This window comes from Burkholderia sp. AU16482 (genome assembly GCF_002223285.1).
In the GTDB taxonomy this organism is placed as follows: Bacteria; Pseudomonadota; Gammaproteobacteria; order Burkholderiales; family Burkholderiaceae; genus Burkholderia; species Burkholderia semiarida.
Genome location: NZ_NKEY01000009.1, coordinates 1 through 115,343, shown reverse-complemented (window position 1 = coordinate 115,343; position 115,343 = coordinate 1). Strand labels below are relative to the sequence as shown.

Sequence of the window (115,343 nt, the reverse complement as noted above, 5' to 3'; positions counted from 1 at the left end):
GCGCACCAAGTTGCCTGACGAAGGCGGTCGTCGAACTCATGACCTTGCCGTCCGCACTCAGCGAGAAGCCCGCGACGCTCGCCAGTTCGGGCACCGCCAGTCGCTCGGATGCCGCACGTCGCTGAGGGAGATAGCCGCCAAGCGTCTCGCGACGCTTGCGCAAGTACCGCAGCTCATCGCTATCGTGCGGCGGCCGATAGAACCGCGCTTCCGATGCCTCTTCGTCGGAAAGCGGGAGCGCGAATCGATCCCGAAAGGCAAGCAGGTCGTCCCGCTCCAGCTTTTTCTGCTGATGCGTCGTCATGCGCCCTTGCGCGATCGTGCCCATGCCATAGCCCTTCATGGTCTTGGCAAGCACAACCGACGGCCGACCATTCCTGACCGTCGCCGCGGCAAAGGCGGCATGGATTTTCACGGGATCGTGTCCGCCGCGCCGAAGCATCGCGATGTCGTCGTCGGACAACGAATCCACCAGCGCTCGCAGTTCCGGCGTCCGGCTGAAGAACGTCTCGCGATTGAATGCGCCGTCATTGGCCGACAACGTCTGGAAATCACCATCGACGGTGTTCGCGAAAGCGCGTTCGAGCACACCGCCATGATCGCGGCCGAGCAACGCATCCCACTCGGAGCCCCAGATGCATTTGACGATGTTCCATCCGGCGCCGGCGAACAATGCCTCGAGTTCGTCGATGACCCGGCCGTTGCCGCGAACGGGGCCATCCAGTCGCTGGAGATTGCAGTTGATGACGAATATGCAGTTGTCGAGCCGCTCGCGAGCCGCGAGTGTCAACGCGGCGATCGACTCGGGCTCGTCCATTTCTCCATCGCCGAAAAACCCCCACACGCGACGATCGCCATGCGCCTTCAAGCCACGATTTTCCATGTACCGCATGAACCGCGCCTGATAAATGGCGTTGAGCGGCCCCAGCCCCATCGATCCGGTTGGAAACTGCCAGAAGTCCGGCATCAGAAAGGGATGAGGATATGAGCTCAATCCCCGGATGCCGCCGGCCTCCGCCACGATCTCCTGGCGATAATGGGACAGCGATTCTTCCGACAGTCGCCCCTCGAGAAATGCCCGCGCGTAGACACCCGGCGCGGAGTGCGCCTGGAAAAACACCAGATCGCCGCCGTGCACCGCATCCGGGCCGCGGAAAAAATGCTGGAAGCCGACCTCGAACAGGTCCGCGGCCGAAGCATAGCTCGCGATGTGTCCGCCCAGTTCGCCCTGCGCCCGGTTGGCGCGGACCACCATCGCGAGCGCGTTCCACCGTATCAACGCCGCGATCCGCCGCTCGATTTGCAGATCGCCCGGATAGGCAGGCTGCTCGTCGGGCGCCACGGTATTGACGTACGGCGTGATCAGAGGCGGCCTCCACGCGACGCGACGGGCGTGTGCATGCGCCAACAACGAGTCGAGAAGATGGCGTGCACGTTCCTTGCCTTGATCGCCGCCCCACGCATGCAACACGCCATCGAGCGCGTCGCACCATTCCCGGAGCTCCTCCGGGTCGGGATCGGTCGTCGTGGTCGGAAGTCGATTCTGCATGTCCATACTTTGCACCCCGAATTGACGATATACACGCCGCGTTCCGACTCCACTTGCAGTCGGAACGCGGCCAAGCCTCAACCGTTCTTGAACAGGAAGCTGTATGCGTTCAATGCGGGGACGCCGCCGAGGTGCGCATACAAGACACGGGACCCTTCCGGAAACTCGCCCCGGCGCACCCTGTCGATCATGCCATGCATCGACTTGCCTTCATAAACCGGGTCGGTCAGCATCCCCTCGGTCTTCGCGCACAGTCGAATCGCTTCGAGCGTACCTTCCGACGGAAGGCCGTATTCGGGGCCCCCGTAGCGCGTATCCAGCACCACGTCCGCGTCCTCGATCGGCCGATCGAGTTCCACGAGATCGGCGGTGTGGCGTGCGATGCGAAGAATCTGCTCGCGCGTCTGCTCGGGTTTGGCCGACGCATCGATACCGATCACGCGATCCGCGCGCCCGTCTGCCGCGAAGCCGACGACCATGCCGGCCTGCGTGCTTCCCGTCACCGAACACACGACGATGTAGTCGAACTTGAATCCGAGTTCAGCTTCCTGGGCGCGCACTTCCTCCGCGAAACCGACGAACCCCAGGCCGCCAAGCCGATGCTCTGAACAACCGGCAGGGATCGGATACGGCTTCCCTCCCGCGTCGCGAACGCTCTCCATCGCCTGCTCCCAGCTCGGGCGAATGCCGATGTCGAAGCCGTCGCTGACCAGCCGAACGTCGGCGCCCATCATGCGGGACATCTGAATGTTCCCGACGCGGTCATACACGGCGTCCGAGTAGTTGACCCAGTTTTCTTGAACCAGCACGCATTTCAGGCCAAGATGAGCCGCGACTGCCGCGACCTGACGCGTCTGGTTCGACTGGATGCCGCCGATCGATACCAGCGTGTCCGCGCCGCTCGCCAGAACGTCCGGCACGATGTACTCGAGCTTCCGGGTCTTGTTCCCGCCGAACGCCAGGCCGCTGTTGCAGTCTTCGCGTTTTGCATAGAGATGAACTTTTCCACCCAGCGCCTTGCCGAGGCGGGGCAACTCGTGGATGGGAGTGGGTCCGAAGGTCAGCTTGTGGCGAGGAAAGCGATCGAGGTTCACGGAGGTTCTCCGAAAGGTGGGCGGTGGATTCCGACGCCCGATGTCGTCAGAGCGACCGGGCACGAAGAAATTCTAGTGAAATACCCACGAAACGTGGTTGCAAACATCCTCCTATCGCCACGCTTTGAAATACAATTTCCCCCATCCTCACGAATGTATATTTTTTAGAATCAATGAAATCGACAACAAAATTTCCTGGCAAATCGCGCCCCGACGACGCGAGCCACGTCGAACTTGACCGTACGGACAAAGCGATCCTGCGAGCCCTTCAGAAAGACGCATCGATCTCGAACGTCGCTCTGGCGGCGAAGGTGAATTTGAGCGCGCCGGCGTGTTTGCGCCGCGTCGAACGGCTCAAGAGCCTGGGTTTGATCCGAGGAATCGTCGCGTTGCTCAACGCGCCTGCCCTCGATGCGGGCATGGTCGTCATCATCGGCGTCGTACTGGATCGATCGACTCCCGAATCCTTTGCCGCGTTTGAAAAAGCGGCGCAGAACGTATCCGGCTGCATGGAATGCCACGTGGTGACCGGCGAGTTCGACTACTTCATGATGCTGCGCACCCGCGATAGCGAAAGCTTCAACCGACTCCATGCCGAACAACTGCTTTATCTGCCCGGCGTGCGTCAGATTCGGACTTTCATGGTGCTCAAACAGGTTTTTTCCTCGACGCAGATCGCCATATAGCGGCTGGGCAAGGCAGCCGTTTGCGGCTTACGCCGGAACTCGCCGACGACAATCACATGGAAAGCCGCGAAGCGGCTCGGCTTCCGCTCGCGTCGACTTCCCGCGGAGCACCGGGGCCGCGCCCGTCAGTGCGCGAGCGCGCGACCGATCCTGAATACCCCGACCACGTCGCGCAGCGTGGTTGCCTGCTGCGCCATCGCCTGGGCGGCAGCCGATGCCTGCTCCACGAGCGCCGCATTCTGCTGCGTGACCGAGTCCATCTGCCCCACGGCGACGTTGACCTGCTCGATACCCGTTCCCTGTTCGTCCGAAGCCGACGCAATTTCACTCATGATGTCGGTCACCCGCCGCACGGACTGCACGATATCCGACATCGTCGTGCCCGCGCGTTCGACGTGCTGCGACCCCTGCGCCACGCTCTCCACCGAACCCGTGATGAGATCCTTGATTTCCTTGGCCGCGTTCGCGCTGCGTTGCGCCAACGTGCGCACTTCGCCGGCCACGACCGCGAAGCCGCGCCCCTGCTCGCCCGCACGCGCGGCCTCGACTGCCGCGTTCAGCGCGAGGATGTTCGTCTGGAACGCGATCCCCTCGATCACGGCAATGATTTCGGCCACCTTGCCCGAACTGCTCGAAATCGCACGCATGGAATCGACCACCTGGTTCACCACTTCGCCGCCGCGCATCGCGACCTCGCACGCGCTGCCCGCAAGCGCATTCGCCTGCCTGGCGTTTTCCGTATTCTGACGAACCGTCGCGGTCAACTGCTCCATGCTGGCCGCCGTTTCCTCGAGCGAAGCCGCCTGCTCTTCCGTTCGCTGCGAGAGATCCAGGTTACCCTGCGCGATTTCGCCGGCCGAAGTCGTGATCGATTCCGCGGTCGACTGGATTTCCGACACGATGCCGCTCAGTTGCCGTCGCATCGATTCGAGCGACGCCATCAGGCTGCCGCGATCGTTCGGCGCGACCGGCACGGGTGCTTCGAGGTTGCCTTCGGCAATACGCCCGGCCACGACCGCGGCGTCGGCGGGCTCGCCGCCCAGCGACCGCATGATTCCGCGCGTGATGACTGTCCCCAGCACGATTGCGAGGATGACGGTGACGATGCCTGCAGCCGCGAGCGTCAACTTGGTCAGCGCCGTCAAGCTGGCCACGTCTCCTGAACGCTGATCGAGCAGCGACTGCTCGGCGTCGTTCAGCTCGGCGGCCACGGCTCGATAGCGGTCCATGAACTGCTTGTCGTCGCCCTGCTTGAAGTAGTCGATCAGCACATTGGCAGGCTGCGTACCGGCATTGACGTCACGCCGCATCGCGATCAGCTTTTCGTCGACCTCCGCCACCTTCCGATGCATGTCGCGCAGCGTCTCGAGACGGCGCTGTTGCGTTGCATTGTCCGAAGTGAGGCTGCGCACGACATCGAATGACGTGGCGAACTGCTTGAGGCCCGCCTTGTAGGGCTCCAGAAACCGGTCATCCCCCGCGGCCACGTAGCCACGCACGCCCGTCTCCATGTTGATCATGCTCGTCAGCATGTCGTCGTTCGCTCGCAGGACCTGGTAGCTATGAACGTTCCAGCCGTTCGCCTGGTTCAGCTTCAGAAAATTGACGATCGAGATCGCGCTGCCGATCAACGAAATAAGTACGACGATACCGAATGCTACGCCCAGCTTCCTGCCGACCGTCATGGAGCCCATGCTTTCTTCCCCGCGTGTGTTGTTGTTCTTGATGTCGGCACGCAAGCAAACTTACTGTAATGTGCGCATCCCCGCCTGAAGAGACATTTCGCAAGATGGCCGGCCATGTCGGTCGGCTTGCCCCGACATGCAGCCGCAGCGGGTGACTATCCGTCCTCGCAAACGATCAACGGCGAATTATCTTTTTATCGGTTGCCGCGAAAAATGGTGCGCCGGCCGCGATGAAAACGCGGGACGTTCTCGTCACCGGGAAAACGGGAACCGGCAACGAGGGCCGGCCGGCGCTGCCGACTCACGCGTCACGGTTCGCTCGAGCCGACGCGGTCCACCCACCCCCGGTAGAACGCGCGGTACTTGAGCACGAGCTTGTCGTACTTGCTGTACGCGCCGCCGCCGTCCGGCTTCATCCCGTTCCAGATCCTGACGTCGTACCCCGCGGCCTGCCGGGTCTGGAGCCCGAACAGCACGTAGTCGGTCGCGCGGCGCAGGAGGCCGCCCACCTTCCTGATCGAGATCAGCATGTGCATGACGTTCTTGCCGTCGCTTATCGGCGTCACGCACTGGAGCAGCTTGTATTTGGCATCTCCGTCCAGCGCGACGGTCATCACGCACCCGCCGGGATAGCCGTCGAAGTGCAGGTTCATCTGCGACATGTTCAGGCCGAGCGCGCGCGACAGCATGCCGAGCGGCCCGAAGTACCGGTCCACCGTGAAGTCGATCCCGGCGCCGAACCACGCGCCCGCCCGCGCCAGCGGCTCGACCTCCGGCCATTCGCGCCAATCGTCGAACAGCTTGAGCTCGAAGGCCGAGACCGGGAGCGCGTGGACGGGCGTCGCGTGCTGCGCGTCGTAGAAGTTCTCGACGATCCGCAAGACCGCCGTCGTCGTCTCGAACGCGAAGTGCAGATGCATGAAATCGTCGTTGTCGACGTCGGCCGCGGCGATGTCGGGCAGCGGGTGCAGTGGCTGCGCGGAACCGTACCAGACCCACACGTAACCATACCGCTCGGCGGTGACCCACGTCGGCTGGCGCGCGCCGCGCGGAACGGGCTCCAGCCGGTGCACCGCCGGGCTATGGCCGGGAATGTGCACGCACTGGCCGCGCTCGTCGTATCGCCAATGGTGAAACGGGCACTGGATGCACCCGTCCCTGATCTGCCCGTCGGCCAGGTTCGCGCCAAGGTGCGCGCAGTGGCGGTCCATCACCACGGCCCGTCCCGACGCGCCGCGCCACGCGACGCACGGCCGGCCGAAGAGCGTCAGCGCCGTCGGTTTGTCCTTGAGGTCGGCCGAGCGCATCGCGACGTACCAGCTCGCGGCCACGCGCGTGGTCGCGTCGTACGCTGCCGCGGGACGCTCCCTGGCCCCCGCCTCGTTCAATTGAATGTCTTCGATCATTTTCATTCCGGAGGTCGGCCGACTACTTCAGCGCCAGGCCGATGCGGGTCGTGATGTACGCCCTGAGCAGCGCGAACATCGGGTTGTAGTCGAAATACCTTTTCACCTCCGCCGGCGCGCTGGTCTGCGTCCAGTGCAGCAGCTTCATCGCCGGCAGCAGGCTGTACTTCGAGTTGTTGAGCTGCGGTTTGGCGCCGGTGATGCAGTACCCGAAACCGAACATCGGCTTCGCGAACTCCCGTTCGTCGATGAGGGCGTGAATGCGCGCCGCGGCCTCCTCGGCCGGCTTGCGCCCGGCGCTCACGGCTTCGACCTCGGCTTTGGCGTCGTTGAACAACTGGTAGTACCCCTCCATGTCCGCGCACAGGTACCCGAGGTACGGGGGGTTGTCGTCGAGGTGATCGAGGTCGCGCTCGTCGCGCGACGCACGGAACCGCGCGTGCGCCTGCACCAGCCGGAACTGCCCGAGGATCGTGCCGACCGCCCACAGCCTGTGGAACGCGTCCCACAGGCGGAAGTCCGAGAACGCCGTGTAGCAGCAACTGACGAAGTCGTCGTTGTGGTCCAGAAGCTTCTGCTGCAGACGCTCGATGTACTCGAAGCGCTCGGGGGAGAAATCGTCGTCGCGCAGCGCCTTGATCAGGCGCGCCGCGAGCGCGTGGATGGTCACCGCGGTGTTCTCGAGCCCGCGGGAAAAAAGCGGATCGATGAACCCGTTCGCGTGCAGCATCAGGCAGTATCGGTCGCCGACGCAGGCGCTCGACGAGAACTGCAGGCGATCGGTCCTGACCCAGTCGCGCACCGGCACGGCGTCCCGGAACTGCGCCGCGATGCTCGGGAACCGCGCGAGGAATGCGTCGAATTCCTGCTGCGCGGAGATGTCCGTTTTCGGATGGATACGCGGGTCGAGCTGCAGGCCGACGCTCACCAGGTTGTTGGTCGAACGCGGATGATTGTTGAACGGAATCACCCAGAGCCAGCCGCCCTCGAACATGTGGTGCAAGGTGCCCTCGTGCCAACGCCAGCGCTGCCCCTTGACCTTGAAGATGTCGTCGAACGGCTTGACGCCGAGCATGTGCGTATAGAGGCTGCGCGAGTGCGTCTTGAAGCGGCACGGCTCTTCGCGGAGATTGAACTTGGTCGCGAGCGGCGCGCGGGGCCCGCCGCAGTCGATCATGTAGCGGCCGGTGAACCGTTCGCTCTGGGCGGTCGCGACCGCGACGCCATCCTTGTCGGCGTGGTATTCGGTCACGCTCGTCTTCTGGCGAACCGTGCAGCCGTACTTGATGGCGGCTTGCAACAGGTACGCGTCGACGTCCTGCCGGTAATAGTGGCTCTCCGGCCCCCACGGCAGCTCGGGAATCACGCACTGCGTGAACTCCTTCGGGTCGTGTTCCTCGCCGGGCCTGTGGAACACGAAGCCGAAGTTGCGCTTGATGCCGGTGCTCGACGCGACGTAACGCTGCGTCGCATAGAACGACGTGATGTGGTCGAGCTCGGGAATGCCGTAGCGATCGGCGATGATGCGATTCATCAGCGACGTCTCGGGGATCGACGATTCGCCGATCGTGAAGCGCGGGTGCGACGATTCCTCGATGATCAGCACGCGAAACCGTTGCTTGGCCAGGATGGCTCCCATCTGGGTGCCCGACATGCCCGAACCGAGGATGATCACATCGAAGTGGTTGCTGTCGCGCCCGTTCGCGGGGCTCTGTTGAGTCATGAGGGCACACTCTCCTGTTGAGATGGAACACATGGCCGCGCGCGTCGCGCGTCAGGATTCGTCGAGCGAGGCGCGAACGCGCGACCGTGCCGCACGCGTGAGCGCGAGCAGATCGCCGAGCATGCTGGGCGCGTATCCGCCGCTGCCGATCGTGGGGCCGCTTCGCCCGACTTCGTACGCGCGCTCCGCCAATTTGACGTGGGGCGCGCGAAAGCGCAGCAGAATCTCGAATACCCGGTCGAGGGCCGCCAGTCCGGCCTCGACGGGCTCGCCCCGCGCGCGTGCCGCCTGCGCTTCGCCGAGCACGCGGTCGATGAGCGCCGGACGCCCGGCGAACCGCGCGTAGATCGCCCTGAACGCGGGAAGCACGTAAGGCAGGTACGTCTCCTTGAATTCCCGGTAAGCGGCGTGATCCGACTGCGAACCCCACAGCACGTGCTCCAGCACGAAGAGGGGCATTTCGACCGCACCGGGGCCCAGGTAGTGCTGGCCGCCGACTCGAATCGGTTCGTAGAACGGACGAAGCTCGTCGTAGAACACCTGCAACGAGATGAACCGGTACGCGTAGACGATCGAGTCGACCATTTTCTGCAGATGGACCGCGAGCGCGTCGCACCCTTGCGCGAACGCGGGCGACCTCAGCGGCACGTCGGTCAGCTCGACGGTCAACGCGATGGCCGCCTCGAGAGCCGCCATCGAGATGCGCACGCTCTCGAGCAGGTGCGCCTCGTCGCGCAGCCCGGTGTAGCTGCGCTGCGCGTCGGCCGCGGCGGGGTTCCAGACCGTCACGTGCAGCAGCGTCTCGCGCGGCGGCAGGCCGGTCGCGCGCGCCAGGTCGAGCAGCACCGGCTCGAGCCCGGGCACCACGTCCACGGGCTCGTGTCCGTGCCGCTTGAGCGACCCGAGGAAGAATCCGATGTCCCGCATCGCAGCGGCGGCTTCGACGAAGCCCCAGCCCGAAGGCACGCCGCGTGCCGGCAGGAACGCGCGCAACAGGCCGACGATGCCGGGCACGTCCCGTTGACGGTTCAGGCCTGGCAGCCGCAGGACGAGCGCGCGCGCCTGCAGCGGATCGCAGGCCGCCACCGCGGCGTGCGTGGCCGCGATCGTCCGTACGCGGTCCGGGGCGCGGTCCACTACAGGATCTCCGGCGTCGCGAGCGTCGGCCCGGGCTCGCTGCGAGACAGCGCCGCATCGCCCTCGCGCAGCGAGCGCAGGTAATCATGGTTCGTCGGCAGCGTCGTGCGCAGACGCTCGGCCTCGCGCCGGATCCGCGCGAACATCGCCTCGGCCTTGTCGATCGACTCGGGCCGGTGCCGCAAGAGCGGCAGCGACCGGTCGGGCAGCAGCCCCAGGCCGGCAAAAATGCAGTAGTAGTTTCCGTTCAACCAGAAGTTCTTGAATTCGTAGTCGAAGGTGTCGTAGTACGTGGAATCGTCGAACGACGTGGTGGTCAACGGCAGCCCCGCCTTGTAGCGTTCGACCTTCTCCTTGATCGCGTCCGACAGCCGCAGGTCGTGCCGGTTCGCGCGCCAGAACGGCGTGTCGTCGCGCGACGTGGTGAAATAGTGCGCCTGCACGAAATCCCGGCAGTCGTCGAACATGTAGACGATTTCGGCGTTGAACGCGTCGATCAAGCGCGGATCGAACGACGTGTCGGGGAAGTGCTTCACGAGCTGGTACAGCGCCGCGTAGATGAAGTAGATGCCGGTCGATTCCAGCGGCTCCAGAAAGCACGACGACAGCCCGACAGAAACGCAGTTGTTGACCCACGCGCGCCGGTTGCGCCCGACCCGGAACTTGATCTGGTTGAGCGGCTGCTTGTCCGAAAGCCCCCAGAGGTCGAGGAAATCGGCGGTGGCCCGGTCGCGCGACGTGAACTTGCTCGAGAATACATAGCCGCTGCCGAACCGGCCCAGCATCGGGATCTTCCAGGTCCACCCCGAGTTCATCGCGATCGCCGACGTGTACGGTTCGATCCCGTCGCGCGCGTCGTCGGCGGGCACGGCGCTGGCGACCGCGCTGTCGCACAGCAGGTGATCGGACATGTCGATGAAGGGCTCCTTCAGCGCCTGGTTGATCAGGAGCCCGCGCATGCCCGAGCAGTCGATGAACAGGTCGGCTTCGAGCGTGCGCCCTTCCTTGGTGGACAGGCGGGAGATGTAGCCGCGGTCGTCCAGGTGAACCTGCTCGACCTCGTCCACCACGCGCTTCACCCCGCGTTCGGTGGCCCAGCGCTTCAGGAAGTCGGCCACGAGATGCGCGTCGAAGTGCCACGCGTGGGACATCTGGCGGGTGCCGTCGGCCAGGCACGGCGCGAGCTTGCCGTCGAGCGCCTCCGTCTGCGGGTAGCACGCGTACTCCATCGGTTGCTGGAAGCCCTGTTCGCGCTTGCGCAGCCAGTAGTGGGTCAGCGGCACGCCGTCGCAGTTCGGCACGTTGCCGAACAAATGGTAGAAGTGGTCGCTGCGCGAACCGTCGGGCGACTTCCTCCAGTTCACGAACCGGATGGCAGCCTTGAACGCGCCGTTCACCTGCGGCATCCATTCCCGCTCCGGTATCCCGAGGAAGTCGAAGAACACCTTCTGCAAGCTCGGGATGGTCGCCTCGCCCACGCCGATCCGCGGAATCGCCGCGGATTCGACGAGCGTGATGTTCGCCTGCTGCTGGAGCGCGCGGACGAGATACGACGCGGACATCCAGCCCGCCGTGCCGCCGCCCACGATGACAATATTCCTGATCGGATTGCTCATGACACGCTTCCCATGGGATTTGAAACCTGAATGGATAGTGCCGCCTCGTCGAGTTGAACCGGAAAATCGTTCGTCAATACGTCATGACGTGTTTCGTCCATCATGACGAATGGCGTCGAAAAGGCACGTGAATTGCAGCGAAGTCAGGCAACAACGCGAATCCCCATTTCACGCGGCGGCACACCGCGCAACGGATTCCACGTCGACAAATTGGCTTGCCGACGCGTCGATCGCCATTAGTGCATGGATTTAATCAGTTTGCCTAATTGCAGTCAGGATTGTCACACCGTGCACTTGACCTCCGGGACACACCATAGCAGCGTTCACGATGGTCTATCTCGAATAATTTCATATCAATCCTGGGTTGTTCAGAGAAATTCTAAATCCCGAAGAATTTCGACGAAATATCCCGCATCAACCGATTCAATTTTATCGAACGAATAAATTCACTTTTTCATTCAATGCCCATCATCAAATGTCCTTGTTTTACAAAAAAACGATAAATTGCCGACCGAATTTAAGGGAAAGAAATAAAACCTTCGCCATTACCAAAACAAAGACGACGATCTTTTCGCATTTCGGCGGCCTTGATCTCGACCCCAAAAATAATTCAACGCGCCTGCGGAGAAATTCGTCATGATGTGTCCGGGCGAACATGAGCGATGCTCGCCAGACGCATCGGACAGGAAGCGCCGAGTAAGCAGATCGAACGGTTGCGCGTGCCGGGCCATCGCCAGTTCAACGGTGCACCCCGCCTGGACCGGACGCAAACCGCGACACTGACGAATCGAGGAGGCTGCATGCCCATCCAGGAAGCGTTGCTGAAGATGTCGATGTACGTATCGCTGGTGCTGATCGTGCCGGGGCCGACCAATACGCTGCTGCTGTCGTCCGGGTTGAAGGTCGGCCTGCGCGGCACCTGGCCGCTCGTGATCGCCGAAGCGCTCGGCTACGCGATCGCGATTTCCGTGTGGGGATTCTTCCTGGCCGCGTTCGCTGCCGGCCGGCCCTGGCTTTATGACGTGGTCAAGCTCGCGAGTTCCGTTTACATCTTTTTCCTCGCGCTCAAGATGTGGACGCACAGCCGCGTGCTGCAGGACGTATCGAGCACGCCGGTGAGCTTTCGCGACGTGTTCGTCGCGACGATGATGAATCCGAAGGCGCTGCTGTTCTCGAGCACGCTGTTTCCGCTGGAGGCGTTCCGGTCGGCGCACTATTTCGCATGGACGCTCGTCGTATTTCTGCTCGTGCTCGCGCCGATCGGCGTGGGCTGGTCGTCCCTCGGCGGCCTCGTCACTTCGCAACGCGCATGGGCCGCCCGCACGTCGACGCTGCTGCGCGGCGCCTCGCTCGTGCTGTTGATGTTCTCCGGCACGCTCGTGTACTCGGTCGTGAATCGCTGAGCGCGCTGCCGATCGTTGCGACGCGCGGGCACGCATCGCGCCACGATTGGTCTCTGCCCGGGCAGGCCGTAGCGGCCTTGATTCGCACACCTGCGGATCGTTTTCGTACGTGGTCCGGATAGTCCTTAACGTCGATCTCGTCGAGCACGGCTTGCGCATCGCGCTCCCACGGATGGCCGTAACCAGCACCGCCTGCCGCGATGTGACACACCGCATCTCCCGAATCGGTGACGAAGCCATAGTCGGAGATGTTCAGCGGCAGAAGCGCCTCGATCAACTCGACCGGCTGGTTCGACAGATTGCCGGGCGGATTCGCAATGCCTTCGTGCCGTCATTGCGACCGCCGCCGCCCCAACTGCCGAGAATACCGTCGATGATCAGCCAGTTCCCGCCCGCGCCGAGCGCCGGAATCGCGTCGGGCACGACCTGCGCAAACGCCGCTTGCAGCACGTCGAACATCCGGTACGCCATGATCCGCGCGCCGCGCACGCGGCCGGCTCAACGCCATCATCACACTAGAGGAACCAAGGTGGCGCGAATTGTTCGGCAATACAGCCTTCGACCGCAGGCCGAAGGCTCATGGGTAACGGAACGCTCACGCTCGACACGGCCAAGCAATCCGATCGGCTTGCTCCGAATGTTCGCGAACATCGATGTAGTGGGGATTTCCGGCAGCGACACTGCAACGAGTTGCCGCCCCCCCGCATTCACGGCTTCACCAACAGCGATCCCGCGCCAGTCCTCACGCCGCCACGTTAATGACCTTCGTTTCCAGGTAGTCCTCAAAACCAAACGCGCCCCATTCGCGTCCATTGCCGGATTGCTTATAGCCGCCGAACGGCGCTTCGAAAGACTGATCGGCGCCGTTGAGGCTTACCATACCGGCACGTAGCTCCCCGGCCACGGATTGCGCCAACTCCGCATCTCCCTGCAAATATGCAGCAAGCCCGTACGGCGTGTCATTTGCAATGGCGATCGCCTCATCGAGACTGCGATACGGGATCATCGTCAACACGGGGCCGAAAATCTCCTCGCGCGCGATACGCATCTCGTTATGCACATCGGCGAACACCGTCGGTTTCACATAGTAGCCGCGCTCGAGACCAGCCGGCGCATCCGGCCCGCCAGCGACGAGCGTCGCGCCTTCGTCGATGCCGGCCCGGATGAGCGCGCGGACTTTTTCGAACTGAACGCGCGACGCCACGGGGCCGATATGGTTGCCGCGATGATCAGGTCGACCGACGCGAATTTCGTTGGCCGCGTCACGGGCGATTTCGACCGCGGCAGCGTATTCGTTCTGGGGTACGAGCATGCGCGTCGGCGCATTGCATGACTGTCCGCTGTTCGCCATGCAATGACGCACACCTCTCTCCACTGCCGCGTGCAGGTCGGCACCCTCGAGAATGATGTTCGGCGATTTTCCGCCCAGCTCCTGCGTGACGCGTTTGATCATTTGCGCGCCCACCGCGCCAATCGTGCTGCCGGCGCGCGTTGAACCCGTAAACGAAATCATATCGATGTCCGGATGCGCCACGAGCGTCGCGCCCGCGGCCGCCCCGTCGCCGTTGATCAGGTTGAACACGCCCGGCGGCAAATCCAGCTCGTCGATCATTTCGGCCCATAACAGCGCGCTCAACGGCGTGACTTCGCTCGGCTTGAGCACCATCGTGCATCCGGTTGCGAGGGCGGGCACCACCTTGCACGCGATCTGGTTGATCGGCCAGTTCCACGGCGTAATCAATGCACATACGCCGATAGGCTCCCGAACCACGGTCCCGCCAGTGACCGAATGCCGGAAGCGGAACGTCCGCAGGGCGTTGATGCCGGCTTCGATGTGTCCCTGTCCGGTGCGCGCCTGCGCCGCGACTGCGAAATCGATCGGCGCGCCCATTTCAAGCGAGATGACGCGTGCCATCTCGTCATAGCGACGGTTGTAGATCGACAGCAGCTTGACGAGCCAGCGCTCCCGCTGTTCGACGGTGGTCCGCGAAAATTCGCCGAACGCCGCTTTCGCGGCCGCCACCGCACGATCGACGTCGGACGCGGAGGCGGCGGCAATCGTCTCGATGACCGCTTCGTCCGCCGGATTTTCCACTTCGATGTGAGCGCTTGAATCGGGCGCTTGCCATTCGCCCGCAATGTAGAACCGCTTCGCATGGGTCATTCGAGTCTCCAGTTGTTGAATTGAGAACGTGGTTCGCTCTTGCCGTCATCGTCATCGCACCATCTGCATGGCCTTCGGAAAGGCTCGTGACTCTCCGCCTCCGTTGCCACGATCGAGCCGTACGCTTGTGCGCGTCACGATCAAAGAATATGATGCATCATATATTCAATTTCCACAGGAGGAAAGTCCATGACGAAAGTTGCAGTAGTAACGGGCGGAGGCACCGGTATCGGGCGCGCTATCGCGGAAGAGTTCCGGCGCGCCGGTCTGTACCCCGTGTCAGTCGGCAAGGATGCGGACGAGGATCTCGATCCCGCCATCGAGTTCCGGCGGGTCGACGTGACATCGGCTGCTGCCGTGCGTGACGCATTCGGCGATCTGGCGCGGATTGACGTGCTCGTCAATGCTGCCGGAATCATCCTTCACGATCGCGCCGAATTCGATTCGGCGGGATTTCGGAAAGTGGTCGATGTCAACCTGAACGCCTGCCAGCTCACGACCGAAGTCGCGCTCGAGAAGCTGTCCGCGGTGCGCGGCTGCATCGTCAATATCGCGTCGATGTGGAGCTTTTTTGGCTCGGCCCGGAATCCTGCCTATACGGCAAGCAAGGCCGGCGTGGTGGGCCTGACGCGCGCGCACGCCGCAGCTTTCGCAGATCGCGGAGTGCGCGTCAACGCGGTAGCGCCGGGCTGGATCGAAACGCGGCTGTCGGCCGGAGCGCTCAACGACCCGGAACGCAGTGGTTCCATTCGCGCGCGTGTGCCGCTTGGGCGCTGGGGGCACCCTTCGGATGTCGCCAGAGGCGTGAGATTCCTTTGCTCGGCCGATGCAGATTACATCACGGGGGTGGTCCTGCCGATCGACGGCGGCTTCAGCATCGCGTGATGACGCAATGAGTATTCACGGCGGCGCGAGGCCGCCGTGCGCCATTACCACCAACGCATGCGGTAACGCAATCGGAGCGTGCGGCTGCTTACGTCGCCGCCACTTCGTCACGCTCACGCTCGGCCATCCATTCGAGCAGCACGCGCTGGCCCCATTCGATGTCTTCCTGGATCGCCTGGGATGCGCCTTCCGCATCGCCCTTGCGCAGCGCGGCAAGCACGCGATAGTGAGGATGCGATCGGTTCGATATCTCGCGGGGCGGCAGATGTGAATGGAACGTGTGCAACAGCGGCCCCATCCTGACCCACATGGTTTCCACGGTCGCGCTGAGCGTGGGCATTCCGGCGGCTGCCATCAATTCGAAATGGAAATCGCGGTTGCGCTCCGCTGCCTCCGACGGACTCACGGCAACTGCCTCGATGAACTCGTCGTGCGTCAGGCTCAGATGGCGGATTTCCTTCGGGGTAATGCGCTGCGCGGCCTGCTTGGCCGCCGCGCCCTCCAGAAGGCGTCGCATCAATTGGATCTCTCCAACGGTATCGGCATCCAGCGCCGGCACCATGATCGACGTGGCCGCAGTCATCTCGAGTGCCTGTTCACTGACCAGACGGAAAATCGCTTCGCGCACGGGCGTGATGCTCGTGCCCAGTTTTTCGGCGAGATCGTTGATGCGGAGTCGGTCGCCAGGCGCGTACTGACCATTCATGAGTCGGGAGCGAATCTCTTCATAGATGCGTGACGAGAGATTGCTCTTTTCCACACGGGCGAGGGGCTTCATTCTGATAACGGGACGAAAAAGAATGTTGTCATGCATGATACATCACGCTTCCTCGCTGCAACAGGCGGCGACCTCATCGGCACGCCGCGGCAACCGTGCGCGGTCAGTCGAATACGGCGACGGGCCGGCCTTGCCCGGTATGAGCCTTCAGCGATTCCAGCGCCTCGGGCAAGCGCGATACCGACGTCGGCTCGATCGGCAGCGGCGCCAGCGCACGATGCAGCACATCCGTGAGCAGACGCTCGCCCGCGTCGACCAGCGTGCGCCACTGCGCGGCCGACCCGTGTACGTGCAGTGCATTGAGGGCCACCTCGTGCAGCGAGATTGCAGTCGTGAACGGCGCGACCGGCGACGTGTCCAGACGATCCTGGATACAGACGAGATGGCCGTTCGCGCCCACGGAAGCGGCCAGCCGGACGGCATGCTGACCGCTCACCGTGTCGAACACTGCATCGAACGGCCGACGCGATGAAAAGGCACTGCTTCCGATATCGGGCGACAGGCAGGTCGAAGCGCCAAGACGCGCCATCCGCTCGAAATGACGGGCGTTGCACATGACGGAGACGCGCCAGCGCGCACGTACGGCAAGTTGGACCAACAGCGTGCCGACCGCGCCACCGGCCCCGCTCACGAGCGCCTCGGCGCCAGGATGGTGCGGCACTTTTTGCATCGCTTGCCACGCGGTCAGCATGGGGCACGGCAATGTCGCGGCCTCGGCAAAGCCCAGGCCCGGTGGCAAGCGCAACACTGCGCGGGCCGGCACCACGGTGTACTGCGCGAAACTACCGTCGCGCGCGAGCGACTGATGGTAGGCCACGCGCACACCCAGCCATTCCCGTTGTATCCCCGCGCCGACGGAAACGACCTCTCCCGCGCCGTCGACACCGGGCACGTGACCCGGCCGCCAGTCGGGCGCACCCCAATCGATGAACTTCCAGTCGACCGGATTGAGCCCTGCGGCGCGGTTGCGTACGAGCACCTCCCCGGGCCCCGGCGCCGGCCTCGGAACCCGCTGCCACACGAGCGCGGAAGGGGCGCCGGCGATCTGCCAGGTCCACGCGCCCATCGTCTCCACCGTGCTGTTCATGTCCATCGTCACGTCGTGTTCCACCATCGCTACACCACCGCGTCGAGCGCTGCGCTGTTCAGCAGCGATTTGCCGAGCACGTAGTCCGCCCCCTTCTCGCCTATCATGATCGATGCGGCGTTCGTATTGCCCGACACGAGATTCGGCATGATGGATGCATCGATCACCCGCAATCCGTCGATGCCGCGCACGCGCAATTCCGGATCGACCACTGCGCGCTCGTCCACGCCCATCCTGCACGTGCCGACCGGGTGATAGACGGTCTTGGCGCGCTTGCGAATGTAGTCCATCAGCCCGGCGTCGGTCGCGACGCCAGCACCCGGCAGCGCTTCTTCCCCCGTATAGGCGCGCAGAGCGGGCTGCGCGAGAATTTCGCGCGCTTTTTTCAGGCCGGCAACGGCGACGCGCCGATCTTCGGCATGCTGGAAGTACTTCGGATCGATCCACAGCGCAGCGGCCGGGTCCGCGCTGCGCAGGCGAATCTCGCCACGGCTTTGAGGGCGTAGCACGCACGGATTGATCGTCGCGCCTGCCGACTTCACGTGGTCCTGGTCGAGGTCCAGAAACACGATAGGCACGAAGTGCATCTGGATGTTGGGCCGCTCTTGCGGCGCGTCGACGTTGACGAACGCGCAGGCTTCGGTCACGTTCGACGTGACAGGACCGCTCTTGAACAGCAAGTACTGCAGTCCGTTTTTCAGCGTATTGGCGAAGCTGTCCTGACCGTAGTAGCCGTAGTTTCCGGTGCAATACGAAACCGCGGGAAACTCGATATGGTCCTGCAGGTTCGCGCCGACGCCCGGCAGATCGTACACCGTCTCAATACCGTGCCGGGCGAGTTCGGCGGCCGCGCCGATTCCCGAAAGCAACAGCAAGCGGGGCGACTGCACGGCTCCGGCCGACACGATCACCTCCTTGCAGCCCTTCTCCTGGACGACCTCGCCATTGCTGACGTATTCCACCCCGACGGCCCGGCCTGCGTCGATCAGGATCCGGTCCACGCGGACATCGGTGCGGATCGTCAAGCGGCCGCTCGCCTCGGCCTTGCGCAGATAGGCCACGGCGGCGCTGCAACGACGCTTGTTGCGTGTCGTGATCTGATTGAAACCGACGCCGTTCTGCGTGGCACCGTTGAAGTCGTGGGTAAAAGGAATGCCAGCCTGCTGCGCGGCACGCACGAATGCTGTCGACAATTCACAGCGCTGCGTGAGATCGGATACACCAAGCGGCCCGCCTACGCCGTGATAGCGATCGTTGAGTCGCTCGTTGTCCTCGGCGCGCTTGAAGTACGGCAACACCTCGTCGTAAGACCATCCGGAATTGCCTAGACGATCCCATTCGTCGTAGTCCTCGCGTTGGCCGCGGATATAGATGAGCGCGTTCACGGAACTGCCGCCGCCCAGCACGCGCCCTTGCGGCACGATGCGCGGACGGGCATCGAGTCCCGTTTGCGGTTCGGTTTCGTAGTGATACAGCAGGTCCGTGGACAGCAGCCTCGTGAAACCCGCCGGAATGTGCACCAGCGGATTCCTGTCACGCGGCCCCGCCTCCAGCAACAAGACGTTCGCGCCGGCCTCGATCAGCCGACCGGTGACGGCACTGCCCGCCGAACCGCCCCCAATCACGATGTAGTCGTATTTCAATGATGTCTCCTGTGTCCGGTTCTGGTGTCAATTCAACGGGACAGCCTCGCGAGGGCCTCGGCGCCGCTTCCCGTCACGATAGATATATGATGCATCATCATAGAGCAATGGCCGGCGCTCCGGTAGAGCCAACTTGTTAGGGCAAATACCCATCTAACACGAAGCCATGCGGATATATGATGCATCATGCATGTCGCATCAGCCACATGGCACCGCAGGTTCGCTCAGGCACCCGCGATGAAGTTCGCAGAATGCAAAACACGATCACAGAGGAGACGATGAGCAACCATCTGGTCATGCGCAACATCAGCAAGCACTTCGGCGGCGTACACGCGCTGCGTAACGTCAGCCTCGATGCATACGGCGGCCAGGTGCACGCGCTGATGGGCGAAAACGGCGCGGGTAAATCGACGCTCATGAAAATACTGGCGGGCGCCCACACGCCCGACGAAGGCGAGATCCTTCTGGATGGTCGCCAGCTTGCGATCGACAGTCCCCACACTGCGCGGGCACACGGGATCTCGGTCATTCACCAGGAGTTTTCGCTCGCAAAGCATCTTTCCATCGCGGAGAACATCTTCCTGCACGACATCGGCGCGGGAACGTCGATCATTCGTTGGTCGAAACTTTATGCGCGCGCCCGCGAACAGCTTGCCGCGCTCGGCTTCGGCGAACTGGACGTATCGCGCCCCGTATCGACGTTGTCGGTCGCCGAACAGCAGATCGTCGAGATCTGCAAGGCGCTTTCCCGGACGTCGCGCGTTCTCGTATTCGACGAGCCGACCGCGGTGCTGACCGCGCGCGAAACCGAGCGTCTGTTCGCCCTGCTGGAACGGTTGAAGCGCGACGGCGTCTGCATCATTTACATCTCGCATCGACTCGAAGAAATCTTCGGACTGTGCGACAGCGCCACCGTGCTCAAGGACGGCACCTTCGTCAGCACGGTGCGCATTGCCGACATCGACGAGAGCCGTCTCGTTCAACTGATGGTGGGCCGCGAGCTCCAGGATCTGTTCCCCAGACGCGACGCGTGCATCGGCGACAAACGGCTCGAAGTCCGCGAGCTGTGCGCGGGCGAAAACGTGCGCGATGTGTCGTTCCATGTGCGCGCGGGCGAAGTGTTGGGATTCAGCGGTCTCGTCGGCGCCGGGCGCACGGAAACGATGCGCGCGATCTTCGGCGCAGACCGCAAGAGCAGCGGCCAAATCCTCGTCGATGGCCGGCCAATTCCAAAACTCAAACGTCCCCGTCACGGCATCGAAAGCGGCATCGGCATGCTGCCCGAGGATCGCAAGCAGCAAGGCGTGCTGCTCGACATGCCAATCCGCGTCAACGCGATGATGACGCCGCGCAACGGGCTCGCGCGCCTGCGCTGCATTCTCGATCATCGTGCCGAGCGCGTGCGCACACGCGAATTGATCAAGCAGCTCCGGGTGAAGGCGCGCGACACCGAGGTCGACGTGTCGACGCTCTCCGGCGGCAACCAGCAGAAAGTCGCGCTGATGAAGTGGCTCTCGAACGGATGCCGCGTATTGATTCTTGACGAGCCGACCCGGGGCGTCGATATCGGCGCCAAGATCGAGATCTATCAGGTAATCAACGAACTCGCGCGCACCGGCGCCGCCATCATCGTGGTTTCCTCCGACATGCCGGAGATCATCGGCTTGTGCGACCGTGTGGTCGTCATGCGCGCAGGCCGTATCGCGGGCGAACTCAGCGGCCCCGCCATCAATGAAAAGTCGCTGATATCGCTGGCCATGGGAGTGAAGTAATGGAAGGAATCATGCAAACGCAGCGCGCCGACGTACCGCTGCTTCGCAGCGTGGCGCGCTACAACGCGCTGATCATGCTCATCGTGCTATTCGCCGTATCGAGCATCATGTCACCGGCGTTTCTGAGCGAGGAAAACCTCTATAACCTGCTGCGGCAGTTGACACCGCTGTTGCTCGTCAGCCTGGGCATGCTGCTCGTGATCAATACCGGCGGCATCGACCTGTCGGTGGGGTCGATCGCGGCCGCGGGCGGCCTGCTGGCAGCCATGCTGGTGCCGGTGATGCCGTTCGGCGCCACGCCGGGGCTCCTCCTCGCAGTCGTGCTGTCCGTCACGCTTGGCGCGCTTTTCGGCGCATTCAACGGAATATTGGTGACCGCCTTCGGCCTCGCGCCATTCATCGTCACGCTCGCCATGATGACCATCGCGCGCGGCGTCACGTACATGATGTCGAACGGCCAGCCGACGATGCTGCCACTCGATCTGCCCGCAGCGGAGTTGCTCAACGAATTCGGCAGCGGCAGCGTACCGTGGCTCAACGTACCTTGGCCCGTCGTACTCGCCGCGGGCGTCGCGCTCCTGTTCTACTTCTTGATGAACTACACCACATTCGGACGCATGGTCGTCGCCACCGGCAGCAACGAAATGGCGGTGCGGCTTGCAGGTATTTCCGAGCGCCGCTACAAGTTCTGCGTCTACGTGATTTCCGGCGCACTGAGCGCCGTCGCCGGCATCATTTACACGGCCCGAACGGGTGTCGGCACACCGATCACTGGCGTCGGCCTGGAGCTCGACGGGATCGCCACGTGCGTGATCGGTGGTGCACTACTCTCCGGCGGAAGGGGCTCAGTTCTCAACACCGTGATTGGGGTGCTCGTGCTGGGGCTCATCGGCAACGTGATGAATCTGCTGAGCGTACCGGTGTATCCGCAGCAGATCATCAAGGGCGCCATCATCATTCTCGCCGTTCTGGTTCAGCGCATCGGCCAACGCTGAACAGCGCGTCCGTGCAAGAGGCCGCCGCGCGGCCTTCCGCTCCACGCCTTACTTCGTCAAACAATATCGTTCAGGAGACTCAAATGCGCGTTGCTCGCAAGGCACTCGCCGCAGCCGGCATGCTGGCGTTCGGCATCACCGCCCCGATCCATAGCGAGGCCAAGGCCAGGATCTACACGCTGCTACCCAACACCGCCCTGTCGGGCGTAGTCGATCCCTCGCTGCCGGATCGGACTGCGATTCGCAAGGCGTGGCCGAAACAGCCTGCCAATCCAAAGGAGATCAGAATCGGCTGGACAGAGATCACGCTCGGTAATCCATGGTTCGTGGAGCTTATCAAGGGCGCGCGGGCGAGCGCCGCAAAGTACGGCTATTCGATCGACGTGCAGGTCGCCGACGGTGATCTCCAACGCCAATGTGCGCAGATCGACAATTTCGTCACGCGCAAGCTGGATGTCATCGTGGTCGATCCGACCGATACACTGGGCGTATCCGCGTGCGTCAATCGCGCCGTCGATGCCGGCATTCCAGTCGTCACCGTCGGCACGACGCCGGACGCAAGCGCCCGCGTCCTTACCACGCTGCTCGGCAATCCGTATGCAAGCGGCTTCGAGGTCGGCCAATATGTGGCGAAAACAGCCGGCAAGGACACGCCGATCGACGCAGCCGTCATCATCGGCGTGCTCGGAAACTCGACGTCGGAAAGCCGAATCAACGGTCTGATCACGGGCATCGTCTATCAGCGCATGCGCGACCAGGCCCCCGGGGCGAGCCGCGATGACGCCATGCTGCGCGGCTTCGAACTGTTCCAGACGCTGAAGAAGACCGGGAAGTTGAGCGCACCGGACATCAAGTTCAATGTGCTCGCGCTTGGCGTTGGCAAGTGGACCGAGGAAGGCAGTCTCGCGGCAACCGAAGACATTTTGTCCGCGCACGGGAGCAAACTGAATTTCATCCTCTCGGAAAATGACTTCATGGGGCTCGGCGCATTACGTGCCGTACGCAACATGGGCAAGCAGGGGAAGATCCGCATTGCCGATGCAGCCGGCGGCTATCGCGGCGAACTCGATCAGATCAAGAAGGGCAACATCCTCGTGTCCGGCGAGAATTCCGGCGAGCAGACGGGCGTCGCGGCCATTGAATTCATCCACAACGCATTCACGCGGCGCGTCGATGCCAACAACCTGCCGCTAGGTTCCGGCTTCCCGCCCGCAATCATCACGCAAGGCAACGTTGATCAGAAGATCGACCCGAACCCGGCCAACCTGTTCTACAAGTACACGATCCCGCCCGTCCGGTCGATTCCGGAAATCCGCGGGCAAGGCAAGAGCGACTGAGTCGTTTCAACTGCCCCTTTCCAATGCAACGGCGCGCATACACTCATTGTTTCCGCCGCGCCGCGTTAAAGGAGTTTCACTTCATGAGCTTTGACAATGGCACATTTTGCGCCGATCTTTTCGCGGGAAAACACGTGGTCGTTTCCGGCGGCACAAGTGGCATCGGGCTGGCCATCGCGCGCACGTTTCACCGACTCGGCGCGCATACCACCGCCACGGGATCGTCGATGAAGAAGCTCGACGCGCTTCGCGACGACGCATCCCTGTCGGGGCTGCGTTTCGCCGCGCTGAACGTGCGCGACCAACGAGAAATAAATGCATTCTTCGGCAGCCTCGCGCGCGTCGATGTGCTGATCAATGCGGCCGGCGTGGCTCGTCCGCGCGACGAATACACGGACGACGTCTTCACCGATGTGCTCGATGTCAACCTGCGTAGCGTGATGCGCGTTTCGCAAGCCGCGCGCCCGCTGCTCGAACAGTACCGGGGCTCGATCGTCAACATTGCCTCGATGCTGAGCTACCTCGCCGACGCCGACGTACCGGCCTACTGCGCAAGCAAAACCGGAGTCGTCGGCCTGACTCGCTCGCTGGCACACGAATATGGGCGCAGCGGCGTGCGCGTCAACGCCATCGCGCCGGGTTATCACCGAACCGAGATGACCCGGATATTCTGGGAGTCGGAAGCGTTGTCGAACAAGATCGTGGCGCGGTCTGCGCTCGGACGCTGGGGCGAGGCAGACGACCTGGCGGGTGCCGCGGTGTTTCTTGCCTCCCCTGCGGCCGCATTCGTGACTGGCGTGACGCTGCCCGTCGATGGTGGTTATGTATCAGGCTTTTAAGCCGATTTGGGACCCGGTTCGAAGTCGATTTGATGAAATGGCCGCGGGTGCCGGCCATTTCATCTTTCAATCGGACCTCGATCGGACGGCGTTCAGACGATGCCGCCGAAGCACAAGTACTTTATTTCTAGATAGTCGTCGAGACCATGGCGGGATCCTTCCCTGCCGAGGCCGCTTTCCTTCACGCCGCCAAACGGCGCGACTTCCGTCGATACGATCCCGTCGTTGATGCCGACCATGCCGTATTCGAGCGCCTCCGCGACCCGCCAGACGCGCGCGATATCGCGCCCGTAGAAATACGAAGCCAGGCCAAACGGTGTATCGTTCGCCAGTGCGACAGCTTCGGATTCCGTGTTGAACCGGAAAACCGGCGCAACGGGTCCGAACGTCTCTTCGTCGAAGATTCGCATGTCTCGTGTCGCATCGGCCAGGATAGTCGGTTCGAAGAAGTTTCCGCCGAGTGCTGCGCGCTGGCCGCCCGTCACGATGCGCGCGCCCTTCGCGAGCGCATCCTGCACATGCTCTTCGACTTTCGAAACGGCGCTGCCGTCAATCAGCGGGCCGATTGTGACGCGTTCATCAAGACCGTTTCCAACCACGAGCTCGGCGACTGCCTTCTCGAGTCGCGTGACGAAGTGATCGTAGATTCCATCCTGCACGAGCAGGCGGTTCGCACATACGCAGGTCTGCCCGGCGTTGCGATATTTTGACGCGATCGCGCCGCGCACGGCAGCGTCGACATCGGCATCGTCGAATACGATGAACGGTGCGTTGCCGCCCAGTTCCATTGACGTCTTCTTGGCCGTCGCCGCACATTGGGCAAGCAGTTGTTTGCCGATTTCGGTCGAGCCGGTGAATGAAAGCTTGCGCACGGCCGGATTCGACGTGATCTCGGCGCCAATCTGGCTCGCGTTGCCCGTCACGCACGAAATCACGCCGTCGGGAATGCCTGCACGAACGGCCAGCACACAGAGTGCCAATGCGCTGAACGGAGTTTGACTCGCCGGTTTGAGCACCATCGTACAACCGGCTGCCAACGCTGGCGCAAGCTTGCGCGTGAGCATCGCCGCCGGGAAATTCCATGGCGTGATGGCCGCGCATACTCCGATGGGCTGCTTCAGCACGACGATCCGCTTGTCGGCCGCAGTCGACGGAATCGTGTCGCCGTACGCGCGCTTGCCCTCCTCGGCGAACCACTCGACGAACGACGCGGCATAGTTGATTTCGCCGCGGCTCTCGTTCAGCGGCTTTCCTTGCTCGAGCGTCATGATTTTCGCCAGATCTTCGCGATGCGCGAGCATCAGATCGTGCCACCGTCGCAGCAGCGCCGCGCGCTCCTTCGCGGTTTTGGCCCGCCAAAGCGGCAGGGCCCGGGACGCCGCGTCGATCGCGCGTCGCGTTTCGGCGGCACCCGCCCGAGGTACGCTACCGAGCACTGAGCCAGTCGCAGGGTTGAATACGTCGATCGTAGCCCCGTCGTCTGCCGCAGTCCATTCACCGTCGATCAGGCATACATCTTTCAGAAGGTCCGTATCGCGCAGCTCGGCGCCACGCCAGCTTTCGCCATTCAACATCGCTATTCCCACTTTTGTCAAAACCGGCGCGAAATGGTGGCGCCCGGGTCTCGATATCCGGGACGGATGGACGAACGAGACCCGATGCACCCTTCGCGAACCATTAACATCGACACGCCTGCACCGCCCGCGATATGGATGTTCATTTAGCGGGCGGCCGATCGATCAGGTTGCCTTCGCAAGCGCGGCGCGTGCGACGCGCGCGATGCCAGGACCGTCGAGTTCGTAGTGCGCATACAGATGCGTCGGTGGCGCGATCAGGCTGTACTCGTCGTAGATGCCATGCCGCACGAGCCGCACGCCGAGGCCCTCGTCGGCCAGGACCTCCGCCACTGCCGCACCGAGGCCGCCAATCACGTTGTGCTCCTCCACCGTGACGAGCACGCTCGACTGCCTGGCCGCCGCGATAATGGCGTCGCGGTCGAGCGGCTTGATGGTCGGCATGTCGATCACACCGGCAGAAATGCCTTCCGCTCCGAGCTTGGTCGCTGCCTCGAGCGCACCTGCGACGGGCAAGCCGCAGCCGATGATCGTGACGTCGTGCCCGACCGAGTGAACGATCGCCTTGCCGATCGTGAACTCGACACCGTCTTCGTAGACTTTCGGATCGCGCCCGCGTCCGATGCGGAAGTAGATCGGGTCCGGCCACGTGGCTGACGCGCGAATCGCCGCGGCCAGTTGCGCACCGTCAGCCGGCGAGATGACGGTCAGGTTAGCGATCGCGCGCATCGTCGAGATGTCTTCCGTCGCATGATGCGAGGTACCGTAGAAGCCGAGCGAGATGCCGGTATGGTGACCGACCAGCCGCACCGGTAGCTTGCAGTACGCGACATCCATGCGGATCTGCTCGCAGCACAACAGGCCGAGAAACGATGCGAAAGTCGCGACGAAGGGCATCAGGCCGGTGGTCGCCATGCCGGCGGCCGCGGAAACCATGTTCTGCTCGGAGATGCCGAATTGCACGTAGCGCTCCGGAAACTCGCTGGCAAACTTGTTCAAGCCATTCGAATACTGGAGATCGGCGGAGCCGGCGACGACGGGATGGCCTTCGCGCACGAGGTCGATCAGCGCATCGGACAAATAGTCGAGCCCAGGATTGCGCGCGTTGAGCGCCCGGTATTGCCACGAATCGGGATTTTGCGGAGTAGACATGCTTAGATCACCTTGCTCTTGATTTCTTCGATCGCACGTTGCGCGTCGTCGGGTGCCAGATAGCCGAGATGCCAGCCCGGCTCGGTTTCCATGTACGACACGCCCTTGCCCTTGATCGTCTTCGCAATGATGCAGGCCGGCTTGCTGCGTGCCGTGTCCGCCTTGACCCGACGCAACAACGGCACGAGGGCCGCCAAGTCGTGGCCGTCGACTTCATGCGTCTCCCAGCCGAACGCGCGCCATTTATCTGCGAGTGATTCGATGCCGATGACGTCGTCGACCTTGCCGTCGAGTTGATAACCATTGCGATCGACAATCGCGACGAGATTCGAAAGGCGGTGGTGCGCCGCGAACAACGCGGCTTCCCATACCTGCCCTTCCTGCATTTCGCCATCACCCAGTAACGTGAAAACCTTGAAGGGACTGCCTGCCAGCTGCGCCGCCTTCGCCATGCCGGCCCCATTCGACAGCGCATGGCCGATCGACCCCGAGCTGAAATCGACACCGGGGACCTTGGTCATGTCCGGGTGGTCGCCAAGCGGGTTGCCGAGCCGCGTGTAGCCATCGAGGGTCTCGCGCTCGATGAACCCGTACTCGGCGAGAATGGGAAAGAGGCCGACGGCAGCGTGTCCCTTGCCCATCGTGAACCGGTCGCGGTCCTTCCAGCGCGGCTCGCCGGCTCGCACCGACATGACGTCGTAGTACAACGCCGCAAAGATTTCGGCTGCTGAAAACACCGATGTGTAATGACCCGTCTTCGCGATTTCGATCAGACGGATCGTCTCGAGGCGGACGAATTGGGCCTTTTCGCGCAACCGCGCGAGCGTCTCCGTGGAAAGCGCATGATCGCTCTCCTGCAATGCTGTCGACATAGAGTCTCCTGTTGGAACCTGAAAAGAACGAGGCAAGCACGCCATTTTTGCCCGCCGCATTGATGCATGATGCATCATATATTTTTCGAATGCAACGACGAAGCCATCAGCGGGCAAATAGCAGTTGCGGGGCACTCGAATAATGATGCATCATATATCATCAAGAACACGGAGACGCGTATGCTCACCACCCCACCCTCCTCGCCGATCGTCAATGGCGAAACACAGCTCATCGTCCTGATGGCATGGCCTGCCACTCATGTCCGCACGCCGACGCTGTTCAATACGCTCTGCGCCAGCCGGAACGTCAACGCCATCATGGTCCCGTGGGCCGTGCGTCCCGAACATCTCGTGCAGGCATGCGACGGTTTGCGGCACATCGCCAATCTGGCCGGCATCGTCCTCACGATTCCGCACAAGCAGGCTGCGGCCGAACTGTGCAACGAGCTCGAGGGGGACGCATCGCTGCTGAGCGTCGTCAATGTGCTGCGCCGCAACGCTGATGGCAGCTACACGGGACGCATGTACGACGGCTCCGGATTCGTCACCGGCATGCGGCGGGAGGGTATTGCGCTTGCGGGCAAGCGCGTGCTTCTACTGGGTGCCGGCGGGGCGGCAACCGCCCTTGCGCTGGCATTGGCGCGCGAAGGGATTGCGCGGTTGACCATTGCGAACCGGAATCGGGAAAAGGCGAACGATCTGGCCGCACTCGTCGGAAAGGCGGTGCCGGACTGCGCGGTAACCGCAGACAGCGGCGAACCCGACCGCCACGACATCGTGATCAACGCGACGTCACTCGGGCTCAAGCCTGACGACGCCCTGCCGTGCGACACCTCGCGGCTCACGGCGGGCATGGTCGTCGCGGAGGTCGTCATGCAACCTGCCGTCACGCGGTTTCTGATGGAAGCCGAAGCGCGGGGCGCTCGCATTCACCGCGGCGAGCACATGGTTACATCGCAACTTGACCAGTTTGTCCAATTCTTGCTTCCGGCCGCAGGCCGCACGGATTGATGCATCCATGCTGCCGGGCGTGTTGGCAAATACGCCATCCAAGCCGTGCTTCATGGGGCCGAGCCGCCCGGCCATTCTGGAATGCGTATTACATCGGTGGTCATCGGCGCGTCAGTTTGATTGCATCCGGTTTAGACCCCGCATCGATCCATCTTCTCTGTTACTCGAAATCATGACTGCACTCATTTTTGGATCTCCAGGGCGATACATTCAGGGAGATGGCGTCCTCGACGAGATCGGTCAATACATCCGCGATTGCTCGGAGCGTGCATTGGTTCTTTGCGACATTTTCGTGAAAAGGCAGTTCGGCGCGCGCATCGCGGCATCATGTGACGCACACGGAATCGACGTCCTCTGGCTGGCGTTCGACGGTGAACTCACGGATCGCAAAGTGCGCGAACTGGAGCGTGCCACGCAATCGTTCGACTATGGCGTCGTGGTCGCAATCGGTGGTGGCAAGACGCTGGACGCCGGAAAGGCCCTCGTCGACACTGCTGGTTGCGCTTTGATCACGGTGCCTACCGTGGCATCGAACGACTCGCCGACTTCCAAGAACTATGTGCTTTACGACGACAACCATCAACTCGCATCGGTCAGGCACCTGCCGCGCAGCGCCGCGTACGTGCTGGTCGATACCGCGGTGATCGCGAAGGCGCCGACACATTTTCTGCTGGCCGGAATTGGCGATGCGATCAGCAAATACTTCGAGGCAGAGCAGTGCTTGCGCAGTGGCGGAAAAAACATGTTCGGCGCCAGGTCGTCGTACTCCGCGTACATTCTCGCGCGTGAATGCTTCTCGCTGATCCGCTCCGACGCCGAAACGGTGCTGGACGAACTCGCGCACGGCCGCACCGGCCATGGGTTCGACCGACTCGTCGAAGCGGTCATTCTGATGAGTGGCCTGGGCTTCGAGAGCGCGGGGCTCTCGATCGCACATTCAATGACGCGCGGCCTCTCCCGAATCGAAACGGCGGCCGCAGCGCCACACGGGTTGCAGGTCGCATATGCGCTGCTCGTACAGCTACAGCTCGAAGGTCGAGCACCGGACTTCATGCGCGATCTGACCGGCTTGTATGAACGCATCGGCCTGCCTGTCCGGCTGAGCGACCTGGGCCCCGGGGCCGTTACGCGGGACCACTACGAGACCGTCGCCAGATTCACGTTACAGGCGCCTCATTCGGCGAATTTCGAGCGTCCGCTCCGCGTCGAGGACCTCGTCGCGGCGATGGATGCAATCGACCACGCAACCGCCTGAGCCTCGGCATTGCGCGAATCGGGCGCGCATCCAACCCCGCATCAAAAACAACTGGAGACGTCATGACTTACCTTTCCCATCTTTCTACGTCGCGACCCGCGGCGTTACGATCGTCCTCTCATCGGCGATCGCTGATCGCATCTAGTCTAGGCAATTTGCTTGAATGGTTCGACTGGACGATCTATACGGTGGCATCCGTCTATATCGCCGGCGCGCTGTTCGACAACACGGACAAGACATCGTCGCTGCTCGGTACACTGGCCGTGTTCGCCGCGGGCTTCTTCGCTCGCCCGTTGGGCGGCATGGTGTTCGGCGCGATAGCGAACCGGGTCGGGCGCCGTTCGGTACTCTTGAGCACGATGCTGCTCATGGCGTTTGCCAGCCTCCTGATCGCCATCATCCCGTCATACGACGCGATCGGCAGCTGGGCTTCGGCTGCCTTGTTACTCGCGCGACTCGTGCAGGGCGCGGCACACGGCGGCGAGACGACGGCGTCCTATGCGTATGTTGCCGAGATCGCCCCCGCGTCCCAGCGAGGCTTGTGGTCGAGTGCCGTATTCATTTCGGTCGGCGCCGGCTCGTTGATTGCCACGTTTTTTCTCGCGTCGTTGACGGCGTTCCTTTCACCGGATGCCATGCAGGCGTGGGGATGGCGAGTGCCGTTCGCGACGGGCGGCTTCCTCGCGATATTCGCGCTCTGGCTGCGCCGCAACATGGTGGAAAGCATCGACATCGATACATCGGCCAACACACGTCATGCGCCGTGGCCCCGGGCCAAGGTCATCCGCGAAGGCCTCAAGCTGTTCGTGTACGAAGCCGGATCGACGCTGACCTACTATACGTGGGTAACGTCCGCCGCCATCTATGCAATCACGGTCAAGCACATGGATCCGCACCGTGCGTTCACCATGAGCTGCATCGCGCAGGTGATCTATCTGATCGTGCTTCCGCTCATTGGGCGCCTTTCCGATTACACCGGGCGCAAGGTGACCACGCTCATTTCGTTGCTCGGCATCTCGATCACCATCTTTCCGCTATGGAGCCTGATTTCCAGCGAGCCATGGACTTTGCTGGCCACGCAATCAATCGGGCTCGTTCTCGTTGCGTTCATTACCGGCAGCAAGCCTGCCGCCATTTCGGAACAAGTACCGACGCGTTACCGCACTCGTCTGTTCGGCTTCTTCATTTCGCTCGCGGTGGCGCTCTTCGGTGGCACGGCATCCTATCTGAACGCGTGGCTGTATTCGATTCAAAAGGGACAGCTATTCAACGTCTATCTGATCGTGGTGGCAATCATCGCGAGTTGTGCCGTCGTGACCTGGAAGAACAACACCGGGGTAAAGCTCGACGATATCGAATGATGCCGCCGAGTGCCGGCCGATTGAGCCGAGGCGGAGCCATGCCGGGGCCCCGCCTCGGCCGCGTGCGGTCGCTCCGAGCTTACCCGTGAGCCCCTGCGCGGCTTCGACCGTCATCGTGATCCGGTCGTACGGTCCGTCCCCCTTCAGCACGATCCGGAAGATTCCCGACGCCCATTGCGGCAACGATTCGACGGCCACGCGAACCGCGCTCGGGAACACGTTGATGCCGCGCACGTTGAACATGTCGTCGGTGCGGCCGGTGACGCGGAATCGCCATGCCGTGCGACCGTCCGGCCCGCGATCGACGCCGGTCACGGTGACGACGTCTCGCGTGCGGTAGCGAACGAGCGGCTGGCACTCCTTCTGCAAGTGCGTGCAGACGAGTTCGCCGACGGTCCCCGTCTCGATCGGCAAGCGTTGCAGCGTGGCGGGATCGACGATTTCGGCAAAGACCACGTCGCTCGCGTGATACAGCAAGTCGTTGGTCCAGTCGGTTTGCCCGCCGAGAATGCTCAGCACTTCCGACAAACCGAAGTTGGCGTTACGGATCCGGAAGCCCCACTTCTCTTCCATCGCGCTGCGCAGATCCAGATTGTCGAGCCCGGCCTCGCCGCCGAACAGGTCCAGCGTCAGCTTCAGGTCGCGAGGACGAAGGTCGGTCGATTCGCGCAGGATCTGTTCGATGAGCCCCGGATACGAAGGCGTGCACGAAATCGCGTTGATGCCGAGATTGACGATCGAATCGATCAGCAGACGCGTATTGCCCACGCCGAACGGTACGACCGTCGCGCCGGTCGCCTCCAGAATCGTGTGATCGGTAAAGCCGCCGGTCCACATGCAGTAGTTCAGGCAGTGCACCACGCGATCCGTCGGCCGCAATCCAGCGGCCCACATCGACCGCGCGCCGACCCGTGCGACCCGGTACGCATCGGCCGCGCTGTTCGCAAGAATCAGCGGGCGTCCGGTCGTCCCGGAGGTGCGATGCAGCCGGGACACGCCCGCCTCGCCGCACGCCACGTAATCGCCGAATGGAGAGGCCGCCTCCTGGCTGATCCGGAGTTCGTCCTTCTCGGTAAAAGGCAGCTCCTGTAGCGCATCCAGCGTCACTTCTCGGTCGATCCAGCGCGACAGCTTCCCGCGATAGAACGTCGACATCGAACGGATGTAGTCCCACTGCGACGGCCATAGCGCGTCTTGATGCCGGCGCACCTGCCCGGGAGGCAGGGTTTCGAATGCTTCGTCGAAAAGCGCGTTGCCTGCGTTGACTGACGACTCCACTTTCATGTTCCCGTTTCCTTTAGCATGACGAACCCATATCGCCGACACGGCCGCGACGGCTTGCGCACTGAAACGCGAGTGCGGAACGCTCCACGATCGAGCGCGCGTGACTCGCGCTCGCCACCGAACTGGCCGCATCGGTCGCCACGACATCGAACCAGTACCGTTCGCCATCGAACGCCCGGAACGTCGCGGTGACGACAACCGGGACATCCAATGGCGTCCGCGCCAGATGCGTGACATGCGTCATGCGGCCGATCGATCATTCGTCGCGCCGCATTCGCTGGCACATCGCGTCGACGCAAGCGGCTTCCATGAGGCCCATCAACGCGGACATCGACAGCACGTCGGGACCGCATGCCGCTGCGTCGCTGGAGCGACGCTCGCCCGGCTCGGGTATCCCGATCACTTTCGGGATCGACGTACGTACCGCTGGCATCGGGCGCCTCCTCCGGTTCGTTACGCTCCAGTACTGCAAAGCCCGTGCCAATATCGAATCGACCGGGAAGCGTTGTCTGGTGGGCGGGTGCGGTCGACGCGACCATCCGCCGTATTCGATCTGAACGGAAAGAATCTTTACGATCGGAAGGAAAATCGACAGTGACCGACGAGCAGGCCAGACGCGATCCGGCCAGAAAACGCGGCCTTCAGAAGGCAGGGCTGCGCCAGTGCCGCGCGCGGGTTCGATGTGGTCTGCGCGAGCCGACGTTGCAGCGCGTGCTGCTGGTCGAAACGACAGCAAAGGCTTGCTCGCTCGCCTCAAGCTCGTGCGCGGCTTCGACCAATGCCATCTCGGTATCACGCGGCAACGCGCGGCGGCATCCGGCAGGACCATCTGATACGCTGCCGCGAGTATCTTGTTCGGTAGGTCGTCGAGCACATAATGCGCGTCCGTCGCGCCGTTTTCAGCGCACGGAATCAAGCCAACCGGCCTGAATTTGAACCAACCGGCCTTCTCGAAAGCCGGGTTGGTTCATACGACGTCAATTAGTAGCGCCGGAAAGATTGGATTGTCTCAATACCAGCCGGTATCTCGACGCTCGCAGTCTGCGAACGCATTAAATTCGACAAGCGATGGCGCTCCGTGTCGAAGACATCGATATCATTGCCGTCCGCCCGATCGCTGCCAGCCTCGATCGTGCTGCTAAGCGACCTCAATTTTTCGTAACGCTTGTGGTTCTTCTGCTTTGCGTAAAAGCTTTTCCCGGTATGGAGTTGAACCTCGAAATCTTTGCCGTCAGCGGTCCGCAGCCCGACGTTAATTCCGCGATATGTACCGTCATCTTCCACGAAAGCATTGCGAACCCGCATCACCTCAAAGCCGTTCTTAGGGAAGTCCTCGAGTAATCGCTTTGCGGACGCAGTAAACGACTCGGGTTTTAGTTTCACCGTATAGCGAAGCGCGTCGCGCACGTGCTGGGCCGCTTCGTCCAAAGTCAGGCCCCGCTCGCGTCTAATCACGTCGATTTTGCGCGCGATGGATGCCTCCTTCTTCAGCAATGACGCACGCCATTTTTCCCCCTCGGCCCATTCGCCGCCGACGCCTTTTATCAATTTCTCGACAGTCGGTGTGCACACCTTCTCCAGTTGCAAGGCCGAGCTCGCCAACGCCCCAGCTCTCTGATTCGCCGGCCCCCACGCAACCATTCCACTCAAACGCGGCGCCTTCGGCTTGATATCCTTTGGACGGGCCACCTCTCGAGTCCAGTCATCGATCTCGAGCCATCCTTCCGGCTTTGGCATCGCCTTCGTCTTCTCAAGGGTACCCGCGAGCAACTTCGCTCGGTCCTCGTGCCGGCCTTCCAGCTCAAGCGCATGTGATAACTTGTACTGGTCGTGGTTGGCTTCCTTGAGCTCAAAGCTTTCAGCGGTATGGAATTGAATCTCGACGAGTCGGCGTTCTTCATTACCTTGATCGTTTGGCACGTTCAGTTCGCAGGTGACCGACACTGCGTTGAATGCCTCCGACGGCTTTCTGAAATGGTTGACTACCTTCACGCGCTCCATTCCGCTCTTCGCCAGCTCAGCGATCGCCAGGTCATACGATTTGGCAAACGTAGCCGAATCCAGCACCACGGAATATCGCACGGCGTCGTTCACGCCGGCGCTCGCGTCTGCGAGCGATAGCTTGCGCACTCCGATGAAGCGCCTCAACTTCTCCTGCAGCGAACCTACGGATTTGAGCCGATGGTCCATATTCTTCAAACTGCCGCCCTCGATCTTGCCCACGACATTGGTCACTAAAGGCGTCGCGACTTTCTCGACATGCGCAGCGGTCGCTCGGATGCGCTTTGCTTCCGCCTCGATCTCCGCCTGTGACGCAGTTTGCGCGATGCGCTCACGCGGAGTGAGCGATCGCGCCAACAGACCGAAGCGCTGCTGCTGCTCGATCGAGGTTTCCATGACGGCTGCAGCCATGGAAGGCATCTTACGCAATTGTTCCAACGCGCTATCGGCATCGAAGCGGTCATCTCGCAACAGGCGCGCTGTCTCTTTTCCGTAGGGAACCGTCCTGACACGTTCGTCGTATTGCTTCTCGACACGTTCGAACAACGCCATGACCGACATGAAGGTCTCCGTCCCGGTGTTCGATTTGAGCGCATCAGTACCCACTTTGACTGCCAGCGTCAGCAGATTGCGCGCCGTAAGTTCGACTTCTCCTTTCACATAGCCAGGTTGCCCTTGCGGGAATTTCGATGCCGGCAGGCGACACACGGGATAGTGATCGAGGATTGCGGCGATTCGATCGACGGGCGCTTGTGCCTTGCCGTAGCTCTCCGCCAATTCCGGAAACCGCTTTTGAAGTTCAGCACCGGTCGAAACGGCTGGCGTTGCCTTCTCGCCGTCCAGCGTCCGCCGCCAATCGGCGATGGCCCCGTGCAATAGTTCAGCGACCTCCTTGGCGACAGGATGATGAGCCGCCTCGACGGCCTGCTGCGCCGCCTCGAACTGCTCGTCGAGCATCGCGCGATTCGGGCTGCTGTCCGAAATCAGATCCTGCAACGTATTGCGAAGATCGCGATCGACACCGTCATAGGTACCGAACATCCAGTCCTCCGCCATTTTGTGACGCAATGCCTCAGGTTGCGCCATAAAGCGGACGGCCGCCATGCTGGCCTTGCCTACGAGCGCATCTCCCTGTTGGGCGTCGATGATGTTTCGCGCACGCCCCGCGTGGTAGTGACGATCCGAATCAAAGGCCGTCTGTGCCGTCTTCGGCGGCTTAAACGAGCGATGTACGCCCTTGCGACTTGCGCGATCCGTTACAACTTTCGCGATGTGTTCGGTGAGTTTGGGATAACCGGCAAATACATATGCGTCATCTCCATCGGTGTCCATGTCCCGCTTGCGCAACTCTCTGATCGGCACCGCGCCTAGTTCGCCAGGCAACAGCAGATCCTTCACACGAAGGCTGCCCGTTGTCGTCATCGACGTGGGCGATTGCGCGCGGTTTCGAGATTCCGTCCAAGTAGACAGCGTCTTCATGTCTTCCGTGGAACATGCTAGATCAAGGTGCTGGTACGCCTCTGGCCAGGATCCTTTCGGCGGAATAATCAGCATCCCTTTGCTATGGAGAATGTCTGCATCCGACTGCTTGGCGTCATCGAAGCCCGCATAACTATATTGGATCGCAAAGCAGTCGTTACTCAGGAACTTCGCCGTGACATCGCCAGACCCTATCGTCTTCACACGGTCTTCCTCAATAGGCAACAAGTTTTCCTTGTCGTACGGCGGCTTCCCCAGCAGGACGGCACCGCCCTTTTTGTCGAACGTCTCGCCCTTTTGCCTGGGTAGGTGGAGGTTGTCGTCGGCAGACGGCACCGCCCGGATCTTGCGCCCTTCGTAGCCGCCGTTGACGAGCAATCGATACTGCTCGAGCTTTGTGACGTTGTCCGGATCCAGAGGACCAGGCCGGCGCGCGTCGAGCCCCGGTGCCTTGCCGACAACCGTCGTTGCCTTGACCAGTTCATTCAGCTTTTCCTCGATAAGATCGCTCGCCTCCTTGACCGCTGCTTCGTCGCGAGGGAAATGCTGTAGCGCCTGGGGAGCCATGTAACTGGGCTCTTGCTTGAACGACTCGATTAGCTTGCGCTGTGCTTGGTCGGCGTGACCATCTCGACAAGCGGTCCACGCATTGATGAGCTCAGCCACGACCGGAATCTGCATGGCGGCCTCGTAGCGCAAGAACCCACAGCCGTCGTTCGGACATAGCTTTATTTCCTTGCCGGAGGCGGGATCCACCGGCTTGAACGGATGTTCCGGTCCGGGCACGTCCGGGAACCAGCCAATCCTCACCGTCCCTTCCACGGCGTGGTCGGCGGGCACGATCTCGAGTAGAGAGCGCTGAATTCGCGACCAATCCTCTCGCTGCGGCCCCAGCTTTGAGACCAGCTTCATAAATGGGCTCGTCGGCGCGCTGTCCGAGTACCGAATCGCCGGAAGCCGGCCGTATCCACGCTTTGAACCCGCCAGGATGGCTTGCGGACGCATACTCGGCACCTTCAAATGGCTGCCGCCGAACATATCGAAGCGCCACTGCTCGCCGTTGTGGTTGATCGTGCGCGCCAGCATGAAGGGGCTCAAGGGACCAGGTAGCTTGACTTCTGTCACAGGCTGGCCCGTCAAGCGTGAATAGAAGGAATACTGGGGTCCTCCTTCGGACTCTTCGCTCCGCAACGTCTTGCCGGTCATATCAATGAGCGTGTAGTGCGGCGATCCTTCTCCTGGCCGAACCGGACGCAGCGTGCCTGGCTTCGTCTTCATGCTCGCCTGCAGCTTATCGAGGTCGAGCGGAATGGGTTTGCTCTTTGCCGTCAACAAAGCTTCATCTCTGCGCATACGAACATCCAGCGCATTGAGAATGTCGTCGCCGACTTCGATCTGCGCAATGAGATTCCAACTCATCTCCTGCAGATCGGTGGTGACCGTGTCGCGCGTGCGCTCGAGCAGGCTTTCGACCCAACCTTTTAGCTCCGCACGCTGCTGTGCCACCTCGGTACGTGGCGCGTCTACCCAGCGCGTTTTCCACAAGCTTTGCGTGATCGCAAACGACTTCAGGATGTGCACGAAAGTCAGGGCGGGGCGACGCGTATCGAACTGTTCTGCCGGCTCGCCAGTAGCAGACTGATCCTCTCGACTATTTCCGGGTGTGGAATCTGCCTGATCCAACAACAATTGAATCTTACGATCCGCAATCGGCTTTAGCCGATCCATCAGCTTTAGTGCGGCTTTGCGATGACGCACGAGTTCCGGGCTTCGCTGTACCGGCACGAGGCCCATGCACAGTGTTCCCAGCGACTCCAGGTTTTCGCCGCGCAGGGCGTCCGTGTCGATCAACGCATGGACGCGTCCAAGGGCAGTCGGGACGAGCGGCTTCATCGCCTTCTGCATGTTGGCCGAACCTAGCGCCTTGAAGATAACGCCGAAATGTTTGGCGGAAGCTGTTCCGAGCAGCTCGATCTTGTGCGTGTCGAGATGGGCCGCAAGCATGTGCAGACATGTCTGCGAAAGAGCTTGTAGGTCGTCGGCACTATCGTCCGCCGAATGGAGGCGTGACATCGCATTCGCGAGTTGCGCGAGCGACACCATGTTGAACTCGCTCCATTGCCGCTTGCCCTCGGATAGCGTTTCGGCGATGGCCTGCAAAGCGGTGGTGCATGCCGGCTCACGAGGCCAGCGACTCAACGCGTTGGCGATCGTGGCAAGCGAACGCGCTTCAAATTTCTCCGGATAGGCAAATTCAGCACGGCGCTCGATGAGCGCCTCGGCAAGCGCCCGTCCACCTGCAACACACTGCTCATCGTCAGGCCATTTACTCAGTGCGACGAGCGTGTTCGACAGTCCCTGATCGTTGAACGTCGCGCAAAGACCATCGTCCTCATGGATCCGCTGACCAAGCGCACCGGCGACCTTTAGGGCGGCCGGCTCGGCGGTCCAATGTGACAAGGCGTTAAGCGTGTTGCTGACGTCCTCGCTGTTCATCGCGTTGAGCTTGGACCTGTCTTGATCAAGTTGCCTTGCCAACTCCCGAGCAGCTTCTGCACTACCTGGAAGATCCGGCATCTTGCTGAGCGCGTTCAGCGTCCCACTCATTTGATGAGCAGAAAAGCCTTTGCGTAACTCTGCATCGCCGACGAGGCGTGCGGCTAATGCGGCAGCAAGTTCTGTACAGGAGTCGTACTGCGGGAATTTGCACAGCGCGACGAGCATGCCTGAAATTTCCTGTGCACCGGCAGTAGCGATTGCCTCCTCGTCACTGCGCAAGCGTTGGGCGATCTCGCGGGCCCCGTCGGGGAATTCCAGGACATGTGCAAGCCGCGCCATTGCAGATAGCGCATTGAGGGAATCCAACGGGTGCTTCACCAGGTCGCCTTCTGCACGCAAGCGACGAATCAGAGTAAGTGCCGCATCGCGGCACTGGTCGTCTTCCGGCCAATAACTGAGCGCATTCGCTGTCAAACTGACGTGGCCCCCAGTGAGGCGACGGGCTAACGGACCTTGATCGTTTTCACCCGGCACGAGAACGCCGGCCAGTGCGCGAGCCGCCTGCATACATTCGGGGTGCTTCGCCCACGTCCGCAATGCATTGAGCGTTTGAACCGCCTCCTGCTGGTTGAAAGAGCGTACGACGCTCGGATCGGTCGCGATGCGCGGAATGAGCGTGAGCGCGGCTTCCTTGCAATAGGGCAAATCCGGCCATTTCGACAGCGCGCCTAATACGTTGCTGATCTCCTGTTCATTGAAGCCGACCTGAAGGTCGCGTTCAGAAACGACACGCTCGGCAAGCGTGCTCGCGACCGCCTTGCAGACAGCCTGCTCCGGCCATTTCGATAGGGCGGTCAACGCATTCGCAAGGGACTGCTCTTGCAGCTTTTCCCGCAATGCCGGCTCGTTTTTGAGGCGACCAGTAAGCGCTTGCGCGACTTCGATACAGGGGCGCGCCGAAGGCCATTTGCTGACGATATTAAGTACGCTGGCGACTTCCTGTGCGCTCAGCTGACTGCGCAGCGCGGACTCGTTTTGCAGACGCTCGACAAGAAGCCGTAACCCCGTTTGCGATGGGTCTTTGAGTCCGTCTCGCGCCAGCGACGCGAGCGCGTTGCTAACACCCTGCGGCGACAGATCGGCAAGGATCGTACTGCTGTTGTTCAAGCGTGCGGCGACATTTTCGGTTGCCGCCGCGCACAAAGAATCTCCCGGCCACTTGGCAAGCGCGCCGAGCACGTTGCTTACGCCTTGCGCGTCCAGCGTCGTCGCCAACGTCGGCGTGCTCGCGAGACGCTGAGCAAGATTCGCTGCCGCTTGCGCACATTGGGAGACGTCAGCACTTTGCGAAAATGCATTGAGTGCCATACTGAGGCCCTGTCCTTCCAGTCTGGCGAGGCAGTCCCCGTCTTCCAGCAGAACATTTGCGACATGGGATAGCGCCGCATTACGCGGTTCGCTCGGGAGCTTCGAAAACGCGTTGAGCAGAAGTGCCGTCACCTTTAGATCCCTAAAGTCCGCGTCTCCCCCACGTCCCATCACCTCGCGAGCGATTTTCTCGATTGCACCCAGAGCTGCGGGAAGACGTTCGAACTTGCTCAGCCGGTTCGACAAGTGGGCCAGGTGATAGACGGACCCGCCATTCAACCACTCCGCCTTGACCAAGTAGTGCGCCACATCCTCTATGCGCTGCTCGACCTGCGGGTCTTGCAGAGGCTCGTGCCGGCCGTCCCCCGAGCGCAGCGTGCATTTGTCGAGCGCGTCCACATACCGGCCAAGCAAAAACAGCGACACATCTGTCTTGCCCTCCGGATCCAGAAAGGCGAGCGCCCTCGGATGCCCCTTTTTCCCTGCAAGCACGTTGGCGGTCGCAAGGTCCAGCACGTCCGCGCGTGAATATCTGGCGGTATGTTGCAAATAGAGCTGTTGCCGCTTGCGCTGTTCGAGCAGGACCTTCGCATCGAGGCCACCAACAGGACGGTAGGCGATTGCCTCCCGAGATGGCCCTTTCCTCGCAAAGTCGTAATCAACCGTGCGAACTCCCCGCTGCGACCCGGCGAGGCGCTGAGGCCGCGCTGGCACCGGTTGGGTAGCATGTTCACCAAGCGTACCTGTTCCGGTCCCTGAGAATACAGAGGGCCTGCGGGGCGTACGGGAAAGGTTTATGAAATTGCCCGACTGCCGAATGGAGCCGGAACCTATGGACGCCGTGTTCTCGGATCGGGTATTTGCTCGCGACTGGAAATTCCCCGGCATCCCTGCTGGCCGAAACACGGCTCGCGGTTGCGATGCAACCGAAGACGATGGCGACAAATTTTCCGGCGTGGTATCTGCTTCCCTCGAAATGCTGGGGGAGTTCGAAACCTTTGGTCTCATGGCATTGGCCTCCGTAGGCATCGCGGTCTAAAGACGCTACAGTAATGAGGTCGTGCGCATCGTCAGGTACTCGCGCGAAGAAATGTGCCACCAGGCGCAACGAAGCCGCCGCATCTTGTGCCATGCAGCACGTCTTCCGGAAAGCGAAAACCGGGTCGCGTGGCTCGCGCTGCGGGAGGCGGCTCGCAGTGCGTATGTTGTGGCGTCCAACTCGTCACTGTAATGCCGGGGCACTTCGCCGCTTGCCTATCCAGCGGATCTGTAATCCGCTCGGTTCCTGAGAGACGGTTTCATCAAGACGGCTCGACGCGCCGGAGGGTATTCCAGCAGATCAGGCAGCGACCGAGTTTGAGGAACGCGCCGTGAACGTCCGTACGTCGCTCGAAACGAATACGGAGGCGACGGAAGCGATGCAGCCAAGCATGCGTGCGTTCAACGACCCAGCGCTATTTGCCAGGGCCACAGCCATGTCCGGTACTGCGCATGGCGATCACCGGTTCGATACCCTGCTCGCACTGAGTGGATTTCCGGCCTAGGTCTTTTTGCACATTGCCTCCCTTCATCCAAGTGCGACCTTTTTCGTATGCCGACACCAGGATGGAGTTTTCACCCGCCTGCCCGTCGACCAAAAAGTGACCCCACTAACATCACAGGATTGCATTTTCACACTTCATGTTATTTTATTATCATATTTCGTGAACCGCCGACCACGCGCGCGGTCGCCCCCCTATACCAAGGAAGAGACAACAGATGGAGACAATCGCCGTCATCGGCAGCAACATGGTCGACCTCGTGACCTATGTCGCGCGCATGCCCGTTCGGGGCGAAACGCTCGAGGCGCCGAACTTCGAACTCGGCTGCGGCGGCAAGGGCGCGAACCAGGCCGTCGCGGCCGCGCGGCTCGGTGCGCGCGTCGTGATGGTCACGAAGGTCGGCGACGACGTGTTCGCCGACAACACGATCCGCAACTTCGAGCGCGAAGGCATCGACACCACGCACGTGCGCAAGGTCGCCGGCGTGTCGAGCGGCGTCGCACCGATCTTCGTCGAGCCCGATTCGAGCAACAGCATCCTGATCGTCAAGGGCGCGAACCGCCACCTGCGGCCCGCCGACATCGACGCGGCCGCGCCGATGCTCGCCGAATGCGCGCTGATCGTGCTTCAGCTCGAAATCGAGCTCGACACCGTCTATTACGCAATCGAATTCGGCGCGCGGCACGGCATTCCGGTGTTGCTGAACCCCGCGCCCGCCGTGGCCGACCTCGATTTCGAACGCATCCGTTCCGTCGAATTCTTCGTGCCGAACGAAACCGAGCTCGCGATCGTGTCGGGCATGCCGGTCGATTCGCGCGAGCGTGCCACCCGTGCCGCCGAAGCGCTGGTCGCGCGCGGGCTCAAGCACGTGCTCGTCACGCTCGGCAGCAACGGCTCGCTGCTGGTGTCGCGCGACGGCGCGCGGCACGTGCCGGGTGTCCCGGTCGACGCGCGCGACACGACGGGCGCCGGCGACGCGTATATCGGCTGCTTCGCGCGCTGCTATGCCGCGTCGCGCGACGCGCTCGACGCGATGCGCCACGCGTCCGCGTACGCCGCGCATTCGGTCACGGGCCTCGGCACGCAGAAGTCGTACGCCGACGCCGCGACGTTCGAACGCTTCCTCCGCGACGCCGGCCTCTGACCGGCGCCTTCATCGACGAGACATTGGGAAGGAGACACCCATGAGCCGAGCCCGGATCGAACACGCCCCCGACGGCTATTACCTGAACCGCACGCCGCTTTTCGCGTTCACGCTGCTGTGCTGCCTGTTCGCGCTGTGGGGCACCGCCGCGAACCTGAACGACGTGCTGATCGCGCAGTTCAAGAAATCGTTCTTCCTGTCCGATTTCGAATCGGCGTTCGTGCAGTCCGCGTTCTATCTCGGCTACTTCTTCCTCGCGATTCCGGCCGCGACCGTCGTGAAGAAGTTCAGCTACAAGACGACGATCCTCGTCGGCCTGCTGCTCTACACGACCGGCTGCCTGCTGTTCTTCCCTGCCGCGTCGATGGCGAAGTACGGGATGTTCCTCGTCGCGCTGTTCGTGATCGCCGCGGGCCTGTCGTTTCTCGAAACGGCATCGAATTCGTATTCGACGCTGATGGGCCCGCGCGACACCAGCACGCGGCGCCTGAACATCTCGCAGACGTTCTATCCGTTCGGCGCGATGGCCGGCGTCTACATGGGCAGCTTCCTGATCTTCAAGGAAGGCGACGCGTCGCATGCGCAACTCGCGGCGATGTCGGCCGCCGACGCGCACAGGCACCAGCTCGCGATGATCCAGGCCACGCTCGAACCGTACAAGTGGCTGATCGTCGTGCTCGTCGCCGTGTTCATCGTGTTCGCGCTCACGCCGTACCCGGCGTGCAAGGGCCACGGCGCGGGCGCGCTCACGCACCGGATCGACGCGCGCGGCACGCTCGCGCGCCTGTTCGGCAACCGGCGCTTCGTCGCGGGCGTGGTCGCGCAATTCCTGTATGTGGGCGCGCAGGTCGGCGTGTGGAGCTTCACGATCCGGCTCGCGATGCAGATCGGCGGCCTCACCGAGCGCGGCGCATCGCGCTACCTGCTCGCGACATTCTTCGCGTTCTTCGTCGGCAAGCTGGTCGCGACGCTCGTGATGAAACGCGTCGGCCCGGCCAAGGTGCTGATCGTCTACGGCATCCTGTGCATCGCGCTGCTCGCGTACACGATCGGCGTGCACGACATCACCGCCGTGTATGCGGCCGTGTGCGTGAGCATGTTCCTCGGCCCGTGCTGGCCGACGATCTACGGACTGACGATCGACGGCCTCGGCAAGGACACCGAATACGGCGGCTCGATCCTCGTGATGAGCATCGTCGGCGGCGCGGTCGTGCCGCTGATCCAGGGGCTGATCTCCGATCACACCGGCGGCAACATGCAGCTCGCGTTCGTCGTGCCGCTCGCATGCTTCGTCGTGATCGTCTACTACGGCTTCTACTGCCTGCGCCACCTGCCGGCAGCCACGCCCGACGCGGCGGCCGACGGCCATGCGCCCGCGCGCTACGCCGCGACGCGCAACACGTCGGGAGCGTGACCATGCGGGGCGAGATCGAACTGCGGCGCGACGACTTCCGCGAAGCGCCGCGCACGCTGTACCGCACCGACGGCCTCACCGTCACCGCGTTCGCGTACCCGTCCGGCGTCGAGGCGCTGAAGCTCGACAACCGCCGCGGGCACCTCGTCGTGCTGCCGTATCTCGGCCAGATGATCTGGGCCGCCGAATTCGACGGCCGCGACCTGACGATGAAGCACATGTTCCGGCAGCCGAAGCGCGCGACGTCGATCATCGATACCTACGGCTGCTTCATGTTCCACAGCGGGCTGCTGCGCAACGGCTGCCCGGGGCCGGACGACACGCATGCGCTGCACGGCGAGATGCCGTGCGCGCCGATGGACCGCGCGAGCCTCGTTGTCGGCTCGGATGCGCGCGGCGCGACGGTCGAAGTGACCGGCGAATACGAATACGTGCAGGGCTTCGGCAGCCACTACGTCGCGCGTCCGTCGGTGCGGCTGGCCGAGCACGATGCGCGGATGACGATCGCGATGGACGTGACGAACCTCGGCGGCACGCCGATGGACCTGATGTACATGGCCCATCTGAACTACGCGTACGTGCCGGGCGGGCGCTTCGTGCAAGCGTTGCGTCCAGGCGGGCTGCGGCTGCGCGACAGCGTGCCGGCTCACGTGAAGCCGACCGCCGCGTGGCGCGACTACACGGCCACGCTCGCGCGCGATCCGGCGCGGCTCGCGACGCTCGATGCGCCCGCGCTGTACGACCCCGAAATCGTGTTCTTCATGAACGACGTTGAAACGGACGCCGACGGCGTCGCGCATTTCCGGCTCGTGCATCCGGACGGCGGCGCGTTCCACACCTCATACCGCCCCGAGCAATTTCCGCATGCGACGCGCTGGATCCTGCACAACGCGGACCAGCAGGTCGCTGCGTTCGCGCTGCCGTCGACCTGCGAGCCGGAGGGTTACGAAGCCGAACGCCGCAAGGGCCACGTCGCGGCGCTGGCGGCGGGCGCATCGCGCCGCTTCGAAGTGCTGACGGGCTACCTCGGCCCGGCGGAAGCCCGCGATGCGTGATGCGATGAGAGGCGCGACGAGAAGTGCGCTGCATGGCGCGCCGCCCGCCCGCGCCGCATCAGGTCACGAGCGCGATCCCGTGCTCGCGGATCGCCGTTTCGTAGCGACGGCTCAGCTCCCCGTCCGAGATCACGTAGTTGAAATCGGTCAGTTCGGCGAAATAGGCCGCGCGCACTTCGTCGAATTTCGTGTGATCGACCAGCAGGAAGCGGTTCTGCGCGCGCGCCATCACTTTCTTCTTCGCGTCGACTTCGTGGAAGTTGAAGCACGTGACGCCGCAGCGCTCGCTCACGCCGGCCGCCGAAATGAACGCCTTCGACACGCGCACCGAATCGAGGATGCCCGTTTCGGCGACCGATTCGAACACCATGTTCTGGCGGTGATACGCGCCGCCGCACAGGATCACGTTGCAATGCGGCTTCTGCTGCAGCTTCGCGAACACGTTCAGCGAATTGCACACCGCGGTGAATTCGAGGTCGTCCGGAATGAAGTCGACGATGAACGGCGTGGTCGACCCGCAGTCGACGAAGATCGTGTCACCGGTCGTCACGAATTGCGCGGCGAGCTTGCCGATGCGGCGCTTTTCCTCCGTCTGCCGGTTGTTCTCGGCGCTGATCAGGTATTCGCCGATGTCGCTGCGCTGCGCGGCGAAATGGCGCGTCACGTAGCCGCCGATCAGGCTCAAGCCGTGCGGGTTGTCCGCGAGATCGCGACGGATCGTCATTTCGGACACGCCGAACAGTTCGGCGACTTCCCTCAGATGAATCGCGTTCTGCCCTTGCAGCACGTTCATCAAGGTCTTGATCCGTTCGCCCTTCTTTGTTTCCATGCCGGTATCCTGCGTGCCCGCCGCGTGAGTCGTTCGTCGTGCCGGGCGCGCGGGCCCGGCCGGAATGTCGTATTTGTAACAAACCGATGTGAAAACATCAACTTTCCGTGTGCCCTTTCCGCACACGATCCGTGGAGTCCTGACACATGCCGCTTTCCAACGCCCAGCTCGCCCAAACCATCGATCACACGCTGCTCGCGCCCGACGCGAGCGACGCGCAGATCCGCGAACTCTGCCGCCAGGCGGCCGAGCATCGTTTTTACTCGGTCTGCGTGAATTCGGCGAACGTGCCGCTCGCCGCGCGCGAGCTGGCTGAAACCGGCGTGCTCGTCTGCGCCGTGGTCGGCTTTCCGCTCGGCGCCGGGTTGTCCGCCGCGAAGGCATTCGAAGCCACCGCCGCGATCGCGGCGGGCGCCGGCGAGATCGACATGGTGATCAACATCGGCGCGCTGAAAAGCGGCCGCGCCGACGACGTGAAGGCCGACATCGACGCCGTGCATCGCGCGTGCGGCACGGTGCCGCTGAAGGTGATCCTCGAAACGGGGCTGCTGACCGACGACGAGAAGGTGCGCGTGTGCGAGATGTGTCGCGATCTCGGCGTCGCGTTCGTGAAGACGTCGACCGGGTTCGGCCACGGCGGCGCGACGCTCGCCGATGTCGCGCTGATGCGCCGCACCGTCGGGCCGACGCTCGGCGTGAAGGCGTCGGGCGGCGTGCGCGATCGCGCGGCCGCGCTGGCGATGCTCGAAGCCGGCGCGACGCGGCTCGGCACGAGTTCGGGCGTGGCGATCGTGACCGACCAGGGCGACGGCGGGTCGGGGTACTGACGCCCGAACGGCGGGCCTTTGCGCGCGTACGTCATGCGTCGGGCTCGGCCGTCGGAATCCATTGCACAAGCGGCAGCACGCGGCGCGCCGATGGCAAAATACGCGCGCCGTTCGTCTCAAGCCGCGCCGCCTCTTCCGGGCATGCGACAACCCCGGCACAATGCCGCCCATGCGCAACGACAACGCCTTCGTCTACCCGTCCACCGGCATCGCCGGCCGGCTCGCCAACCGGATCGTCGCGAGCCGTCCCTTGCTGCGCGCACGCCGCGCGCTGCTGTCGCGGCTGCCGTTCCTGCAGCTCACGAGCGACGTCGAGCATGTCGTGTATTGCACGTGGGTCGTCGACGTCGCGGCCGTCCAGCATCTCGTGCCGCGCGGCGTCACACTCGCGAGCCGAGGCGGCCGCACGCTGTTCACGACGCTCACCTACCGGCATCGCCACTTCGGCCCGCGTCTCGCCGGCCCGCTGCGCCGCGCGTTTCCGTCGCCGCTGCAAAGCAACTGGCGGCTCTACGTCGACGCGCTGCCGGACGGCGTGCCGGCCGAGCGCACCGTGCTGTTCGTGAAGAACGTGTTCGACCACCCGCTCTATGCGCTCGGCAGCCGGCTGTTCAGCGACGCGCTGCCGTCGCATCTCGCGCGGCCCTTCACGCACGAGGCACGCGACGGACGCTACGACACGCGGCTGGCGGCAAGCGGCGGCAGCGCACCCGACTTCCGCTGCACGGCCGAAGCGTCCCACGACCGGACGCTGCCCGCCGCCTTCGCACCGTTCTTCGACGACTGGCGCGCGGCCGTGGCCGCGCTGTCGCTGCAGCACGCGGCCGTCGCCCACGTCGAGGACTGCGACCGCCTCGCGTATGCGTCGATCGACCTGCCGATCGACGTCGACGCGGTGCGGCCGCTGAAGACGGTCGGCCCCGCCGGCGGCGGCGGCTTCCTCGCCCGCATCGGCGCGACCGGCGAACCGCTGTGCTTCGTCGTGCCCGACGTCGCATTTCGCGTTCTGTCCGAGCGGCTGCTGTAGCGCGACCTGCCGGTACACGACGCGTCATCACGCCGCGCGCGCCATACAATGCACGCGGCCGCCCGAAGGCGGCCGCACGAAACACCATGGGACAACCGGCTTACTTGCCGTAGTCGTACACGCCGCGCCCGGTCTTCCTCCCGAGCCGCCCTGCCGACACCATCTCGCGCAGCAGCGGGCACGCGCGATACTTCGGATCGCCGAAGTCCTTCGCGAACACGTCCATCACCGCGAGGCACACGTCGAGGCCCACGAGGTCGGCCAGCGCGAGCGGCCCGATCGGGTGGTTCGCGCCGAGCTTCATCCCCGCGTCGATCTCCTCGGCCGACGCGATGCCTTCGGCCAGCACGAAGAACGCTTCGTTGATCATCGGCACGAGGATCCGGTTCACGACGAAGCCCGGCGAATTGCGCACGCCGATCGGCGACTTGTCGAAACGCTCGGTCAGCGCGCGCACGGCCGACGCGGTCGTGTCGCTCGTCTGCAGCCCGCGAATGATCTCGACGAGCGGCATCAGCGGCACCGGGTTGAAGAAATGCATGCCGAGGAAACGCGACGGATCGGCGAGCGGCGCCGCGAGCGCGGTGATCGAGATCGACGACGTGTTGGTCGCGATGATCGCGTCCGGGCGCGCGACGGCCTCGATCTGCTTCAGGATGCGGCCCTTCAGCTCGACGTTCTCGGTCGCGGCTTCGATCACGATGTCGACCGCGGCGAGCGTCGCGTAGTCGGTCGACGTCGTGATGCGGGCGAGCGCCGCGTCACGCGTGGCCGCGTCGAGCTTGTCCTTCGACACGAGCCGCTCGAGGCTGCCCTTCAGCGTCGCGAGGCCCTTGTCGAGCGCGGCGTCGCTGACGTCGATCATCACGACGTTCAGTCCTGCAACGGCGGCGGTTTGCGCAATGCCGTTACCCATGGTTCCGGCGCCCACGACGCCGACGGTTTCGATGGCCATGACGATTCCTGTGTATTCGGAGGCTGAGCGGTCGATTATCAGATGTTCTCGAAGATCGCCGCAATCCCCTGGCCGCCGCCGATACACATCGTCACGAGCGCGTAACGCCCGCCGATGCGCTTCAGTTCGTACAGCGCCTTCACCGTGATCAGCGCGCCGGTCGCGCCGATCGGGTGACCGAGCGAGATGCCCGAGCCGTTCGGGTTGACCTTGGCCGGATCGAGGCCGAGTTCCTGCGTGACCGCGCACGCCTGCGCGGCGAACGCCTCGTTCGCTTCGATCACATCGAGATCGGTGATCTTCAGGCCGGCGCGTTCGAGCGCCTTCTGCGTGGCCGGCACCGGGCCGATGCCCATGTACGCCGGATCGACACCCGCGTGCGCATACGCGACGAGACGGGCGAGCGGCTTCACGCCCTGTGCGCGCGCGGCGTCCGCGCTCATCATCAGTACGGCGGCGGCCGCATCGTTGATACCCGACGCGTTGCCGGCCGTCACGGTGCCGTTCTCCTTCGCGAACACCGGCTTGAGCTTCGTGAAATCGTCGGCACTCGCGTCGTGACGCACGTGCTCGTCGGTGTCGAACGCGACCTCGCCCTTCTTCGTGCGGATCGAGATCAGCAGGATCTGGTCCTTGAAGCGCCCTTCGGCGATCGCGCGCGCCGCGCGACGATGCGATTCGAGCGCCAGCGCGTCCTGCGCTTCACGCGAGATGTCGTATTTCCTCGCGACGTTCTCGGCCGTCACGCCCATGTGGATCGTCTGGAACGGATCGTGCAGCGCGCCGAGCATCATGTCGACGAGCTTCGCGTCGCCCATGCGCTGGCCGAAGCGCGCGGCCGGCACGGTGTACGGCGCGCGGCTCATGCTTTCCGAGCCGCCGCCGATCGCGACGTCGGCGTCGCCGAGCATGATCGTCTGCGCGGCCGACACGATCGCCTGCAGGCCGGAGCCGCACAGGCGGTTCACGGTCAGCGCCGGCGTGTGCTGCGCGACGCCGCCGTTGATCGCCGCGACGCGCGCGAGATACATGTCCTTCGGCTCGGTGTTGACGACGTGGCCGAATACGACATGGCCGACCGCATCGCCGGGCACGTTCGCGCGCGACAGCACTTCGGCAACCACCTTCGCGCCGAGGTCGGTCGGCGAGAAATCCTTCAGGCTCCCGCCGAAATCGCCGATCGCGGTACGGACACCGCTCACCACCACGACTTCCTTCGCTGCATTGCTCATCGTCTCACTCCGGTTCGTTCGCGCCCGCGGGCGCGGGGATGCGTTTGCGTTACATGTTCGGGTAATTCGGCCCGCCGCCGCCTTCGGGCGTGACCCACACGATGTTCTGCGTCGGGTCTTTGATGTCGCAAGTCTTGCAGTGCACGCAGTTCTGCGCGTTGATCACGAGCCGATCGCCGCCGTCGTCGTTCTTCACGAACTCGTACACCGCCGCCGGGCAGAAACGCGCCTCCGGCCCTGCGTACGTACGCAGGTTCACGTTCACCGGCACGCTCGCGTCCTTCAGCGTCAGGTGCGCCGGCTGGTTTTCCTCGTGGTTCGTGTTCGAGATGAACACCGACGAAAGGCGATCGAACGTCAGCTTGCCGTCCGGCTTCGGATATTCGATCGGCTCGCACTGCGACGCCAGCTTCAGCATCTCGTGGTCCGCGTGCTGGTGATGCAGCGTCCACGGCACGTTGCCGCCCATCACCTTCTGCTCGATCCCGACCATCAGCGTGCCCAGATACAGGCCCTTGGCCATCCACTGCTTGAAGTTGCGCGCGCGGTACAGCTCCGTGTAAAGCCACGATTGCTTGAACGCGTCCGGGTACGCGTTCAGCTCGTCCGACTGACGCCCGGCCTGCACCGCGTCGAATGCCGCATCGGCCGCCAGCATCCCGGTCTTGATCGCCGCATGGCTGCCCTTGATCCGCGATGCGTTCAAAAAGCCCGCGTCGTCGCCGATCAGCGCGCCGCCCGGGAACACCGTCTTCGGCAGCGACAGCAGGCCGCCGGCCGTGATCGCGCGCGCGCCGTACGACACGCGCTTGCCGCCTTCGAGGAACGCGCGAATCGACGGATGCGTCTTGTAGCGCTGGAATTCCTCGAACGGCGACAGGTACGGGTTCGTGTAGCCGAGGCCCACCACGAAGCCGACCACGACCTGGTTGTTGTCCATGTGATACAGGAACGAGCCGCCGTACGTATCGGACTTTAGCGGCCAGCCGGCCGTGTGGATCACGAGGCCCGGCTTGTGCTTGGCCGGATCGATTTCCCACAGTTCCTTGATGCCGATCCCGTACGCCTGCGGATCCGCGTTCGCGTCGAGCTTGAACTTCGCGATCAACTGGCGGCCGAGGTGGCCGCGACAGCCTTCGGCGAACAGCGTGTACTTCGCGTGCAGCTCCATGCCGAGCTGGAAGTTCTCGGTCGGCTCGCCGTCCTTGCCCACGCCCATGTTGCCGGTGGCGACGCCTTTGACCGAACCGTCGTCGTTGTACAGAATCTCCGCGGCGGGGAAGCCCGGGAAGATTTCCACGCCGAGCGCCTCGGCCTGCTGGCCGAGCCAGCGCGTGACGTTGCCCAGCGAGATCACGTAGTTGCCGTGGTTCTTGAAGTTGTCGGGCAGCGCCCAGTTCGGCGTCGTGACCGCGCTCTTCTCGGACAGGAACAGGAAGCGGTCTTCCGTCACCTCGACGTCGAGCGGCGCGCCGCGTTCCTTCCAGTCGGGAAACAGCTCGGTGATCGCCCGCGGGTCCATCACCGCGCCCGACAGGATGTGCGCGCCGATCTCGGAACCTTTCTCGAGCACGCACACGCCGATCTCGGCGCCTTTCTCGGCGGCCAGCTGCTTGAGCCGGATCGCCGCCGACAGCCCGGCGGGGCCGCCGCCGACGATCACGACGTCGTATTCCATCGATTCGCGCGGGCCGTACTGCGCGAGCAAGTCCTGTGTGGTCAAAATCCTGTCTCCTGCTGCGTCCCGACCGTCAGCGGTCAGAACTGGTCTTCCGTCAACGCGAGCACGCTCTCGTTGCCCTTCGCGCCGACGATCGACGCCTCGAGCGCACCCGCCTGCACGAGCACGTGCTCCGCATAGCATTGCGCGATCGCGATCTTCGCGTCGAAGAACGCCGTGTCGCTCGCACGGTTCGCGTGCGCGGCCAGCAGCGCACGCGCCATCTGCCAGCCGCACAGCACGACGCCCGCGAGCTTCAGATACGGCACGCTGCCCGCGAACACCGCGTTCGGGTCCTGCTTCGCGTTCGCGAGCACGTAGTCGACCACCGTCGACAACGCGCGCGCGCCCTTCTCCAGCTGCGTCTTCATCGACGCGGCCGCCGCGCCGTCGATCTTGCCGAGCGCCGCGACGGTCTCGCCGATCTCCGCGATCAGCGTCTTCGCGACCGCGCCGCCGTCGCGCAGCGTCTTGCGGCCGACGAGGTCGTTCGCCTGGATCGCGGTCGTGCCTTCGTAGATCGCCAGGATCCGCGCATCGCGGTAGTACTGCGCGGCGCCGGTTTCCTCGATGAAGCCCATCCCGCCATGCACCTGCACGCCGAGGCTCGCCACGTCGTTCACCATCTCCGTGCTCCAGCCCTTCACGACCGGCACCAGATATTCGTAGATCGCCTGATGACGCGCGCGCGTCGCGTCGTCCGCATGGCGGTGGGCAATGTCGCTGTGCGCGGCGGCCACATAGGCCAGCGCCCGCGCGCCTTCGGTCAGCGCACGCATCGTGCCCAGCATCCGGCGCACGTCCGGGTGATGGATGATCGTCACCGACTGCTTCGCCGAGCCATCCACCGGGCGGCTCTGCACGCGTTCCTTCGCGAACGCGGCCGCCTTCTGGTACGCGCGATCGGCCACGCCGATCCCCTGCATCCCGACCCCGAAGCGCGCCGCGTTCATCATGATGAACATGTATTCGAGGCCGCGGTTCTCCTCGCCCACCAGATAGCCGATCGCGCCGCCGTGATCGCCGTATTGCAGCACCGCCGTCGGGCTCGCCTTGATCCCGAGCTTGTGCTCGATCGACACGCAGTGCACGTCGTTGCGCGCACCGAGCGAGCCGTCGTCGTTGACCAGGAACTTCGGCACGATGAACAGCGAAATGCCCTTCACGCCTTCCGGCGCATTTGGCGTGCGCGCCAGCACCAGATGGACGATGTTGTCCGCCATGTCGTGCTCGCCCCACGTGATGAAGATCTTCGTGCCGAACACCTTGTACGTGCCGTCGCCCTGCGGCTCCGCGCGCGAGCGCACCAGCGCGAGGTCGGAGCCTGCCTGCGGCTCGGTCAGGTTCATCGTGCCCGTCCATTCGCCGGAGATCAGCTTCGGCACGTAGCGCTGCTTCTGCTCGTCGGTGCCGGCCGTCAGCAGCGCCTCGATCGCGCCGTCGGTGAGCAGCGGGCACAGCGCGAACGACAGGTTCGATGCGTTCAGCATCTCGATGCACGGCGTCGCGATCAGCTTCGGCAGCCCCTGGCCGTCGTATTCGGCCGGATGCTGCAGCCCCTGCCAGCCGCCCTCGACGAACTGGCGGAACGCTTCGCCGAAGCCCGGCGTCGCGGTCACGACGCCGTCCTTCCAGCTGCTCGGATTGCGATCGCCTTCGACGTTCAGCGGCGCCAGCACCTCGCCGCAGAATTTCGCGGACTCGTCGAGCACGGCCTGCGCCGTGTCGTAACCCGCATCCTCGAAACCCGGCAACTGCGCGACGGCGTCGATGCCCGCGAGTTCCTTCAGCACGAACAGCATGTCCTTGACGGGGGCGTTATAGCTCATGGTCGATGTTCCAATCAGGCGGTGAATTGGGGGCGCCACGGGGTCCGATACGGCAGAACCGGCCAGAACCGGGCGACGTGATGGGCCATCCTAACGCCGGGGGTCCGGATTTTCATTGTCATATCCGGCCCACATGGTGACAAAATCGGCCACGCCGCGCACCGGCGGCGACCCTGCCGCCCGGCGGAGAAGTCCGTCGCGCGGGCGTCGGCGCCCGATCCGCCCGTATCGGCGATTGCGGTGAAGCGCACCCAAAAAAACGGCCACGCGCACGCGCGGCCGCCCGGCGCGGCAAAGGGAGCCGGTTATGGGAGTGCCCTCTGAAAAACCGGCGATGAAAACCGCAAAGGTGTCCGGTTATGTGATTCCATCCGCGGCCCCGCGAATCGGTGATACCCGGCGCCGCGCCCGCGTCACGCCCGGCGCCGATACGTCCCCGGCGTACTCCCCGTCCAGTGCCGGAACGCGCGATGAAACGCGCTCGGATCGTCGAAGCCGATATCGGCGCCGATCGCCGCGATCGTGTCGGGCGTGTCGGTCAGCCGCTGGATCGCGATATCGCGCCGCAGCTCGTCCTTCAGTACCTGGAACGTCGTCCCTTCGGCGGCCAGATGACGGCTCAGCGTGCGCACCGAACAATGCAGGTGCTCGGCCGCCTGGTCGATCGCGGGCAGGTCGGGCAGCGCCGCCGACAGGTACTGCCGCACGCGATGGCACACGAGCTGTTCGCTGAACGATTCGAAGATCCAGTCGCCCGGCGCGCGCGCGAGGAACTTGCGCAGGTTGCGCTTGCTCTGGCGGATCGGCGCGTCGAGGTAATCGGCGCTGAAGCGCATCAGCGTACGCGCGCAGTCGAACTGCACGGCGCCGGTGAAGAAGTACAGGTGGTCGACCGCATGGCGCGGCCGCGGGCACGCGAACTCGATCTGCAGCAGCGGAATCTTCTGCCCGATCAGCCAGGAGCACACGCCGTGCACGAGCTTGAGCATCAGCTCCTGGCCGAGCGCGCCGATCGGGCCGATGGCGTCGTTCGGGCGCAGCAGCACTTGCGCCACGAGCTCGTCGCGCTTCGATTCGACGAAGAAGTCGTCGAGCAGGATATGGAAGAATTGCCCGAAACGATGCAGCGCCGTTTCGAGGTTGCGCGCATCGAGCAGGCTCAGGCACAGGTACTTCAGCGTGCCGCCGCGCAGCGGACGCGAGAAGATGCCGGGCATCTCGTCGTCGAGGTCGATCGCGAGCGTGCGGTACAGCGTCGAGAACTGCTCCTCCGTCACGCGCGCATGCGGCTCGCCGAGCAGCTCGATCGGAATGCCGGCGCCGCGCAGGTAGCGCTCGACCACGTCGCGCCGCGCGCCCGCGCTCGCGAGAAAGCCGTTGACGAGCGAGATCGGCACCGTCGCGCTCGGCGACGGCAGCGCACGCCCGGGCCGGGCGGAAAGTGAATCTGAGCCGGTCATCGCGTCCCCGTCGATCGAACCGACCGCATTGTACTTGAGCGGCCCGCGCGCGACCTTCGGGGTTGGACGCGCACCGGGCCGTGCCGGGCCGCCGCGGCCGCGCGGCGCGTGGCCGCCATCAGTCGGTGCGGCCGAGTTCCCGGCGCAGGATCTTGCCGACCGTCGACTTCGGCAGCCGGTCAACGAAGCGCACCAGCTTCGGCACCTTGTACGCGGCCAGGCTCGCGCGGCAGTGCGCGACGAGCTGCGCCTCCGTCACGTCGGCGTCCGGCGCGCACACCACGAACAACTTGACGGCCTCGCCCGTGCGCGGGTCCGGCACGCCGATGCACGCGCATTCGGCGACGCCCGGCAGCGCGGTCGCGACCGCCTCGATCTCGTTCGGATACACGTTGAAGCCCGACACGATGATCATGTCCTTCTTGCGATCGACGATCCGCAGGAAGCCCGCCGCGTCGAACACGCCGACGTCGCCGGTGCGGAAATAGCCGTCCGCGGTGAACGCGGCCGCGTTCGCGTCCGGCTTCCGCCAGTAGCCGCTCATCACCTGCGGCCCCTTCACGCAGATCTCGCCCGCTTCGCCGATCGCCACCTCGCGATCCTGGTCGTCGAGCAGCTTCACGTCGGTCGACGGCAGCGGCACGCCCGTGGTGCCCGTGAAGCGGTCGATCGACTGCGGGTTGAACGACACGACCGGCGACGTTTCCGACAGCCCGTAGCCCTCGCGGATGAAATTGCCCGTCACCGCCTTCCAGCGCGACGAGATCACGTCGATCACCGCCGCGCCGCCGCCGGCCGACAGCTTCAGCCGCGACCAGTCGACCTCCTTCAGGCGCGGATGGCCGGCGAGCCCCGCGTACAGCGTGTTCACGCCGACGAACACCGTCGGCCGCGCGGCCTTCAGCACGTCGATGAACCCGTCCATGTCGCGCGGGTTCGCGACGAGCCAGTTCTGCGCGCCGATCGCGAAGTAGGACAGGAAGTTCACCGTCAGCGCGAAGATGTGATACAGCGGGATCGCCGTGACGACGACTTCCTCGCCCGGCCGGCGCGCATCCGGCACGATCGCCGCGAACTGCGCGATGTTCGCGACGAGGTTGCGATGCGACAGCGCCGCGCCCTTCGACAGGCCGGTCGTGCCGCCCGTGTATTGCAGCAGCAACAGGTCCGCGCCGCTCAACGCAACCGGCTCGCACGCGAGCGATTCCCCGGCGGCGATGGCGTGCGCGAGCGCGGTCGAACCGGGCGGCAGCGTGTCGCACGTGCCGGCCGGCGCATCGACGACGCCGAGGTCCTCCCGGCCCACGCTGAGCACGGTGCGCACGCGCGTGCGGCCGACCACGTCCGCGAACGTGCCCATCGACCCGCCGCAGACGATCGCCACCTCGACCCCGGCGTCGTCGAGCTGATGCTCGAGCTCGCGCGCGGTGTAGTGCGGATTCACGTTGACCTGCACCGCGCCGATCTTCGCGACGGCGACGAACACGACCGGGAACGCGAGCACGTTGGGCAGCATCACGGCCACGCGGTCGCCCTTGCGCACGCCGACAACCTGCTGCAGATATGCGGCCAGCGCGGTCGACAGGTGCTCGACGTCGGCATAGGTGAGCGTGCGGCCGCATGCATGGAACGCCGGACGATCGGCGAAGCGGCGCATCGCGTCGTCCAGCAGCGCGCTTACGGAAGGATGGCGATCGGCGTCGATCTCGGCGGGGATCGAGCCATACGACCCGATCCAGTGTCTCTTCGTCATGTCTCACTCCTCTGGGCGCGGCACGCCAGCGTGCGTACCGCTCTCACGGCGGCCTGCACGCCGAAAGGACGCGGGACGCCGCCTGACCGGCGACTATCGCCCGCGCGATGCGCGTTGCAAATGATCCGCGCGGCCGAAAACATGATCGAAACGGACACGCGAACGTACGCGCCTACGCCACTCACACCGCGAACACCCGTCCGGCCGGCCTGTTCCATCGCTGCATCAGGGTGAACCCTGTGGCGGACGGGACCGTTCCCGAGCAGAATTGCGGGCCGTCAACGATATCGATTCGGACGCAGGATCCCGCCATGCCGCGCAGCGCGCTGTTGAAACCGACCGACGCCCATCCCGCCCGGCTGCCCGACGCCGAGGCCGCCCACGCGTTGCGCGCGCAGCGCTTCACGCCGGCCAAGCTGGCCGTGCTGGTCGACGTGGCCGCGCACGCCGGCCTCGATCCGGCCACGGTGCTCGCCGGCACCGGGCTCACGCCGGCCGACGTCTCGGACCCGTTCACGCTCACGTCGCCGCTGCAGTTCCTGACGGCCGCGCGCAATGCGGTCAACCGGTACGACGGCACCGACCTCGGCGTGCGCGTCGGCCGCCGGCTGCACGCGTCGAGCTACGGGATGTACGGCTACGCGATGCTGTGCTCGGAATCGCTCGCGCGCGCGTTCGATTCGGCCGTCAAGTATCACCGGCTCGCGAACGGCATGCTGCCGATCCGCTGGGTCGAACAGGGCGATACCGCGTCGTGGCTGTTTCCGGCCCGGCACGAGGTCACGCTGCCCGATCTCGACGCGCCGCTGTACCGTTTCCTGATCGACATGCAGTTCGCGCTGCACGTGACGGTCATCAAGGACGTGATGGGCGGATGGTGCGTGCCGGCGCGCGCGCAGTTCGCGCAGCCGCGGCCGCCGCACGCGGCGCTGCTGGCCGATGCGCTCGAATGCCCGATCGCGTTCGACCAGCCGCATCACGTGCTCAGCTATCCGGCGGCATGGCTCGCGCGCGCGCCGCAGCTCGCGAACCCGATCACCGCCGCGCAGATGTCGTCGCACTGCGCCCGGTTGCTCGACGAATTACGCAGCCAGTCCGGCATCACGCGACGCGTATACGAGGAGCTCACCCGCACGCCGGGACAATTCCCGGACATCGACGCGATCGCCGAAATCCTCTGCATGACCTCGCGCACGCTGCGCCGCAAGCTCGAAGCCGAAGGCACGTCGTACAGCGAACTGCTGACGAGCGTGCGCAAGGCGCTCGCGATCGACTACCTCGGCACGACCACGCTCAGCATCGAGGACATCGCGTTGACGCTCGGCTTCAGCGATGCGGTGGGATTCCGCCACGCGTTCAAGCGCTGGACCGGCACGACGCCGACCGACGTGCGGCGCAAGCGCGGCGGGTAACGCCGCCGCCGGCGGTCAGCGCGCGTCGCCCGCGGCCGGCGACGCGACCGCCAGCGCAAACTCGAACACCGCGCCGTGCCCGGCCCGGTCGACGAGCCGGATGCTGCTGCCGTTGAGCGCCAGCATCCGGTGCACGATCAACAGGCCGAGCCCGCCGCTCGTCGCCGTGCCGCCGCTGATCGGCCGCTGCGGCCGCTGGAACAGCCCTTCGCGCCGCGCCGCCGGAATCCCTTCCCCGGTATCCGACACCGTCACGACCACACGGTCTTCCCGAGGCTCGAGCGCGATCTCGACCTCGCCCTGCGAAGGCGTGTGCCGCAGCGCGTTGTCGAGCAGGTTGGTCAGCACGCGCTCGATCATCCCGAGATCGGCCGACACGACCGGCACGCGCGGCGGGATCCGCGCATGCAACGCGACGCCGCGCGATTGCGCGGTCAGCTCGAACTTCTGGAACACGTCCTGCACGAGATCGACGAGCGAGAACGGCTCGCGCTCGGCCTGCACCCCGCCCGATTCGAGCCGCGCGAGCTCGAACAGCGCCTGCGCGAGCCGCCCGACCTTCGCGCTCTGCGCGAGCGCGATCGACAGGTAGCGCCGCCGTTCGGGCTCGGCCAGCGTGTCGGCCTTCAGCGACAGCGTCTCCAGATAGCCGTGCAGCGACGTGAGCGGCGTGCGCAGGTCGTGCGAGATGTTCGTGATCAGTTCGCGCCGCTGCTGGTCCTGGCGCGTCAATGCGCGCCACTGTTCGCCGATCCGGTCGGCCATCTGCGCGAACGCGGATTCGAGCACCGCGATGTCGTCGCCGCGGCGGCCCGGCGGCAAGCGCAGCACCGGCGGCTGCGTATCGGGCATGGCGGGCATGGCCGGCGCGCCAGGCGCGCCGCTCGCGTCGAAGCCGCGCATCGCGGCCGTCAGCCGGCGCAACGGGCGCGTGATGAAGCTGAAGGCGACGAGGCCCGCGAGCAGGCCGAGCAGCGCGACGATCGCCATCGACCACAGCGTCGTGCGCAGCACGTTGCCGGCGTCGACGCGCGCGGCGAGCCGGTCATGCGCCTCGCCGAGCAACACCACGTAGATGTAGCCCGACGGCGGCTGCCCCGCGCGCTGCAGCGGCGCGGCGCTGAACACCTTGCGCGCGTCCGGGCTGCGCGGGTCGTCGCCGAGAATCGGCAGCGGCTGGCCCGCGATGAAGCGCTGCACGGGCGCGAGATCGACGCGGTCGCGCTTCACGTGGCCCGGCGGCGCGTCGTCGCCCTTGATGCGCCCCGCGTTGTCGAGCAGGTATACCTCGACGCTCGGGTTCACGCCCATCAACTGGCCGAACAGCGTGCGCACGGCGTCGGGGCGCAGCCCGTTCGCGTCCATCAGCGGCGCGCTGCTCGCGATGTTGGCGGCCAGGTCGCGCGACAGCGCCTGCACGACTTCCTTCTCGCGCATGTCGTTCGCGCGGATCTGCAGCCACGCCGACGCGCCCGAGCACGCGAGCAGCAGGATCGAGAACACGAGCGACAGCCGCCGCGTGAGCGTGAGTTTCATCATGCGTCCCGCTGGCCCGGCGCGGCGAGCTTGTAGCCGCGGCCCCAGACGGTGAGGATTCGCACGGGCTCGGCCGGATCGGCCTCGATCTTCGCGCGCAGGCGGTTGATGTGGGTGTTGACCGTGTGTTCGTAGCCTTCGTGCTGGTAGCCCCACACGGCGTTCAGCAGATCCATCCGCGAGAACACCTTGCCCGGGTGTCGCGCGAAGAAATACAGCAGGTCGAATTCGCGCGGCGTGAGGTCGATGCGCACGCCGTCGACGCTCGCCTCGCGCGCGATCGGGTCGATCGCGAGCCCGGCGACGTCGAGCGTGCCCGCGTCGATCCGCGAATCGCGCGCGAGCGCATCGACGCGCCGCAGCAGCGCCTTCACGCGCGCGACGAGTTCGAGCACCGAGAACGGCTTCGCGAGGTAGTCGTCGGCGCCGAGTTCGAGGCCGAGGATCCGGTGCACCTCGCTCGAGCGCGCGCTCGTGATGATGATCGGCGTGTAGCGCGTCATCGCCCGCGCGCGCCGGCAGATTTCGAGGCCGTCGACGCCCGGCAGCATCAGGTCGAGGATCAGCGCGTCCCAGTTGCCCTGTTCGAGCAGGCGCAGCCCTTCGGCGCCGTCCGCGCTGTGCACGACCTCGTAGCGCTCGTCGCGCAGGTGCAGACTCAGCACGTCGGCGATGTCGGCGTCGTCCTCGACGATCAGGATGCGTTTCGGTTGGTCCATGGCGGTGGGCGGCGGCACGTCGGCGCGACGCTCGGTGAGGGTTGTCGGGCGGTTGCCGGGCGGCGCTCGGTCGCCCGGGTCGCCGCCCGGCGAAAGGCCGCGCTGCCGTCATTGTGCAAAATTTTGCGGCGGAGAGTGATCACAAATCGTTTAAATCTGGATCGTACTCGTGATGTGAGCCAATCTCGGCGAGGCTTCGCGCTCCGGCCCCTCGAACCCGATTCGACGCGCTCCGGCGCAAACGCCAAAAGGCCGGTTCGAAAAGACGGCACGGTTTCGCCATCTCGGCTCCCATGCGGTCAGAACCGGGAATTGACGCGCACATATGCGGACTGCGCCGACACGTGGCTCGTATCGATCGTCGCATCCAGCCCGAGCGATACCGTGGTCGTCTTGGCGGCCTGCAGCGTGACGCTGGCGCCCGTGGTCAGGAACGCGCGCGGAAGATCGGTACCCGGCGCCGCGAACACGGTCCCGTCCTGGCTCTGCACCTGGACGACGCGGCTGCCGCGCAGCACCTCGTGCGCGTAGCCGACGCGAAGCTGGACGCCGACCGGGCGCACGGCGTCGCCGAACGCCTTGTCGAGCGACACGCCCGCGTAAGGCTGAAGGCTTCTCGCACTGTCGGGCCCGACGTTCAGGTTCTGGCCGTTGGCGCCGTTCTCGCCGAAGCCGCTGCCACGCACGTACGCATACCGCAGCCCGATGTGCGGCGTGAACCGGAAACCGCCGGCTTCCATCGGCAGGCTGGCCTGCGTGGCGGCGGTGAATTCGTGGCCGAGATGGTCGCCTTCGGCGGTACCCACGCTGCCGAACGGCCGCTTCTGCGACAGGAAATCGAGACCGTAGCCGAGCGCCGCCGACAGGTTGACGGCGCCGATCGGCCGTGCGCCGTACAGCGCGACGCGCAGCGTGTCGATGGCGCCCGATGCGCCTGTCGTGTCTTCGGCCAGCGTAGTGTGCGTGTAGCCGCCGGCCGCACCGACCGTCGCTTCGCCGAGCCGCCCCTGTGCGCCCGCCAGGAACCCGTACGCGTGCGTGAGGAAGCCCGGCGCGCCGCCCGTGCCGCCCACCTTGGTGCTGGAACCATTGGCCACGGCCCACACGTTGCTGGCACCCGCCGCGTCATCCTGCCGGCCGGCGAGACGCCCGAGCAGCGTCGAACTGGCGTCTTGCGCCTGCAGCAAGGCCGTCGTGCCGAGCGCCGTGTAGATCGACGTCCTGGTCGGCGCGATGACCGTTGGGCCGGCCGGCGTGCCTGGGCCGGCCGGCGTGCCGGGCCCGGCCGGCTCGGCGAGCAGCAGGTCGACCGCATTGGCGCCGTAGTCCACCGACGATTGCAACGCGCCGAGATTCGCGCCGGCCGTGCTGGTGCCGACGTTCGAGAAACGGCCCGTCACGCCGTTGGCCGCGCTCAGCACGGTGTAGCGGCGGGCGGTATAGGTGCCGGGATCGAACAGAACGGCCAACGAACCGCCGAGCGTCGCGGCGCCGCCTACGCGCAATTGCGATGCTTCCGTCGGGCTGACCTCGATCGACAGCGTGCCGCCCGCCGCCTGCGTGTAGTTGCCGCCCACGGTCAGCGTTCCGATCGAACCGCCCGGCGCGACCACCCCGCTGCTGCTGACGGCGCCCGCTACCGTGCCATGGCCGCGCAACGTGCCGAGCGCATCGACCACGACATTGCCCCCCAGCACTGCACCGGCATTCGCCGCGTCGCCAACGGCCAACGTGCCGCCCGCCACCGTCGTCGTTCCGGAGAACGCGTTGCTGATACCGTTCAGCGTCAGCGTGCCCGCGCCTCGTTTGACCAGGCCGCCGGTGCCGACGAGGCTGCCGCTGAAGGTTTGCGACGAGTCGTCGGCCAGCGTGAGCGCGCTGCCGCCCACCACCACGCGGCTGCCTGCCACGCCGGACAGATGCGCGACCGTCTGGCTGCCGGCCGCGGACAGGTCGAGCGCGGCCGCGTGGCCGGCGAGCGTGACCGACGTGGACGACGCCAGCCGGCCGGCGCCCGACAACGCGAGCGTGCCCGCGTCGACCGTCGTCGCCCCGGTGTACGTGTTCACGCCGGACAGCGTTTGCGTGCCGCCCGCCACGGTCAGCCCGCCGGTGCCGTCAATCACACCGCCGAACGTGCCGGCCGCATTGGCGAGCGTCAACGTGCGACCGCCCAGCGCGACCGTGCCCGTACCCGTGAGCGCATTGATCGTCGCCCCGGCGGTCGTCCCCGAGATATCGAACGTCCCGTTGTCGACGACCGCGCTGGAGGCCGCAATGCTGCCCGAACCGGTCAGCGCCAGCGTTCCGGCATTGACGGTGGTAGCGCCCGTGTAGGCGTTCGCCGCCGACAGTGTTTGCGTACCGCCGCCGACGGTCAGTGCGCCCGTCCCGTTGATGGTTCCGCCGAACGTGCCGGCCGCATTGGCCAGCGTCAGCGTGCGGCTGCCCAGCGCCACCGTGCCCGTGCCGGTCAGCGCATTGATCGTCGCCCCGGCGGCGGTCGCCGAGATGTCGAACGTGCCGTTGTTGGCGATTGCGCTGGAGGCGGCGAGGCTGCCCGAACCGGTCAATGCCAGCGTGCCGGCGTTGATCGACGTTGCACCGGTAAAGCCGTTCGTACCGGACAGCGCCTGCGTACCGCCCGCAACCGTCAGGCCGCCGGTGCCGCCGATCACGCCGCTGAACGTGCCGGCCGCATTCGCGAGCGTCAGCGTGCGACCGCCCAGCGCCACCGTGCCCGCGCCGGTGAGCGTATTGATCGTCGCCCCGGCCGTCGTCCCCGAGATATCGAACGTGCCGTTGTTGGCGATTCCGCTGGAGGCGGCCAGGCTGCCCGAACCGGTTAATGCCAGCGTGCCGGCGTTGATCGACGTTGCACCGGTAAAGGCGTGGACGCCCGACAGCGTTTGCGTGCCGCCCGCCACGTTGAGCCCGCCGGTACCGCCGATCGCCCCGCTGAACGTGCCGGCCGCATTGGCGAGCGTCAGCGTCCGGCTGCCCAACGCGACCGTGCCCGTGCCCGTGAGCGCATTGATCGTGGCGCCCGAGGCCGTCCCCGAGATGTCGAACGTGCCGTTGTTGGCAATCCCGCTGGAAGCAGCGATGCTGCCCGTGCCGATCAGCGCGAGCGTGCCGCCGTTGATCGCGGTGCTCCCCGTATAGCTGGCGGCGCCGGATATCGCGAGCGTGCCGGTACCCGCCTGCACGAGGCTGCCCGCCCCGCTGACGGTGCCGCCATACGACACCGTGTCGCTGCGGTTGAACGCCAACGTGCCATTGTTGACGATGTTGCCGACGACCGAGCCCGTGGTCCCGCCGCTGCCGATCTGCAGCGTGCCGGCGCTGATGGTGGTGCCGCCGGTATAGGTGTTGTCTCCCGTCAGCGTGATCGTTCGGCCGCCGCTCACGGCCACACTGCCCGCCCCGGATACCACGCCTGAAACCACTAGGCCAGTCGCGCCGGAATTGAAGGTCACCCGGGACGCGGCATCGCCAAGCGTCACCTGGTTGGACAGCGTGAGCCCGGCGGAACCCGCGGCGATGGTGGCCGCCGCCGCCGCAGCCACCTCGAGGTTTCCGACGATGTTGGACCCGGTCACCAACTGCAGCGTATTGTTCGCGCCGTTGAACCGGACGGCTGCCGCGCGCGTGACGCCGTCCGCGTACAAGCCGCCCGAGATCGTACCGCCGTTGACGACGAAATCGCCGCCATTGACGATGACGCCGGCCCCGGCGGCCGCGCCGTTGCCGGCGCCGCCGGCGATCGTGCCGACGTTGGTCAGCACGGTGAAGCCGCCGGCCAGGTTGACACCGGCGCCGCTGGCTCCGGCCGTGCTTGCGCCACCGCCGCTGACGCCGCCCACACCGCCGGTGATGGTCCCGAGGTTGGTCACCTGCGAACCGGGCCCCAACGTCAGCAGCCCGTCGCCGCCCCCGCCGCCGCCGCCCGGGTTTCCGCCACTGCCCCCGTTGCCGCCGTTTCCGCCGACGAGCGCTCCCTGGTTCGACACGTCGGCCGCCGGCGTCACCATGACGAGCGCAGCGCCCCCGCCGCCTCCACCGCCGCCGTTCGACGCAGGCCCCGACGTGCCGGCTCCGCCATTCCCGCCGGTGCCGCCCTGCACCGTCACGCCGTTGTTGACGGTCACGCTGGTGCCGGTCGAATACACGCCCGCGCCACCGCCACCGGCACCGCCGGCGAAATTGAATCCATCGAAGGCCTGACCGGCGCCGCCTTGCGCGTTCGCGTTGACCACCGCATCGCCGGCCAGCACCACCGCCGGCGCTCCGCCGGGGCCGCCCTGGCCGCTGTCGTTCGTCGCACCGGTGCCGCCTGTCCCGCCTGACGTGGCCCCGCCGGGGACCTGCACCGTGGCCGAGCCTCCGCCCAACGTAGACGAACCCCCGCCACCGCCGTTACCGCTGCCGCCGTTGCCGCTTCGGTCCGGGATGCCGTCGCCGCCGGGCGCGCTGCAATTCGCAATGGTGCCGGCCGAACACGTGGCGGCCCAACCCGGAACGGCCGCGCCGGCCAGACCGAGCGACACGCCGATCGAAACGAGGCAGGCGCGGCGGCGCGCGGGCGTGGCGCCATGGCCGGTGTCGACTCCGCCGTGCGACGCCTTTGTACGTTCGGATACCACTTGCGGAGCATGCAAGCTGCGGCTCCAGACCAGCCGATAGACCCGGTTCATGTCGATCCCCTCGGTGCATAGACCCATGGGCCTGGCGCCGGTCACGGAGAGGCTGCCCCGATGGCGCGACGGACCCGTTCTAGTTGTCTTTCTATGGCGCGCCGGTCCGCGGATACTGGTTGTGTTGGTTCATCGGTCGGGGCGCATGCGCGCGCAATATAACACCTACGTCGGCAGCACATCCAGGTTGTCGTGGCCCCGTCACGCTCCGGCGGCGAGCGGAAGACACGACGCGGTCGACGACGCCTCGTGGTCGACCCCGGCTACCCGATGTCTTCCGTCCGTACGCCTGACACACGGCGTCTTTCAATGCGCGACCGCCGCTCGGTCTCCACGTGCCCGCCAGCCTGCCAGCCGGTTCGGGACCGACACGGAAAACAACGCCAACACGCCCGTCACGCGCCTTGACGACCACACCGGCTTTCGTCCGACTCGTCTCGAAACGAGAACGATCAATTCTCGGCAGCGGGGATTCTGCCGCAGCCGACGAGTTTCTAGACTTACCGCAAGCGATGAGACCTGCTCGTCGCACCTGCCCAAAGGACACCGTCATGAAGCTCTACGTTCACCCGCTTTCCGGTCATTCGCACCGCGCACGCCTGCTCATCTCGCTGCTCGGCATCGAGCACGAACTGATTGAAGTCGACCTGGCCGCCGGCGCGCACAAGTCGCCTGAATTTCTGGCGCTGAACCGCTTCGGTCAGGTGCCGGTGCTGGTCGACGGGGACACCGTGATCGCCGATTCGAACGCCATTCTCGTGTATCTCGCCCGCACGTCGGGCAACCGCGACTTCCTCCCGCCATCGCCCGTACAGGAAGCCGCCGTGCAGCGCTGGTTGTCCGTCGCGGCCGGCGAGATCGCATTCGGCCCAGCCGCCGCGCGGCTCATCACGGTGTTCGGCGCGAAGTTCAACGCCGACGAAGTGATCGCCCGTGCGCATCGCATCCTCGCGCTCATCGACGCCGAACTCGCGGCGCGCGACTTCATCGTCGGACCGAAGCCGACCATCGCCGACGTCGCGTTGTACAGCTACGTCGCGCGCGCGCCGGAAGGCAACGTGGATCTGTCGGGCTATTCGAACGTCGCGGCGTGGCTGCGCCGCATCGAAGCGTTGCCGGGCTTCGTCGAGTTCGTGAAGACGCCGGTCGGGCTCGCGGCGGCTGCGTGAGCGAAGTCGGCCCGTCGCCCGTGCAGGCCGACGGGCGACGCCGGCGCATCCAACGCGTCATGTGCAAATTCCGTCGAGGAGACACATCGTGAGCACGGTATCGAATGAAGCGAACTCGCCGTGGCATCGGGGCGAACTCGAGCTGCAGGAAAAGACAGGCGTGATGCAGAAGATGGACAGCGTGGGACGGCGCTTCGTCAGGAACCACATGCCCGACCAGCATCGAGCGTTCTTCGCGCAGTTGCCTTTCGTCGTCGTCGGCGCGGTGGCGGACGACGGCGACGTATGGGCGACGTTCGCGTTCGGCCGGCCCGGCTTCATGCAGTCGCCGAACGACAAGCGTCTGCGCATCGACACCGTATTCGATCCGAACGATCCGGCTGCCGGCGGCACGCGCGACGGCGCGGCGATCGGCCTGCTCGGCATCGAACTGCATACGCGGCGTCGCAATCGGCTGAACGGCGTGATCCGCCGCGGCGAGACGCGCGCATTCGATCTCGACGTCGTGCAGAGCTTCGGCAACTGCCCGCAATACATCCAGTTGCGCGATTTCGCGTTCGTACGCGAACCCGATACGTTTTCCGCAATCGCACCTGAGCAGAGCGATCATCTCGACGATCGCGCCCGCGCGATCGTCGCGGCTGCCGACACGCTGTTCGTTGCGTCCTACGTCGGTGACGGCGCCGAGCGTCAGGTCGACGTTTCGCATCGCGGCGGCAAGGCGGGGTTCGTACGCATCGGCGACGACGGCGTGCTGACGATTCCCGATTTCGCCGGCAACCTGTTCTTCGCGACACTCGGCAATTTCCTGGTCAATCCGCGCGCGGGCATCGTGTTCGCCGACTTCGAAACCGGCGACGTGTTGCAGATGACCGGTGAAGCCGAAGTCGACCTCGATTCGCCCGAGATCGCCGCATTTCAGGGCGCGGAGCGACTGTGGCGCTTCAAGCCGCGCCGCGTCGTTTATCGCGCCGGCGCATTGCCGTTGCGCTGGACGTTCCGGGCGGAAGGCTGGTCGCCCAACTCGCTGATGACGGGGAGCTGGGACGAGGCCGCGCGCCGCCTGAAAGCGGCCGAACTGGCACGGGCATGGCGTCCGTTCAGGGTCGCGAAAATCACCGACGAGAGCACGCTGATTCGCTCGTTCCTGCTCGATCCCGAGGACGGCGCCGGATTGGTGCCGCATCTGGCGGGCCAGCACGTGCCGATTCGCGTGAACCTGTCGGAGAACGGCGCTCCGCTCATCCGCACCTATACGTTGTCGAGCGCGCCGTCAGACGGCGTGTATCGCATCAGCGTCAAGCGCGAAGGACGCGTGTCGTCGCATCTGCATGACATGGTGCAGGTCGGTGACCGCATCGACGTCCGGGCGCCCGCCGGGCAATTCACGATCGATGCGCTCGAGCGCCGTCCCGCCGTATTACTGGCGGCCGGTGTCGGGATCACGCCGATGCTGGCGATGTTGCGTCACATCGTCTACGAAGGCGCGCGCAAGCGCGGCACGCGCAAGACCTGGTTCTTTCACGCCGCACGCTCCGTGAAGGAACGCGCGTTCAGCGACGAGATCGCCCAGCTCGCATCGGCGGCGAACGGCGCGGTGAACGTGGTGCGCGTCCTGTCGGACGCGAGCGGCGCGCGCGAGGGCGACGAGTTCGACGTCGTCGGCCGCATCGATGCGAACCTGTTGCGCGCCACGCTGCCGTTCGACGACTACGACTTCTATCTGTGCGGACCGTCGGGCTTCATGCAGGCGGTCTATGACGGGCTGCGCGACCTGAACGTGGCGGACGACCGAATCCACGCGGAGTCGTTCGGCCCTTCCGGGCTCGAGCGTCGCGCCGATCCGGGCGCACGTGCCCCACTGCGTGCGCCGGCGGATACGCCGACACCCGTTGCATTCGTCAAGTCGGGCAAGGAAGCGCGCTGGCAACCGGGCAGCGGCTCGCTGCTGGAGCTGGCCGAGGCGCGCGGCCTGACGCCCGAATACGGGTGCCGGGGAGGCAGTTGCGGCACCTGCCGCACCCGGATCGTCGAAGGCGCGGTGACGTATCCGGTCGCGCCCGAATTCAAGGTAGCGGACGACGAAGCGCTGATCTGCTGCGCGGTGCCCGCGCATCGCGAATCGGGCGGCGGCGACCGTCTGCTGCTCGACGCGTAATTCAGAACCCGCGTCACGCGGCGACGATTGCCAACGAAAGGCGTTTGATCCGGAAAGACGTCAACGTCGTGCTCGGGCGCAGGCCCGACGATCATCCCGGCCTGAGCGATCTCGGCCTGCAGGGCCTGCTTGCAGACGGAATGCGATGCTTGCTACGCGCGCCGTTCGGGATGGTTCCGTCGCACGCGCCGTGCCGACTCGCCGCTGTCGGCTATGCCGACCACATCGGCGCCTTGGCTCTCAGCTTTTCGACGCAGAGATCGATGAAGGCGCGCGCCTTCCGGTTCGCGTGCCTGCCCTCCCGATGCACGACATGAACCGGAAGCGGGGCAAGTTCGTGCTCGGCCAGCAGCACGCACAGCGTGCCTTGCGCGAGCTCATCGACCACCTGATAGGACAGCAGGCGCACGATTCCGAGGCCGGCCGTCGCCGCGGCGATCGCGGAATCGTTCGTCGTGGTCACGAGGCGCGGCTGGATGGGGACGGTGAGCGTCTTGTCCCGCGCGCGCAAGCGCCATTCCGGCGCCGGCGTGATGCCCGTCGCCTGGATCGTGACGTGAGCCGCGAGATCGTCCGGATGCCGCGGCGTGCCGTGCGCACGGAGATAAGCGGGAGAAGCGCACAGCACGCGCCGCACCTTGCCGACCGAGATCGCCTGCAGCGACGAATTCGGAAGCTCGCCGATGCGCACGGCCACGTCGGCGCCTTCATCGACGAGATTGACGACGCGGTCCAGAAACCAGCAGTTGAGATTGACGAATGGATGCTGCTCCAGATACTCGAGCGCGATCGGCGTCACGTAGGTCTTGCCGAACAGCACGGGCGCGGTGACGGTGAGCTGGCCGCGTGGCGTATTGCCGGTGCCGGTGGCGGAAAGCTCCGCCGCGTCGATGTCCGCCAGGATTCGCCGGCAGTCTTCGTAAAACGACGCGCCCGCATCGGTGATGCGGACCACGCGCGTCGTCCGCGTCAAGAGCCGCACGCCCAGATGCTCCTCGAGCTCCGTCATCACGCGGCTGATTACCGACGGCGATACGTTCAGCTTGCGCGCCGCCGATGCGAATCCTTCCGTCTCGACCACCGTGACGAAGGTGGTCATGGCCTGGAGCCTGTCCATGTCTGAAAGATATCCGGGTGAAGTGAACGTGTCCTCACGCGCAGCGTGCGTATCGTGCGCATCCATGTCGCCGCATGGCGGCGGCCAGCATAGCAAAGTTTCGAACCCGCTCCGCGTACGACATCGGCACGACGATCATGGCCCGTGCATGCACGAGCGTCGTCGACGGATGGGTGGTCGCCGGCCGGCCACGATCGACGCGGCAACATGGCGCGCCCGATCCGCATCCAGGCAATTACGCGAACGCCGTGCCCGGGCGAAACCGGCGGGCCAACGTAGCTTACGCATCGTCCGTCACGCCGAACGCGCCTGCGGCTCCGCGGTTTGCGACGACCGCATGCGCCACTTCGCTGGCGTCATGCCTACCTGCCGTTTGAACACCCGTTGGAATGCGGCCTCCGATCGATATCCGACCGATTCGCCGATCTCCGCGACGGACATCGTCGTTTGCGCCAGCTTGCGGCCGGCCAGCGCCATGCGGATTTCCGTCAGCACATCGCTTGCCGAGCGGCTGATCGCCTCTTCAAAGTGGCGTGCGAACGTGGCACGCGACATGTGACAGAGCGCGGCCAGTTGCGGAAGCGTCCACGGCTTATCAGGTTCATCGAACATGGCCGCGAGCGCCGGCTGCAGCCGCTGACGCTGCGCAAGCGCCAGCAGGCCGCGCGGCGCGTGGCCGGTATCGGACGCGCATCGCAGGGTCAACGCAAACAGCGCGCCCGACAACTGGTTCACGACCGTCGCGCTGCCCGGTCGTTGCTCGAACGCTTCCTCGCGCATCAATTCGATGACGCGGGCGAGCCTGGTGGCCGCGAATGCGGCGTCGCGCGCCGGTCCGTCGCCCTCGCTCACGCTGCTTACCAGCAAACGCCCCGGCAGATGGTCGCGCAGCAACTGCTGCGGCACCGCCGGGAGGATGAAGCGGCCGCAGAGCACATCGGCGCCATCGCGTGTGCGGCCGTTCGTGACAATGGTCAGGCCGTCCTGATGCCGCTCGCGTGCCGGGCGGGGCGGCTTGCCGCTGCCGTCGCGCAGGCTGTGCGCGCTGCCGGAAGGAAACAGCACGATATCGCCGGCTTTCATTCGAAGCGCGGGTTCGCCTTTCGCGCCGGCGTCGCCTTCCACCACGGCCTCGCCGCGCAACAGCACGTGATAGGGAAATTCCCACTCGTTCGACTCGGGATGGTCGATGCGCCACGGCGAGCCGAAGTGGCATCGCACATCCAGCCGTCCGGTGACCGGCATCAGCGCGAGCAGTCGGTCCAGCAGTTCCATATGAGACGTTTGGGCATGAAGTTGCGGAATTATGGCATTAAAGAACTCGCCGCGCACCCCTACACTGACTCCCATGCCATACGACATGGCTAAGCGGTTCAACCCTCAATCCGAACGAAGGAGTCGATCATGTCCCGTCTCACCACCATTCGCCCCGAAGACGCAACCGGCCCGGCCGCCGAAGTATTCGCGAAGATCAAGAAGGTCGTCGGCAAGGTGCCCAATGCGTACGCAACCATCGGAACGCACAGCCCCGAAGCACTCGGCGCGGCGCTGGCGTTCGATGCCGCTGTCGCGTCGAGCACGCTCGGCAAGGCAGACATCGAAGTCATCAAGCTGGCGGTCAGCGAATACGCGGGCTGTGACTACTGCGTCGCGGCTCACACGCTGATGGGCAAGCTGGCCGGCCTGACGAGCGATCAGATGAAGCAGGTGCGCGCGGGCGAGGCAACCGGCGACGCCGCGCGGGATGCGCTGGTCACGTATGTCCGTACGCTCGTCGGCACGCACGGCACGGTCCCCGGTGCAGTCGTCGATGCAGTACGTGCAGCTGGCTATACGGAACGTCAGCTGATCGAGATCAATCTTGCCATCGCGTCGATCACGTTCACGAATCTCGTGAACCGCGTGAACGACACGACGCTCGATTTTCCCGCCGTGGAGTAACGGCGCGTCCGTGCGCGGCGTCGGCAACCGAATCCGGATGATTCAACCGTCGGCCTTCATCGGAACGGATACTCGCCGACGCGCCCGGAACACGGGCGCCGGCGTGCGCTGCCGCCACGCCGGGTGCACACGTACAGCAAGCTCGAATGACCCGTTCCGAAGTCGTCGATCGACATGCGCAGCCGCGCCGGCACCGCGTATCAGCGCGCGGCCGCCTCCGGGTTCCGGACGCTGCCCAGAAACCGCGTCAACTCCACCGTCTGCGGCCGCTCGAAGATCTCGTCGGCCGTTCCGCTCTCCCACACGCGGCCCTGGTGCATGAACACGATCCTGTCGCTCACCGCACGCGCGAAGTTCATCTCGTGCGTGACCATGATCAGCGTCATGTCCTCGCGTGCGAGCTGCTCGACGACGCCCAGCACCTCGCCGACGAGCTCGGGATCGAGCGCGGACGTGATTTCGTCGCACAGCAGCACGCTCGGCTTCATCGCGAGCGCACGCGCGATCGCGACGCGCTGCTGCTGGCCGCCCGACAGTTGTTCCGGAAACGCGTCGAACTTGTCGCCGAGGCCCACGCGCTCGAGCATCAGTTCCGCGATCGCGCGCGCCTGCTGACGATGCGCCTTCTTCACCACCGACTGCGCGAGCATCACGTTTTGCCCGGCGCTCAGGTGCGGAAACAGGTTGTATTGCTGGAACACCATGCCGACCTTGAGCCGCAGCGCACGCAGGTCTGCATGCCGCGCATCCACGCGTTCGCCGTCGACCGAGATCGAGCCCGCGTCGATGCTCTCGAGCCCGTTGAGCGTGCGCAGCAGCGTGCTCTTGCCCGAGCCGCTGCGGCCGATGATCGACACGACCTGCCCGCGCTCGACGGAGAAATCGATGCCCTTGAGCACGTGATGGGTGCCGAAGTTCTTTTCGAGACCACGGGTTTCAACGAGCGGCATGCCATCTCCTTTGCAACGTGCGCGCGTAACGGGTAAGCGGATAACAGAGCGCGAAATAGATCAGCGCGACGAGGCCGTACACGACGAACGGCCGGAACGTCGCGTTCGAGATCGCGATACCGACCTTCGTCAGCTCGGTGAAGCCGATGATCGACACCAGCGCCGTATCCTTCACGGCCTGCACGCCGAAGCCGACCGTCGGCGCGATCGCGATGCGCGCGGCCTGCGGCAGGATCACGTGACGCAGTTGCTCGACGTAGCTCATCGCCAGGCTCGCCGATGCCTCCCATTGCCCCTTCGGCACGGCCTCGACGCAGCCGCGCCAGATTTCCGCGAGATACGCGCTGGTGAAGAACGTGAGCCCTGCCGTGGCCGCGACCCACGGCGGCACGTCGAGCCCGACGAGCGGCAGGCCGAAGAACACGATGAACAGTTGCATCAGCAACGGAGTGCCCTGGAACACTTCGATATACAGCTTCGCGACGCCGCGCAGCAGCGTCGAACTCGATACGCGCATCACGAGCAGCCCGAGGCCGACGAGGCCGCCCGTCACGAACGACACGATCGACAGCACGATCGTCCAGCGCGCGGCCAGCAGCAGGTTGGCGAGAATCTGCCCGAACGTGAAATCGGTCATCGCGCACCTCGCAGGCGACGGGAAAACAGGCGGCGACCCATCGCGCCGAGCGTGGCGCGCAGCAGCAGCGCCATCGCCAGATACGCGAGCGTGATCACGAAGTACGTCTCGAACGCGCGGAAGTTGCGCGACTGAATGTAGCCGGCCGCATAGGTCAGGTCGGCCACCGAGATCTGCGACACGACCGCCGAACCGAGCATCGTGATCACGATCTGGCTCGACAGCGCGGGAAACACCTTGGCGAGCGCCTGCGGCAGCACGACGTGGCGCAGCATCTGCGCGCGCGACATCGCCAGCGCCGACGCGGCCTCCAGATGCCCTTTCGGCACGGCGGCCACGCCCGCGCGCACGATCTCGACCGAGTACGCACCGAGATTGAGCGTCATCGCGAGAATCGCGGCCGTGTATTCGTCGATGTGCACGCCGAGCGCCGGCAAGCCGAAGAAGATGAAGAAAAGCTGGACGACGAACGGCGTATTGCGGATCGCCTCGACGTACGCGCCGATCAGCGGGCGCAATCGTACGGCCGCGCGCGCGTCGGCGCTGTACGCGGCCGCGCCGAGCACGCCGACCGCCACGCCGAGCACGGTCGCGACCGCGGTCAGCGCGAGCGTGATCGCCGCGCCGCTCGCGAACACGCCGACGTATTCGGCGAGCTCGCCGAATTGAAGCTGGTAGCTCATGGGAACGGAATGAATTCGGGTTCGGACAACGACACGCGCCGCGCCCGGCATGCCGGCAGCGGCGACGTGTCAGGCGACACGACGATTCGTCACAGTCCGGCCGGCAGCGGCTGGCCGAGCCACTTCCGCGACATCTCGCCCAGCGTGCCGTCCTGCTTCGCATGCGCGATCGCATCGTCGATCTTCGCGAGCAGGCGCGGTTCGTTCTTGTTGACGCCGACGAAGCACGGCGAATTCTTGATCACGAACTTGACCTCGGGGCGGCGCGGCGGATTCTTCGCGAGAATCGCCGCCGCGACGATGTTGCCGGCCGCGATCAGTTGCACTTGCCCCGACAGGAACGCCTGGATCGTCGCGTTGTTGTCCTCGAAGCGCTTGATCGTCGCGTTGGGCGCGAGCTGCGACAGCGCGATCTCCTCGAGCGCGCCGCGCGTGGCGCCGACCGTCTTGCCGGTCAGGTCGGCGGGCGCGCTCACCTTCACGTCGGACGGGCCGAACACGCCCTGGAAATACGGTGCGTACGCGCTCGAGAAATCGATGACCTTCTCGCGCTCCGGCGTCTTGCCGAGCGACGAGATCACCATGTCGACCTTGTTGGTCGTCAGGTACGGAATCCGGTTCGCGCTGTTCACGGGCACCAGCTTCAGCTTGACGCCGAGCGCCTTGGCGAGCAGACCGGCCATGTCGATGTCGTAGCCCTGCGGCTGCATGTCCGTGCCGACCGAGCCGAAAGGCGGATAGTCCTCGGGCACCGCGACGCGCAGCGTGCCGTTTTTCGCGATGGTGTCGAGCGCATCGGCATGGGCCGGCGCGGCGGCGAACAGCGCCATCACGGGTGCGGCGATCAACGCAGCCAGCCAGGTGCGTCGGGGGAACGGTCGGGTCGTCGGGCTCACGGTGAATCTTCCTTGTCTGGTATGTCGTCGGGGCGCGCGCAACCGTTGCGCGGCCCGACACGACTCCAGCAAGAACCGGGCCACGCCCCGTGCAACGCTTGCCGCACCGACCCAGCCGGGCGACCCGTCGATCCGCATTCCTCATTTCGGTGCATGAGCCGGCGCCGGCGGCGGCGGTTGCCCTCACAGGGCGCGCCGGCGCACCAAATTAACTGACCGGTTCACCCGCCGCCCGGCCCCTATGCACGGATTCGAACAGGCCCAGTCGAAATTTGCATTCCGTTTGTGACGGGAATTACGGCTGAATACGTTCGCGACGTACCGTGCCGTTCGCCACGCCCGGCGAATCGCAATCGGGACAGGTGCGCTTGATTCCGCGCCCTCGTCCGCCGGTACCGGTGGTCCCGATCGCCTCGCGATCGGGATGAATTCAATCCCATCCGTGCGCGAGGATACCGTCATGGCATCGATTCCCGAACCGTCGACAACCGGCGAAACCGACAAACGCAGCTGGCTCGAATCGCACGAAGCCGGCTATCACAAGACCCTCGGCAATCGACAGGTGCAGATGATCGCGATTGGCGGGGCCATCGGCACCGGGCTGTTTCTCGGGGCGGGCGGCCGGCTGCAGGCCGCCGGCCCGTCGCTCGCGATCGTCTATCTGGTATGCGGCGCGTTTTCGTTCCTGATCCTGCGCGCGCTCGGCGAGCTCGTGATGCATCGCCCCAGCAGCGGCAGCTTCGTGTCGTACGCGCGCGAATTCCTCGGCGAGAAGGCATCGTTCGTCGCCGGCTGGATGTACTTCCTGAACTGGGCGATGACCGGCATCGTCGACATCACCGCCGTCGCGCTCTACATGCATTACTGGGCGCCGTTCGCGGCCGTGCCGCAGTGGATCTTCGCGCTCGTCGCGCTCTGCATCGTCGCGACGATGAACCTGATCGGCGTGAAGTGGTTCGCCGAGATGGAGTTCTGGTTCGCGCTGATCAAGGTCGCTGCGATCGTGCTGTTTCTCGTGATCGGTTCGGTCATCCTCGGCACGGGCATGCCGGTCGCCGGCCACGACACCGGCATGCATCTGATCACCGACAACGGCGGGTTCTTTCCGCACGGACTGATGCCGGCGCTGGTGCTGGTACAGGGCGTGGTATTCGCGTTCGCGGGCGTCGAACTCGTCGGCACGGCCGCCGGCGAATGCAAGGATGCACGCAAGGTGCTGCCGCGCGCGATCAACAACGTGATCTGGCGCATCGCGATTTTCTACGTCGCGTCGGTGGTGCTGCTGGTGTGCCTGCTGCCGTGGAGCGCGTACAAGGCGGGCCAGAGCCCGTTCGTCACGTTCTTCGGCGCGCTCGGCGTGCCGGGCATCGGCTCGGTGATGAACCTCGTCGTGCTGACGGCCGCGCTGTCGAGCCTCAACTCCGGCCTGTATTCGACGGGGCGCGTGTTGCGTTCGCTGTCGATGGGCGGCTCGGCTCCCGCGTTCCTCGCGCGAATGAGCGCGCAATCCGTGCCGTACGCGGGCATTCTGGTGACGGTCGCGATCTATGTGGTCGGCGTGCTGCTCAACTATCTCGTGCCGTCGAGCGTGTTCGAGATCGTGCTGAACATCGCGTCGCTCGGCATCGTCAGCACATGGGGCTTCATCGTCGTGTGCCAGATGAAGTTCCGCGCCGCGGTCAGGCGCGGCGAGGTGGACGACGTATCGTTCAGGATGCCGGGCGCACCCGTGACGTCGTGGCTCACGCTGCTGTTCCTGCTCGGCGTGCTGGTGTTGATGGCGTTCGACTACCCGAACGGCACGTGGACGATCGCATCGATCCCGCTGGTCGCGCTGCTGCTCGTGGCCGGCTGGAAGTGGCTGAGCCGTCGCGCGCGCCGCGCGTTGCTCAAGCCGACGATTCCGTCGGTCACGCTCACGCAGAACGTACTGGAGAAAGGAGACGACTGAGCCCCGGCCCGGCGCGACTCGGCGACCGTTCCCGCCGAGTCGTGCCGGGTGTCCGACAACGCCGTGTGGCAACGATCGGGGACGAGCACCCGGGACGCCACGTCCGCACGGCATGGCTCACCGACCGGCAAGGCGCTCGCAATGGGTGGGTCGCGCGCGACAAGCGGCCGGCGGCATCCCGCCGGCCCGTCAGCGTCAGTTGACCTGAAGCTGGCCACCGCGGCCCAGGCCGCCCTTCACGTCCTGCGCCTTGTAGCTGCGCAGCGCGACGACCATCTTGTTCCACGCGTCGATGAACGCGACGACCGTCGCCTTGCCTTCCGGCGTCGTCGAGAAACCGGCGAGCCCGCCGCCCACCCCGCCGCCGAGGCCGCCCAGCGCCGCGCCGTAGTTCGTCGCCGTCGAGCTGCCTTCCGATGCCGCGATCTGCACCGCCGACCGCACGTCGAACAGCGTCAGCGTGACCACCGACGCCTTCGTCTGCAGGTGCCCCGCCACCGCCGCCACCGCGCTGTTGCCGATCAGCCCGCCGATCATGCTGCCGATCCCGCCGATCGGCGAATCGTTGATCACGATCTGCGGCTCCATGTAGTAGTCGGCCGCCACACGCTGGCCCTTCTGCTGCTTCGAGCCCGCGCGATATTCGCCCGAGTTGCGTTGCAGTTGCGTGATGCGCGACAGGCGCGCGTCGCTCTTCTGGTTGCCGATCGACGTGATCACGAAGCAGTTCGACTGCTGCACGGCCAGCCGCAGCAGCGGGTCGATGCTCGTCACCTTCGTCGCGCTGCCGAACGGGCCCCACCAGTCGGCGTTGCGGCCGTCGTCGACCGCGATCGTGCCCAGCGGCGACGCGCAGCGCTGCAACTGCGAATCGGCGCCGGCGCTCGCGCCGCCGGCCGCCGCGCCCGTCACCCCGGCGTTCTGCCCGCCGGGCGTCACCATGCCGCCGCACCCCGCGACGGACGCGCCAAGCGCTGCAACCAGCGCACCTTGAATCAGACGTTGGGAAAGGTTGGTCTTCATGTCGTTGTCGATCGATTAGAGTCGTTGTTCGGCTTATGGGTCCGTGCGAACTTCGATAAGCCCCCCCGGCTTGGCGCGCGATGGTGGTCTCCCCGCGGCTGCCCCCGTTGCTTCAGGCCCGATGCCCGGTCAGTAGTACCAGTACGTCTGCTGCCAGACGCCGTAGTACGGATAGCCCGAGTACCAGTAGCCGTAATAGACATCACGCCACTGCGTGCGCCATTTCCAGTCTTCTTCGTCTTCCTTCTTCGCCTTGCGCGCGAGATCGAGCAGCTTTTTCGATTCCTTGTCGCCGCGGCCGGCCGCGATCGACAGCCACTTCTCCGCTTCGCGCGCATCCGAGCCCATTTCCTCGAGGCCGAACAGGTAGAAACTGCCGAGCGCCTTCTGCGCGTTCAGGTCGCCGCGTTCGGCGGCCTCGCGCATCCACTTGAGGGCCTGGTAGCTGTCCTGGCGCACGCCGTCGCCGCGGAAATAGCGCAGGCCGAGGTCGTAGGCGGCCTTCGGCTGGGTCTTCGCGGTTTGCTTGAGCGCGGCGATGCGCGGATCTTCCCGGTCGTCCGCATCGTCCCTTTTTTGATAGGAGACCTGATCTTTAGGGCGATCGGAACACCCCGTGTCGTCGCAGATCCGTACCGTGCTGCTGGTGATGGACGGATCCTGCGCGCAGGCGGCCAACAGCAACAGCAGCCCCGGTGCGAGTAAACGGCGATACATGGGTACCATCCTCAAGTTTTATTGGCGCCGTATTGCTTTGCGCGCTCGCCCCGCGAGCATGCCCCCGGCCGGTGCGGGGCGCGGTGAAGATCGTCCGCGGGCCCCGTGCCAAGGCTCTCTCAGGTTCTCTTTTCGGCTTGACGCATCGTTGCAGCGTGGGATCGGGCGGAAAGCGCAAACGGAAATCCACCCCGGTTCCGTCTCTTCGATCCACGCAATATCGACCACGGCTCACTCGGTTCAAATGATACATATCGGTCTATCCAATAGTCAAGACGACTCGATAACCGGTTTGCCGCGTGAAGCATACCGAGCCGGAAGTACCGTCAGACAGGGGCGGGAGGCCGATGTCATCGAGCGGCATGATGCTAGAATAATCGGTCTATGCTGCTGAAACATCTAGGAGGAAGCCGTTCGTGCGAGCCAACAAACGCCAGCTGGTGGTAGACAAAGCGACCGAACTGTTCTCGAGGCACGGATTCCACCCGGTGGGCGTCGACTGGATCATCGACGATTCCGGTGTCGCCCGCATGACGCTGTACCGGCATTTCGCGAGCAAGGACGAGCTCATCCGCGAAGTGCTGGTCCAGCGCTACGACCTGATCGTCGGCAGCATCGACGCGCAGTTGCAGCACGTCGTCGATCCGGTCGAACGCGTCAAGACCATCTTCGACTGGTACGCGGCGTGGTTCAGGACGCCCGAATTCGCCGGCTGCCTGTTCGAGCGGGCGCTGGCCGAATTCGGCACCGCTTACGCGCCGATCTCGGGCGTCGCGATTCGCTATCGCCGCAAGATGGTCGAATGGATCGGAGAACTGATCGCCGCGCTCGTGCCGCCCGAAACGGCAAACCGGCTCGCGACCGTCTTCATGATGCTGCTGGACGGCGCCACGGTCGAAGCCCGGGCGTTCAACGATTCCGCGGCGGCCGGCCGCGCGTGGCAGGCCGCGCATGCCCTTCTCGAACAGGCGATGCACGCGGCCGGCTCGTCCGCGGACGGTGCGGGCAGCCCGACGTAACGCCCGCCGCACACCGCCGTGTGGCGCGCCAACCGCGGTCGGGGGCGCCGGGGCACGACGTGCATGACCGGATGCGCTGACCGGTTTCGCGCGAGTGCGGCAATCGCATGCGCCGAATGCAAACCGGGTGCATGTCGATCGATATGACATCCGGCAGCGGAATCGGAACGGCCTCACGGGCAGCGGGCAGCGGGCAGCGGGCAGCGGAAACATAAACGGCCAGGCGGCTGCGCGTTCGCGTCCCGATCGATGCGTCGCCCGCTTTTCGTTTCACCGGAACGTCATTGTCGCTGCCCTACCATCCACCTCGGTTCGCGAAACGCACCGCCTCCCATCGCTCGCGCGCGGGAACGAATCGTGCTCGCACGCCGGCCACCCGGATCCAATTTATTTTCTTTGACGGATACCGTATTACCAGCGAATATTCGCGTCGATCAAGCAGTTAGTACCGCTCAAAAACAACACGAGACGATGCTCGCTCATGCAGTCGGGGACGTTACGCTGTTTCGCCAACAGATACGTGATCGAAGGGGAAGAAATGACGCCGTTTTCCCAGGATGTGAGCATCAAGCAAACCGCCGCCGTCTCCAAGGCGGCCACTCCGTCGCCCGTGTTCTGGAAAGCGGGGCCGCTCGTCGAAGCCGCGCCGCCCGAGCCGAAATCCGCAACGCCGGACCTGCGCGATTTCTTCGCCGCCGCCGCGCTGCAAGGACTGCTGTCGCGCGACGCCGGGCGCAACGTGTCGACGATCGCCGACTACGAATCGAAGCGCGCGGTGAGCGCCTATCGGCTCGCCGACGAAATGCTGAAAGCGCGATGAACCGGCACGCCGGCCGGCGCCGGTCGGCCCCGCCTGCAAACCGCTTTCAGCGCGGCGACGGCGGACAGCACGACCTGGCTGATCGCCAGCGCCCGCATCGAATCGATGCCCGTCCCGACGACCAACGCGGGCGACATCGTGACGAACGTGCGCAACCAGACCGGAATCCCGGGTCCCACGAAGCCCTGCACGATCATCTGCCGGGGCCGTCGCGCAGACAAATGACAACCGCTTGAAAATCCGGCAACGAAAGGTGCAGGTCACGCGATGCGCGCGTGTCGCGCAACGAGCGCCAGCAGCGCCCGCCGGAAGCCGCTCCCCCGCTCCCATTCCGCCGCACGCACCGGCCGGCATCGCGCATACCGGGGACTTCCGGCCGGCATCGGGATCGGTTCGTGCTGGTTGGACTCGGCGAATCCCGCGCAATCCTTTCCACGGAGATGCCATGTTCATCCACAACACACGGCTTCAGTACACGGTGCGCGTCGGCGCGCCGAATCCCGGCCTCGCCAATCTGCTGCTCGAGCAGTTCGGCGGCCCGCAGGGCGAACTCGCCGCCGCGATGCGTTATTTCACGCAGGCGATCACCGAGGAAGACCCGGGCCGCAAGGACATGCTGCTCGACATCGCCACCGAGGAGCTGAGCCACCTCGAAGTGATCGGCTCGATGGCCGCGATGCTGAACCGCGGCGCCAAGGGCGAACTCGCCGAAGCGGTCGACGAACAGGCCGAGCTGTACCGCAAGCTGCACGGGGCGGGCAACGACAGCCACGTGACGCAGGTGCTGTACGGCGCGGGCGCGCCGCTGACCAATTCGGGCGGCGTGCCATGGTCGGCCGCGTACATCGACACGATCGGCGAACCGACGGCCGACCTGCGCTCGAACATCGCGGCCGAAGCACGCGCGAAGATCATCTACGAGCGGCTGATCAACGTGACCGACGATCCGGACATTCGCGACGCGCTGGGCTTCCTGATGACACGCGAGGTGTCGCACCAGATGTCGTTCGAGAAGGCGCTGTATGCGATCACCGCGAATTTCCCGCCGGGCAAGCTGCCGCCGAAGGCGCCGTACGATCACGTGTACTTCCGGATGCAGCCGGATGCCGCGCCGCTGGTCGGCCCGTGGAACCACGGCGGCGAACTGGAAATCCGTCCCGCGGAACCGGCGGTCGACGGCGGCAGCGGAATTGCCGAGGGCATGCTCGACGCGCAGCAAGCGGAGGCCATCGAGGCGATGGCGCAGCGGCTCGCGTCCGATCCGGACAGCGACCCGGTGACGGGCGCCGAGCTCGGCGCGGGGCAGCCGGCTCCTCAGGGCCGCAAGCCGGGCAAGCCGGACAGTGCCTGAACGGATGTGTCCGGCCGTACGACGAGGACGCCGACGCGCCGGCGAAGCGGCAGGAACAACGGCGCGCCCGACGCCTCGCCGAACGGGCGGGCGCGTTCGGCGCGCATCACGCGCCCGTTTCGCCCGACCGGCTCTGGTCGCCCTGGTCCGCCATCAGATACTGGATGACCAGCGTCGGATCGGCGATGTCGAGAATCAGGCGGCGCATCACACGCTTGCGCATATGGTCGTCGTCGAGCGTCCACGGCCCCGCCGCGTCGCCGAGGTAGCGGCCGATCGCGCCGCGATGGTCGCCGTCCGGAGGCAGGCCGAGCCGCGCGGCGAGCAGGCCCGCGATCACATCGTCGATCTCGACGTTCAGCGGCCTGGAATCGATCGAAAGTTCGAGCTTCATCGTCGGTCTCGCAAACATGAAAAAACGGCGCGACGCGCCCCCGCTGTCGCGCGCGCCGGCAAAAGCCGCTCCGGCCAGCGGCTGTTCGACCATCGCTGGCGGGCCTGCGAGGCAGGTCAGTAGCCGAGTTCGGGCGCGGAGGCCGGCTCGGCGCTGTCCTCTTTCGGTGCTTGCGCGACGGTCGCATCGGTCGTCAGCACCAGGCTCGCGATCGACGCGGCGTTCTGCAGCGCGGTACGCGTGACCTTGGTCGGATCGACCACGCCTGCCTCGACCAGATCGCCGTACTCGCCGGTCGCCGCGTTGTAGCCGAAGTTCCCCTTGCCCTCGAGCACCTTCGAGATCACGACCGACGGTTCGTCGCCCGCATTGGCCGCGATGACGCGCAGCGGCGCCTCCAGCGCGCGCAGCACGATCCGGATGCCGGCGTCCTGGTCCGCATTCGCGCCGCGGATGTCCGACAGCGCCGCACGCGCGCGCAGCAGCGCGACGCCGCCGCCCGGCACGATGCCCTCCTCGACCGCGGCGCGCGTCGCATGCAGCGCATCGTCGACGCGATCCTTCTTCTCCTTCATCTCGACCTCGGTGACCGCGCCGACCTTGATCACCGCCACGCCGCCCGCGAGCTTCGCGACGCGCTCCTGCAGCTTCTCGCGATCGTAGTCGCTCGTCGCTTCGTCGATCTGCACGCGAATCGACTTCACGCGCGCCTCGATGCGCGCCGCATCGCCCGCGCCGTCGATGATGATCGTATCGTCCTTGCGCACCTCGACACGCTTCGCACTGCCAAGATCCTCGAGCGTGGCCTTGTCGAGCTGCTTGCCGGTTTCCTCCGAGATCACCGTCGCACCGGTCAGGATCGCGAGATCCTCGAGCATCGCCTTGCGTCGGTCGCCGAAACCGGGCGCCTTGACGGCGGCGACCTTCAGAATGCCGCGCATCGAATTCACGACGAGCGTCGCGAGCGCTTCGGCCTCGACATCCTCGGCCACGATCAGCAGCGGCTTGCCGGCCTTGGACGCCGCTTCGAGGATCGGCAGGAGGTCGCGGACGCTGGAGATCTTCTTGTCGTGCAGCAGAATCAGCGCGTCGTCGAGATAGGCCGCCTGCTTCGCCGGGTCGTTGATGAAATACGGGCTCACGTAGCCGCGATCGAACTGCATGCCTTCGACCACGTCGAGTTCGTTCTCCAACGACTTGCCGTCCTCGACGGTGATCACGCCGTCCTTGCCGACTTTCTCCATCGCATCGGCGATGATCTTGCCGATCGCGTCGTCGGAGTTCGCGGAAATCGCGCCGACCTGCGCGATTTCCTTGTGGGTCGAAATCGGCCGCGACAGCTTGCGCAACTCGTCGAGCACCGCGCCGACGGCCTTGTCGATGCCGCGTTTCAGATCCATCGGGTTCATGCCGGCCGCGACGTGCTTCATGCCTTCCTGCACGATCGCCTGCGCGAGCACGGTGGCGGTGGTCGTCCCGTCGCCGGCCACGTCGGCCGTCTTGGACGCGACCTGCTTGACGATCTGCGCGCCCATGTTCTCGAAGCGGTCCTTCAGCTCGATTTCCTTCGCGACCGACACGCCGTCCTTCGTGATCACGGGCGCGCCGAAGCCGCGTTCGATCAGGACGTTGCGGCCCTTCGGGCCCAGCGTCACCTTCACCGCGTCGGCCAGCACGTTCACGCCCTTGACGATATGCTGGCGGGCGCCGTCGCGGAATTTCACGTCTTTTGCACTCATTTTCTTGCTCCGGATACAGTCGTTGAACGGGATGCCGCGCGCATCGGGCAGACACCCGTGCGACGCGGTCGAATCGGCATTCAGGCCGCGTTCCTGGCGGCCTGCGATTCGGGTTCGAGTACGCCCATGACGTCCTCTTCGCGCATCACGAGCAGTTCCTCGCCGTTCACCTTCACGGTCTGGCCTGCGTACTTGCCGAAGAGAACCTGGTCGCCGACCTGGAGCTGCAGCGGGCGCTGCGAGCCGTCCTGGAGCAGCCTGCCGCTGCCGACCGCAATCACTTCACCCTGCTCGGGCCGTTCGGCGGCCGAATCGGGAATCACGATGCCCGAGGCCGTCGTCCGCTGCTGTTCGATTCGCTTGACGATAACCCGGTCGTAGAGGGGACGAATCTGCATTTTCATCTCCTGAGCGATGAGATCACCTGAAAAAGGGAATCCGCCGGCGCCCGCACGCGCAGATGCTGCGCTGCGCCGGCGTGCCGTCGATTGGCGAAAAGCGAAATAGTGGCGTGGGAAGCGCGCTTCAAGAGGGCGATGAATGCGCATATGTAACAAAATGTTTCATGGCGAAAGCGACGTTCGCGCAACGGTCGGTGTTCCCGCGACGTCCCGTCACGAGCGTCGACACGGCGTCGACGGTCGGCGCTCCGGGCCACGCGAATCGTCGCGCGACGACGCTTGAAATCCGCGCGTCCCGTCCTATTTTGGTATCGCTCAAGCAGCCGCGGCTTACGCGCTGCGTGTTTCGATTTGTTTGTCAGCGAGACCGCTCGCGGATCGACGAACTGGAGCGCGTGGTCCGGTTCGTCCTCCGTGCGGGGTCCAACCGGGAGCGAATCATGAACGATCCTTTCTTCATCTTCGATCGGCTGCCGGGGGTCGGCCGCCGACCACGACGCGCCGCCCGCGTCGTCACCGGTCTGCCGGCCGGCCTGCGGATAGCGCGCAACGGCACCGGTCGCTTCGCGCCGACCGGCGCCCGGATACGTTTGACACGCAAGCCATTCGTGTTGCGCGGCGCGGGCCAACCCGCCGCGATCGGCCGGCCGAAGCCGCCGCGCCGTCGGGTCGCCGCGCCCGGACGCCTGCTGCACCCTGTTTCGTTTTTCCGCGTCACGCTCGCCGGGGGCGGCTCCGCGCTCGACGGGGGGCGGCCATGCTGAGCCCGCACGAATTCGCGACGCTGATGCTGGTGTGCCAGGCGCCGGATCAGCTCGACATGAATCGCGCCGAACTCGATGCGTTGCTCGAACGGCAACTCGTCATGCTCGAGCACGGCGCCCCCGGCCGCCGACGCGCGTATCTGACGAAGAAAGGCCGATCGATTCTCCACGCGCTCGGGGCCGACATCCATTCGCGCCGGGGCCACGGGCCTACCGCGCAGCGCGGCGGTCAAGGCGAAACGCCTGTCGCCCTATCGGACGAGGCCGGATGATGCGGTGCCCGGATGGCAGACGGGTAGCATGGCGGCGCCCGAACGCGGTTCCGGTCGACACGTGCCGCTCGACACGAGCGGCACGCGATCCGGCAACCGGCCGCCCCCACGCTACTTCGCTCGAAGCAAACCCGCGCTGCCGTTCAGTTCAGCCACGGATCGTGCACCGCTTGCTTCACTCCGCGGCGGAGATCGCGTCCAGCCGAAAGCCGCTCTTTACGATCGGCGACGCAATGATCACGTAGCTGAAATACTTTTCGATACCGATATCGCGTTTCACCAGCCCTTCCATCAGGTCGCGGAAGTGGTCGATGTCGCGTGTGACGAACTTGAGCAGATAATCGTAGCCGCCCGTCGCGTGATGGCACTCCATGATCTCGTCGATGTCGCTGATGGCGTCGATAAAACGCACGAAGTCTTCGCGACGATGGTCGGTGAGGGTGATCTTGGCAAACACGATCTGAAACGCGCCGATCTTCTCGATCCGCACCGTTGCGCCGTAGCCCGTAATGAATCCCGCGTTCTCGAGCCGCTTGATGCGCGTCAGGCACGGGCTGGGCGAAAGCCCGACGGCGTCGGCCAGCTCGACGTTGGTCATGCGACCGTGATCCTGCAACTCGGCCAGAATGCGCAAGTCCAGCCGGTCAAGTGTGCAATCCGCTTTCATCTCCGCCCTGCGTTCGTTCAGTCGGGTGCCTCCGGACGAGTGCCTTCGCACTCGCGCCAAGACGGATAGTAGCCGACCGGCCGGCATGACGAAATTACGATCTTGCGTTCTGTCCCCGGCACCCGGCAGCGCGCCGTTTCACACCGCAGAAGCTGCCGTCGATCGCGTCGAAAACGCGTGGAATCTTGTTTTTCTCGCCGCGCAATTCGGCTGAATAGCGCAGTCGCCCCCGTTTAAATTTCACGTATCGACGTTGCCACCGACGCTTGCCCGAAGCGGCTCGCGGCAATCCTCCTCACTCAAGAATTCCTCATGGGGATTCGCCACTCATCGAGATTGACGACATGATCGACTTCGAGCCGAAGTTCATAACTTTCGATTGCTACGGCACCCTCGTCAACTTCCGAATGGCCGACACGGCTCGGGAAATCTATGGCGATCGTCTGCACGGCGACGCCATGGAAAACTTCGTCAAGCTGTTCGCCGCCTATCGTCGCGACGAAGTGCTCGGCGCATGGAAACCGTTTCGCGACGTCGTCGTCAATTCGGTGCGCCGCACGTGCGAGCGCACCGGCGTCGCCTTCGTCGAACGGGAGGCCGAGCAGTTCTATCTGGCCGTGCCATCCTGGGGACCGCATCCGGACGTGCCCGAAGGGCTCGCGCGCCTCGCGAAGAAATACAGGCTGGTCGGTCTGAGCAACGCGGACAACGCGCAGATCATGAGCAACATCGAGAAGCTCGGGGCGCCGTTTCATGCGGTCATCACGGCGGAAGACGCCGGCGCTTACAAACCGCGAATGCAAGGATTCGAATACATGTTCAGGAAGCTCGACGTGCAGCCTCACGAAATCCTGCATGTCTCGTCCAGCCCGCGCTACGACCTGATGACCGCGCACGATCTCGGTATCGTCCACAAGGCCCATGTGCTGCGCGGGCATGAGCCGGAAGCGCCGGAATACGGTTACACGCCCGTCAAAAGCATCATTGAACTGGCCGAGCATCTCGGCCTGTGAGCAAGTCGCACCGCCCCGGCGCCGTCTCCGACGGTTGCCGCGGGCTCGCCTCGCGCGTTTCCAATGATGCCGTTCCCCAGGCCGATCGCTCGTCAAAAATGTCCCGCACCAGTGTCGTCCACTTCTCTCGCACGGAGCCGCCGTTGTCCACGTCCCCTGCTTCCGGCGGCACGCACCGCGCTGCTTCGGCTGCCGCCGACACACTGCCGGGCAGCGGCCTGTCGGTGGGCTTTACCCGTCTGGACGAATCGGACGCGGTCGCGATCACACGCCGCATTTATGGCATCGACGGATCGGCCGCACGGTTCTCGACCGAGAAGGACGACACTTTTCGCATCGATGCCCGCGACGGCGCGCGGTACGTACTGAAGGTCTCCAATCCGGGCGAGACAGCCGAAGAGCTGGATTTGCAGGTCGCCGCGATGCGGCACGTCGGCACGGTCGCGCCGCGGTTGCCGGTGCCGCGCGTGATACCCGGTACGGCGGGGCGGCTTGTCGTCCCGCTCGCGTTACCGGCCCATCCGCATCGGACGGCGAGGCTCTACAGCTACCTCGAGGGTATGCCGCTCGACAAGCTGCATGCCGACACGGTCGATCATTACGAGATCGGTGAAGTGCTGGCGCAGTTGCAACGGGCGCTCGCCAGTTTCCGTCATCCAAACGAGCATCGGGTACTGGCGTGGGACGTCAAGCACTTGTCGAGCCTGAAAGGGCTGCAAACCCATATCGCCGACCCGTTGCATCGCTCGCTGATCGAGCAGGCATTCGCCCGCTTCGCGATGATCGAGCCTGCCCTTCGGGGTTGTCGCACGCAGGTCGTACATAACGACTTCAACCGCTCGAACATCGTCGCAAACCCGGGCGGCCCGCAATTCGTCAACGGGATCATCGACTTCGGCGACACCGTGCACACCGCGGTCGCCATCGACGTCGCCACCGCGGTCATGAACCAGTTTCCGCTCGACTTCGACGCCGACGCCCCGCACGACCTGTTCATTCAGGCGCGCGAGCTTCTGCGTGGCTATCTCGCGCACACTCAACTGAGTGAGGAAGAACTGGCTCTGATTCCACATCTGGCCATGGCGCGCGTCGCGGCGCGCGCGCTGCTCACTTCATGGCGTGCGATGCTGTTTCCGGAAAACGAAGCGTACATCCTGCGTTTCACTCGTCCCGGATGGGAGCATCTGCGCTGGTTCATGCAGCGCGACCACGAAACCGTTTTGCGTGCGTTGCTCTAGTTTTTCCTTCGCCCGCTCACCTCACCCGCCCTGATCGACCTATGAACACGACATCGACACCGACCACGCCGGCCGAAGCCGCCGATACGAGCAAAGCCCCCGACGCGCTGCGCGGCGACATGCCGAACGGCTTCAATCCGTCGGCGATCTCTCACCTCGACGCCGCCACACAGGCGCACATCGCTCGCCGGCTACGGCTGCTCAGCCCGTCGTATCGACTGTTCTACGCCGAGCCGGTGAAGATCGTGCGCGGCGAGAAGGTCTATCTGTACGACGATCGAGGCAACGACTATCTCGATGCCTACAACAACGTCGTCTGCGTCGGGCATGCGAATCCGCGCATCGTCGACGCCATTGCCCGTCAGCTCTCGACGCTCTGCACGCATACCCGCTACATGCAGGAGCCGATCCTCGACTACGCCGAGGCCCTGCGCGCGACGTTCAATACGTCGATTCGCGACGGCCAGATGATGTTCACCTGCACGGGCTCCGAAGCCAACGATCTGGCCATGCGCATCGCGATGCACTACACCGGCAAGACGGGCGTCATCGTGACCAGCGAGGCGTATCACGGCAACTCGCATCTCACCTCGGGCTTTTCGCCGTCGCTGGGTCGCAAGGCGCTGCTCGGCCCGTATGTGCGAACGGTGCCTGCTCCGGATTCCTACCGTGTGCCGCTGCCCGAGATCGGCCGGCGCATGGCCGAGCAGGTCGCGTTGCAGATCGAGGACATCCGCCGCCACGGCGGCGGTCTGGCAGCGTTCATCGCCGACTCGTTCTTCTCGTCGGATGGCGTATTCGCGTACCCGACCGACGTGCTGGCGCCGGTGGCCGAAGTCGTACGCCGCGCCGGCGGCCTGTTCATCGCGGACGAGGTGCAGTCGGGTTTCGGGCGCAGCGGTACGCATATGTGGGGGCACGAGCGTCACTCGGTCGAACCCGACATCGTCACGCTGGGCAAACCGATGGGCAACGGCTATCCGGTAGCTGGCCTGGTGGTGCGCCCCGAGATCGTCGCCGGATTCGGCCAGGACATGCGCTACTTCAACACGTTCGGCGGCAATTCGGTGGCCATCGCCGCCGCGCAGGCCACGCTCGACGTGCTGCGCGACGAACGGTTGCTGGACAACGTGCAGCGGGTCGGTGCAATCCTGCTGGAGGGGTTGAACGCGCTGGCACGGAAATACGAATGTATCGGCGACGTGCGCGGCACGGGCCTGTATTTCGGCGTCGAAATCGTACGCGACCGCACGAAAAAGGACACCGACATCGCGACCGCACTGGAGATCGTCAATGGCTTGCGCCAGCGTCGCGTGCTGATTTCGGCAACCGGACCGGACGCGAGCGTGCTGAAGATCCGGCCGCCGCTGGTATTTGGCGCCAACGACGCCGACCGTCTGCTGACGGAGCTGGACGCGGTGCTCTCCGCGCTGTAGTCGGTCGTATTCGGCACTCGATGCAGGGGGCCGCTCCGGGCGGCGCATGAAATCGCTCAGGCGCCTGCCTGGCCGTCCGCCACCGGCGAGACATCACGAATCATTTAACTTTGAATCGTGGCTGTGCTGTGAGCAAGTGAGGAACCGCGACGGGCGGCTCAAGTTCTGTGCGAAGCCAGTGAGTCGGGTGTTGAGATGATCCGCAAGCGGACCTCCATCGAGGCGCTATGACTGCCCGGCTGGTGGCATGATAAAGAGGCGTTCGTCCCACACCACGGGTTGAGGATCTGTCACGACGATTCGCGCCGCGTCAGGATGCGCCGGATTCACCAGCACGTTGAATTCTGCCCGGACGACGACTGAAGGGATGATCAGGAGCGCTGTCCTCGATTCGGTCAGCCATGCGTCGCCGAAGTGCCGTGCTACCTGCAGTGCCGCCGCATCCCATGCTCTCGGCAACGTTTCTGCCGTGTGGCGTTCGACGCTGACATCGTCGGGTACAGTTGCTTCCACCCAACCGTGTGTTTTCGGCACCTTCCCGATTCGCGCATGCACGAGTACCTCGAGCATTGCACCTGCGAAGGTCGACGCCGCGTAGATGACGGGCCGCCCCGGACTATTAAAGCGGCCACCGACAAGCATCGCGCCGGTGCCGCTCCAGATCGTGTGTCGCGTATCAGCAATGCGAAACAACTTCATGCCGGCAGCCCGTAGAACAGCTTCCAGAGCAGTTCTTCGACCCGGCGCGCACCGAGTTCGGTCAGCGCGACATCGAGCGGTGCCCGTCCCTCCAGCTCAGGGTGGGGCGTCGACAGAAATTCCCGTGCATCCTCTTCGTCGTTCCAGACGTAGGTGGTCGTCGCAACGATCCGGGCCAGGCGCTCGGTTTTCTCCGATTCGTCTTGCGTCAGCCGATCGCGGCGCCGCTTGTAGGTCGCCTCGGGGATGATGCGTGCAAGCAGTGCGCGGCGGGCGTCGGCACCTTGCGTCGCATGTTCGACGCCGGCACGCAGCGCAGACTTCGGGAGGCCGTCGCGCACGAGCGCCTCTAATTCCGCCAGTGTGTGCGGGACCGGTCGCAGTCCCATGACCGCAGCCACGGCTTCAGGGGTAACGAGTGACATGGCAGCTCCCAATCCGGTATCAGATGATACGTGATTATAGTCCATTTGATACCAGACCGAGGCGAATTCCCCGACGGTGGGTTGAATTGAGGCACTTGTAGCCCAGTGCGACCCTGCTGTAGTGGCCTCTCGCTATGGATTTTGCACGGAGGCATGGTTCGCGCGCCGGCTGCACGCGGACTACGGACACACGGTCAACGGCTCCCGCCTGATCACCCTCCTTTGATATCGCAACTAGGTCGGCCCGCACCTTCGTACGCAGAGCCTACCCCACATCGCGAACACTAAAAAGTTGCGGCTCATGGCGGATTTCCGTGGAACTTGGCGAACCGCCAGCTCTCGGCAAACCCTTGTCAGACAGGGCTTGGACGGATTTCATCGGACCTTCCCGGATCACCCGGAAAACATCACGATTCATTTAACTTTCCGTGAGGACTTCGACACCGGCCGCCGCCTACGATGGGCGCATGTTTTCAGGACCTGCTTCCAGGAGCCCATCATGCCCACCCGCAGACATCTGCTGTTCGCCGGCGCCACCGGCCTCGCCGCGCTCGCGGCGCTGTCGTCCGCCGGCCGCCGCGCGCTGATAGGCCGCGCATTCGCCGCGCCGCCGGCCGGCTCGCCGAAGGCCGCCCCGTTCGAGATCACGCACAGCGACGCCGAATGGCATCGCCGCCTCACACCGGCCCAATACACGGTCCTGCGCGAGGCCGGCACCGAGCGGCCGTTCACCAGCCCGCTGAACGACGAGCACCGGCACGGCACGTTTTCGTGCGCCGGCTGCGGCCTCGCGCTGTTCTCGTCGGCCACCAAGTTCGACAGCCATACGGGCTGGCCGAGCTTCTGGAAACCACTCGACCACGCGGTCGGCACCGACACCGACGCGTCGTTCGGGATGGTCCGCACCGAAGTGCACTGCCGCCGCTGCGGCGGCCATCTCGGCCACGTGTTCGACGACGGCCCGGCGCCCACCGGGCTGCGCTACTGCATGAACGGCGTCGCGCTCGTCTTCCACCCGGCCGCCGCCTGATCCGGCCCCATTCCGTCCGACTGGAGAACGCATCATGCTGCTCATCGTCCTTGCCTATCTCGGCGGCGTGCTCACGATCCTGAGCCCGTGCATCCTGCCCGTGCTGCCGTTCGTGTTCGCGCGCGCCGACCAGCCGTTCGTGCGCACCGGCCTGCCGCTGCTCGCCGGCATGGCGCTCACGTTCGCCGTCGTCGCGACACTCGCCGCCGTCGGCGGCGGCTGGGTCGCGCAGGCCAACCAGGCCGGCCGCTGGATCGCGATCGTGCTGCTCGCGGTGTTCGGCCTGACGCTGCTGATGCCGCGTTTCGCGGAACACCTGACGCGCCCGCTCGTCGCCGCCGGCAACCGGCTCACCGGGTTCGCGCAACGCGACGGCCGCCCGGCCGGCCCGGCGTCGTCGCTGCTGCTCGGCGTCGCGACGGGCCTGCTGTGGGCGCCGTGCGCCGGCCCGATCCTCGGCCTCGTGCTGACCGGCGCGGCGCTGCGCGGCGCGAGCGTCGGCACGACGCTGCTGCTCGTCGCGTATGCGGCCGGCGCGGCGACCTCGCTCGGCGTCGCGCTCGTGATCGGCGGCAAGGTGTTCGCCGCGATGAAGCGCTCGCTCGGCGCCGGCGAATGGATCCGGCGCGGGATCGGCGCGACGCTCCTGGCCGGCGTCGGCGCGATCGCGCTCGGCCTCGACACAGGCGCCCTCGCGCAGTTGTCGACCGTCACCACGGGCGGGCTCGAAACGAAGCTCGTCGACCGTCTCGGCGGGCGCGCGAACGGCGCGCCGGCTGCAACGGCAACGGCGACAGCAGCAGCCGCGACCGGCACCGCCGACACCACCGACACCACGGCGGGCGGCGCGATGATGGCCGCGGCAGCCAATGGCGCGCAGACCGGCGGCGGTGCGCTGGCCGGCGGCGCGATGATGCGGACGGCCGGCGCCACCGCGGCCGCACTGCCGGTCGAAGGCACGCTGCCGTCGCTCGACGGCGCGGTGCAGTGGCTGAACTCGCCGCCGCTGACGGCGGCCGGGCTGCGCGGCAAGGTCGTGCTGGTCGATTTCTGGACGTATTCGTGCATCAACTGCCTGCGCACGCTGCCGTACACGACCGCCTGGGCGCGCAAGTACGCGCCGTACGGGCTCGTCGTGATCGGCGTGCACGCGCCGGAGTTCGCGTTCGAGCGCGACATCGGCAACGTCAGGAAGGCCGTGCACGACCTCGGCATCGACTACCCGGTCGCGATCGACAACGGCTATTCGATCTGGCGCGCCTTCGACAACCAATACTGGCCCGCGCACTACTTCATCGATGCGCAAGGGCGGATCCGCCATCACCACTTCGGCGAAGGCGAATACGCGCAATCCGAACGCGCGATCCAGTCGCTGTTGGCCGAAGCCGGCCATCCGGACGCGCTGAACGTGCCGCTCGGGCTCGCCGGCGCGCCCGCGAAGGGCGCGCTCGCGGCGGCCGACAGCGCGGACGTCCGTTCGCCCGAAACCTATGTCGGCTATGCACGCGCGGAGAGCTTCGCGTCGCCGGGCGGCGCCGTGCGCGATGCGGCCCACCGTTACGACGCACCGGCCCGCCCGGATCTCAATGACTGGGGCCTCGCGGGCACGTGGAACGTCGGCGCCGAGCGCGCGTCGCTCGCCGCGCCGGACGGCCGGATCGTCTACCGCTTCCATGCGCGCGATCTGCACCTCGTGCTCGGCCCGGGCGCGAACGGCCGGCCCGTGCGCTTTCGGGTGACGCTCGACGGCGCGGCGCCCGGTGCCGCGCACGGCGCCGACGTCGACGCGCAGGGCTACGGCACCGTCACCGGCCAGCGTCTGTACCAGCTCGTCCGGCAGCCCGGCGCGATCGCCGACCGCACGTTCGCGATCGAGTTTCTCGATCCGGGCGTCGATGCGTATGCATTCACTTTCGGTTGATCGCGCGCGCCGCCATTCGGCCGCCGTGTTTTCTCATCCATTGAACAGGAGCAAAAGATGAACCCGATCTCCACCCGCGAAGCCGCGGCGCGACGGCGCGCGACCTTGCTGCGCCGCATCGGCGCCGTCGCCGTCGCGGCGGCCGCCGTGTTCGGCTACCAGCGCATCGTCAATTCCGCCGAACCGATGCGCACCGTGCCTGCCCCCACGCTCGACGAAACGCCCGGCGCGTCGCACGACGAGACGGCCGTGCTCGCCGGCGGCTGCTTCTGGGGCGTGCAGGGCGTATTCGAGCACGTAAAAGGCGTGAAGCAGGTCACCGCCGGCTATGCAGGCGGCGCGTCCGAAACCGCGCACTACGCGCTCGTCGGCTCGGGGCTGACGGGGCACGCGGAATCGGTGCGCATCGTCTACGATCCGACGCAGATCACCTACGGCCGGCTGCTGCAGGTGTTCTTCTCGGTCGCGCACGACCCGACCGAGCTGAACCGCCAGGGCCCCGACGAAGGGTCGCAATACCGGTCCGCGATCTTCCCGACCACCGCGCAGCAACGCGCGGTCGCGACCGCGTACATCGCGCAGCTCGGCAGCGCGCGTGTGTTTCCGGCGCCCGTGGTCACGCGTGTCGAAGCCTACAAGGGGTTCTATCCGGCCGAGGCCTATCATCAGAACTACCTCGAACTGCATCCCGATGCGCCGTATATCGCATTCAACGACCTGCCGAAGGTCGCCGGGCTGAAGCAGCGCTTCCCGGCGCTGTACCGTGCCGACGCGGTGCTGTGGCGCGAAGCGCGCTCGTGAGCCGCTTGTGAGCCACTCGTGAGCCGCTTGCCGACCCGCGCGGCTGCGTGTGACGCGGCGCCGCCCGCCGCACGGCGGCGCCCCGGCCGCCATGCATCGGCGGCGGCTGCCTTGCGCCACGTCAACGAATCGGCGAGCCCGATGCCGGGGCAAACCCGCATCGCGTCCGCGGCGGCCGGCAACTTCGCGTAGACTTCTCCTGATCCTCGCCGCATGATGCGGCATCCGGACCAACCGCCCAGCCAGGAGGCGTCACGCATGCGCGCAGTGCCTTTGCCTGACAGCAATACCCTCGAAGAACCGTCCACCGGCGCGCTCGTGCGCGATCTGCGCCGCGTGCCCATTCATCCGGATCACTGGTACCCGCTCGCGTGGTCGCGCGAGCTCAAGCGCGGCAAGACGCTCGGCGTGCGCTTCGCCGGCGATCCGATCGTGCTCGTGCGCACCGAATCGGGCGCCGTGTATGCGCTCGAAGATCGTTGCGCGCACCGCCAGGTGCCGCTGCACGCGGGCGTCGTGAGCGGCGAAACGCTGCGCTGCTGCTATCACGGCTGGACCTACGCGTGCGACAGCGGCCGCTGCGTCGACGTGCCCTACCTCGGCCGCGAGCGCTTGCCCAACGGCGTGCGTGCGTATCCGTGCCGCGAGGCGCACGGGCTGATCTTCGTGTTCCCGGGCGACGCCACGCTCGCCGACGAACGCCCGTTCCCCGCGCTCGAATCGGCGGACCACCCCGCGTACAAGACGCGCCGCTTCGGCCGCGAGGTCAAGTGTCACTACTCGTTCATGCACGAGAACCTGATGGACATGAACCATCAGTTCCTGCATCGCAAGCAGATGGGCCAGATGCGCGCGCGCTCGGTGGGCCGCCGCCGCGGCGACGACTGGGTCGAGGTCGATTACACGTTCGCGCGGATGGAAGGCAAGCAGCCGGTCGGCGAGGCGCTCGTGTTCGGTTCGAGCAAGAAGCCCGGCGACCAGGCCAACAAGAGCGTGATGACGGTGCGCACCGAGTATCCGTACCAGACGCTGCAGATCCGCTCGAGCGAAGGCACGCTCGTGATGGATCTGTGGATCGTCTACGTGCCGCTCGACGCCGAGCAGCGCACCAACCGCACGTTCGGGCTGCTGTCGATCCACAAGCCCGGCATCCCGTTCGCGCTCGATCTCGCGTGGCCGCTGCTCGTGTGGTTCACCGAGCGCATCTTCCGCGAGGATCGCTGGATCGTCGAGCGCGAGCAGGAAGCGCACGACGCCCAAGGCGCCGACTGGAACCACGAGGTGTTTCCGGTCATCAACGAGCTGCGCGACCTGCTGCGCCAATGCGGCGCGCGCACCGTGATCCCGATCCGCGACGCGCGCGACGGCGCGTGAGGCGTCGCATGGTCTCGCCGCGGCGCGCGCACCGTTAAAGCGTGAACGCGCCAGGCAGCAATGCGCGGGCCGTCGTGATCTCGACGGCCCCTTTCAGGTTCGCGAGGATCACCTCGATGTCGGGCTTGCCGATCTCGACGATCACCTGACGGCATGCGCCGCACGGCGCGATCGGGCCGTCGGTGTCGCCGACGACCGCGAGCCGCGCGAAATCCCCCGGCCGATAGCCGGCGGCGATCGCGGCGAACATCGCCGTGCGTTCCGCGCAATTGCACAGGCCGTACGACGCGTTCTCGACGTTGCAACCGTGGAAAACCGTGCCGTCTTGCGCCAGCAGCGCCGCGCCGACCTTGAAGCGCGAATACGGCGCATACGCGCGTTCGCGCGCCGCCTTTGCCTGTTCGATCAGTTCGTCTCGTTCCATCGTGTGATGTCTCCCGGAGCAGAGGTCAGCCGATCTGCTGGTAAAGGGTCGGCGGCGCTTCGCCGGTCTCGCCGAGCACATAGCTGCGGCGAATCGCATCCGCCGCATGGGCCGCCGTTGCTTCGTCGCGGGCGTGCACGAAGCCGAGCGGCTCGCCGGCCTCGATGCGCTGCCCGATCTCCGCGAGCGCCGTCAGGCCGACGCTGACGTCGATCGCGTCCTCCGCGCGGGTGCGGCCGCCGCCGAGCGCGACCACCGCCAGCCCGAGCGCGCGGCAATCGACGCGCCGCACCACGCCGCTCGCGGGCGCCGGAACCGGCACGATCACCGCCGCCCGCGCCAGATGCCGCGCGGGCGCGTCGAGCAGGTCGGCGGGACCGCCGAGCGCGACGACCATCCGTGCGAAACGCTCGGCCGCCGTGCCGGAATCGAGCGCGTGCTGCAACTTCTCGCGCGCATGGGCGGCATCGCGCGCCAACCCGCCGGTCACGAGCAGTTCAGCCGACAGCGCCATCGTCACGTCATGCAACCGCGCGGGGCGCGACTTGCCCGTCAGGTAATCGATCGCGCATGCGACCTCGAGCGCATTGCCCGCGCATGGCGCGAGCGACTGGTTCATGTCGGTGAGGATCGCGGTCGTCTTCATGCCGGCGCCGTTGCCGACGTCGACGATGCTGCGAGCCAGCTCCGCCGATTTCTCCGCCGTCGGCATGAACGCGCCGGAGCCGACCTTGACGTCCATCACGAGCCCGTCGAGCCCCGCCGCGAGCTTCTTCGACAGGATCGACGCGGTGATCATCGCGACCGATTCGACGGTCGCCGTCACGTCGCGGATCGCGTAGATGCGCTTGTCGGCCGGCGCGAGCCGCGCGGTCTGCCCGATGATCGCGACGCCGACCTCGCGCACCGTGCGGCGAAACGCGTCCGTCTCGGGCATCACGTCGTAGCCGGGAATCGCGCTCAACTTGTCGAGCGTGCCGCCGGTATGGCCGAGCCCGCGCCCCGAGATCATCGGCACGTAGCCGCCGCACGCGGCCACCATCGGCCCGAGCATCAGCGACACGACATCGCCGACGCCGCCCGTCGAATGCTTGTCGATCACCGGCCCGCCGAGATCGAGCGCGCGCCAGTCGAGCACGTCGCCGGAATCGCGCTGCGCGAGCGTCAGCGCGACGCGCTCGTCCGTGCTCAGGTCGTTGAAATACACGGCCATCGCGAACGCGGCCACCTGGCCTTCGGTCACGCTGCCGTCGGTCACGCCGCGCACGAACGCGGCCATCCCGTCGCGATCGAGCGGCTGCCCGTCGCGCTTCCTGCGAATGAATTCCTGCGGTAGAAACATCGTTGCCTCGCTTCGATCGGTCGGAGTCGGCTGCACGGCTCAAGGCCTGTTCACGCTCATAACGGACTTGCGCTGGCCCTAATGCAGCGAGAAAAACAGGCCGGCAATCGCCGCGCTCATCAGGTTCGACAGCGTCGCGGCCGTCAGCGCGCGCAAGCCGAGCCGCGCGACGTCCGAGCGGCGCTCGGGCGCGACCGCGCTGAAGCCGCCCGCGAGAATCGCGATCGACGAGAAGTTCGCGAAGCCGCACAGCGCGAACGACACGATCGCGAGCGTCTTCGGGTCGAGCACCTGCAGGCCGGCCGCCGCCGCGTGCGCGCCGCCTTTCAGGTACGGCGACAGGTCGCCGTACGCGACGAATTCGTTGAAGATCAGCTTCTCGCCGATGAAGTTGCCGGCCAGCGCCGCATCATGCCACGGCACGCCGATGATCCATGCGAGCGGCGCGAACAGATGGCCGATGATGCCGACCAGCGTGACCTGCGGAAAGCCCGCGAACGCGGCCGCGCCGCCGACGATCAGGTTCATCAGCGCGATGAGCCCGACGAACGCGATCAGCATCGCGCCGACGTTGATCGCGATGCGCAGCCCGACCGATGCGCCGGACGCGGCCGCCTCGATCACGTTGGCGGCCCGCTTGTCGTCGAAGTCGAGCCCGTCGACCACCACGCGGCTCGGCTCGACGGTCGGAAACAGCAGCTTGCCGAACAGCAGCCCGCCCGGCACCGCCATGAACGACGCGGCGAGCAGGTACTCCATCTTCACGCCGAGGCCCGCGTAGCCGACCAGCACCGAGCCCGCGACCGACGCCATCCCGCTCGCCATCACCGTGAAGATCTCGGCGCTCGTCATGTTGCGCACGAACGGCTTCACGAGCGCGGGCATCTCGCTCTGCCCGAGGAAGATCGTCGCGACGGCCGAGCACGCCTCGATGCGGCTCACGCCGAGCACTTTCGCCAATCCCGCGCCGAGGATCGCGACGATCCATTTCATCACGCCGATGTAGTACAGCACCGAAATCAGCGCGGTGACGAAGATGATCATCGGCAGCACACGCAGGCCGAATACGAACCCGCCGTCGCCGAACAACTGGAACATGCGCGCATCGACGAGCCCGCCGAACACGAACGCGATGCCGTGATTGCCCATGTCGAGCACGCGATTGACGCCGTTCGCGGCCGCGGCCAACGCCGCGCGGCCCGACGGCACGAACAGCACCAGCGCGCCGATCGCGAACTGCGTGAAGAGCGCGGCGATCATGGTCCGGCCGCTGACCGCGCGGCGATTGTTCGACAGCAGATACGCGACCAGCAACAGAAACAGCATACCGAGGAGACTGCGCAGAATATCCACCTTGTGCTCCTTTCTCACTATTTGAACTGTCCGGCGGGCGGCCCGTGCCCGCGACCCGCGTGATCGGGTGGGTGGATGTTACTCGGTCGACATGCGCGCAGGCAACGTCGCCAAAATCGCCGCGATCAATGCCATCGATCGTTTCTCTTTTGCCCTTCGCCGGCTTGATCAGTCGTTCTACCTACTCTTCGAAAACACGCGCGGGGCGCGCCGCTCGAACGGACACGCCCCGCCTGACACGCGCCGTTCAACCCGCGCGTTCGACCGGATGCGGCTCGCGCAGCCGGTTCGCGATCCGCGCGGCCTCGTAGTAGCCGGCCGCCGGCGGGCGCTTCAGGTAGCGGCCCGCGCCGCGCACCGCGCGCAAGTCGCCGTCGGCCCACGCGAGTGCGCCGCGCGTGAGCGTATGCGTCGCGACACCCTGCACCGTCATCCCCTCGAACACGTTGAAGTCGACCTGCTGGTGATGCGTCTTCACCGAGATCGTCTTCGTCGCGGCCGGGTCCCACACGACGAGGTCGGCATCGGCGCCGACCTGCACGGCGCCCTTGCGCGGATACAGGTTGAAGATCTGCGCGGCGTTCGTCGACGTGATCCGCACGAACTCGTTCGGCGTGATGCGGCCATGATTCACGCCGTGATGCCACAGCACCGACATGCGGTCCTCGACGCCGCCGCAGCCGTTCGGGATCTTCGTGAAATCGTCGCGGCCCATCGCCTTCTGCGATGCGCAGAATACGCAGTGATCGGTCGCCGTCGTATGCAACTGCCCCGACTGCAGCCCGCGCCACAGCGCCTCGCGATGCTCGGCCGAGCGGAACGGCGGGCTCATCACGTGGGCCGCCGCGCGCGTCCAGTCGGGATCGCGATAGACGGCCTCGTCGATCACGAGATGGCCCGGCAACACTTCGCCGAACACGCGCAGCCCCTCGCTGCGCGCGCGCGTGATCACGTCCACCGCGTCCTTCGCCGACACGTGCACGATATACACGGGCACGCCGAGCACCTGCGCGATGCGGATCGCGCGGTTCGCGGCCTCGCCCTCCACTTCCGGCGGCCGCGACAGCGGATGCGCCTCCGGCCCCGTGATCCCGCGCGCGAGCAACGCCTTTTGCAGCTGGAACACGAGCTCGCCGTTCTCCGCGTGCACGGTCGGCAGCGCGCCGAGCTCGAGCGAACGCGTGAAGCTGTTCACGAGAATCTCGTCGTCGGCCATGATCGCGTTCTTGTACGCCATGAAATGCTTGAAGCTCGACACGCCATGCTCGCGCACGAGCGTGCCCATGTCGCGGTGCACGCTGTCGTCCCACCACGTCACGGCCACGTGGAAGCCGTAGTCGGAAGCCGACTTCTCGGCCCAGCCGCGCCATTCCCGGAACGCATCCATCAGCGGCTGCTTCGGGCTCGGAATCACGAAATCGATGATGCTCGTCGTGCCGCCCGACAGCCCGGCAGCGGTGCCCGAGTAGAAATCGTCGCTCGCGGTCGTGCCCATGAACGGCAGTTCCATGTGCGTATGCGGATCGATCCCGCCCGGCATCACGTACTGGTCGTGCGCATCGACGACGGTTGCGCCGGCCGGCGCGTCGATCTGCTCCGCGATCTGCAGGATCGTGCCGCCGTCCTGCGGGTCCGCGCAGAGCACGTCCGCGCGATAGGAGCGGTCCGCATCGACCACGGTGCCGCCACGAATCAGGATTGCCATTTCGTTGCCTCCTCGTTGACTGTCGGGTGCCGCATGCCGCGCGGGTCGCATCCGGCTCGCGCGTCATGCGCTCGCGATCTGCGCGCGCTGTCCGGCGCGCCACTTCATCCAGGTGCCGTACACGCCGGACGCCAGCACGAGGCCGACGAACCACGCGTACGTGTAAAGCGTGTTGAAGAACGCCGGCACGTTCGGGAACGACGCCGGAAACGCCGTATGCAGGAAGCCCGGCAGGTTCGGCAGCACGCCGATCGCGAGCGCGGCCAGCGCGGCCGGGTTCCAGCCGCGCGCGTAGCTGAAGCCGCCGCGCTCGTCGAACAGCGCGCGCGTGTCGAGCCGCGTGCCGCGAATCAGGAAATAGTCGACCATCAGGATGCCCGCGACGGGCCCGAGCAGCGCCGAATAGCCGACGAGCCAGGTGAAGATATAGCCGTCCGTCGTCGCGAGGATCTTCCACGGCATCATCACGATCGCGATCGTCGCGGTGATCATCCCGCCCGCCCGGTACGAGATCGCCTTCGGCCAAAGGCTCGAAAAATCGTAGGCAGGCCCGACGAGATTCGCGGCGAGGTTGCAGCACATCGTGTCGAGCGTGAGGATCACGAGCGCGATGCCCACGCCGATGCCCGTCATCCGGCTTGTCAGGTCGATCGGATCCCAGATCGCGTTGCCGTAGATCACGACGGTCGCCGACGTCACGACGACCGACACCACCGACAGCAGCGCCATCGGCAGCGGCAGCCCGATCGACTGGCCGATCATCTGGTCGCGCTGCGAATGCGCGAAGCGCGTGAAGTCGGGAATGTTCAGCGCGAGCGTCGCCCAGAAGCCGACCATCGCGGTCAGGCCCGGCCAGAACGTCGCCCAGAAGAGCCCCGCCTTCTTGCCGCCCGCGACGAACTGCGACGGCGCCGACAGCATCGAGCCGACACCGCCCGCCCGCGACGTCGCCCACCACACGAGCGCCACGCACATCACGACCTTGATCGGCGCGGACCAGCTTTCGAGCCAGCGGATCGAATCGGTGCCGTGCAGGATGAAGTACAGCTGCAGCGCCCAGAACACGAGAAAGCACGCGAGCTGCCCGAACGAGATGCCGACGAGCGGCAGCGCCGCGCCGTGCAGCGCGTTGCCGGTCAGGATGTTCAGCAGCGTGTAGATCGCGCTGCCGCCGAGCCAGGTCTGGATGCCGTACCAGCCGCACGCGACGATCGCGCGCAGCAGCGCCGGCAGCTTCGCGCCCTGCGTGCCGAACGACGCGCGCACCAGCACCGCGTACGGAATCCCGTGCTTCGCGCCCGCATGGCCGATCAGCAGCATCGGCACGAGCACGATCAGGTTGCCGAGCAGCACCGTCATCACCGCCTGCCACGGCGACATGCCTTCCTGGATCAGCCCGGCCGCAAGCATGTACGACGCGATGTTCATCACCATCCCGACCCACAGCGCCGCGAAGTGGTACCACTTCCACGTGCGCTGCGCCGGCGTCGTCGGCGCGAGGTCGTCGTTGTACAGGCTGCCGCCGTGCGCCGCGCCGCTGTCGGCATCGGCGGGAATCGCTGCTGGTTTCATTGAACGCGCTCCACGAAAACGTCGGCGCCGGCATCGTACGATGCCGGCCCGGTGAAACGAAAAGCGGCGGCGCAACGTCTGCCGCGCCGCCGGACGCCGATCAGGCCGCCTTCGCGTGCTTCTCGGGCGCGGCGGCCGGGCCGCCGCTCGCACCGGCATCCGCGCTCGCCGGATTGTTCGGATGCGTGGTCCAGTTCGCGTAGCCGCCCGAATCGACGCGCTCCATCGTGATGCATTGCTCGACCGGACACACATGCATGCAAAGATTGCACCCGACGCATTCCGAATCGATCACTTCGAAATGCCGCACGCCATCCTTCGTCGCCGTGATCGCCTGATGCGACGTATCCTCGCACGCGATGTGGCACAGCCCGCACTGGATGCAGCGGTCCTGGTCGATGCGCGCCTTGATGTCGTATTTCAGGTTCAGGTACTTCCAGTCGGTCACGTTCGGCACCGCGCGGCCGCGGATGTCGTCGAGCGTCGCGTAGCCCTTCTCGTCCATCCAGTTCGACAGCCCGTCGGCGAGATCCGACACGATCCGGAATCCGTAATGCATCGCGGCGGTGCACACCTGCACGCTGCCGGCGCCGAGCACCATGAATTCGGCCGCGTCGCGCCACGACGAGATGCCGCCGATGCCCGAAATCGGCAGGTTCGGCGTTTCCGGATCCCGTGCGATCTCCGCGACCATGTTCAGCGCGATCGGCTTGACCGCCGGCCCGCAATAGCCGCCGTGCGTGCCCTTGCCGTCGACGGTCGGCATCGGCGCCATCTGGTCGAGATCGACCGCGACGATCGAGTTGATCGTGTTGATCAGCGACACGCCGTCCGCGCCGCCCTTGTACGCGGCGCGCGACCCCATCCGGATGTCGCTGATGTTCGGCGTGAGCTTCACGAGGCACGGCAGCTTCGTGCCCTCCTTCACCCAGCGCGTGACCATCTCGACGTATTCGGGCACCTGCCCGACCGCCGCGCCCATCCCGCGCTCGCTCATCCCGTGCGGACAGCCGAAGTTGAGTTCGACCGCATCGGCGCCGGTATCCTCGACGAGCGGGAGAATCCATTTCCAGTCGCGCTCGTTGCACGGCACCATCAGCGACACGATCAGCGCGCGGTCCGGCCAGTCGCGCTTCACCTGCGCGATCTCTGTCAGGTTCACGTCGAGCGGCCGGTCGGTGATCAGCTCGATGTTGTTCAGCCCCGCGATGCGCTGGCCGTTCCACTGCACCGCGCCGTAGCGCGAACTGACGTTGACGACGTGCGGATCGAGCCCGAGCGTCTTCCAGACGACGCCGCCCCAGCCTGCCTCGAACGCGCGATTGACGTTGTAGGCCTTGTCGGTGGGCGGCGCGGACGCCAGCCAGAACGGATTCGGCGAGGTGATGCCTGCGATGGTGCAGCGAAGATCGGCCATGTTCGGCTCCGTGAGAAGGGTCGTGTTCGGTGTGCTGACGATGCGACGCGCGTTCAGGCCGCCTTCGCGTCGCGCGCGGCGAGCGTCGCGTCGATCGACGCGGCCGCTCGCTTGCCGTCCTGCACGGCCTGCACCGTGAGGTCGATGCCGTCGGTCGCCGCGCAGTCGCCGCCGGCCCATACGTCGGGCAGCGCCGTACGCCCGTCCGCATCCACCGCGATACGCGTGCCGTCCGCGGTCAGCAATTCGGCCGCGACGCCGCGAGGCACGAGCGTCTGGCCGATCGCCTTCAGCACCATGTCCGCGTCGACGATGAAGCGCTCACCCGATGCGGCCTCGAATTCGACGCCCGTCGCCTGCCCGTTCACGCCCGCGATGCGCACCGGCTTCGCGTGCGTGACGAGCGCGACGCCGCACTTCTGCGCGAACTCGCGCTCGGCCCACGTCGCGCTCATCGCGTCCACGCCGCGCCGGTACACCATCGTCACGCGCTCGGCGCCGAGCTTGCGGCTCTGCACGGCCGCATCGATCGCCGTATTGCCGCCGCCGATCACGATCACGCGCCGCCCGACCGGCACGTTCTCCAGTGTGTCTGCCTGCCGCACCTGCTCGATGAAGTCGACTGCATTCATCACGCCGCCCAGTTGCTCGCCGTCGATCTCGAGCGCACGCACGCCGCCGAGCCCCATCGCGAGAAATACCGCGTCGTGCTGCTCGCGCAATGCGTCGAGCGTCACGTCGCGCCCGAGCGCCACGCCCGTTTCCAGCGTGATGCCGCCCACCGACAGCAGCCACTCGACTTCACGCTGCGCGAAATCGTCGACGGTCTTGTACGCGGCGATCCCGTATTCGTTGAGGCCGCCGGCCTTCGGGCGCGCGTCGAACAGCGTGACGCGATGCCCCGCGAGCGCGAGCCGGTGCGCGCATGCGAGCCCGGCCGGCCCCGCGCCCACCACCGCGACATGGCGGCCCGTGTCGGGCGCGCGCCGGAACTGCACCGCACCGGTCTGCATCGCCCAGTCGGTTGCATGCCGCTGCAGCGCGCCGATCGCGACCGGTTGCGCATCCTGATGGTTGCGCACGCACGCGCCTTCGCACAGGATCTCGGTCGGGCACACGCGTGCGCACATCCCGCCGAGCGGATTCGCGGACAGGATGTCGGTCGCGGCGCCTTTCAGGTTGCCGTTGCCGATCTTGCGGATGAAACTCGGGATGTCGATCTGCGTCGGACACGCGTGCACGCACGGCGCGTCGTAGCAGTAGTGGCAGCGACTTGCGGCGGCGGCCGCCGCGGTCGGATCGAGCAGCGGCGCGATATCGGCGAATTCGCACGAGAGTTGCGTGGACGACAGGCGATGCGCGGCGATATCGCCGGTTGGCTGAGTGGTCATACGCGTTCCTTCGACTGGGTGGAGACAAAGCCGTCCCCGCCGGCTGCGAATGCTCAGTCGGGGCGGTCATGCTTCGGCGTGCTACGGTCAAGCGGTGCGCGGCCCGCCTGTCGCGCTATGTCCGGTCGGTCATGAAGCCGGCTCGCACGCACGCGACAGCATCGCGTGCAGCAGCACGTTCGCGCCGGCCTCGATCCATGCGGGCGTCGCGTCCTCGATCTCGTTGTGGCTGATGCCGTCGACGCAGGGCACGAACACCATCGACGTCGGCGCGACTTGCGCCAGATAGCACGCATCGTGGCCCGCACCCGACACGATGTCGCGATGCGAGTAGCCGAAGCGATCGGCCGCGTCGCGCACGGCCGCCACGCATGCCGGGTCGAACGCGACCGGCTTGTAATAGAAAATCTGCTCGAGTTCGGTATCGAGCCCGATATCGGCCGCGATGCGCGCGACGCCGTCGCGCAGCGCCGCGTCCATCTTCGCGAGCACGGCGTCGTCCGGATGACGGAAATCGACGGTAAAGAACACGCGGCCGGGAATCACGTTGCGCGAGTTCGGGTGGACCTGCATCATGCCGACCGTCGCGCAGCCGAACGGCGCATGATCGAGGCCGATCCGGTTGACGAGATCGACCACGCGCGACGCGCCAAGCAGCGCGTCGCGGCGGCGCGGCATCGGCGTCGGCCCCGCGTGCGCTTCCTGGCCGGTGAACGTGATCTCGTACCAGCGCTGCCCCTGCGCGTCGGTCACGACGCCGATCGTCTTGCATTCCGCTTCGAGAATCGGCCCCTGCTCGATATGCAGTTCGAACGCCGCGTGCAGCTTGCGCCCGCCGCACGGCACGTCGCCCGCGTAGCCGATGCGCGCGAGTTCCTCGCCGATCGTCTTGCCGTCCACATCCTTGCGCGACAGCCCGTAGTCGAGCGTGAACACGCCCGCGAATACGCCCGACGCGACCATCGCCGGCGCGAAGCGCGAGCCCTCCTCGTTGGTCCAGATCACGACCTCGACCGGATGCTCGGTCTCGATGCCGTGATCGTTCAGACTGCGAATCACTTCGAGACCGCCGAGCACGCCGTAGATGCCGTCGAAGCGCCCGCCGGTGGGCTGCGAATCCGCATGCGAGCCGGTGACGACAGGCGCCGCGTCGGCCACGCGGCCCGCACGGCGCATGAACACGTTGCCCATCGTATCGACCGTCACCGTGCAGCCGGCGGCCTTCGCCCAGCCGACGATCAGGTCGCGGCCGGCCTTGTCGAGATCGGTCAGCGCGAGCCGACACACGCCGCCTTTCGGCGTCGCGCCGATTTTCGCGACTTCCATCAGGCTGTCCCACAACCGCTTGCCGTCGACCTTGATCGACGTGTCGAAAGCTGCCCGCTTCACTGTTTCCGATACCGCGTTCATTCGTATCGCTCCTGTGGGGTCGGTGATGTCGTCGGCCCGGTCTGTGCCGGTGCGTGCGAGACCTCTTTCGGGGCACGCCGCACGGATGCGGTGCAGGTGCCCGCCGGTTCGCGAAACACGTCAAATCCTGTCCGATTGGACAGGTTTTAGACGATCAAAATGACCAGCGCAACGTCTTTCTTGCGTGACGCGGCAGAGCGAGAACCGTGCCACCGCAACGCAGCATCGCCGTGGCATCACGACATTCCTGTCTGTGCGTGCGACGCGAATCAGCGGCTAGAATGAAGCCCAACGCGGCATGACCGCCGCGCGAGGGTAACGATGAGACATGACGAGGCGACGATCGAAGCCACCGACCGGGACGAAACGCCGGCGCCTTTGCGGCGACGCAAGGCGCACATACGCGAGTCCAACGAAGCACATCTGCTCGCGTGCGCGGAAGCCGTATTCGCGGAACGCGGGCTCGCCGGCGCCAGCACCGCGATGATCGCGGAGCGCGCCGGCCTGCCGAAGGCGAACGTGCACTACTACTTCCCGACCAAGCTCGCGTTGTACCGACGCGTGCTCGACGACCTGTTCGAAGATTGGCATCGCGCGGCCGGTTCGTTCGAGGCCGGCGACGATCCGGTGGACGCGATCGGCAGCTACGTACGCGCGAAGATGGCGCTGTCGCGGCGGCGCCCGCTCGGCTCGAAGGTCTGGGCCAACGAGATCATCCACGGCGCGGAGCACATGCAGGACATCCTGTCGCAACGTGTGAAGCCGTGGTTCGACACGCGCGTCGAGGTGATCGAAGGCTGGATCGCGCGCGGGCTGCTCGCGCCGATCGACCCGCATGCGCTGATGTACCTGATCTGGTCGACCACGCAACACTATGCGGATTTCGATGCGCAGATTCGCGCGCTGAGCGGCAAGCGCGCGTTCACGAAGAAGGCGTTCGACGAAAAGACCGAGCAGGTCGTGCAACTCGTGATTCGTGCGTGCGGCGCGGTGTCGCCGAACGCGAAGCCGTAGCGCGACACGGCGAGCCACCGAATAAAAAGACGGGCGGCGCGCATCACCCGGGGATGTCCCGTGCGATACGCGCCGCCCGTGTTGCCACTTGCGTGCGCGGGTACGACGCGACGCGTCATGCGTCGTGTCAAGCGATCCGCTCGATTGCAACCGCCGTCGCTTCGCCGCCGCCGATGCACAGCGAGGCGATACCGCGCGTCAACCCGTGCGTCTCGAGCGCGGCCAGCAGCGTCACCATCACGCGCGCACCCGATGCGCCGATCGGATGCCCGAGCGCGCACGCGCCGCCGTGCACGTTCACCTTCTCGTGCGGCAGGTCGAGGTCGCGCATCGCGGCCATCGGCACCACCGCGAACGCTTCGTTGATCTCGAACAGGTCGACGTCGCGCAGGTTCCAGCCGGTTTTCTCCGACAGCTTGCGCAGCGCGCCGATCGGCGCGGTCGCGAACAGGCCGGGCTTGTCCGCATAAGTCGAATGCCCGACGATCACGGCCTTCGGCGTGAGGCCGAGGCGCTCGGCTTCCGAGCGGCGCATCATCACGAGCGCGGCCGCGCCGTCCGAGATCGACGATGCGTTCGCGGCCGTCACCGTGCCGCCGTCGCGAAACGCCGGCTTCAGCGTCGGGATCTTGTCGAGTTTCGCCTTGCCCGGCTGCTCGTCGATCGACACGACGCTTTCCGTCTTGCCGGCCTTCACGGTCACCGGCGCGATCTCCGATGCGAAACGCCCATCCGCGATCGCGCGCTGCGCCCGCGTCAGCGACGCAATCGCGAACGCATCCTGCGCTTCGCGCGTGAACTGGTAGGCCTGCGCGCAATCCTCCGCGAACGTGCCCATCAGGCGGCCTTTTTCATATGCGTCCTCGAGCCCGTCGAGGAACATGTGGTCGAGCACCTGCCCGTGCCCCATGCGCATGCCCGCGCGCGCCTTCGGCAGCAGGTACGGCGCATTCGTCATGCTCTCCATCCCGCCCGCGACGGCCACGCCCGCGGACCCCGCCAGCAGCAGGTCGTGCGCGAACATCGCCGCCTTCATCCCCGAACCGCACATCTTGTTGACCGTGGTCGCGCCCGCCGCGAGCGGCAGCCCGGCCTTCAGCGCGGCCTGCCGCGCGGGCGCCTGCCCTTGGCCGGCCGGCAGCACGCAGCCGAACACGATTTCGTCGATACGTTCGGCCGGCACGTTCGCGCGCTCGAGCGCCGCACGAATCGCCACCGCGCCAAGCTCGCTCGCGCTGGCCGCCGCCAGGTCGCCCTGAAAACCGCCCATCGGCGTACGGGCCGCACCCACGATTACGATCGGATCCTGAGTCGTCATGATTCGCTTCCTCCAGTGTCAGCGCGGTGCCATGCGCAACGCGCCATCGAGACGGATGACTTCGCCGTTCAGCATCGTGTTCTCGGCGATGTGGCGCACCAGCGCCGCAAATTCTTCCGGGCGGCCGAGCCGCGGCGGGAACGGCACGCTCTTGCCGAGCGCGTCCTGCACGTCCTGCGGCATGCCGGCCATCATCGGCGTCGCGAAGATGCCGGGCGCGACCGTCACGACGCGAATGCCGAAGCGCGCGAGTTCGCGCGCGATCGGCAGCGTCATGCCCACCACGCCGCTTTTCGACGCCGCATACGCGGCCTGGCCGATCTGCCCGTCGAACGCCGCGACCGACGCGGTGTTGACGATCACGCCGCGCTCGCCTTCCGCGTTCGCGTCCTGCTTCGACATCGCTTCGGCGGCCAGCCGGATCATGTTGAACGTGCCGACGAGGTTGATCGACACCGCGCGCGCGAAGCGGTCGAGCGAATGCGGGCCGTCGCGGCCGACGACCTTCTCGCCCGGCGCGACGCCCGCGCAGTTCACGAGCGCGTCGACGCGACCGAACGCATCGCGCGCGGCGGCGACGGCCGCCTGGCCGTCAGCCTCGCTCGTCACGTCGGTCTTCACGAAGCGCGCGGCCGCGCCGAGTTCGTTGGCGAGACTCGCACCCGCCTCCTCGTTGACGTCCAGCAGCACGGCCTTGCCGCCTTGCGCGACGACCATGCGCGCCACCGCGGCACCCAGGCCGGAACCTGCGCCCGTAATCAGAAAAACGCGATCCTCGATATTCATTCGCAGTCCATATTCAGGGTTGAACGGCCTTCTCGGCTTCCATCTTGCGCAACACGAAGCGCTGGATCTTGCCGCTCGGGGTTTTCGGCAGCGCGTCGACGAAATCGATCGCGCGCGGATAAGCGTGAGCGGACAGCCGCCGCTTCACGTGCAGACTCAATTCCTCGGCCAGTTCCGGTGTGCCGTCGAACCCTTTCGACAACACGACGAACGCCTTCACGATCTCCGTTCGCTCCGGATCGGGCACGCCGATCACGGCGGCCTCGCTGACGGCCGGATGCTCGATCAGCGCGCTCTCCACGTCGAACGGGCCGATCCGGTAGCCGGACGACGTGATCACGTCGTCCGCGCGGCCGATGAAGCTCACGGCGCCGTCCGGCTCCAGCTCGACGTTGTCGCCGGTCCGGTAGTAGCCACCCGCGATCGCCGGCGTGTCCTGCTGCCAATAGCCGCGGAACCACAGCAGCGGCGAGCGCGCGATGTCGATCGCGAGGTTGCCGGGCTCGCCGGGGCCGAGCTCGCGGCCCGCTTCGTCGAGCACCGCGACACGGTAGCCCGGCATCGCGAAGCCGGCGGAACCGATGTGCACCACGTGCGCGAGGCCGTGATGGTTGTTCACGACCATCCCGAGTTCGGTCTGGCCGTAGTGATCGTGGATCGGCGCGCCGAGCGCCGCGTGGAACCAGCGCACCACTTCCGGGTTCAGCGGTTCGCCCGCGCTGCTCACCACGCGCAGCCGGCCCTTCGCGCGCGCGGCCGCTTCCGGCCCGGCCGCCATCAGCATCCGGAACGCGGTCGGCGAGCCGGCGAGGCTCGTGATGCCGAGCCGTTCGATCACGTCATACGTGCTGTCGACCGTGAAGCCGCCCTCGTACAGCGTCGTCGCATGGCCGAGCAGCAGCGGGCCGGTGATCGCGTAATAGAGCCCGTACGCCCAGCCCGGATCGGCGATGTTCCAGAACCGGTCGCCGGCGCGCAGATCGATCGCTTCGCGCATGTACGCGCCGAACGCGAGCAGCGCGTACAGCGGTACCGGCACGCCCTTCGGCAAACCCGTCGTGCCCGACGTCGACATCATCATGAACAGGTCCGACCCCTTGCGCAGCACGGGCTCGAACGTATCGGACTGTGCGTCGAGCGCCGCGCGGAAATCGATGTCGTGCGCCGACAGTGTCTCGCCCGCTTCGCACACCGTCGCCACCGACGGGCAGTCGGCGACCTCGTCGAGCTTCGCGCGATTCGCGACGTTCGTCACGACGAGCCGCGCGTCGCTCATGCGCAGCCGGTGCTCGATCGCCTTCGGGCCGAATGCGGTGAACAGCGGCTGGTACACGGCGCCTGCACGCCACGTGCCGAGGATCGTCGCGACGAGCTCGGGCGTACGCGGAAGCAGCCCGGCCACCACGTCGCCCGGCTTCACGCCCTGCGCGACGAGCAGGTTCGCGACCCGGGCCGAGAGCGCCTGCATCTGCGCGAACGTGAAGCTGTGGTGCCGGCCGCCGGCATCGATCCAGTCGAGCGCGATCGCGTCGGCCTTCGCGTGCCGGTCGCAGCACTCGACGCACGCGTTCAGGCCGCGCTCCAGGTCGCCGGCCAATTGCGCGGCGGCGGTCTCGATACTGAACCGGGCCACGGCGTCGGCGTAGGCCGGCACCGCCCGGGCGGTAGCTCCTTCAGGCATGCGTGTCTCCTGTACGTTATGGCCGCCGGCGAGCCAGGGCGCGACGGGGATACATCGATAGTAGACAGCCGCTACATTGCAATCAATGACAAACGGAATCTAGAATCGTGATCGCTTTTGCCATGTCGGAGGACGCAGGAAAATGGGGCCGCAGATGATTTCGCCGGATTTCGTCGACGATGCGCTCGCGTGCCTGCGCCGGCGCGACCTGCCGACCGCGCCCCTGCTGCGCGCCGCCGGGTTGCCGGCCGCCGTGCGCGAGCCCGTCACGCCGCAGCAGTACGGCCGGCTGTGGCTCGCGATCGCCGGCGCGCTCGACGACGAATTCTTCGGGCTCGCCGCGCGTCCGATGCGGCGCGGCAGCTTCACGCTGCTGTGCCACGCGGTGCTGCATGCCGGCACGCTCGACAAGGCGCTGCGGCGCGCGCTGAAGTTCCTGCGGGTGGTGCTCGACGAGCCGCACGGCGAACTCGTCGTGGCCGACGGGCAGGCGCAGATCGTGCTGACGCAATCGGGCGCGCCGTACCCGGCATTCGCGTACCGGACGTTCTGGCTGATCCTGCTCGGCGTCGCGTGCTGGCTGATTGGCCGGCGCATCCCGCTGCAGCGCATCGACTTCGCGTGCCCGAGCCCCGGTCAGCGCAGCGACTATCACCAGTTCTTCGGCGTCCCCGTGCATTTCGACCGGCCCGACAGCCGGCTCGCATTCAACGCCGCGTACCTCGCGCTACCGACGATCCGTTCGGAACAGGCGCTGAAGACCTTCCTGCGCGGTGCGCCCGGTAACCTGCTCGTGCGCTACCGGCACGACACGGGCTGGGTCGCGAAGACACGCGCGCACCTGAAGGCGCTGCCGGCCGCCGAGTGGCCCGACTTCGACACGCTGGCCGTGCGGCTCGACACGACGCCCGCGACGCTGCGGCGGCGTTTGCGCAGCGAAGGGCAAAGCTTCGCCGCGATCAAGGACGAGTTGCGCGGCGCGCTGGCGCAGTCGCTGTTGCGCGGGCATGCGCTCGGCGTCGCGGAGATCGCGGCGGAGCTCGGCTTCACCGAGCCGAGCGCTTTTCATCGCGCGTTCCGGAAATGGACCGGCACGAGCCCCGGTGCATTTCGGCGCGACGTCCATGCGGCGGAGGCGGAGTCTTGAATGACCGGTGGATTCGAAGCGTCTCGTCAGGTGCCGCCGGTACGATGCGCCCATCCGCGGGGCGTCCATCGCCGATGAACCGGGGCACACATCCGATCAACCCTTACCGCTGACGCTCGATGCAATCCACCTTCTTTTCCGATACCGAACTGGCTGATCTGCGCGCGCACGGCATCGTACTGTTTGCCGGCCGCGTGATCTTCGATGCGCAACCGCCGATGCCGGCCGACCAGATCGCGGCCGTACAGGCCTGCTGTCACGGCGACATTCCGCTCCCGTTGCTCGAGCTGTGGCGTATCACGGCCGGCGGCAGCCTCGACTACGACCTGACGCTGGAGATGAACGGCAATGTCGAAGCGATCGGCTGGAGCGAACTGTTCTACAACGGCAGCGACGGTTATCGCGACCTGCAAGGCTGGATCGACCACGAACTCGAACTGGCCGAAGAAGCCGCGGAGGAGAACGCCCGCACGTGGAACGGCAAAATCGGCGCGCTGCCGTTCGGCGGCTTCGAATATTGCGATCGCATCTACGTCGTGACGGAGCCGGGCGCCCGGGACGATGGTCATGTGCTCGCCTGGAAACAAGGGTTGCCGCCTGCGTGGCGCGGGGCGATGCACGAGGACGGCCTCGCGACGGTCGCACCCGATCTGTACACGGCATTCGGCGCGCTGCAGCTTCATGCGGATCCACTGGAGCCCGGCGGCGAACCCGGCACCGGCGTCACGCTGCTCGAATACGTCGATGAACGCCGCGACGATCATGGCCTGTCCGCATCGCTGGCCGACAAGCTGATCGCGTTCTATCGGCAAGCGGTGATCGACTGGCGCACGCCGCTCGCCGACGGCACGCTCGGCTCGCAGCCGGTGCTTGCGCGTCACGCATTACGTCATGCGATCGATCACGACGATGCGGCACTCATCGCGCGACTGGCGCCGCTGGTCGCCGATCTCGGCATGGCGCTCGCCGGCAGTTCGATCCCGACGGATTACGCACTGCGGTGCCGGAAGGTTTCCGCAGCCGCCGCGTTGCTCGAATCGGGCGCACCGGTTGCACCCGATTCGCTCGCGTCCGTGTCCGGCGACGTGCCGGTCGCATTGATGCGTGCGCTGCTCGACGCCGGCGTGCAGCCGGATGCCGACGCGATGGCGCGTTGCGTCGCGGGCGGCGGCGCCGATAGTGCACGGCTGATCGGCACGGCCCTGTCGGCCCATGGCGCCGATGCAGCAGCAGCCTATCGCGCGGCGAGCGGGAAACTGCTGGACAAGCTGAAGGACGACATCCGCAAGGTTCGCGCCGGCAAGCTCAGCCACTATCTCGGGCTCGACGGGCTCGAAGCACACGCAGCGCGCCTGCGGACGTTCGAGTACTGACGCCACCCAGGCATCGACGCGCGGTGGGTTTTCCGGCGGCATCGCATTCCCGGTTGCTTCCGCGTTCCGGTGCGAATCTGCATGACGCTCACCGCACCGCAGCGCACGCATGACGTTGCACTCCGATCCGTCACGGCACATACTGGTCGGCCGATCCGAACAAGGTTGCGTCGATGGTGAGCGTCGATCAGGGAGCCGCTTCGATCTTTGGCGCGATCGGGACGGCCGTGTCGTTGCTGGCCGCCATTCCTTACGCGCTCGCGATCTACCGGCGCATCGTTCGCCCGCATCTGTTCACGTGGCTCGTGTGGTCGATCGTCACGGCGATCGCGGCCGCTGGCCAGTTCGTCGCGGGCGCCGGGCCGTCCGCATGGTGCACGGCAGCGATTGCCGTCACGTGCTTTTTGACGCTGATCGCCAGTCTGTTTCGCGGCGAGCGCGGCTGGACGGGCCTCGACTGGTTGTTCCTGTGCGCGGCCCTGTCGGCCATTCCGCTGTGGCTACTGACCGACGATCCGACGGTGTCGATCTGTCTCGTTACGCTGATCGAGCTCGCCGGCCTCGGCCCGACCGTGCGCAAGGCGATCCGCGATCCGTGGAGCGAGAGCCTCGCCTACTTTGCGCTGTGCGTGCTCAAGTACACGCTGGCGTTGCTGGCGCTGAGCACCTGGAGCGTCGCGGTCGCGTTCTATCCGGCCGTCAACCTCATCGCGTCGACCGGTATCTGCATGGTGATGCTGGTCCGGCGTCAGTCGTTGTCGAACGCGCGGTAGGTTGCGTCTGTCGCCGCCGTGCCGCTTCCCTTCCGAAATGATGCGAGGCCCGACATGGATGCAATCCGTACCGTCATCGAACCCGCCGAAGCCGCGCTCCGTGCGGCGATGTTGGCCAATGATGTCGAAGCGCTCGATGCGCTGCTGGACGATGATCTGGTGTTCACGGTCCCGACCGGCCAGATCATCTCGAAAACGGACGACCTGGCCGCACATCGCGCGAGGCTTCTGCGTCTCGACACGCTCGACGTCCTCGACATGCGTGCATGCGCGATCGACGAGATGATCCTGACCACGACGCGAGCGACCCTCGCCGGCCATTTCGATAGCACGGCATTCTCCGGCAAGTTTGCCTATACGCGCCTCTGGCGTCGATCGGGCGCCAACTGGCGCGTCGTCGCCGGACATGCTTCGCAGGTCGTGTAGCTGCGCCGGCGCACGCGTTTGACGCGTGTCGCGCAATACTGCGGCGAGCGAGCAGGCTGTCGGTTGAGCGGTGAGACACTGCGATCCGGACGATGCACCGATAAAAGCGCTGCGCGAGGGGATGCCGGCAGCCGGCAATGACGAGAGACGAAATGCATATGCTATTTACCGTGCGTGCTGCGCGTGGCGCGGATTCGGACGAGCTCACGCAACTGGCGCGCCTGTCGAAGGCGCACTGGGGCTACCCGAAGGAATGGCTCGACTTGTGGCAAAGCGATCTCACGATTTCGCCGGAGACGATCGAAGGGTCGATCGGTTATCTCGCGCAATCGGGCGAGACAATCATCGGATTCTGGGTCCGAGCATCATCGGAATCGGATCGACCAACGCCCGGATGGCTGTTCGTCCATCCTGATTACATGGGGCGAGGCGTCGCCCGTGCGCTGTGGGAAGCGGTTCGGGCTGAAGCCGCTGCGAGAGGCATCCAAAGCTTTGTGATCGAAGCGGATCCGAATGCCGCGTCGTTCTATCTGGCGCTGGGAGCTGAAAAGATCGGCGAAAAAGAATCGAGAGCGATCCCGGGCCGATTTTTTCCGATCTTGCGGATCACGGTCTGATGGATGAACGGATGGCAGCAAGATGGCTCGCTGCATCAAGCTTCTCGCGGTGCCGAAATGCAAAAACCCCCGCCTTGTCGGGCGGGGGTTTCTGGCTTGAGGGAGCCTGACGATTACCTACTTTCACACGGGAATCCGCACTATCATCGGCGTAGAGTCGTTTCACGGTCCTGTTCGGGATGG

The 115,343-nt window shown here is 65.6% G+C and carries 95 protein-coding genes and 1 pseudogene (1 of these 96 running past the window's edge); 39 read left to right on the top strand and 57 right to left on the bottom strand.

Going from position 1 to position 115,343, the window contains the following annotated elements:
• Together mdeB and CFB35_RS31000 are read right to left on the bottom strand one after the other, a co-directional pair.
• On the bottom strand, positions 1–1,555 hold the 5' portion of the coding sequence (mdeB, locus tag CFB35_RS31005; protein ID WP_089466065.1) for an alpha-ketoglutarate dehydrogenase. Its footprint begins 1,133 nt before the window's first position; only the first 1,555 of its 2,688 coding nucleotides appear in the window; its start codon is at positions 1,553–1,555; the stop codon falls past the left edge of the window.
• Positions 1,556–1,626: 71 nt separating this feature from the next.
• A complete protein-coding gene (locus tag CFB35_RS31000; RefSeq protein WP_089466064.1) occupies positions 1,627–2,643 on the bottom strand; it encodes a 1-aminocyclopropane-1-carboxylate deaminase in 1,017 nt (338 codons plus the stop codon).
• Positions 2,644–2,816: 173 nt separating this feature from the next.
• Here CFB35_RS31000 and CFB35_RS30995 point away from each other — a divergent pair, with 173 nt between their 5' ends.
• On the top strand, positions 2,817–3,329 hold the full coding sequence (locus tag CFB35_RS30995; protein WP_059579037.1) for an Lrp/AsnC family transcriptional regulator: 513 nt from the start codon (positions 2,817–2,819) through the stop codon (positions 3,327–3,329).
• Positions 3,330–3,454: 125 nt separating this feature from the next.
• Here the strand turns inward: CFB35_RS30995 and CFB35_RS30990 are convergent, their stop codons facing one another.
• From CFB35_RS30990 to CFB35_RS30970, 5 genes are all read right to left on the bottom strand, one after another.
• A complete protein-coding gene (locus tag CFB35_RS30990) occupies positions 3,455–5,023 on the bottom strand; it encodes a methyl-accepting chemotaxis protein (protein ID WP_089466063.1) in 1,569 nt (522 codons plus the stop codon).
• Between the two features lie 299 nt (positions 5,024–5,322).
• On the bottom strand, positions 5,323–6,417 hold the full coding sequence (locus tag CFB35_RS30985; protein WP_059579123.1) for a Rieske 2Fe-2S domain-containing protein: 1,095 nt from the start codon (positions 6,415–6,417) through the stop codon (positions 5,323–5,325).
• A gap of 25 nt (positions 6,418–6,442) precedes the next feature.
• Positions 6,443–8,143, bottom strand: coding sequence for an NAD(P)/FAD-dependent oxidoreductase (locus CFB35_RS30980; protein ID WP_089466062.1), 1,701 nt, complete (start codon positions 8,141–8,143; stop codon positions 6,443–6,445).
• 51 nt (positions 8,144–8,194) lie between these two features.
• Positions 8,195–9,229: a monodechloroaminopyrrolnitrin synthase PrnB family protein gene (locus CFB35_RS30975; protein WP_179231831.1), complete on the bottom strand. Its 1,035-nt coding sequence runs from the start codon at positions 9,227–9,229 to the stop codon at positions 8,195–8,197.
• 50 nt (positions 9,230–9,279) lie between these two features.
• Positions 9,280–10,896, bottom strand: a complete 1,617-nt coding sequence (locus CFB35_RS30970; RefSeq protein WP_089466060.1) for a tryptophan halogenase family protein — start codon at positions 10,894–10,896, stop codon at positions 9,280–9,282.
• A gap of 800 nt (positions 10,897–11,696) precedes the next feature.
• On the opposite strand from CFB35_RS30970, the gene CFB35_RS30965 reads away from it, so the two are divergent.
• Complete coding sequence (locus tag CFB35_RS30965) at positions 11,697–12,299, top strand: LysE family translocator (protein ID WP_060314408.1); 603 nt, start codon at positions 11,697–11,699, stop codon at positions 12,297–12,299.
• A 273-nt stretch (positions 12,300–12,572) separates the two neighbouring features.
• Here CFB35_RS30965 and CFB35_RS35545 read toward each other — a convergent pair whose 3' ends face one another.
• Together CFB35_RS35545 and CFB35_RS30955 are read right to left on the bottom strand one after the other, a co-directional pair.
• The gene (locus tag CFB35_RS35545; protein WP_226093956.1) at positions 12,573–12,758 is read right to left on the bottom strand and encodes a hypothetical protein; all 186 of its coding nucleotides are present in this window, start codon (positions 12,756–12,758) and stop codon (positions 12,573–12,575) included.
• 283 nt (positions 12,759–13,041) lie between these two features.
• Positions 13,042–14,463, bottom strand: coding sequence for an aldehyde dehydrogenase family protein (locus tag CFB35_RS30955; protein ID WP_059579018.1), 1,422 nt, complete (start codon positions 14,461–14,463; stop codon positions 13,042–13,044).
• A gap of 189 nt (positions 14,464–14,652) precedes the next feature.
• On the opposite strand from CFB35_RS30955, the gene CFB35_RS30950 reads away from it, so the two are divergent.
• Positions 14,653–15,348, top strand: coding sequence for an SDR family NAD(P)-dependent oxidoreductase (locus CFB35_RS30950; protein ID WP_059579015.1), 696 nt, complete (start codon positions 14,653–14,655; stop codon positions 15,346–15,348).
• An 88-nt stretch (positions 15,349–15,436) separates the two neighbouring features.
• On the opposite strand, the gene CFB35_RS30945 is transcribed toward CFB35_RS30950, so the two are convergent.
• From CFB35_RS30945 to CFB35_RS30935, 3 genes are all read right to left on the bottom strand, one after another.
• Entirely contained in the window at positions 15,437–16,162 is a 726-nt protein-coding gene (locus tag CFB35_RS30945) for a GntR family transcriptional regulator (RefSeq protein WP_081066620.1), read from the bottom strand.
• A gap of 67 nt (positions 16,163–16,229) precedes the next feature.
• Entirely contained in the window at positions 16,230–17,240 is a 1,011-nt protein-coding gene (locus tag CFB35_RS30940; protein WP_089466059.1) for a zinc-binding dehydrogenase, read from the bottom strand.
• A gap of 2 nt (positions 17,241–17,242) precedes the next feature.
• Positions 17,243–18,856, bottom strand: coding sequence for a GMC family oxidoreductase (locus tag CFB35_RS30935; RefSeq protein WP_059579010.1), 1,614 nt, complete (start codon positions 18,854–18,856; stop codon positions 17,243–17,245).
• Between the two features lie 278 nt (positions 18,857–19,134).
• Here CFB35_RS30935 and CFB35_RS30930 point away from each other — a divergent pair, with 278 nt between their 5' ends.
• The 4 genes from CFB35_RS30930 (at position 19,135) to CFB35_RS30915 (ending at position 23,799) form a co-directional block, all read left to right on the top strand.
• Positions 19,135–20,628, top strand: a complete 1,494-nt coding sequence (locus CFB35_RS30930; RefSeq protein WP_059579116.1) for a sugar ABC transporter ATP-binding protein — start codon at positions 19,135–19,137, stop codon at positions 20,626–20,628.
• Positions 20,628–21,623 (top strand): ABC transporter permease, encoded by a 996-nt coding sequence (locus CFB35_RS30925; protein WP_081066621.1) that lies wholly within the window; start codon positions 20,628–20,630, stop codon positions 21,621–21,623. Before CFB35_RS30930 ends, CFB35_RS30925 begins: the two co-directional genes overlap by 1 nt.
• A gap of 83 nt (positions 21,624–21,706) precedes the next feature.
• Complete coding sequence (locus CFB35_RS30920) at positions 21,707–22,960, top strand: sugar ABC transporter substrate-binding protein (RefSeq protein WP_059579007.1); 1,254 nt, start codon at positions 21,707–21,709, stop codon at positions 22,958–22,960.
• Positions 22,961–23,043: 83 nt separating this feature from the next.
• The gene (locus CFB35_RS30915; protein ID WP_059579005.1) at positions 23,044–23,799 is read left to right on the top strand and encodes an SDR family NAD(P)-dependent oxidoreductase; all 756 of its coding nucleotides are present in this window, start codon (positions 23,044–23,046) and stop codon (positions 23,797–23,799) included.
• A 92-nt stretch (positions 23,800–23,891) separates the two neighbouring features.
• Here the strand turns inward: CFB35_RS30915 and gabD are convergent, their stop codons facing one another.
• The 3 genes from gabD to CFB35_RS30900 form a co-directional block, all read right to left on the bottom strand.
• On the bottom strand, positions 23,892–25,373 hold the full coding sequence (gabD, locus tag CFB35_RS30910) for an NADP-dependent succinate-semialdehyde dehydrogenase (protein ID WP_060010772.1): 1,482 nt from the start codon (positions 25,371–25,373) through the stop codon (positions 23,892–23,894).
• Positions 25,374–25,538: 165 nt separating this feature from the next.
• Positions 25,539–26,525 carry a transketolase family protein gene (locus CFB35_RS30905; RefSeq protein ID WP_059578999.1) on the bottom strand — a complete coding sequence of 329 codons (987 nt, stop codon included), beginning with the start codon at positions 26,523–26,525 and terminating at the stop codon, positions 25,539–25,541.
• Between the two features lie 2 nt (positions 26,526–26,527).
• Positions 26,528–27,397, bottom strand: a complete 870-nt coding sequence (locus tag CFB35_RS30900; RefSeq protein WP_060010775.1) for a transketolase — start codon at positions 27,395–27,397, stop codon at positions 26,528–26,530.
• 180 nt (positions 27,398–27,577) lie between these two features.
• Here CFB35_RS30900 and CFB35_RS30895 point away from each other — a divergent pair, with 180 nt between their 5' ends.
• From CFB35_RS30895 to CFB35_RS30885, 3 genes are all read left to right on the top strand, one after another.
• A complete protein-coding gene (locus tag CFB35_RS30895; protein ID WP_059579109.1) occupies positions 27,578–28,408 on the top strand; it encodes a shikimate dehydrogenase in 831 nt (276 codons plus the stop codon).
• Complete coding sequence (locus CFB35_RS30890) at positions 28,359–29,663, top strand: glycerol dehydrogenase (protein ID WP_256940249.1); 1,305 nt, start codon at positions 28,359–28,361, stop codon at positions 29,661–29,663. Before CFB35_RS30895 ends, CFB35_RS30890 begins: the two co-directional genes overlap by 50 nt.
• A gap of 62 nt (positions 29,664–29,725) precedes the next feature.
• Positions 29,726–31,024, top strand: coding sequence for an MFS transporter (locus CFB35_RS30885; protein WP_059578991.1), 1,299 nt, complete (start codon positions 29,726–29,728; stop codon positions 31,022–31,024).
• On the opposite strand, the gene CFB35_RS30880 is transcribed toward CFB35_RS30885, so the two are convergent.
• The 4 genes from CFB35_RS30880 to xopAD all read right to left on the bottom strand — a co-directional run bounded on the left by CFB35_RS30880 (position 30,926) and on the right by xopAD (position 40,171).
• Positions 30,926–32,350 (bottom strand): phenylacetate--CoA ligase family protein, encoded by a 1,425-nt coding sequence (locus CFB35_RS30880; protein ID WP_230951160.1) that lies wholly within the window; start codon positions 32,348–32,350, stop codon positions 30,926–30,928. The two genes, CFB35_RS30885 and CFB35_RS30880, sit on opposite strands and share 99 nt — an antisense overlap.
• Complete coding sequence (locus CFB35_RS30875) at positions 32,322–32,552, bottom strand: hypothetical protein (RefSeq protein WP_089466058.1); 231 nt, start codon at positions 32,550–32,552, stop codon at positions 32,322–32,324. The genes CFB35_RS30880 and CFB35_RS30875 overlap by 29 nt, the downstream gene beginning before the upstream one ends.
• Positions 32,553–32,564: 12 nt before the next feature.
• On the bottom strand, positions 32,565–32,741 hold the full coding sequence (locus tag CFB35_RS35165) for a hypothetical protein (protein ID WP_155634578.1): 177 nt from the start codon (positions 32,739–32,741) through the stop codon (positions 32,565–32,567).
• A gap of 548 nt (positions 32,742–33,289) precedes the next feature.
• A complete protein-coding gene (xopAD, locus tag CFB35_RS30865) occupies positions 33,290–40,171 on the bottom strand; it encodes a XopAD/skwp family type III secretion system effector (RefSeq protein ID WP_089466056.1) in 6,882 nt (2,293 codons plus the stop codon).
• Positions 40,172–40,451: 280 nt separating this feature from the next.
• Here xopAD and CFB35_RS30860 point away from each other — a divergent pair, with 280 nt between their 5' ends.
• The gene (locus CFB35_RS30860; protein ID WP_124659082.1) at positions 40,452–40,694 is read left to right on the top strand and encodes a hypothetical protein; all 243 of its coding nucleotides are present in this window, start codon (positions 40,452–40,454) and stop codon (positions 40,692–40,694) included.
• Between the two features lie 262 nt (positions 40,695–40,956).
• Here CFB35_RS30860 and CFB35_RS30855 read toward each other — a convergent pair.
• Positions 40,957–41,175 (bottom strand): annotated as a pseudogene (locus CFB35_RS30855) (transposase); the annotation flags it as partial.
• Between the two features lie 238 nt (positions 41,176–41,413).
• Between CFB35_RS30855 and rbsK the strand changes: the two are divergent.
• Genes rbsK through CFB35_RS30840 form a run of 3 tightly spaced genes read left to right on the top strand, consistent with a single transcriptional unit; the run spans position 41,414 to position 44,809 of the window.
• Positions 41,414–42,340 carry a ribokinase gene (rbsK, locus tag CFB35_RS30850; RefSeq protein ID WP_059578976.1) on the top strand — a complete coding sequence of 309 codons (927 nt, stop codon included), beginning with the start codon at positions 41,414–41,416 and terminating at the stop codon, positions 42,338–42,340.
• Between the two features lie 40 nt (positions 42,341–42,380).
• On the top strand, positions 42,381–43,754 hold the full coding sequence (gene fucP / locus CFB35_RS30845; RefSeq protein WP_060010783.1) for an L-fucose:H+ symporter permease: 1,374 nt from the start codon (positions 42,381–42,383) through the stop codon (positions 43,752–43,754).
• Between the two features lie 2 nt (positions 43,755–43,756).
• Positions 43,757–44,809: an aldose 1-epimerase family protein gene (locus CFB35_RS30840; RefSeq protein WP_089466055.1), complete on the top strand. Its 1,053-nt coding sequence runs from the start codon at positions 43,757–43,759 to the stop codon at positions 44,807–44,809.
• A gap of 58 nt (positions 44,810–44,867) precedes the next feature.
• Here CFB35_RS30840 and deoR read toward each other — a convergent pair whose 3' ends face one another.
• On the bottom strand, positions 44,868–45,638 hold the full coding sequence (gene deoR, locus CFB35_RS30835; RefSeq protein ID WP_059578967.1) for a DNA-binding transcriptional repressor DeoR: 771 nt from the start codon (positions 45,636–45,638) through the stop codon (positions 44,868–44,870).
• A 146-nt stretch (positions 45,639–45,784) separates the two neighbouring features.
• Here deoR and deoC point away from each other — a divergent pair, with 146 nt between their 5' ends.
• Both deoC and CFB35_RS30825 read left to right on the top strand, forming a co-directional pair.
• Entirely contained in the window at positions 45,785–46,465 is a 681-nt protein-coding gene (deoC, locus tag CFB35_RS30830) for a deoxyribose-phosphate aldolase (protein WP_089466054.1), read from the top strand.
• 160 nt (positions 46,466–46,625) lie between these two features.
• On the top strand, positions 46,626–47,492 hold the full coding sequence (locus tag CFB35_RS30825; RefSeq protein ID WP_089466053.1) for a DUF2071 domain-containing protein: 867 nt from the start codon (positions 46,626–46,628) through the stop codon (positions 47,490–47,492).
• A gap of 100 nt (positions 47,493–47,592) precedes the next feature.
• Here the strand turns inward: CFB35_RS30825 and CFB35_RS30820 are convergent, their stop codons facing one another.
• The 6 genes from CFB35_RS30820 to CFB35_RS30795 all read right to left on the bottom strand — a co-directional run bounded on the left by CFB35_RS30820 (position 47,593) and on the right by CFB35_RS30795 (position 56,441).
• On the bottom strand, positions 47,593–48,447 hold the full coding sequence (locus CFB35_RS30820) for a 3-hydroxybutyryl-CoA dehydrogenase (protein ID WP_089466052.1): 855 nt from the start codon (positions 48,445–48,447) through the stop codon (positions 47,593–47,595).
• A gap of 38 nt (positions 48,448–48,485) precedes the next feature.
• Positions 48,486–49,679: a beta-ketothiolase BktB gene (gene bktB, locus CFB35_RS30815; RefSeq protein WP_089466051.1), complete on the bottom strand. Its 1,194-nt coding sequence runs from the start codon at positions 49,677–49,679 to the stop codon at positions 48,486–48,488.
• A gap of 49 nt (positions 49,680–49,728) precedes the next feature.
• Positions 49,729–51,357: an electron transfer flavoprotein-ubiquinone oxidoreductase gene (locus CFB35_RS30810; protein ID WP_373453043.1), complete on the bottom strand. Its 1,629-nt coding sequence runs from the start codon at positions 51,355–51,357 to the stop codon at positions 49,729–49,731.
• A gap of 80 nt (positions 51,358–51,437) precedes the next feature.
• Entirely contained in the window at positions 51,438–53,228 is a 1,791-nt protein-coding gene (locus CFB35_RS30805; protein WP_089466049.1) for an acyl-CoA dehydrogenase, read from the bottom strand.
• Between the two features lie 413 nt (positions 53,229–53,641).
• Positions 53,642–54,688, bottom strand: a complete 1,047-nt coding sequence (locus CFB35_RS30800) for an AraC family transcriptional regulator (protein WP_059578948.1) — start codon at positions 54,686–54,688, stop codon at positions 53,642–53,644.
• A gap of 118 nt (positions 54,689–54,806) precedes the next feature.
• Positions 54,807–56,441: an AMP-binding protein gene (locus tag CFB35_RS30795; RefSeq protein WP_089466048.1), complete on the bottom strand. Its 1,635-nt coding sequence runs from the start codon at positions 56,439–56,441 to the stop codon at positions 54,807–54,809.
• 311 nt (positions 56,442–56,752) lie between these two features.
• On the opposite strand from CFB35_RS30795, the gene CFB35_RS30790 reads away from it, so the two are divergent.
• Positions 56,753–57,853, top strand: coding sequence for an AraC family transcriptional regulator (locus CFB35_RS30790; protein WP_089466047.1), 1,101 nt, complete (start codon positions 56,753–56,755; stop codon positions 57,851–57,853).
• A 15-nt stretch (positions 57,854–57,868) separates the two neighbouring features.
• Here CFB35_RS30790 and CFB35_RS30785 read toward each other — a convergent pair whose 3' ends face one another.
• From CFB35_RS30785 to CFB35_RS30775, 3 genes are all read right to left on the bottom strand, one after another.
• Positions 57,869–59,389, bottom strand: a complete 1,521-nt coding sequence (locus tag CFB35_RS30785; protein WP_059579106.1) for a HAMP domain-containing sensor histidine kinase — start codon at positions 59,387–59,389, stop codon at positions 57,869–57,871.
• Entirely contained in the window at positions 59,389–60,108 is a 720-nt protein-coding gene (locus tag CFB35_RS30780) for a response regulator transcription factor (protein WP_059578940.1), read from the bottom strand. The genes CFB35_RS30785 and CFB35_RS30780 overlap by 1 nt, the downstream gene beginning before the upstream one ends.
• A 299-nt stretch (positions 60,109–60,407) precedes the next feature.
• The gene (locus CFB35_RS30775; protein WP_089466046.1) at positions 60,408–64,805 is read right to left on the bottom strand and encodes an autotransporter domain-containing protein; all 4,398 of its coding nucleotides are present in this window, start codon (positions 64,803–64,805) and stop codon (positions 60,408–60,410) included.
• Between the two features lie 551 nt (positions 64,806–65,356).
• Here CFB35_RS30775 and CFB35_RS30770 point away from each other — a divergent pair.
• Both CFB35_RS30770 and CFB35_RS30765 read left to right on the top strand, forming a co-directional pair.
• The gene (locus tag CFB35_RS30770) at positions 65,357–65,974 is read left to right on the top strand and encodes a glutathione S-transferase family protein (RefSeq protein ID WP_060315336.1); all 618 of its coding nucleotides are present in this window, start codon (positions 65,357–65,359) and stop codon (positions 65,972–65,974) included.
• A gap of 88 nt (positions 65,975–66,062) precedes the next feature.
• Positions 66,063–68,132: a pyridoxamine 5'-phosphate oxidase family protein gene (locus tag CFB35_RS30765; RefSeq protein ID WP_089466045.1), complete on the top strand. Its 2,070-nt coding sequence runs from the start codon at positions 66,063–66,065 to the stop codon at positions 68,130–68,132.
• A gap of 211 nt (positions 68,133–68,343) precedes the next feature.
• Here the strand turns inward: CFB35_RS30765 and CFB35_RS30760 are convergent, their stop codons facing one another.
• Complete coding sequence (locus CFB35_RS30760; RefSeq protein WP_059578930.1) at positions 68,344–69,249, bottom strand: LysR family transcriptional regulator; 906 nt, start codon at positions 69,247–69,249, stop codon at positions 68,344–68,346.
• A 294-nt stretch (positions 69,250–69,543) separates the two neighbouring features.
• On the bottom strand, positions 69,544–70,524 hold the full coding sequence (locus CFB35_RS30755) for an AraC family transcriptional regulator (RefSeq protein WP_059578927.1): 981 nt from the start codon (positions 70,522–70,524) through the stop codon (positions 69,544–69,546).
• A gap of 129 nt (positions 70,525–70,653) precedes the next feature.
• On the opposite strand from CFB35_RS30755, the gene CFB35_RS30750 reads away from it, so the two are divergent.
• On the top strand, positions 70,654–71,190 hold the full coding sequence (locus CFB35_RS30750; protein ID WP_059578925.1) for a carboxymuconolactone decarboxylase family protein: 537 nt from the start codon (positions 70,654–70,656) through the stop codon (positions 71,188–71,190).
• 200 nt (positions 71,191–71,390) lie between these two features.
• Here CFB35_RS30750 and CFB35_RS30745 read toward each other — a convergent pair whose 3' ends face one another.
• The 4 genes from CFB35_RS30745 to CFB35_RS30730 all read right to left on the bottom strand — a co-directional run bounded on the left by CFB35_RS30745 (position 71,391) and on the right by CFB35_RS30730 (position 74,356).
• On the bottom strand, positions 71,391–72,140 hold the full coding sequence (locus CFB35_RS30745) for an amino acid ABC transporter ATP-binding protein (protein WP_059578922.1): 750 nt from the start codon (positions 72,138–72,140) through the stop codon (positions 71,391–71,393).
• Positions 72,127–72,777 carry an amino acid ABC transporter permease gene (locus CFB35_RS30740; RefSeq protein WP_059578919.1) on the bottom strand — a complete coding sequence of 217 codons (651 nt, stop codon included), beginning with the start codon at positions 72,775–72,777 and terminating at the stop codon, positions 72,127–72,129. Before CFB35_RS30740 ends, CFB35_RS30745 begins: the two co-directional genes overlap by 14 nt.
• Complete coding sequence (locus CFB35_RS30735; protein WP_059578916.1) at positions 72,774–73,460, bottom strand: amino acid ABC transporter permease; 687 nt, start codon at positions 73,458–73,460, stop codon at positions 72,774–72,776. The genes CFB35_RS30740 and CFB35_RS30735 overlap by 4 nt, the downstream gene beginning before the upstream one ends.
• An 89-nt stretch (positions 73,461–73,549) precedes the next feature.
• Positions 73,550–74,356: a transporter substrate-binding domain-containing protein gene (locus CFB35_RS30730; protein WP_059578913.1), complete on the bottom strand. Its 807-nt coding sequence runs from the start codon at positions 74,354–74,356 to the stop codon at positions 73,550–73,552.
• A 460-nt stretch (positions 74,357–74,816) separates the two neighbouring features.
• Here CFB35_RS30730 and ansP point away from each other — a divergent pair, with 460 nt between their 5' ends.
• Positions 74,817–76,307, top strand: a complete 1,491-nt coding sequence (gene ansP, locus CFB35_RS30725; protein ID WP_059578910.1) for an L-asparagine permease — start codon at positions 74,817–74,819, stop codon at positions 76,305–76,307.
• 195 nt (positions 76,308–76,502) lie between these two features.
• Here the strand turns inward: ansP and CFB35_RS30720 are convergent, their stop codons facing one another.
• Together CFB35_RS30720 and CFB35_RS30715 are read right to left on the bottom strand one after the other, a co-directional pair.
• On the bottom strand, positions 76,503–77,330 hold the full coding sequence (locus tag CFB35_RS30720) for a hypothetical protein (RefSeq protein ID WP_059581218.1): 828 nt from the start codon (positions 77,328–77,330) through the stop codon (positions 76,503–76,505).
• Between the two features lie 129 nt (positions 77,331–77,459).
• Positions 77,460–78,047 carry a tetratricopeptide repeat protein gene (locus CFB35_RS30715; RefSeq protein WP_059644760.1) on the bottom strand — a complete coding sequence of 196 codons (588 nt, stop codon included), beginning with the start codon at positions 78,045–78,047 and terminating at the stop codon, positions 77,460–77,462.
• Positions 78,048–78,463: 416 nt separating this feature from the next.
• Here CFB35_RS30715 and CFB35_RS30710 point away from each other — a divergent pair, with 416 nt between their 5' ends.
• The gene (locus CFB35_RS30710) at positions 78,464–79,066 is read left to right on the top strand and encodes a TetR/AcrR family transcriptional regulator (protein WP_059578818.1); all 603 of its coding nucleotides are present in this window, start codon (positions 78,464–78,466) and stop codon (positions 79,064–79,066) included.
• A 538-nt stretch (positions 79,067–79,604) separates the two neighbouring features.
• Positions 79,605–79,886: a hypothetical protein gene (locus CFB35_RS30705; protein WP_059578822.1), complete on the top strand. Its 282-nt coding sequence runs from the start codon at positions 79,605–79,607 to the stop codon at positions 79,884–79,886.
• On the opposite strand, the gene CFB35_RS35740 is transcribed toward CFB35_RS30705, so the two are convergent.
• Positions 79,850–80,083, bottom strand: coding sequence for a hypothetical protein (locus CFB35_RS35740; protein ID WP_059578824.1), 234 nt, complete (start codon positions 80,081–80,083; stop codon positions 79,850–79,852). The two genes, CFB35_RS30705 and CFB35_RS35740, sit on opposite strands and share 37 nt — an antisense overlap.
• Positions 80,084–80,331: 248 nt before the next feature.
• Here CFB35_RS35740 and CFB35_RS30695 point away from each other — a divergent pair, with 248 nt between their 5' ends.
• Entirely contained in the window at positions 80,332–81,237 is a 906-nt protein-coding gene (locus CFB35_RS30695) for a manganese catalase family protein (protein ID WP_059578827.1), read from the top strand.
• A gap of 106 nt (positions 81,238–81,343) precedes the next feature.
• On the opposite strand, the gene CFB35_RS30690 is transcribed toward CFB35_RS30695, so the two are convergent.
• The 3 genes from CFB35_RS30690 to groES form a co-directional block, all read right to left on the bottom strand.
• Positions 81,344–81,631: a hypothetical protein gene (locus tag CFB35_RS30690; protein WP_059644964.1), complete on the bottom strand. Its 288-nt coding sequence runs from the start codon at positions 81,629–81,631 to the stop codon at positions 81,344–81,346.
• Between the two features lie 116 nt (positions 81,632–81,747).
• Positions 81,748–83,370 carry a chaperonin GroEL gene (gene groL / locus CFB35_RS30685; protein WP_059578829.1) on the bottom strand — a complete coding sequence of 541 codons (1,623 nt, stop codon included), beginning with the start codon at positions 83,368–83,370 and terminating at the stop codon, positions 81,748–81,750.
• Positions 83,371–83,450: 80 nt separating this feature from the next.
• Positions 83,451–83,768, bottom strand: coding sequence for a co-chaperone GroES (groES, locus tag CFB35_RS30680; protein WP_059578904.1), 318 nt, complete (start codon positions 83,766–83,768; stop codon positions 83,451–83,453).
• A gap of 167 nt (positions 83,769–83,935) precedes the next feature.
• Between groES and CFB35_RS35535 the strand changes: the two genes are divergently transcribed.
• Both CFB35_RS35535 and CFB35_RS30670 read left to right on the top strand, forming a co-directional pair.
• Positions 83,936–84,535 (top strand): hypothetical protein, encoded by a 600-nt coding sequence (locus CFB35_RS35535; RefSeq protein ID WP_226093952.1) that lies wholly within the window; start codon positions 83,936–83,938, stop codon positions 84,533–84,535.
• Positions 84,529–84,807, top strand: a complete 279-nt coding sequence (locus CFB35_RS30670; RefSeq protein ID WP_059578833.1) for a hypothetical protein — start codon at positions 84,529–84,531, stop codon at positions 84,805–84,807. Before CFB35_RS35535 ends, CFB35_RS30670 begins: the two co-directional genes overlap by 7 nt.
• A 175-nt stretch (positions 84,808–84,982) precedes the next feature.
• On the opposite strand, the gene CFB35_RS30665 is transcribed toward CFB35_RS30670, so the two are convergent.
• Positions 84,983–85,474 carry an Lrp/AsnC family transcriptional regulator gene (locus CFB35_RS30665; protein WP_059578837.1) on the bottom strand — a complete coding sequence of 164 codons (492 nt, stop codon included), beginning with the start codon at positions 85,472–85,474 and terminating at the stop codon, positions 84,983–84,985.
• 344 nt (positions 85,475–85,818) lie between these two features.
• Between CFB35_RS30665 and CFB35_RS30660 the strand changes: the two genes are divergently transcribed.
• The 3 genes from CFB35_RS30660 (at position 85,819) to CFB35_RS30650 (ending at position 89,161) form a co-directional block, all read left to right on the top strand.
• Positions 85,819–86,487, top strand: coding sequence for a haloacid dehalogenase type II (locus CFB35_RS30660; protein WP_060011390.1), 669 nt, complete (start codon positions 85,819–85,821; stop codon positions 86,485–86,487).
• Positions 86,484–87,725 (top strand): phosphotransferase, encoded by a 1,242-nt coding sequence (locus CFB35_RS30655; protein WP_143328776.1) that lies wholly within the window; start codon positions 86,484–86,486, stop codon positions 87,723–87,725. The genes CFB35_RS30660 and CFB35_RS30655 overlap by 4 nt, the downstream gene beginning before the upstream one ends.
• Before the next feature lie 107 nt (positions 87,726–87,832).
• Positions 87,833–89,161: an aspartate aminotransferase family protein gene (locus CFB35_RS30650; protein WP_196485244.1), complete on the top strand. Its 1,329-nt coding sequence runs from the start codon at positions 87,833–87,835 to the stop codon at positions 89,159–89,161.
• Positions 89,162–89,386: 225 nt separating this feature from the next.
• Here CFB35_RS30650 and CFB35_RS30645 read toward each other — a convergent pair whose 3' ends face one another.
• Together CFB35_RS30645 and CFB35_RS30640 are read right to left on the bottom strand one after the other, a co-directional pair.
• Positions 89,387–89,860 (bottom strand): RES family NAD+ phosphorylase, encoded by a 474-nt coding sequence (locus tag CFB35_RS30645; protein ID WP_059578842.1) that lies wholly within the window; start codon positions 89,858–89,860, stop codon positions 89,387–89,389.
• Positions 89,857–90,285, bottom strand: coding sequence for an antitoxin Xre/MbcA/ParS toxin-binding domain-containing protein (locus CFB35_RS30640; protein WP_059578845.1), 429 nt, complete (start codon positions 90,283–90,285; stop codon positions 89,857–89,859). Before CFB35_RS30640 ends, CFB35_RS30645 begins: the two co-directional genes overlap by 4 nt.
• Before the next feature lie 499 nt (positions 90,286–90,784).
• Between CFB35_RS30640 and msrB the strand changes: the two genes are divergently transcribed.
• The 4 genes from msrB to CFB35_RS30620 all read left to right on the top strand — a co-directional run bounded on the left by msrB (position 90,785) and on the right by CFB35_RS30620 (position 95,411).
• On the top strand, positions 90,785–91,315 hold the full coding sequence (gene msrB / locus CFB35_RS30635; protein WP_059578848.1) for a peptide-methionine (R)-S-oxide reductase MsrB: 531 nt from the start codon (positions 90,785–90,787) through the stop codon (positions 91,313–91,315).
• Positions 91,316–91,349: 34 nt separating this feature from the next.
• On the top strand, positions 91,350–93,236 hold the full coding sequence (locus tag CFB35_RS30630) for a cytochrome c biogenesis protein DipZ (RefSeq protein ID WP_089466042.1): 1,887 nt from the start codon (positions 91,350–91,352) through the stop codon (positions 93,234–93,236).
• 57 nt (positions 93,237–93,293) lie between these two features.
• Positions 93,294–94,037, top strand: coding sequence for a peptide-methionine (S)-S-oxide reductase MsrA (msrA, locus tag CFB35_RS30625; protein ID WP_059898387.1), 744 nt, complete (start codon positions 93,294–93,296; stop codon positions 94,035–94,037).
• A 258-nt stretch (positions 94,038–94,295) separates the two neighbouring features.
• The gene (locus CFB35_RS30620) at positions 94,296–95,411 is read left to right on the top strand and encodes an aromatic ring-hydroxylating dioxygenase subunit alpha (RefSeq protein ID WP_089466233.1); all 1,116 of its coding nucleotides are present in this window, start codon (positions 94,296–94,298) and stop codon (positions 95,409–95,411) included.
• A gap of 34 nt (positions 95,412–95,445) precedes the next feature.
• Here the strand turns inward: CFB35_RS30620 and CFB35_RS30615 are convergent, their stop codons facing one another.
• The 8 genes from CFB35_RS30615 to CFB35_RS30580 form a co-directional block, all read right to left on the bottom strand.
• Positions 95,446–95,835, bottom strand: a complete 390-nt coding sequence (locus tag CFB35_RS30615) for a cytidine deaminase (RefSeq protein WP_059578857.1) — start codon at positions 95,833–95,835, stop codon at positions 95,446–95,448.
• Between the two features lie 25 nt (positions 95,836–95,860).
• A complete protein-coding gene (gene deoA / locus CFB35_RS30610) occupies positions 95,861–97,177 on the bottom strand; it encodes a thymidine phosphorylase (RefSeq protein WP_089466041.1) in 1,317 nt (438 codons plus the stop codon).
• 78 nt (positions 97,178–97,255) lie between these two features.
• Positions 97,256–98,530, bottom strand: coding sequence for a NupC/NupG family nucleoside CNT transporter (locus CFB35_RS30605; protein WP_059644929.1), 1,275 nt, complete (start codon positions 98,528–98,530; stop codon positions 97,256–97,258).
• Between the two features lie 247 nt (positions 98,531–98,777).
• Positions 98,778–100,235, bottom strand: coding sequence for a dihydropyrimidinase (gene hydA / locus CFB35_RS30600; RefSeq protein ID WP_059644932.1), 1,458 nt, complete (start codon positions 100,233–100,235; stop codon positions 98,778–98,780).
• A gap of 63 nt (positions 100,236–100,298) precedes the next feature.
• Positions 100,299–101,807 carry an NCS1 family nucleobase:cation symporter-1 gene (locus CFB35_RS30595; protein ID WP_089466040.1) on the bottom strand — a complete coding sequence of 503 codons (1,509 nt, stop codon included), beginning with the start codon at positions 101,805–101,807 and terminating at the stop codon, positions 100,299–100,301.
• A gap of 100 nt (positions 101,808–101,907) precedes the next feature.
• Positions 101,908–103,224 carry an NAD-dependent dihydropyrimidine dehydrogenase subunit PreA gene (preA, locus tag CFB35_RS30590; RefSeq protein ID WP_059578870.1) on the bottom strand — a complete coding sequence of 439 codons (1,317 nt, stop codon included), beginning with the start codon at positions 103,222–103,224 and terminating at the stop codon, positions 101,908–101,910.
• A 53-nt stretch (positions 103,225–103,277) separates the two neighbouring features.
• Positions 103,278–104,615 carry an NAD(P)-dependent oxidoreductase gene (locus CFB35_RS30585; protein WP_089466039.1) on the bottom strand — a complete coding sequence of 446 codons (1,338 nt, stop codon included), beginning with the start codon at positions 104,613–104,615 and terminating at the stop codon, positions 103,278–103,280.
• A gap of 129 nt (positions 104,616–104,744) precedes the next feature.
• The gene (locus CFB35_RS30580) at positions 104,745–106,025 is read right to left on the bottom strand and encodes a Zn-dependent hydrolase (RefSeq protein WP_089466038.1); all 1,281 of its coding nucleotides are present in this window, start codon (positions 106,023–106,025) and stop codon (positions 104,745–104,747) included.
• A 321-nt stretch (positions 106,026–106,346) separates the two neighbouring features.
• On the opposite strand from CFB35_RS30580, the gene CFB35_RS30575 reads away from it, so the two are divergent.
• Positions 106,347–107,039: a TetR/AcrR family transcriptional regulator gene (locus CFB35_RS30575; RefSeq protein ID WP_059644942.1), complete on the top strand. Its 693-nt coding sequence runs from the start codon at positions 106,347–106,349 to the stop codon at positions 107,037–107,039.
• A gap of 127 nt (positions 107,040–107,166) precedes the next feature.
• Here CFB35_RS30575 and CFB35_RS30570 read toward each other — a convergent pair whose 3' ends face one another.
• From CFB35_RS30570 to CFB35_RS30560, 3 genes are read right to left on the bottom strand one after another with little or no spacing between them, the layout of a single operon-like run.
• On the bottom strand, positions 107,167–108,357 hold the full coding sequence (locus CFB35_RS30570; protein WP_089466037.1) for an acetyl-CoA C-acetyltransferase: 1,191 nt from the start codon (positions 108,355–108,357) through the stop codon (positions 107,167–107,169).
• An 18-nt stretch (positions 108,358–108,375) separates the two neighbouring features.
• Positions 108,376–109,143, bottom strand: a complete 768-nt coding sequence (locus tag CFB35_RS30565) for a 3-hydroxyacyl-CoA dehydrogenase (protein ID WP_059578885.1) — start codon at positions 109,141–109,143, stop codon at positions 108,376–108,378.
• Positions 109,144–109,156: 13 nt separating this feature from the next.
• Positions 109,157–110,824: an acyl-CoA synthetase gene (locus tag CFB35_RS30560; RefSeq protein WP_089466036.1), complete on the bottom strand. Its 1,668-nt coding sequence runs from the start codon at positions 110,822–110,824 to the stop codon at positions 109,157–109,159.
• 142 nt (positions 110,825–110,966) lie between these two features.
• Here CFB35_RS30560 and CFB35_RS30550 point away from each other — a divergent pair, with 142 nt between their 5' ends.
• From CFB35_RS30550 to CFB35_RS30530, 5 genes are all read left to right on the top strand, one after another.
• Positions 110,967–111,971: an AraC family transcriptional regulator gene (locus CFB35_RS30550; protein WP_089466035.1), complete on the top strand. Its 1,005-nt coding sequence runs from the start codon at positions 110,967–110,969 to the stop codon at positions 111,969–111,971.
• A gap of 119 nt (positions 111,972–112,090) precedes the next feature.
• On the top strand, positions 112,091–113,344 hold the full coding sequence (locus CFB35_RS30545) for an SMI1/KNR4 family protein (protein WP_089466034.1): 1,254 nt from the start codon (positions 112,091–112,093) through the stop codon (positions 113,342–113,344).
• A 173-nt stretch (positions 113,345–113,517) separates the two neighbouring features.
• Positions 113,518–114,117, top strand: a complete 600-nt coding sequence (locus CFB35_RS30540) for a hypothetical protein (protein WP_060314503.1) — start codon at positions 113,518–113,520, stop codon at positions 114,115–114,117.
• A gap of 54 nt (positions 114,118–114,171) precedes the next feature.
• Positions 114,172–114,543 (top strand): nuclear transport factor 2 family protein, encoded by a 372-nt coding sequence (locus CFB35_RS30535; protein WP_089466033.1) that lies wholly within the window; start codon positions 114,172–114,174, stop codon positions 114,541–114,543.
• Between the two features lie 152 nt (positions 114,544–114,695).
• Positions 114,696–115,160: a GNAT family N-acetyltransferase gene (locus tag CFB35_RS30530; RefSeq protein WP_179231818.1), complete on the top strand. Its 465-nt coding sequence runs from the start codon at positions 114,696–114,698 to the stop codon at positions 115,158–115,160.
• On the opposite strand, the gene CFB35_RS35230 is transcribed toward CFB35_RS30530, so the two are convergent.
• Positions 115,150–115,343, bottom strand: a 194-nt coding sequence (locus CFB35_RS35230; RefSeq protein ID WP_218828278.1) for a hypothetical protein, incomplete at its 5' end; no start/stop codon positions are given. The genes CFB35_RS30530 and CFB35_RS35230 overlap by 11 nt on opposite strands.

What these genes read in the sequence shown, in the direction of transcription:
- CFB35_RS30995 (WP_059579037.1), top strand. Translation starts at nt 2,817, where the DNA reads ATGAAATCGACAACAAAATTTCCTGGCAAATCGCGCCCCGACGACGCG.
- CFB35_RS30990 (WP_089466063.1), bottom strand. Translation starts at nt 5,023, where the DNA reads ATGGGCTCCATGACGGTCGGCAGGAAGCTGGGCGTAGCATTCGGTATC.
- CFB35_RS30980 (WP_089466062.1), bottom strand. Translation starts at nt 8,143, where the DNA reads ATGACTCAACAGAGCCCCGCGAACGGGCGCGACAGCAACCACTTCGAT.
- CFB35_RS30970 (WP_089466060.1), bottom strand. Translation starts at nt 10,896, where the DNA reads ATGAGCAATCCGATCAGGAATATTGTCATCGTGGGCGGCGGCACGGCG.
- CFB35_RS30965 (WP_060314408.1), top strand. Translation starts at nt 11,697, where the DNA reads ATGCCCATCCAGGAAGCGTTGCTGAAGATGTCGATGTACGTATCGCTG.
- CFB35_RS35545 (WP_226093956.1), bottom strand. Translation starts at nt 12,758, where the DNA reads ATGTTCGACGTGCTGCAAGCGGCGTTTGCGCAGGTCGTGCCCGACGCG.
- CFB35_RS30955 (WP_059579018.1), bottom strand. Translation starts at nt 14,463, where the DNA reads ATGACCCATGCGAAGCGGTTCTACATTGCGGGCGAATGGCAAGCGCCC.
- CFB35_RS30950 (WP_059579015.1), top strand. Translation starts at nt 14,653, where the DNA reads ATGACGAAAGTTGCAGTAGTAACGGGCGGAGGCACCGGTATCGGGCGC.
- CFB35_RS30945 (WP_081066620.1), bottom strand. Translation starts at nt 16,162, where the DNA reads ATGCATGACAACATTCTTTTTCGTCCCGTTATCAGAATGAAGCCCCTC.
- CFB35_RS30940 (WP_089466059.1), bottom strand. Translation starts at nt 17,240, where the DNA reads ATGGTGGAACACGACGTGACGATGGACATGAACAGCACGGTGGAGACG.
- CFB35_RS30930 (WP_059579116.1), top strand. Translation starts at nt 19,135, where the DNA reads ATGAGCAACCATCTGGTCATGCGCAACATCAGCAAGCACTTCGGCGGC.
- CFB35_RS30925 (WP_081066621.1), top strand. Translation starts at nt 20,628, where the DNA reads ATGGAAGGAATCATGCAAACGCAGCGCGCCGACGTACCGCTGCTTCGC.
- CFB35_RS30920 (WP_059579007.1), top strand. Translation starts at nt 21,707, where the DNA reads ATGCGCGTTGCTCGCAAGGCACTCGCCGCAGCCGGCATGCTGGCGTTC.
- CFB35_RS30915 (WP_059579005.1), top strand. Translation starts at nt 23,044, where the DNA reads ATGAGCTTTGACAATGGCACATTTTGCGCCGATCTTTTCGCGGGAAAA.
- gabD (WP_060010772.1), bottom strand. Translation starts at nt 25,373, where the DNA reads ATGTTGAATGGCGAAAGCTGGCGTGGCGCCGAGCTGCGCGATACGGAC.
- CFB35_RS30905 (WP_059578999.1), bottom strand. Translation starts at nt 26,525, where the DNA reads ATGTCTACTCCGCAAAATCCCGATTCGTGGCAATACCGGGCGCTCAAC.
- CFB35_RS30900 (WP_060010775.1), bottom strand. Translation starts at nt 27,397, where the DNA reads ATGTCGACAGCATTGCAGGAGAGCGATCATGCGCTTTCCACGGAGACG.
- CFB35_RS30895 (WP_059579109.1), top strand. Translation starts at nt 27,578, where the DNA reads ATGCTCACCACCCCACCCTCCTCGCCGATCGTCAATGGCGAAACACAG.
- CFB35_RS30885 (WP_059578991.1), top strand. Translation starts at nt 29,726, where the DNA reads ATGACTTACCTTTCCCATCTTTCTACGTCGCGACCCGCGGCGTTACGA.
- CFB35_RS30875 (WP_089466058.1), bottom strand. Translation starts at nt 32,552, where the DNA reads ATGACGCATGTCACGCATCTGGCGCGGACGCCATTGGATGTCCCGGTT.
- CFB35_RS35165 (WP_155634578.1), bottom strand. Translation starts at nt 32,741, where the DNA reads ATGCCAGCGGTACGTACGTCGATCCCGAAAGTGATCGGGATACCCGAG.
- CFB35_RS30860 (WP_124659082.1), top strand. Translation starts at nt 40,452, where the DNA reads ATGAAATTGCCCGACTGCCGAATGGAGCCGGAACCTATGGACGCCGTG.
- rbsK (WP_059578976.1), top strand. Translation starts at nt 41,414, where the DNA reads ATGGAGACAATCGCCGTCATCGGCAGCAACATGGTCGACCTCGTGACC.
- fucP (WP_060010783.1), top strand. Translation starts at nt 42,381, where the DNA reads ATGAGCCGAGCCCGGATCGAACACGCCCCCGACGGCTATTACCTGAAC.
- CFB35_RS30840 (WP_089466055.1), top strand. Translation starts at nt 43,757, where the DNA reads ATGCGGGGCGAGATCGAACTGCGGCGCGACGACTTCCGCGAAGCGCCG.
- deoR (WP_059578967.1), bottom strand. Translation starts at nt 45,638, where the DNA reads ATGGAAACAAAGAAGGGCGAACGGATCAAGACCTTGATGAACGTGCTG.
- deoC (WP_089466054.1), top strand. Translation starts at nt 45,785, where the DNA reads ATGCCGCTTTCCAACGCCCAGCTCGCCCAAACCATCGATCACACGCTG.
- CFB35_RS30825 (WP_089466053.1), top strand. Translation starts at nt 46,626, where the DNA reads ATGCCGCCCATGCGCAACGACAACGCCTTCGTCTACCCGTCCACCGGC.
- CFB35_RS30820 (WP_089466052.1), bottom strand. Translation starts at nt 48,447, where the DNA reads ATGGCCATCGAAACCGTCGGCGTCGTGGGCGCCGGAACCATGGGTAAC.
- bktB (WP_089466051.1), bottom strand. Translation starts at nt 49,679, where the DNA reads ATGAGCAATGCAGCGAAGGAAGTCGTGGTGGTGAGCGGTGTCCGTACC.
- CFB35_RS30810 (WP_373453043.1), bottom strand. Translation starts at nt 51,357, where the DNA reads ATGGAATACGACGTCGTGATCGTCGGCGGCGGCCCCGCCGGGCTGTCG.
- CFB35_RS30805 (WP_089466049.1), bottom strand. Translation starts at nt 53,228, where the DNA reads ATGAGCTATAACGCCCCCGTCAAGGACATGCTGTTCGTGCTGAAGGAA.
- CFB35_RS30800 (WP_059578948.1), bottom strand. Translation starts at nt 54,688, where the DNA reads ATGACCGGCTCAGATTCACTTTCCGCCCGGCCCGGGCGTGCGCTGCCG.
- CFB35_RS30795 (WP_089466048.1), bottom strand. Translation starts at nt 56,441, where the DNA reads ATGACGAAGAGACACTGGATCGGGTCGTATGGCTCGATCCCCGCCGAG.
- CFB35_RS30790 (WP_089466047.1), top strand. Translation starts at nt 56,753, where the DNA reads ATGCCGCGCAGCGCGCTGTTGAAACCGACCGACGCCCATCCCGCCCGG.
- CFB35_RS30785 (WP_059579106.1), bottom strand. Translation starts at nt 59,389, where the DNA reads ATGAAACTCACGCTCACGCGGCGGCTGTCGCTCGTGTTCTCGATCCTG.
- CFB35_RS30780 (WP_059578940.1), bottom strand. Translation starts at nt 60,108, where the DNA reads ATGGACCAACCGAAACGCATCCTGATCGTCGAGGACGACGCCGACATC.
- CFB35_RS30775 (WP_089466046.1), bottom strand. Translation starts at nt 64,805, where the DNA reads ATGAACCGGGTCTATCGGCTGGTCTGGAGCCGCAGCTTGCATGCTCCG.
- CFB35_RS30770 (WP_060315336.1), top strand. Translation starts at nt 65,357, where the DNA reads ATGAAGCTCTACGTTCACCCGCTTTCCGGTCATTCGCACCGCGCACGC.
- CFB35_RS30760 (WP_059578930.1), bottom strand. Translation starts at nt 69,249, where the DNA reads ATGGACAGGCTCCAGGCCATGACCACCTTCGTCACGGTGGTCGAGACG.
- CFB35_RS30755 (WP_059578927.1), bottom strand. Translation starts at nt 70,524, where the DNA reads ATGGAACTGCTGGACCGACTGCTCGCGCTGATGCCGGTCACCGGACGG.
- CFB35_RS30750 (WP_059578925.1), top strand. Translation starts at nt 70,654, where the DNA reads ATGTCCCGTCTCACCACCATTCGCCCCGAAGACGCAACCGGCCCGGCC.
- CFB35_RS30745 (WP_059578922.1), bottom strand. Translation starts at nt 72,140, where the DNA reads ATGCCGCTCGTTGAAACCCGTGGTCTCGAAAAGAACTTCGGCACCCAT.
- CFB35_RS30740 (WP_059578919.1), bottom strand. Translation starts at nt 72,777, where the DNA reads ATGACCGATTTCACGTTCGGGCAGATTCTCGCCAACCTGCTGCTGGCC.
- CFB35_RS30735 (WP_059578916.1), bottom strand. Translation starts at nt 73,460, where the DNA reads ATGAGCTACCAGCTTCAATTCGGCGAGCTCGCCGAATACGTCGGCGTG.
- ansP (WP_059578910.1), top strand. Translation starts at nt 74,817, where the DNA reads ATGGCATCGATTCCCGAACCGTCGACAACCGGCGAAACCGACAAACGC.
- CFB35_RS30720 (WP_059581218.1), bottom strand. Translation starts at nt 77,330, where the DNA reads ATGAAGACCAACCTTTCCCAACGTCTGATTCAAGGTGCGCTGGTTGCA.
- CFB35_RS30715 (WP_059644760.1), bottom strand. Translation starts at nt 78,047, where the DNA reads ATGTATCGCCGTTTACTCGCACCGGGGCTGCTGTTGCTGTTGGCCGCC.
- CFB35_RS30705 (WP_059578822.1), top strand. Translation starts at nt 79,605, where the DNA reads ATGACGCCGTTTTCCCAGGATGTGAGCATCAAGCAAACCGCCGCCGTC.
- CFB35_RS35740 (WP_059578824.1), bottom strand. Translation starts at nt 80,083, where the DNA reads ATGATCGTGCAGGGCTTCGTGGGACCCGGGATTCCGGTCTGGTTGCGC.
- CFB35_RS30695 (WP_059578827.1), top strand. Translation starts at nt 80,332, where the DNA reads ATGTTCATCCACAACACACGGCTTCAGTACACGGTGCGCGTCGGCGCG.
- CFB35_RS30690 (WP_059644964.1), bottom strand. Translation starts at nt 81,631, where the DNA reads ATGAAGCTCGAACTTTCGATCGATTCCAGGCCGCTGAACGTCGAGATC.
- groL (WP_059578829.1), bottom strand. Translation starts at nt 83,370, where the DNA reads ATGAGTGCAAAAGACGTGAAATTCCGCGACGGCGCCCGCCAGCATATC.
- groES (WP_059578904.1), bottom strand. Translation starts at nt 83,768, where the DNA reads ATGCAGATTCGTCCCCTCTACGACCGGGTTATCGTCAAGCGAATCGAA.
- CFB35_RS35535 (WP_226093952.1), top strand. Translation starts at nt 83,936, where the DNA reads ATGGCGAAAGCGACGTTCGCGCAACGGTCGGTGTTCCCGCGACGTCCC.
- CFB35_RS30670 (WP_059578833.1), top strand. Translation starts at nt 84,529, where the DNA reads ATGCTGAGCCCGCACGAATTCGCGACGCTGATGCTGGTGTGCCAGGCG.
- CFB35_RS30665 (WP_059578837.1), bottom strand. Translation starts at nt 85,474, where the DNA reads ATGAAAGCGGATTGCACACTTGACCGGCTGGACTTGCGCATTCTGGCC.
- CFB35_RS30660 (WP_060011390.1), top strand. Translation starts at nt 85,819, where the DNA reads ATGATCGACTTCGAGCCGAAGTTCATAACTTTCGATTGCTACGGCACC.
- CFB35_RS30645 (WP_059578842.1), bottom strand. Translation starts at nt 89,860, where the DNA reads ATGAAGTTGTTTCGCATTGCTGATACGCGACACACGATCTGGAGCGGC.
- CFB35_RS30640 (WP_059578845.1), bottom strand. Translation starts at nt 90,285, where the DNA reads ATGTCACTCGTTACCCCTGAAGCCGTGGCTGCGGTCATGGGACTGCGA.
- msrB (WP_059578848.1), top strand. Translation starts at nt 90,785, where the DNA reads ATGCCCACCCGCAGACATCTGCTGTTCGCCGGCGCCACCGGCCTCGCC.
- CFB35_RS30630 (WP_089466042.1), top strand. Translation starts at nt 91,350, where the DNA reads ATGCTGCTCATCGTCCTTGCCTATCTCGGCGGCGTGCTCACGATCCTG.
- msrA (WP_059898387.1), top strand. Translation starts at nt 93,294, where the DNA reads ATGAACCCGATCTCCACCCGCGAAGCCGCGGCGCGACGGCGCGCGACC.
- CFB35_RS30620 (WP_089466233.1), top strand. Translation starts at nt 94,296, where the DNA reads ATGCGCGCAGTGCCTTTGCCTGACAGCAATACCCTCGAAGAACCGTCC.
- CFB35_RS30615 (WP_059578857.1), bottom strand. Translation starts at nt 95,835, where the DNA reads ATGGAACGAGACGAACTGATCGAACAGGCAAAGGCGGCGCGCGAACGC.
- deoA (WP_089466041.1), bottom strand. Translation starts at nt 97,177, where the DNA reads ATGTTTCTACCGCAGGAATTCATTCGCAGGAAGCGCGACGGGCAGCCG.
- hydA (WP_059644932.1), bottom strand. Translation starts at nt 100,235, where the DNA reads ATGGCAATCCTGATTCGTGGCGGCACCGTGGTCGATGCGGACCGCTCC.
- CFB35_RS30595 (WP_089466040.1), bottom strand. Translation starts at nt 101,807, where the DNA reads ATGAAACCAGCAGCGATTCCCGCCGATGCCGACAGCGGCGCGGCGCAC.
- preA (WP_059578870.1), bottom strand. Translation starts at nt 103,224, where the DNA reads ATGGCCGATCTTCGCTGCACCATCGCAGGCATCACCTCGCCGAATCCG.
- CFB35_RS30585 (WP_089466039.1), bottom strand. Translation starts at nt 104,615, where the DNA reads ATGACCACTCAGCCAACCGGCGATATCGCCGCGCATCGCCTGTCGTCC.
- CFB35_RS30580 (WP_089466038.1), bottom strand. Translation starts at nt 106,025, where the DNA reads ATGAACGCGGTATCGGAAACAGTGAAGCGGGCAGCTTTCGACACGTCG.
- CFB35_RS30575 (WP_059644942.1), top strand. Translation starts at nt 106,347, where the DNA reads ATGAGACATGACGAGGCGACGATCGAAGCCACCGACCGGGACGAAACG.
- CFB35_RS30570 (WP_089466037.1), bottom strand. Translation starts at nt 108,357, where the DNA reads ATGACGACTCAGGATCCGATCGTAATCGTGGGTGCGGCCCGTACGCCG.
- CFB35_RS30565 (WP_059578885.1), bottom strand. Translation starts at nt 109,143, where the DNA reads ATGAATATCGAGGATCGCGTTTTTCTGATTACGGGCGCAGGTTCCGGC.
- CFB35_RS30560 (WP_089466036.1), bottom strand. Translation starts at nt 110,824, where the DNA reads ATGCCTGAAGGAGCTACCGCCCGGGCGGTGCCGGCCTACGCCGACGCC.
- CFB35_RS30550 (WP_089466035.1), top strand. Translation starts at nt 110,967, where the DNA reads ATGGGGCCGCAGATGATTTCGCCGGATTTCGTCGACGATGCGCTCGCG.
- CFB35_RS30545 (WP_089466034.1), top strand. Translation starts at nt 112,091, where the DNA reads ATGCAATCCACCTTCTTTTCCGATACCGAACTGGCTGATCTGCGCGCG.
- CFB35_RS30540 (WP_060314503.1), top strand. Translation starts at nt 113,518, where the DNA reads ATGGTGAGCGTCGATCAGGGAGCCGCTTCGATCTTTGGCGCGATCGGG.
- CFB35_RS30535 (WP_089466033.1), top strand. Translation starts at nt 114,172, where the DNA reads ATGGATGCAATCCGTACCGTCATCGAACCCGCCGAAGCCGCGCTCCGT.
- CFB35_RS30530 (WP_179231818.1), top strand. Translation starts at nt 114,696, where the DNA reads ATGCATATGCTATTTACCGTGCGTGCTGCGCGTGGCGCGGATTCGGAC.